The sequence below is a fragment of the Cribrihabitans marinus genome (assembly GCF_900109035.1).
Lineage (GTDB): Bacteria > Pseudomonadota > Alphaproteobacteria > Rhodobacterales > Rhodobacteraceae > Cribrihabitans > Cribrihabitans marinus.
Genome location: NZ_FNYD01000003.1, coordinates 387,289 through 468,708 on the forward strand (window position 1 = coordinate 387,289; position 81,420 = coordinate 468,708).

80 protein-coding genes, 1 tRNA gene and 1 pseudogene (1 of these 82 only partly in view) are annotated in these 81,420 nt (G+C 63.2%); 53 read left to right on the forward strand and 29 right to left on the reverse strand.

Annotation, left to right across the window (positions count from 1 at the left end; all coding sequences use genetic code 11):
- The 28 genes from BMX57_RS06840 to BMX57_RS06940 form a co-directional block, all read left to right on the forward strand.
- A protein-coding gene (locus BMX57_RS06840) for a phage terminase small subunit P27 family (protein WP_092364077.1) crosses the window boundary here: on the forward strand, window positions 1-74 show its 3' end. It extends 400 nt beyond the left edge of the window; 74 of the gene's 474 nt are visible here — the last part of the coding sequence; its start codon lies beyond the left edge, outside the window; its stop codon occupies window positions 72-74.
- Window positions 64-1,842, forward strand: coding sequence for a terminase large subunit (locus tag BMX57_RS06845; RefSeq protein ID WP_092364080.1), 1,779 nt, complete (start codon window positions 64-66; stop codon window positions 1,840-1,842). Before BMX57_RS06840 ends, BMX57_RS06845 begins: the two co-directional genes overlap by 11 nt.
- Window positions 1,839-3,080, forward strand: coding sequence for a phage portal protein (locus BMX57_RS06850; protein WP_092364083.1), 1,242 nt, complete (start codon window positions 1,839-1,841; stop codon window positions 3,078-3,080). Before BMX57_RS06845 ends, BMX57_RS06850 begins: the two co-directional genes overlap by 4 nt.
- 12 nt (window positions 3,081-3,092) lie before the next feature.
- Window positions 3,093-3,710, forward strand: coding sequence for an HK97 family phage prohead protease (locus BMX57_RS06855; RefSeq protein ID WP_092364086.1), 618 nt, complete (start codon window positions 3,093-3,095; stop codon window positions 3,708-3,710).
- A 21-nt stretch (window positions 3,711-3,731) separates the two neighbouring features.
- Window positions 3,732-4,928 (forward strand): phage major capsid protein, encoded by a 1,197-nt coding sequence (locus tag BMX57_RS06860; protein ID WP_092364089.1) that lies wholly within the window; start codon window positions 3,732-3,734, stop codon window positions 4,926-4,928.
- A gap of 25 nt (window positions 4,929-4,953) precedes the next feature.
- Window positions 4,954-5,349: a hypothetical protein gene (locus BMX57_RS06865; protein ID WP_177175407.1), complete on the forward strand. Its 396-nt coding sequence runs from the start codon at window positions 4,954-4,956 to the stop codon at window positions 5,347-5,349.
- A gap of 49 nt (window positions 5,350-5,398) precedes the next feature.
- On the forward strand, window positions 5,399-5,599 hold the full coding sequence (locus BMX57_RS06870) for a hypothetical protein (protein ID WP_092364094.1): 201 nt from the start codon (window positions 5,399-5,401) through the stop codon (window positions 5,597-5,599).
- A 1-nt stretch (window position 5,600) separates the two neighbouring features.
- On the forward strand, window positions 5,601-5,906 hold the full coding sequence (locus tag BMX57_RS06875; RefSeq protein WP_092364097.1) for a head-tail connector protein: 306 nt from the start codon (window positions 5,601-5,603) through the stop codon (window positions 5,904-5,906).
- The gene (locus BMX57_RS06880; RefSeq protein WP_092364099.1) at window positions 5,906-6,235 is read left to right on the forward strand and encodes a phage head closure protein; all 330 of its coding nucleotides are present in this window, start codon (window positions 5,906-5,908) and stop codon (window positions 6,233-6,235) included. Before BMX57_RS06875 ends, BMX57_RS06880 begins: the two co-directional genes overlap by 1 nt.
- Window positions 6,235-6,714, forward strand: coding sequence for an HK97-gp10 family putative phage morphogenesis protein (locus tag BMX57_RS06885; protein ID WP_092364102.1), 480 nt, complete (start codon window positions 6,235-6,237; stop codon window positions 6,712-6,714). The genes BMX57_RS06880 and BMX57_RS06885 overlap by 1 nt, the downstream gene beginning before the upstream one ends.
- Before the next feature lies 1 nt (window position 6,715).
- On the forward strand, window positions 6,716-7,075 hold the full coding sequence (locus tag BMX57_RS06890; RefSeq protein ID WP_092364105.1) for a DUF3168 domain-containing protein: 360 nt from the start codon (window positions 6,716-6,718) through the stop codon (window positions 7,073-7,075).
- Between the two features lie 64 nt (window positions 7,076-7,139).
- Window positions 7,140-7,553, forward strand: coding sequence for a phage tail tube protein (locus BMX57_RS06895; protein ID WP_092364108.1), 414 nt, complete (start codon window positions 7,140-7,142; stop codon window positions 7,551-7,553).
- On the forward strand, window positions 7,553-7,903 hold the full coding sequence (locus BMX57_RS06900; protein WP_143057902.1) for a gene transfer agent family protein: 351 nt from the start codon (window positions 7,553-7,555) through the stop codon (window positions 7,901-7,903). Before BMX57_RS06895 ends, BMX57_RS06900 begins: the two co-directional genes overlap by 1 nt.
- A 23-nt stretch (window positions 7,904-7,926) precedes the next feature.
- Window positions 7,927-8,220, forward strand: coding sequence for a hypothetical protein (locus BMX57_RS06905; protein WP_092364114.1), 294 nt, complete (start codon window positions 7,927-7,929; stop codon window positions 8,218-8,220).
- A complete protein-coding gene (locus BMX57_RS06910; protein WP_092364117.1) occupies window positions 8,217-10,376 on the forward strand; it encodes a hypothetical protein in 2,160 nt (719 codons plus the stop codon). Before BMX57_RS06905 ends, BMX57_RS06910 begins: the two co-directional genes overlap by 4 nt.
- Window positions 10,373-11,026 carry a hypothetical protein gene (locus BMX57_RS20350; RefSeq protein WP_143057903.1) on the forward strand — a complete coding sequence of 218 codons (654 nt, stop codon included), beginning with the start codon at window positions 10,373-10,375 and terminating at the stop codon, window positions 11,024-11,026. Before BMX57_RS06910 ends, BMX57_RS20350 begins: the two co-directional genes overlap by 4 nt.
- Before the next feature lie 4 nt (window positions 11,027-11,030).
- A complete protein-coding gene (locus BMX57_RS20355; protein WP_143057904.1) occupies window positions 11,031-11,663 on the forward strand; it encodes a sugar porter family MFS transporter in 633 nt (210 codons plus the stop codon).
- Window positions 11,664-11,689: 26 nt separating this feature from the next.
- The gene (locus BMX57_RS21080) at window positions 11,690-12,505 is read left to right on the forward strand and encodes a glycine-rich domain-containing protein (RefSeq protein ID WP_373283090.1); all 816 of its coding nucleotides are present in this window, start codon (window positions 11,690-11,692) and stop codon (window positions 12,503-12,505) included.
- Between the two features lie 9 nt (window positions 12,506-12,514).
- Window positions 12,515-12,886, forward strand: coding sequence for a hypothetical protein (locus tag BMX57_RS20365; RefSeq protein WP_143057906.1), 372 nt, complete (start codon window positions 12,515-12,517; stop codon window positions 12,884-12,886).
- Between the two features lie 40 nt (window positions 12,887-12,926).
- Window positions 12,927-13,337: a DUF6950 family protein gene (locus BMX57_RS20640; protein WP_373283089.1), complete on the forward strand. Its 411-nt coding sequence runs from the start codon at window positions 12,927-12,929 to the stop codon at window positions 13,335-13,337.
- Window positions 13,334-16,753 carry a phage tail protein gene (locus BMX57_RS06915; RefSeq protein WP_092364120.1) on the forward strand — a complete coding sequence of 1,140 codons (3,420 nt, stop codon included), beginning with the start codon at window positions 13,334-13,336 and terminating at the stop codon, window positions 16,751-16,753. Before BMX57_RS20640 ends, BMX57_RS06915 begins: the two co-directional genes overlap by 4 nt.
- Before the next feature lie 70 nt (window positions 16,754-16,823).
- Complete coding sequence (locus tag BMX57_RS06920; RefSeq protein ID WP_092364123.1) at window positions 16,824-17,366, forward strand: N-acetylmuramoyl-L-alanine amidase family protein; 543 nt, start codon at window positions 16,824-16,826, stop codon at window positions 17,364-17,366.
- Entirely contained in the window at window positions 17,363-17,803 is a 441-nt protein-coding gene (locus BMX57_RS20370; RefSeq protein WP_143057907.1) for a DUF4175 domain-containing protein, read from the forward strand. The genes BMX57_RS06920 and BMX57_RS20370 overlap by 4 nt, the downstream gene beginning before the upstream one ends.
- Complete coding sequence (locus tag BMX57_RS20375) at window positions 17,803-18,228, forward strand: hypothetical protein (protein ID WP_143057908.1); 426 nt, start codon at window positions 17,803-17,805, stop codon at window positions 18,226-18,228. The genes BMX57_RS20370 and BMX57_RS20375 overlap by 1 nt, the downstream gene beginning before the upstream one ends.
- A 61-nt stretch (window positions 18,229-18,289) precedes the next feature.
- Window positions 18,290-18,601, forward strand: a complete 312-nt coding sequence (locus tag BMX57_RS06925; protein ID WP_143057909.1) for a helix-turn-helix domain-containing protein — start codon at window positions 18,290-18,292, stop codon at window positions 18,599-18,601.
- Between the two features lie 54 nt (window positions 18,602-18,655).
- Window positions 18,656-19,915, forward strand: a complete 1,260-nt coding sequence (locus tag BMX57_RS20380) for a site-specific integrase (RefSeq protein ID WP_143057910.1) — start codon at window positions 18,656-18,658, stop codon at window positions 19,913-19,915.
- Between the two features lie 129 nt (window positions 19,916-20,044).
- Entirely contained in the window at window positions 20,045-21,229 is a 1,185-nt protein-coding gene (locus BMX57_RS06935; RefSeq protein ID WP_092364132.1) for an RsmB/NOP family class I SAM-dependent RNA methyltransferase, read from the forward strand.
- A 130-nt stretch (window positions 21,230-21,359) separates the two neighbouring features.
- Window positions 21,360-23,615, forward strand: a complete 2,256-nt coding sequence (locus BMX57_RS06940; RefSeq protein ID WP_092364135.1) for a hybrid sensor histidine kinase/response regulator — start codon at window positions 21,360-21,362, stop codon at window positions 23,613-23,615.
- Window positions 23,616-23,645: 30 nt separating this feature from the next.
- Here the strand turns inward: BMX57_RS06940 and BMX57_RS06945 are convergent, their stop codons facing one another.
- Window positions 23,646-24,239: a sulfotransferase family 2 domain-containing protein gene (locus BMX57_RS06945; RefSeq protein ID WP_092364375.1), complete on the reverse strand. Its 594-nt coding sequence runs from the start codon at window positions 24,237-24,239 to the stop codon at window positions 23,646-23,648.
- A gap of 193 nt (window positions 24,240-24,432) precedes the next feature.
- Between BMX57_RS06945 and recA the strand changes: the two genes are divergently transcribed.
- From recA to BMX57_RS06965, 4 genes are all read left to right on the forward strand, one after another.
- Entirely contained in the window at window positions 24,433-25,500 is a 1,068-nt protein-coding gene (gene recA / locus BMX57_RS06950; RefSeq protein WP_092364138.1) for a recombinase RecA, read from the forward strand.
- Window positions 25,501-25,702: 202 nt separating this feature from the next.
- Window positions 25,703-28,369, forward strand: coding sequence for an alanine--tRNA ligase (gene alaS / locus BMX57_RS06955; RefSeq protein WP_092364141.1), 2,667 nt, complete (start codon window positions 25,703-25,705; stop codon window positions 28,367-28,369).
- A 3-nt stretch (window positions 28,370-28,372) separates the two neighbouring features.
- Window positions 28,373-28,660 carry a DUF1330 domain-containing protein gene (locus BMX57_RS06960; RefSeq protein WP_092364144.1) on the forward strand — a complete coding sequence of 96 codons (288 nt, stop codon included), beginning with the start codon at window positions 28,373-28,375 and terminating at the stop codon, window positions 28,658-28,660.
- Window positions 28,661-28,832: 172 nt separating this feature from the next.
- Window positions 28,833-29,012 (forward strand): hypothetical protein, encoded by a 180-nt coding sequence (locus BMX57_RS06965; RefSeq protein ID WP_092364147.1) that lies wholly within the window; start codon window positions 28,833-28,835, stop codon window positions 29,010-29,012.
- A 3-nt stretch (window positions 29,013-29,015) separates the two neighbouring features.
- Here the strand turns inward: BMX57_RS06965 and typA are convergent, their stop codons facing one another.
- Window positions 29,016-30,836, reverse strand: a complete 1,821-nt coding sequence (gene typA, locus BMX57_RS06970; protein WP_092364150.1) for a translational GTPase TypA — start codon at window positions 30,834-30,836, stop codon at window positions 29,016-29,018.
- A 185-nt stretch (window positions 30,837-31,021) separates the two neighbouring features.
- Between typA and BMX57_RS06975 the strand changes: the two genes are divergently transcribed.
- Window positions 31,022-31,357, forward strand: coding sequence for an SMR family transporter (locus BMX57_RS06975; RefSeq protein WP_092364153.1), 336 nt, complete (start codon window positions 31,022-31,024; stop codon window positions 31,355-31,357).
- A gap of 123 nt (window positions 31,358-31,480) precedes the next feature.
- Window positions 31,481-31,606 carry a hypothetical protein gene (locus BMX57_RS20995; protein WP_268235993.1) on the forward strand — a complete coding sequence of 42 codons (126 nt, stop codon included), beginning with the start codon at window positions 31,481-31,483 and terminating at the stop codon, window positions 31,604-31,606.
- A 73-nt stretch (window positions 31,607-31,679) separates the two neighbouring features.
- Here BMX57_RS20995 and BMX57_RS06980 read toward each other — a convergent pair whose 3' ends face one another.
- The 4 genes from BMX57_RS06980 to BMX57_RS06995 all read right to left on the reverse strand — a co-directional run bounded on the left by BMX57_RS06980 (window position 31,680) and on the right by BMX57_RS06995 (window position 34,477).
- Window positions 31,680-32,894, reverse strand: coding sequence for an NADP-dependent isocitrate dehydrogenase (locus tag BMX57_RS06980; protein ID WP_092364156.1), 1,215 nt, complete (start codon window positions 32,892-32,894; stop codon window positions 31,680-31,682).
- A 94-nt stretch (window positions 32,895-32,988) separates the two neighbouring features.
- On the reverse strand, window positions 32,989-33,576 hold the full coding sequence (locus BMX57_RS06985) for an HD domain-containing protein (protein WP_092364158.1): 588 nt from the start codon (window positions 33,574-33,576) through the stop codon (window positions 32,989-32,991).
- Window positions 33,573-33,824, reverse strand: a complete 252-nt coding sequence (locus tag BMX57_RS06990) for a hypothetical protein (RefSeq protein ID WP_092364161.1) — start codon at window positions 33,822-33,824, stop codon at window positions 33,573-33,575. Before BMX57_RS06990 ends, BMX57_RS06985 begins: the two co-directional genes overlap by 4 nt.
- On the reverse strand, window positions 33,824-34,477 hold the full coding sequence (locus BMX57_RS06995; RefSeq protein WP_092364164.1) for an alpha/beta hydrolase: 654 nt from the start codon (window positions 34,475-34,477) through the stop codon (window positions 33,824-33,826). The genes BMX57_RS06990 and BMX57_RS06995 overlap by 1 nt, the downstream gene beginning before the upstream one ends.
- 180 nt (window positions 34,478-34,657) lie before the next feature.
- On the opposite strand from BMX57_RS06995, the gene iscR reads away from it, so the two are divergent.
- The 12 genes from iscR to BMX57_RS07055 all read left to right on the forward strand — a co-directional run bounded on the left by iscR (window position 34,658) and on the right by BMX57_RS07055 (window position 43,967).
- Window positions 34,658-35,119 carry a Fe-S cluster assembly transcriptional regulator IscR gene (gene iscR, locus BMX57_RS07000; RefSeq protein ID WP_092364167.1) on the forward strand — a complete coding sequence of 154 codons (462 nt, stop codon included), beginning with the start codon at window positions 34,658-34,660 and terminating at the stop codon, window positions 35,117-35,119.
- A gap of 88 nt (window positions 35,120-35,207) precedes the next feature.
- Window positions 35,208-36,251 carry a cysteine desulfurase family protein gene (locus BMX57_RS07005; RefSeq protein WP_092364170.1) on the forward strand — a complete coding sequence of 348 codons (1,044 nt, stop codon included), beginning with the start codon at window positions 35,208-35,210 and terminating at the stop codon, window positions 36,249-36,251.
- 18 nt (window positions 36,252-36,269) lie between these two features.
- A complete protein-coding gene (sufB, locus tag BMX57_RS07010) occupies window positions 36,270-37,793 on the forward strand; it encodes a Fe-S cluster assembly protein SufB (RefSeq protein WP_092364173.1) in 1,524 nt (507 codons plus the stop codon).
- Window positions 37,794-37,834: 41 nt separating this feature from the next.
- Window positions 37,835-38,347, forward strand: coding sequence for a hypothetical protein (locus BMX57_RS07015; RefSeq protein WP_092364176.1), 513 nt, complete (start codon window positions 37,835-37,837; stop codon window positions 38,345-38,347).
- Window positions 38,348-38,375: 28 nt separating this feature from the next.
- The gene (locus BMX57_RS07020; RefSeq protein WP_092364179.1) at window positions 38,376-38,573 is read left to right on the forward strand and encodes a hypothetical protein; all 198 of its coding nucleotides are present in this window, start codon (window positions 38,376-38,378) and stop codon (window positions 38,571-38,573) included.
- Window positions 38,574-38,641: 68 nt separating this feature from the next.
- Entirely contained in the window at window positions 38,642-39,472 is an 831-nt protein-coding gene (locus BMX57_RS07025) for a polysaccharide pyruvyl transferase family protein (RefSeq protein ID WP_092364182.1), read from the forward strand.
- A 16-nt stretch (window positions 39,473-39,488) separates the two neighbouring features.
- Window positions 39,489-40,244, forward strand: coding sequence for a Fe-S cluster assembly ATPase SufC (gene sufC, locus BMX57_RS07030; protein ID WP_092364185.1), 756 nt, complete (start codon window positions 39,489-39,491; stop codon window positions 40,242-40,244).
- Complete coding sequence (locus BMX57_RS07035; protein WP_092364378.1) at window positions 40,244-41,524, forward strand: SufB/SufD family protein; 1,281 nt, start codon at window positions 40,244-40,246, stop codon at window positions 41,522-41,524. Before sufC ends, BMX57_RS07035 begins: the two co-directional genes overlap by 1 nt.
- On the forward strand, window positions 41,524-42,009 hold the full coding sequence (locus BMX57_RS07040) for a YIP1 family protein (protein ID WP_092364188.1): 486 nt from the start codon (window positions 41,524-41,526) through the stop codon (window positions 42,007-42,009). Before BMX57_RS07035 ends, BMX57_RS07040 begins: the two co-directional genes overlap by 1 nt.
- Entirely contained in the window at window positions 42,006-42,599 is a 594-nt protein-coding gene (locus BMX57_RS07045; protein WP_092364191.1) for a YIP1 family protein, read from the forward strand. The genes BMX57_RS07040 and BMX57_RS07045 overlap by 4 nt, the downstream gene beginning before the upstream one ends.
- Window positions 42,592-43,812, forward strand: coding sequence for a cysteine desulfurase (locus BMX57_RS07050; RefSeq protein ID WP_092364194.1), 1,221 nt, complete (start codon window positions 42,592-42,594; stop codon window positions 43,810-43,812). The genes BMX57_RS07045 and BMX57_RS07050 overlap by 8 nt, the downstream gene beginning before the upstream one ends.
- Before the next feature lie 78 nt (window positions 43,813-43,890).
- A tRNA-Arg gene (locus tag BMX57_RS07055) sits at window positions 43,891-43,967 on the forward strand.
- A gap of 37 nt (window positions 43,968-44,004) precedes the next feature.
- On the opposite strand, the gene BMX57_RS07060 is transcribed toward BMX57_RS07055, so the two are convergent.
- The 13 genes from BMX57_RS07060 to BMX57_RS07120 form a co-directional block, all read right to left on the reverse strand.
- The gene (locus tag BMX57_RS07060) at window positions 44,005-44,709 is read right to left on the reverse strand and encodes a CpXC domain-containing protein (RefSeq protein ID WP_092364197.1); all 705 of its coding nucleotides are present in this window, start codon (window positions 44,707-44,709) and stop codon (window positions 44,005-44,007) included.
- A gap of 13 nt (window positions 44,710-44,722) precedes the next feature.
- Window positions 44,723-50,458: a hypothetical protein gene (locus BMX57_RS20645; RefSeq protein WP_092364200.1), complete on the reverse strand. Its 5,736-nt coding sequence runs from the start codon at window positions 50,456-50,458 to the stop codon at window positions 44,723-44,725.
- Window positions 50,459-50,551: 93 nt separating this feature from the next.
- Window positions 50,552-51,529 (reverse strand): ABC transporter ATP-binding protein, encoded by a 978-nt coding sequence (locus BMX57_RS07070; protein ID WP_092364203.1) that lies wholly within the window; start codon window positions 51,527-51,529, stop codon window positions 50,552-50,554.
- A complete protein-coding gene (locus BMX57_RS07075; RefSeq protein ID WP_092364206.1) occupies window positions 51,526-52,488 on the reverse strand; it encodes an ABC transporter ATP-binding protein in 963 nt (320 codons plus the stop codon). Before BMX57_RS07075 ends, BMX57_RS07070 begins: the two co-directional genes overlap by 4 nt.
- Window positions 52,489-52,493: 5 nt before the next feature.
- Entirely contained in the window at window positions 52,494-53,447 is a 954-nt protein-coding gene (locus tag BMX57_RS07080; RefSeq protein ID WP_092364209.1) for an ABC transporter permease, read from the reverse strand.
- Window positions 53,444-54,421, reverse strand: a complete 978-nt coding sequence (locus BMX57_RS07085; protein WP_092364212.1) for an ABC transporter permease — start codon at window positions 54,419-54,421, stop codon at window positions 53,444-53,446. Before BMX57_RS07085 ends, BMX57_RS07080 begins: the two co-directional genes overlap by 4 nt.
- A 66-nt stretch (window positions 54,422-54,487) precedes the next feature.
- Complete coding sequence (locus BMX57_RS07090) at window positions 54,488-55,216, reverse strand: amino acid ABC transporter ATP-binding protein (protein ID WP_092364215.1); 729 nt, start codon at window positions 55,214-55,216, stop codon at window positions 54,488-54,490.
- Complete coding sequence (locus tag BMX57_RS07095; RefSeq protein ID WP_092364218.1) at window positions 55,216-56,052, reverse strand: amino acid ABC transporter permease; 837 nt, start codon at window positions 56,050-56,052, stop codon at window positions 55,216-55,218. The genes BMX57_RS07090 and BMX57_RS07095 overlap by 1 nt, the downstream gene beginning before the upstream one ends.
- 7 nt (window positions 56,053-56,059) lie before the next feature.
- Window positions 56,060-56,866 (reverse strand): ABC transporter substrate-binding protein, encoded by an 807-nt coding sequence (locus BMX57_RS07100; RefSeq protein WP_373283098.1) that lies wholly within the window; start codon window positions 56,864-56,866, stop codon window positions 56,060-56,062.
- A 73-nt stretch (window positions 56,867-56,939) separates the two neighbouring features.
- On the reverse strand, window positions 56,940-58,520 hold the full coding sequence (locus tag BMX57_RS07105; protein ID WP_092364224.1) for an ABC transporter substrate-binding protein: 1,581 nt from the start codon (window positions 58,518-58,520) through the stop codon (window positions 56,940-56,942).
- A gap of 131 nt (window positions 58,521-58,651) precedes the next feature.
- On the reverse strand, window positions 58,652-59,716 hold the full coding sequence (locus tag BMX57_RS07110; RefSeq protein ID WP_229724196.1) for a lipocalin-like domain-containing protein: 1,065 nt from the start codon (window positions 59,714-59,716) through the stop codon (window positions 58,652-58,654).
- On the reverse strand, window positions 59,706-62,120 hold the full coding sequence (locus BMX57_RS07115) for an ABC transporter permease (protein ID WP_092364227.1): 2,415 nt from the start codon (window positions 62,118-62,120) through the stop codon (window positions 59,706-59,708). The genes BMX57_RS07110 and BMX57_RS07115 overlap by 11 nt, the downstream gene beginning before the upstream one ends.
- Complete coding sequence (locus BMX57_RS07120) at window positions 62,117-62,764, reverse strand: ABC transporter ATP-binding protein (RefSeq protein WP_092364230.1); 648 nt, start codon at window positions 62,762-62,764, stop codon at window positions 62,117-62,119. The genes BMX57_RS07115 and BMX57_RS07120 overlap by 4 nt, the downstream gene beginning before the upstream one ends.
- Window positions 62,765-62,932: 168 nt before the next feature.
- On the opposite strand from BMX57_RS07120, the gene BMX57_RS07125 reads away from it, so the two are divergent.
- Window positions 62,933-63,370, forward strand: coding sequence for an ion channel (locus BMX57_RS07125; RefSeq protein ID WP_092364233.1), 438 nt, complete (start codon window positions 62,933-62,935; stop codon window positions 63,368-63,370).
- An 11-nt stretch (window positions 63,371-63,381) separates the two neighbouring features.
- On the opposite strand, the gene cls is transcribed toward BMX57_RS07125, so the two are convergent.
- The 5 genes and pseudogenes from cls to BMX57_RS07150 form a co-directional block, all read right to left on the reverse strand.
- Window positions 63,382-64,794: a cardiolipin synthase gene (gene cls / locus BMX57_RS07130; RefSeq protein WP_092364236.1), complete on the reverse strand. Its 1,413-nt coding sequence runs from the start codon at window positions 64,792-64,794 to the stop codon at window positions 63,382-63,384.
- Window positions 64,795-64,863: 69 nt separating this feature from the next.
- Window positions 64,864-65,985, reverse strand: a pseudogene (locus BMX57_RS07135) (acetoin utilization protein AcuC).
- A complete protein-coding gene (locus tag BMX57_RS07140; RefSeq protein WP_092364239.1) occupies window positions 65,982-66,443 on the reverse strand; it encodes a phage holin family protein in 462 nt (153 codons plus the stop codon). Before BMX57_RS07140 ends, BMX57_RS07135 begins: the two are co-directional and overlap by 4 nt.
- 16 nt (window positions 66,444-66,459) lie before the next feature.
- Window positions 66,460-66,741: a hypothetical protein gene (locus tag BMX57_RS07145; RefSeq protein WP_092364241.1), complete on the reverse strand. Its 282-nt coding sequence runs from the start codon at window positions 66,739-66,741 to the stop codon at window positions 66,460-66,462.
- Window positions 66,742-66,785: 44 nt separating this feature from the next.
- Window positions 66,786-67,022: a hypothetical protein gene (locus tag BMX57_RS07150; RefSeq protein WP_092364244.1), complete on the reverse strand. Its 237-nt coding sequence runs from the start codon at window positions 67,020-67,022 to the stop codon at window positions 66,786-66,788.
- 136 nt (window positions 67,023-67,158) lie between these two features.
- On the opposite strand from BMX57_RS07150, the gene BMX57_RS07155 reads away from it, so the two are divergent.
- Together BMX57_RS07155 and BMX57_RS07160 are read left to right on the forward strand one after the other, a co-directional pair.
- Window positions 67,159-68,043 (forward strand): YihY/virulence factor BrkB family protein, encoded by an 885-nt coding sequence (locus tag BMX57_RS07155; RefSeq protein WP_092364247.1) that lies wholly within the window; start codon window positions 67,159-67,161, stop codon window positions 68,041-68,043.
- An 82-nt stretch (window positions 68,044-68,125) separates the two neighbouring features.
- Window positions 68,126-68,314 (forward strand): hypothetical protein, encoded by a 189-nt coding sequence (locus tag BMX57_RS07160; RefSeq protein WP_092364250.1) that lies wholly within the window; start codon window positions 68,126-68,128, stop codon window positions 68,312-68,314.
- Here the strand turns inward: BMX57_RS07160 and BMX57_RS07165 are convergent.
- Entirely contained in the window at window positions 68,311-69,012 is a 702-nt protein-coding gene (locus tag BMX57_RS07165; RefSeq protein WP_092364253.1) for an RlmE family RNA methyltransferase, read from the reverse strand. The genes BMX57_RS07160 and BMX57_RS07165 overlap by 4 nt on opposite strands.
- Window positions 69,013-69,113: 101 nt before the next feature.
- Window positions 69,114-70,226, reverse strand: a complete 1,113-nt coding sequence (locus BMX57_RS07170) for a Ppx/GppA phosphatase family protein (protein ID WP_092364256.1) — start codon at window positions 70,224-70,226, stop codon at window positions 69,114-69,116.
- A 244-nt stretch (window positions 70,227-70,470) separates the two neighbouring features.
- Between BMX57_RS07170 and BMX57_RS07175 the strand changes: the two genes are divergently transcribed.
- The 4 genes from BMX57_RS07175 to BMX57_RS07190 are packed head-to-tail and all read left to right on the forward strand — an operon-like array spanning window position 70,471 to window position 73,446.
- Complete coding sequence (locus tag BMX57_RS07175) at window positions 70,471-70,773, forward strand: virulence factor (RefSeq protein WP_092364259.1); 303 nt, start codon at window positions 70,471-70,473, stop codon at window positions 70,771-70,773.
- 20 nt (window positions 70,774-70,793) lie between these two features.
- Window positions 70,794-71,723, forward strand: coding sequence for a methylenetetrahydrofolate reductase (locus BMX57_RS07180; protein WP_092364262.1), 930 nt, complete (start codon window positions 70,794-70,796; stop codon window positions 71,721-71,723).
- A 2-nt stretch (window positions 71,724-71,725) separates the two neighbouring features.
- Window positions 71,726-72,388, forward strand: coding sequence for an HAD family hydrolase (locus tag BMX57_RS07185; protein ID WP_177175409.1), 663 nt, complete (start codon window positions 71,726-71,728; stop codon window positions 72,386-72,388).
- On the forward strand, window positions 72,385-73,446 hold the full coding sequence (locus BMX57_RS07190) for a methyltetrahydrofolate cobalamin methyltransferase (protein WP_092364268.1): 1,062 nt from the start codon (window positions 72,385-72,387) through the stop codon (window positions 73,444-73,446). Before BMX57_RS07185 ends, BMX57_RS07190 begins: the two co-directional genes overlap by 4 nt.
- A 67-nt stretch (window positions 73,447-73,513) precedes the next feature.
- Here the strand turns inward: BMX57_RS07190 and BMX57_RS07195 are convergent, their stop codons facing one another.
- The 3 genes from BMX57_RS07195 to BMX57_RS07210 form a co-directional block, all read right to left on the reverse strand.
- Window positions 73,514-73,912, reverse strand: a complete 399-nt coding sequence (locus BMX57_RS07195) for a hypothetical protein (protein ID WP_143057911.1) — start codon at window positions 73,910-73,912, stop codon at window positions 73,514-73,516.
- A gap of 1,018 nt (window positions 73,913-74,930) precedes the next feature.
- The gene (locus BMX57_RS07205) at window positions 74,931-80,075 is read right to left on the reverse strand and encodes a RecQ family ATP-dependent DNA helicase (RefSeq protein ID WP_092364277.1); all 5,145 of its coding nucleotides are present in this window, start codon (window positions 80,073-80,075) and stop codon (window positions 74,931-74,933) included.
- Between the two features lie 121 nt (window positions 80,076-80,196).
- On the reverse strand, window positions 80,197-81,108 hold the full coding sequence (locus tag BMX57_RS07210) for an HNH endonuclease (RefSeq protein ID WP_229724195.1): 912 nt from the start codon (window positions 81,106-81,108) through the stop codon (window positions 80,197-80,199).
- Window positions 81,109-81,420 lie beyond the last annotated feature (312 nt).

Consider the following 81,420-nt stretch of genomic DNA (forward strand, 5'->3'; position numbering starts at 1 on the left):
CAAGTAGATCTCGTGTCAGCGCTACCGATGGTGGGGCGAAGCAAGACGATCCGGCCGCGAAATATGGCTTCTGAAGCACGCGATCCTGTTCGGAAATACGCCAAGGCGGTGGTTTCCGGGAAAGAGATCGCCGGCCCGCACGTCCGCGCCGCTTGTCAGCGCCATCTGGATGACCTTGAGAACGGGCAAAAGCGTGGGCTTTGGTTCGATCATGAAGCTGCACAGCGGGCGATGGATTTTTTCCCTGACATCTTGCGCCTTAACGGTGGACAGTTTGAGGGTGTCCCGTTCAAGCTCCACCCGTCCCAGGAGTTTATCATCGGATCTCTGTTCGGCTGGAAGATGGCCTCTGGCGTCCGTCGCTTCCGAACCTCCTACATCGAGATGGGAAAGGGTAACGGAAAGTCACCGCTGGCCGGCGGGATCGGTCTCTACATGATGCTCGCCGACAATGAAGCCGGTGCCCAGATCTACGCGGCCGCAACGAAGACCGACCAGGCAAGGATCCTCTTCGATGATGCTGTGAAAATGGTGAAGCAGAGCCCGGCGTTGATGCGCGCTCTGGATTTGTCAGGTGCCAATCCGGTTCATACCATTTCGCACCTGCCGACCTCTGGTTTCTTCAAGCCGATCTCAAAGGAATCCGGGAAGACAGGATCCGGTCCGCGGCCGCATTGCGGATTGATTGACGAACTTCATGAGCATCCAAACCGCGACATCACGGAGATGATCGAGCGTGGGTTCAAGTTCCGTCAGAATCCTCTTCTTTTCCAGATCACCAACTCCGGCTCTGACCGCAGCAGCTACTGCTACGAACAGCACGAGCTGGCCGTGAAAGCTGCGCACCGGTCGCATGAAGAAAGCGATCTCGCAGCCTTCGACCGCCTGTTCTCGTATGTCTGTGCGCTTGATGAGGAAGACGATCCTCTTTGGATCGGAGAAAATGGAGAGCTGCCGGTCGATGTTTGGAAAAAGGCAAACCCACTTCTCGGCGTAATTCTCACTGAAGAATATCTCGCCGACAATGCAGCCCAGGCGCGGGCCGCAAAGGGCAAGGCAAACGGCATCAAACGTCTCCATTTTTGTATGTGGACTGATGCGGCATCGGCATGGCTTCCATTCAATTTGTGGGTCGCCGCTGAGGATCCCGACATGATCGAAGATGAAATGACCGAAGGCTGCAAGATTGGTCTCGATCTCTCAGCAAAGCAGGACCTCACCGGCATGGCTCGCTGCTATCCGGACGGATTTACACCGGAAGGCCACCCCAAATTTTCTCTCTTCGTGACCGGCTATACGCCGGAAGACAGCCTGCAAGAGAGGGCAAAGAGGGACAAGGCCAAGTATGTCGAATGGGCCGAGGATGGGCACCTGATCGCGACTCCTGGAAAGGTCGTGAAGTTCGAGCAGATTGTCAGGGACATTGATGAGCTGGGAAGCCGTGTTCCGATCGACGCGATCGTCTACGACAATTTTCTCTTCAACAAGTTCGAGGAGACCATGGAAGACCTTGGCGTCGACTACCCGAGGATGGAACACCCCCAGGGTCCCCGTCGTCGACAGAACAGCCCGCTCTGCATGAACGATAGCATCGAGGCGTTCGAGGAGCTTTTGCTGGAAGGCCGCATCAGGATTGCCATCAATCCAGCCCTGAGATCGGCCGTCGCGTCTGCGGTCGTTGTATCCAGCCCATCAGAGCAGAGGTATCTCGACAAGAAGAAAAGCACGGCCAGGATCGACTTGGCAGTTGCCTCCATCATGGCTGTTGGCGCAGCCGTCGAAGGAGCCGTCGAGGCCACATCTCCTTCTTATCTGGAAGAAGAAGAGATGATGTTTATATGAACCTGAATCCGCTCACTTGGCTAAAAAAGTCCTCCGCGATGTCATTGGATCAGGTTGCGGATCTATTTGGCTTCGCTGGATACTCTCGTGCTGGCAGCAAGACAGTGAATGAAACCACCGCCATGGAGGTTTCTGCCGTATTTTGTGCTGTCAGAGTTATCGCTGAGGGAGTGGCCTCAATGCCGCTGGCATTGAAAGAAGACACATATGGCTCCGATGACCTGAAAAGGACAAGGGTTCTGCGGGATCACTGGGCACATAAGCTGCTCAATGACCGCCCAAATCCTTGGATGACCTCATATGAGTTCGTCGAGTGGATGACTATGCAGGCGGCACTCGGAAAGGCTGCATTGGCGGTCAAGAACACTGTCCGTGACGAAGTCCGAGAGCTTATACCCGTGCCGCATGGTGCCTGGTCTGTTGAGCAGACTTCATCTTCAGGTCTTGTTTATCGCGTCACCTTCATTGACGGCACGAGTGAAGTGTTCTCTGAAAGGCAGGTTTTTGTAGTTCGCGGTCCATCGCTGGATGGATACTCAGCTCTGCCAGCGGTCAAGGCGGCTGGCGATGCGATCGCTCTGGCAATGGTAACAGAGCAGCAGCAAAAGAGCTTTGTTGCAGGCGGTATAAATCCGTCGGGCTTTTTGACTATTGAGCCAGGCGTTAAGCCTGAGGTTCGTGAAAAGCTCAAGAATAGCTTCTCAACGCAGTTTCGTGCAGGTGGAGACGGCGGAATTGGACTGCTCGATTTCGGCGCGAAATTTGAGCCGATGACAATGACCTCGGTTGATGCCCAGCTTTTAGAAACTCGGCGCTTTCAAATCGAAGAGATCGCCCGCGCATTCCGTGTCCAACCGATAATGCTGATGCAAGCTGATAAGGCGGCAACATATGCCAGTGCGGAGCAAATGTTCCGGATGCACGTCACTCACACGCTCATGCCCTGGGTGCGTCGCTGGGAAGAAGCATTGCGCCGCGACATTCTCGGATTGAGCAACAGCCTGTATTTCGATTTTGACGAGAGATCACTGCTGCGCGGTGATCACAAGGACCAAGCCGAATATTACACCAAAGCACTTGGCGCAGGCGGGCAGGGCGCCTGGATGAAGCCCAATGAGGTTCGTGTCGACATGGGCTTAAACCCCGTTGACGAGCCCTGGGCAAATGAATTGTCACGAGGCGCAATGGAAGCGCGCGAAGCCGCCACCGGGGCCACATCTCCTTCTCAAGACGAATGAGAATGCGGTGATATGGAAAAACGGTTTTTCGATTTTGAGGTAAAAGCAGCCGGTGAGGGTCGCAAGATCTCCGGCTATGGCTCCGTGTTTGGCAGCCGCGATCTCGGCGGGGATGTTGTAATGCCGGGCGCTTTTGCGAAATCCATCGCGTCCGGTCGCAAGGTCCGGATGCTCTTCCAGCATGACTCGAACAAGGTCATCGGAAAATGGACCAAGGCATACGAAGACGAAAACGGGCTGCACCTCGAAGGTGAGCTGGCCGACACGCCGCGCGGAAACGAGATCCACACCCTTCTGAAAATGGATGCGATCTCGGGCCTTTCGATCGGCTATCGCACCGTCAAAGACGAATGGCGCGACAACTCCCGGCTCCTTCACGAGCTGGATCTGATGGAAGTCAGCGTCGTGACCTTCCCGATGAACGAACTCTCCAATGTCGACGCGGTTAAAGCCGCGACCATGGAGAAGAAAGATTTCGAGGAAAAACTCACGCGTGACGCTGGGCTTTCTCGGGGAGTTGCCAGGGCTTTGCTCAGCGGCGGCTTCGACGCGGTCAAGTCCATGCCTGGCGCTGGAAATGACGGTGAGCGTGAGATGATCGAGATGCTGAAGTCTTGGTCGAAAAAATAACAAAAAGAGGAATGAGCAGTAATGACTCCTGAAACAAAACAAGCATTTGATGAGGCAACGAAGGCGGTTCACGATCTTCGAGCTGAAGTCGATGCGCTGAAAGGCAAGTCCGCTGACGTCATTGACGCAGCTAAGCTTGCAAAGGCTGAGGCTGATCTGGCTACCAAATTCGATGCCGAGCAGAAAGCCATCGCCGAGCGTCTCGACAAGATCGAAACCGCAGCCAACCGCCCTGGCGTGGCAGGTAATGCAGAGAAAGAAGACAAGCACGCCGAAATGATTGACGCCTATCTTCGTAAAGGCGCCGAGCCTGATGAGCTGAAGGCGATGGCGAGCAACAGCCAGACCGACGGCGGCGTTATGATCCACTCCGCAATGCGCGAAGGCATCCAAACCCGTCTGCGCCGGAGCTCTGCAATCCGCGAGCTGGCCTCCGTAATCACTTTCGATGGTGGTTCTTACGATATCTTGGTCGAGCGTGGCGATGCCGGCTACGAATGGGCCGGAGAAACGCAGGAGCGGAATGAGACGGGCACCCCGACAATCAATCGGATTTCCATCTCGACGCACGAACTGTCCGCGATGCCGAAGGTTTCGCAATTCCTCCTGAACAACGCCAGCTTCGACCTGGAATCTTTCCTGGTCAACAAAGTCACAGATCGTTTCATCCGCGCTGAAGAAGGTTCGTTCCTGAACGGCAATGGCGTCAACAAGCCCAAAGGCCTGCTGACCTATGCGATGACTGCTCAAAATGACGCTGAGCGCGCTGCTGAGAAGTTCCAGTTCCGGAACAGTGGCGCCAACGGCGACATCGACGGCGATGTTCTGGTGAAGGCCTTCTACGACCTCCAGGGCGCATACCAAGCCAACGCAACCTGGCTGATGAAGAACAGCACGGCTGCCCGTGTTGCGACTCTGAAAGATGGTGACGGCAACTTCATGCTGCGCGAAATCCTGAACGGCGACGGCAACGTCACCCGCACGATCCAGGGTCGCCCGATCTCCATCGCTGACGACATGCCTGCGCTTGCCGCTGGTTCTCTGTCGCTCGCCGTTGGTGACATCGCCTCCGCCTATACCATCGTCGATGGCAAGTCGGTCACTGTTCTGCGCGACCCGTTCTCGGCCAAGCCGAATGTCCTGTTTTACTGCACCAAGCGTGTCGGTGGCGGGGCTACGGATTTCGACGCGGTCAAGTTCATCAAGGCCTCGGTCTGAGGCCTGCAAGGGAAGGAATAAGAATATGCGTATGACTGACATTCGCTCTGCGACCACGGTCGCACAAGGTATCGTTGCAACGCTGGCGGATGGAAATCCGCTGGCAGGCAACATTGTAGACATGGCCGACTATGGCCATGCCGTCCTGGTCACCGGTGCCGGCACTGCTGGCGTCACCTTTGAAGTCCAGGAAAGCGACACCAAGGCAGATGCTGATTTCGCGGCTGTCGCTGCTGATGAGCTGCTCGGTTCCATCACGGCCTCCGACGCAACCGGATCGGTCGGTTATGTCGGCTACAAGCGGTATGTCCGCGTTGTTGCAACCGGTGCGGCTGATGCCGTGGTTTCCGCAGCCTGGGTTCTTCAGGCACCTCGCTACATGCCTGCCGCCGTTTCGGCCCAAGACATCGCCGCCGAGTAATCCATGATGGGGCGGCTTCGGCCGCCCTTTTCATTTCACGGAGAGTACCATGCCCAAACTCAAGAGAGATTTTCACGCCGTTCCGGACGGTGAGATCTACCCGCGCTGGTTCGTCGCAGGCGAGGAAGTGACTGGTTCGGTTGCGATTGCAGCTGGCCAGGAAGGTTTCCTGTTGGATGAGCAGAACTCCAAAAAATCCGCTTCACGCCGCAAGGCCCTGAAGGCTGCCCCCGAAAACAAGGCTGACTGACATGTTGACGCTCGACGAAGCAAAGGTGCATCTGCGTGTCGATGGCAGTGATGAGGACTCGTATATCGAAGGCCTGGTCGCGGTTGCGTCCGAGTATGTTCAAGGCATGGTGACTCCTGCTGCGGCTGACGGCGCAGAGCCTGTCGTGCCGGCAGTGAATGAGACACAGCGGCATGCAGCGCGTCTTCTTGTCGGGCACTGGTATGAGAACCGCGAAGCAGTTGCGCAGGGCACGATCGTTCCGAAAGTTCCATTCGCAGTAGAGATGCTCCTGACATTCAATCGCCCGGCGGAGTCCTTCTTCTAATGGCCGCCGGAAAACTCGATCGCCGCATAACGCTCCAGCGCGCCACCGTCACCGATGACGGCTTTTCATCTGACGGGGAAATCTCCTGGTCTGACATCGCGACAGTTTGGGCATCTGCCACGCCTGTGCGCGACGCAGAGAAGATCGCCGCCGGCCAGGTTCTCGCGACAATCATGTATCGTTTCGAGATCCGGTTTTCTTCGACTGTTGCGGACCTCGGCCCCGCCGATCGCGTCATCTTTGATGGTAAGGATTTCAACATCCTTGGCGTCAAGCCGCTCGGCCGCCGTGAGGGATTTGAAATCACTGCAGCTGCGGAGTTGGGCTGATGGCAAGAGATGGCGTCAGTTTTAAGGTCGATGGTTTCAAAGAACTCGACAATGCTCTGAAAGAACTCGGAAATAGCCAAGGAAAGCAAGTCGTGCGCCGCTCATTGAAGCAGCTCGGCAATCCAATTGCTGAAGAAGCTAAAGACCTGGCGCCGATCGACAACACGCGCGATGACGGACCGCATCTCTATGAACAGATCGCGGTCAGTTCCAGTCTTGATCCACAACATCGCCGCCGGCTCGCGAAGTCCAAAGGGACCGTCGACATATTTGTTGGGCCCGGAAAAAAGGCTTTTCACGCGCACTTGCAGGAGTTCGGAACAGAGCATCACGCAGCGCAGCCGTTCATGCGACCTGCATGGGACCGACACAAGGGCGCGCTGATGGTGCGACTGAAGAGCCTGCTTTGGGAGAACATTCAGCGCCGCTTAAGATTGAACGCCGCAGCTGCAGCCCGAGCTGCCAAGAAAGGCAAATGAGATGAAACAGGAACTTAGAACTCTGATCTCCGCAGCAGTAACGGCATCAGTTGACTGGGGGTCTCGCATTCAAGGCGCGAAGTATCCAGGTGTCGTGTTGCAGTCCGTTTCGAAAAACGGAAGTCACACATTCGACGGTCCCGACGGAACGTTTGTGTCTCGTGTCCAGGTCGATGTTTACGCGGAGAAATACCGCGAAGCAGAGACTATCTCCCAGGAGATCCTCAATCAAATTGACGGATACAGAGGCGGAAAAATCATGATGATTTTCTTCCGTGCCGAGCGAGACGGTCGCGAAGCCGGCGACACGAAGCGCCCATTCCGCATTTCTCAGGACTTCGAAATCCACTGGCGCCTTTGACGCGCGAACTCTGGCTGCGGGCCACATCTCCTGAATAACGAATATTCAAACCAGGAGAGCTTAAATGCCCGCAGAAAAGCCGGATATCGGCCACGGATCCACCGCTGAGATTTCGGTCGACGGCGGCACCACATTCATTTCCGTCGACAGAATGGAAGGTATCGAGTTTCCAAACCCTACCTTCGATGATGTTGACGTTACTCACTTTAGCTCACCAAATCGCACGCGAGAATTCATCGCTGGACTCGGTGATAACGGAGAGGTCACGATCTCTTTCCAACACCTCCCCGGTTCAACTCTTGATGTCGCACTGCGCGCTGCCCTCGGCTCCAATGCTGTGCTGCGCCTCGTCGAGAACGGTGGCGTTGCGGAAGACTTCGACGTGGTCGTGAAGGGTTATCAGCGCAACATCCCGATGGATGACAAGATGACTGCTGCACTGACGCTGCGCGTTGGTGGTGAGTGGGAGTCCGTATAATGGCAAAAGGGAACAGGATCCGGGGTGAAGCCTCTGTCGTGATCGAGGGCAAGACCTACACGATCGTCATCGACATGAACGCGATCGCTGGCGTCGAAGATGCAACCAACAGCTCATGGGCTCTGATCGCCGGCCGTATGGCAAACGACCTCGGTCGCTTCTCTGACATGCGCCACATTCTTCATCAGGGACTGCTTCGCAATCATCCGGACGCCACTCTGACTCTGGCCGGTGACATTCTCTCTTACGATGATGGAATGGAAGCCGTCTCCAAGGCGATCGCGGCTGCATTTCCTCAAGAGGAAAATTCAGATGGTGAGTCGGGAAACGCGATACCCGCGGCGAAATAAGTCGCGGGTGGGACTGGGACGCCATGATCGAGGCAGGGATCTCGGTTGGCGTCTGTGAGGATGAGTTCTGGCTTATGACCCCGCGCCAGTATTGGCGCCGACTGAAAGGGGAAGGGGGCAGGCTCAAGCGTGAAAATGAAGCCAGGATCGAGCAGGTATGGCTCGGCGAGGTTCTGCATCGCGTCAAGAAAGTGCCGAAACTCGAAAAGCTCCTCGGCAAAGAAAAGCCGGAAAAGGTCAGTATCTCCGAAGGATTTGCTCGGATCCGAGAAATGGCAATGAAAGCAAAGCAGGCCAGGGAGGCCGAAACGAAATGATGATCGGCGGCCTCTTTGCCAAGCTTAGCTTGAACACTGCGTCATTCGAAAAGGGCGTTAAAAACGCTCGTCAGACGATGGCTCGGATGGCACGGGACATGAAGGTGGCGGCCGTCGGTGCCGCTGCTGCTGGTGCTGCTCTCGGAACGATGGGGGCTGCCGCAGTTCAGTCAGCGCGGGAGGTCGAGCGTCTGTCTCAGATGGCCGGTGCCGCGCCGCGAGACCTGCAGCGTTGGAGTGCTGCCAGCCGCAAAGTTGGTATTGACCAGGAAAAGCTCGCTGACATTCTGAAAGACGTGAATGATCGCGTCGGTGACTTTGCTGCGACCGGCGGCGGGCCTATGAAAGATTTCTTTGAGAATATTGGGCCAAAGGTCGGCGTGACTGCCGATATGTTCAAGGACCTGTCCGGACCTGATGCTCTGCAGCTCTATGTGTCGAGCCTTGAAAAAGCCGGCCTGAACCAGCAGCAGATGACCTTCTATATGGAAGCGATGGCGAGCGATGCCACGCTGCTCCTGCCACTTCTGAGAAATGGCGGCATCGAGATGGAGCGTCTCGGCGACGCCGCTGAAGCTGCAGGCCTGGTAATGTCCAAGGAGATGATCGGAAACCTGACCGCAGCCGGTGCTGCTGTCGATGGCGTTCGCAACACATTCGTCGGAATGCGAAACACTATCATGTCTGAAATGGCACCCGCATTTACTCGACTTGCAGGTGCCATACGGGAGTCGATGAAAGAGGGCGGTGCTATCCGCGTTGTCTTTGAAGCTATTGCGAATAACGCGGGACGGATTTCTTCATATGTCATGGCCGCTGCTGGCGCATTCGGTATCTATGCTGGTGCCGTAGCTGTGGCGACAGCAATGACGATGGGCTTCAAGCGTCTGCTTGTGCGCACTGGAATAGGAGCGCTGGTAGTTCTTCTTGGCGAAGCAACTCATCAATTCATGCGCGTCGCCGGAGCCGTTGGCTCTGTCGGTGAGGCATTCGGACTTTTCAAGGACTTGGCCAAGGGTGCTGTCAACTACGCCGTTGAGGCGTTCTTTTGGTTTGGTAATAGAGCGATTGGAGTGATGCGTGGGCTGGTTCTCGCATCCAAGCAGATCTTCCTGGGCTTCGGAGATGCCGTGAAAGCCGGCGTGGTCGTAGCGATGAACGGAATGATCCGCATCATTACAGGTGCAATCAACGCTGTCATCGGTCAGATCCGCTCTGTCCAGTTCGCAATCAATGCTGCGATGAACAAGCTTCCAGGCTTCGACGGCAAGGTGATCGAATACACCCCGTTTCTCAAAGCTGAGAACATCGGAATGGAGTACATCGGGAATGCAGTCGAAGCTGGCAAGAAAGTCGGCGAGGCGTTCATGAAAGGACTGAACACAGACACCGCTGCTGCTCCCAAAATCTTCGACGTACCGACAATCTCAGAGCAGGTCGCGAAAATCGGCGGCATCCTTCGCGGCGCAGAAGCTCGCACGAAAGCCGCGAACTCCGCCGCCTCAGATCTGAACACCACCCTTGCAAGTCTGGGTGACACGAATGACGGCGGTGCAGCCGGTGGTGCAAAAGAAGCTTCTGACGCGATCAAGGCACTCGAAGAGCAGATCCGGACAACGAAGTCGAATGTTGGCCAGATGCGTGATGCGTTCGCAGGTGCATTCTCTTCGATTGTTACGAAGTCTGCGACAGCGGGCGAGGCTGTCGGACGGCTGCTATCAAGGTTTGCTGACATGCTTGCGAACAAAGCATTCCAGGGCCTCTGGAACGGCACCCTCGGAAGCGGTGTCAATGCGGGCGGTGGCTCGAACTGGCTCGGTCAGATCGGCAATGCGATCTTTGGCAGCCTGCCTGGCTTCGCGACCGGCACGCCGTTCGCGCCGGGTGGCCTGGCCATGGTCGGCGAGCGTGGCCCCGAGCTTGTGAACCTGCCGCGCGGATCGCGTGTGTTCGATGCGCAGCGCACACAAGGCCTGGTCGATGGCGGCACCCGCGGCCAGCTCGCAATCGCCCTGGCAGACGGTCTCAAGGCAGAGTGGATCGGCGAAGCTGGTGCGCAGAGCGTTCAGATCGTTCAGTCCGGAATTCAGCAATACGACCGCCAAATGCCTGGCCGTCTTAATCAAATCGCATCAGACCCGAGGACACGCGGATGAGCTTCATTTTTCCACTGCAATTCAGAGAGTTCGCAGCCGGACTTCGTGTAAATTCGCAAGAGTTTGATCTGTCGGAAAGTCTCCGCGTCACAGAAGACGGCGGAGGCCGGATGCTTGTTTCTGAATCTGGCCCGCGGCTGTGGCAGGGGTCGTTGACAATCACGACGGATACACATGTCGCACAAGACCAGGCACAGGCGCTGGCACAAGTTATGCGCTCTGCCGGCGCTTCATTCTTGATCGGAAACCTGAAAAGGAAATTTCCAAAGGCCGATCCCATGGGTTCTATCCTGGGCGCGGCTTCGGTGACACTGTCTGCGCCTATTACCGGATCGAACACGATCAGTCTGTCTGGTTTACCGTCCGGATATGTTCTGACGGCAGGCGATTATCTTTCCTTCGCATACGGCGACGAAGACGAAAAAGTAGCTCTTCACCAGGTCACGGTTGGCGGCGTTGCGGAGACTGACGGCACGCTGACTGTCGGCGTGGTTTCCCGCGTTCGCCCTGGAGCTTTCGACGGTGCTGCGGTGACGCTCATCGGTGCTGCGTGTAAGGCGATTATCGTACCAGGATCTTTCAAAGCCGGTCGCATCGGTCTCGCGTCGACATCTGGCTTCTCATTCTCATTCAAGCAGACGTTGAGGTGATAGGGTGTTGATTTCAAACAAGATGCAATTGGCGCTTCAAACCGGCGCGGTTATCCCAAGATGGCTTGTTTGGGTTTGCGCAAAAGACGAAAGTACAGGAGAGCTGCAGAAGTTCGGACTCTGGTCCGGAGATGATGATGCGTCTTTTGAAATTGATGGTGAAGTGCGTGAATACCTTGCCTCCGGCGGCTTTATCACGATGAGTGACCCGACATATGAAGCCGGAACAAATGTTCAGAAACAACGACTTACTTTCAGTATGTTATCTGATGAAGTTAAGGCCGCAGTTCAGCAATACTCACTGCGTCTTGCTCCTGTCGAAATCCATCTGACTTTGCATGACGTTGAAACATGGGAAATCGTTGATGTCGCCAGAGCGTTCAAAGGAACCGTCGAAGACCCCGCCATAAGCGACAGCGCGAAATCAGACTCCGGCACCTCATCTTCCACGCTCGAACTGTCGCTTGTTTCGACTTCTCGTGCAGGAACTCGAACACTTGCCGCGAAGAAAAGTGCGGCGTCACTCCGACTGCGAAATGAATCTGACAGGGGGCGTGCGTATGCTGATCTTGCGGGTGCTGATATCGATGTCGAGTGGGGAGAGGAAGACAGTTCAGGTTATTTTGTCCGCCGGTAGCGGCGGGCAGGCCACATCTCCTGAGTATGGAATATTATTCAATTCAGCCTGTTGAACTAACTGCGCCGCTCGTCGAGGTCAGCGGCGGAATTGCGACTGACTATACAGATGAAAATGGCGTAGATTTTACGCTTGTCGAGATAAAGAATACTGAACTCATTGAAGTTTCGGTATCCGGATGGATTGAAGTTGAGTCTGTCGGAGGATCGGGGGGTGGCGGCAGCGGTCGTTCTTCCGAATTCGGAGAAGGCGGTGGCGGCGGTGGCGGCGCAGGTGGTGTTTCTTGTGTGAGGATTTTTGTTTTTGCGGGGACTTACGAAGCGATAATCGGTAGCGGCGGCGCGACGGAAGGAAATGGCTCTGCGAGCTCTATTTTTGGAGTTGTTGGGAGAGGCGGCGGCGGAGCAACAACTGCAAGTAACGGTCAGCAACAGCTGACTTCCCAATCTGGCGGGTCCGGCGGCGGGGCTTCTCGGAGGCTCACTAATTCATACGGTGCAAATTCAACTCAGTGCGAGGAGCCGTTCAGCGGTCGGGGCGGATCGGGCGGTCATTCGTCAACGGGTGGCGGTGGCGGCGGTGGCGGCGCAGGTGGAAATGGTGGTACCAGTTACAGTATGGCACCAGGCGCAGGCGGCGCAGGCGCTTACAGCATGTTGACAGAGACGCCGGTTCTTCAAGCTGCCGGGGGTCCGGGGGGTGCTGGGCTCGGTGACGCAGCGAACGGTCAGAGCGGCGCGCAAAATTCAGGCAACGGCGGTGGTGGCGGTGATAACGGCCCAGGCGGTGGCCTTGGCGGTAATGGTGCGTCCGGAATTATCCGCCTCAGATTTGAAAGGTAGTAGTCAAAAATGGCAAACTACGCAGTAATCTCAAGGACGCCTGTCGACTATCTTCCCGTCGCACATGAAGTGCAGCGCGTTCTTGTTGTCGATAATGAACTCCTGCTCGATGAAGGCGGCGTTGAGCAGTCACAGCGCGGAGTAGACTGGCTGAAATGGCTTCTCAATGTCGACGCTGTTCAAACATCATACACTTCATCAATTCGGCACCGCTATGCGTCTCCCGGTATGCTCTACTACGACCAGCTCGACATCTTCATTGAAGCCCGGCCGTATCCGTCATGGACGCTCGATGCATCCGGAAATTGGCAGCCCCCGATGCCCATGCCAGATGACGGCAAAGAATACGAGTGGAATGAAGAGACCAATTCCTGGATTTAACTGACCGCCGAATAACACCCCCAGGCCACATCTCCTCTCTATGAGTAGATTGCTAAATTGGCGCTCGCGCCTTCACACATATCTTGCAAACAACGCAAGAACTCCGTTCCAGCCGGGATTCTTCGACTGCAGTCTGATGCCCGCTGCCGCGCTCGATGCAATGACCGGGACAGATCCGGCTGCTGCATATCGTGGCAACTATTCGACTGTTGAGGAAGGGTTGGCTCTTCTTCAGGCGGACGGCTTCGAAGACCAAGTCGCACTTGTCGCATCTATCTACCCAGAAATTCCAGTTCTACATGCAACGGAAGGCGATGTCGCAGTTGTGAAGCAGGGTCGCGATCTCGGCCTCGGAATTGTTCTCGGTGCGTCCGTCGCTGTCACAGCTCGGCGCGGCATTGCTCAGCTCCCTCTCACTGCCGCTTCCAGAATTTTCCAGGTGTCAGCATGAATTTTCGCAAAGTTTTCCCGTGGGCTGTTCTTGCAGCGATAGCTGCCAGCCCTGTTCATGCTGACCCGATTACAGCTGCTGTCACCGCGATCGGCGGATTTTTCTCTACTGTCGGTGGAACTGCCGTCGGTGGATTTCTTTTGCGCACGGCGGCGTCAGTTGGCTTGTCTGCGCTTGCCACTGCACTGTCTCCGAATAAAGGCCAGCAACAGCAGCGCGGTATTTCGACGTCTACTACAACTGCCGGCGGCACACAGCCTCAAACCGTTGTTCTCGGCCGATACGCTACCGCCGGTCATCACGAATGCCCGCCGATGACGCACGGTCTGTCCGGTTCAGATCAGGTCAAATACATGACGTATGTTATCTCCCTGTCTGACTACCTGATTTCAGATATCGCATGGGTCATCGTGAACGGTAACCGCACGCGCTTCACAACTCAGCGCGCGGATGGCGACGGCTACTGCGGCATGACCGACAACGGCGGCAAATACATAGATCGTGCGTGGCTGCGCTGGCACGACGGAACGCAGACAGTTGCCGATGAGATGCTTGTCGAAACATACGGCGGGTATGAGCGACCCTGGACAGAAGATCATATTTTGACCGGCGTTGCTTATGCGGCGATGACATTTAAGTGGGATTCCGGATACACGCAGTTTCCGGAGGTCCTGTTCGAAGTTGACGGAGCGCCGCTTTATGACCCCCGTCAGGATACATCTGTCGGCGGCGATGGAGATCAAATTTGGGATGACGTGAGCACTCACGCGTTCACCGAAAACCCTGTTGTGATGATCTACAATATTCTGCGTGGCCTGCGTCTCGCAGACGGCACTCTATACGGCCTCGGCGTAGATGCGGAAGACCTGCCACTTGATCGGTGGGTCGCAGCTATGAACACATGCGATGAAGCGGCGAGTTCCGGCGGCGGGCAGCGTCGTGAAAAGCGTTACAAAGCCGGCATCGAATTCACGCTTGAGACTGAGCCTCTTTCCGTCATTGAAGACTTATTGAAGTCCTGCGGCGGTCGCGTCGCAGAGTGCGGTGGTTTCTGGAATATTTCGCTCGGCCCTGCACCGTTCGCGCGTGCTCACATTGATGATGAAGACTTGATCGTCTCTGATCCGCGCGAGACTGCACCATTTCGCGGGCTCAAAGATACATACAATAGCATTCATGCAAGCCATCTGGACCGGTATAGAAATTGGGTGTCTCGCGATGCTCCAACTTTCTACAAAGATGGGTGGATTCAAGAAGATGACGGCCGCAGTCTTGTTGCAGAGCTGAACCTGACAACTGTCACGCAATACGGCCAGGTTCAGCGCCTGATGCAGGAGTTGGTTACAGACAACAGGCTTATGATAACACATTCGCTGACACTGCCGCCGACCGCACTCGGACTGCTACCGCTCGATACTTTGACATGGACAAGTGATGAGCACGGATACGAGGCGAAACTGTTTGAAATTCAGAGCAAGGTCATCGACCCTGCGACACTGAATGTCAAAGTTGCACTGCGTGAGCGCAGCCCTGATGAGTATGTCTACGAATATTACGGCGGAACTGACTATGAAGAAACCCCAGGATACCCCGAGGGCATTGATGACGGCAGTCCAGATCCGGAAGACAATCCGACCGACGAGAAATACACAGATCCAGTCACCGGTGATCCGCTGTCGCCTGTGCGCCCTGTCGCCAGCCTTGGCGATGTGATCGCGCTGCATGACGGAGCTGTGTCGCGCTCGACAGATGGCGGTGCCGAATGGGTCCGGCTGCCGGGGACGTTCGGACCGGCGCGGGAAATTTCCGCGATCGACGGGCAGGGGTTCCTTGTCTGGACTGCAGGTTCTGAAATCGCTTACTCATCGGCGTTGCGGCGCTGGAATACTCTGACACCGAATGGGTTCTCGACTGAAAGCCTGGCGATTACGAATGGTGATTTTGAGGCTGGCAGTTTGTCGGGCTGGACTGTGAATTCCGGGGCCCCAAGCGTGCTCGATACAGCACAACCACCGCAACAAGGCGGTAAATTTTATCTGGCGTCCAATGAAGTTTTCGAAGCGATGCAAGTTGTTTCACTTCCTCCTGCGGTAAATACGAGTAAGCTTTTCTTGCGTGCTGATGTATATTCTCCGGACGCAACAGCTCAGATTGAGGTGCGCTCAAATTGGAATGGTGCCTCTTACACTTTGCCAGATGTTCGGCTTTATCCAGAAGATCCGTTTAACACAAATTATCAGTCTGACAGTCTTGCTGAAATACGCGTCAGCGGAGACGGAGCGTCACTCATTGGCGACTTGATCAACATTGAAGCAAGAATTGATACGGGTGACGATGAGCGGCTCGGCTTCAGATTCAAAGATATTGAAGGTCTTCGATACTGGTCGGGAAGTGTTGGCAATAACATCTCCAGTCAGTCTGATTTGATTTACATATCACCACCGTACGGAGAAACGCTAAAAGACATCACTATAAACTTGAGCAGTCCGGACCGCCCTGGTCTTTCAGTTCAGCTTGAAATTCCAGCGGGATGGCGTCCGCCGATCGGACTAAATAACGTGAATCCTGGCTATTACAGTATCGACGCGAGACATGTTTCAAGTCAAACGCACTTGTCTATACCATCACTGAATCCAGTCGGCTTGATTGAGACGCGGAATGCGTCTGGACTTAGCATCTGGGAAACAATTGAAATCGAGCTGCCGTCTAATTTGGGAGCGCAAGTTGAACTGTTTTTGCGGGGTAGTGACGGTGACTACGTAGATAACGTTCGCGCAGAAGTCATAAGTGAAGGCGACTCCTCCGTACGTTGCATCGCCCGCGACCTGGCAGCCAGGCGCCACCTGGTCGCGACAGACACTGGCATTCATGCTGTGGTCGACGGCGCGGCATCGCAGCTTTGCGAGACGCCTTTTGCCGCTGACTTCTTGGCTGGGAATGATGACATGCTGGTCATTGCTTCCGGGGCTGACATTGCGATTTCAGAAGACAACGGCGCGTCCTGGTCGCAGCACACCGCCGCCGGATCTGTTGTTGATCTGCATGCGCGTCCCGATGCTGTTGCTGTGCTCTTCGACGGCAGCGTCATTTCGATCGCAGGGGCAGGGCTGACAGAGGTTTCAAATCTCGGATCGTCTCACAAGCTCGCATATGACGCGCGCGGCCGACGGTGGATTGCGGTGTCAGAGAGCGGCGAGGTGCAATCGAGCGCGGACCTCGCGGCCTGGACGCCGGCGCCAGATATGCCGATATCTACGGCGGCCGGTGAACGCACCCTGATACCTCTCGACATCGGTCGTTTTATCGGCCGCGCCGGCGCATCCAAGGACTTGTTCTGGAAAGATCGAGCATCTGGAAGCTGGAGCGTTGGGCCCAGCCTGACATCGCAAATTCGAGACATGACAGAAGTCAAGTAAGGCTGACTTCGGCGCGCGAGAGTGAGCGTCGGGCCACATCTCCTTGTAAGATAAGACAGGGATATTTGGCATGCGCGTTGCGCTCGAAATTGGACACAGCACGAGAGACGGCGGCGCAGTTCGTGTGACTGATGGCGTCCAAGAATACGAATGGAACAAAGACCTGGCGCATCGGATTTACGATCTCGATCCCCAGATGTTTGAGATATTCCACCGTCGGCCGGATCTCGGATACACATCTGCCATCGGCGATCTTTACGGTCGCATAGATGATTGGGGGTGTGATCTCTCAATCTCAATGCATTTCAACTCATTTTACAAAGCATCTGCATCATACACATCAACGCTGTCATCCGGTTCGAAGGGATCCCTGAAGGCGGCGGATGCCGTTCAGTCAGCCATGGTGGATGTGATGGGGTTGCACGATTCCGGAGTGAAAGTCCGCAATCGTCGCACCGGTGGGCGTGGCTGGGAGATGCTATCATTCGGACGCGCACCTGCAATCCTGATCGAACCGTATTTTGGAAGCAATCCGAGCGATTGCCGTCGCGCTGATGAGTGTAAACAAGAATTGGCTGAAGCGATCTGTCATGTGGTGGGGTCGCTCAGGTGAAAGAAGTGATACAGGGGGCGGCATCTAAGACAGCATCAATCGCAGCGGGGGACATTTCAAGGGACTGGGTAACACCACTTCTTGCCGGCCTCGGCGTGACCTTTTCCGGTGCAGAATGGATCGGCGGAGTTCTCCTTGCAATCGCGGGCGGGATCATCGCGGCGCGGTTTGAGACCGGACTCGATACTCGACACGCACGTCAAGCTTTTTGGCTGACTGTGCTTGCTGCTTTCCTCGTTGCTCATGTCGCAGGCTTAGTTTCCTACGCTTTTTGGCCGTCAGTTCCGCCGCAGATAGCGATGGTTGGAGCGGGCTTTGCGTCTCGCTTCGTGATCCGGTTTCTTCTGCGCGGACTTGAAAGGTTCGAAAGTCGCGGTGACGAAGCAGCCGACCGAATTTTTGACCGTGCTTTTCCTGGCGACGGTGACGAAAAGTAATGCGCGCCTTTACCCTTTTCTTGGCGCTTCTCTTGGCGTCCTGCGGCTCCATCACTGGGACAGCGGTCAAAACAGTCGCAGGTGCCGCCCTGGGCGTCGACGGCGGGCCATCCCTGTCAGCGAATGTTCAAGCGGGCAAAAACAACGCGCGATCGACCGTCGGCAACTCAAGAAATACAGACATAAAAGTTGCGCCCGTTCTGCGTGAGAATGCGATTGAGAGTCTGAACCAGGATAACCGGACCTCGGCCGATGAGCGCACGGTAACGGCCGATCGCGTTGAGACTGTTTTCGTAACTCAAAACCAAGTGCCGGCGTGGCTCCTGGCCGTAATGGGCGGCCTGGTAATCCTTTTCGGTGCTGTCGGCTGGCTCTCCCCACAGCCCGCATGGCTTCGACGCCGGCTGGACTACACAGAACCCTGAACTAAAAATTTCTGCGCTCAGACAAAGAGATGCATCTCCTCAAAAATGAGGAGCTTATCACGTGTCTTTCGAACCAAAACCTACTGAATTTTCAGTCGCTTATCCAGCCATCATGACCGAACCCGAAGCCGCTAAATTTCTGCGCATTGGGCTGACCAAACTCCGAGAGTTGCGTCGTGCTGAGCTTGTTCCGCACAATCCGAAAAAGCCAATCCGCTACATCAGGGAGTCCCTACTGGACTGGATGAAAGAGCAAGAGGTGCCGGTTAAGAAGCCTGACCCAGCACCTCCGAAGTCGCAAGCGAAGCGCAGCACAAGCTATAAACCAAGCCACGACAAAGCGGCTCTGCGGGCAGGAATTCTTAAACGTTGACCTTGGCCACTGCATCTATAGACGTGTGTGAAAGCCACGGAGACAGATGCACACATGAAAACGCTCGAACGGATCGGACAATTTACGGTCGCGCAGAACCGAAACACTTACCATCTGAGATGGACAAATAAGAACACAGGAAAGCAAGAGTCAGAAAGCTTCGGGCGAGACCGCGCGCGCGCTGAGAGTGAGGCGTGGCGCCGGATGGCAGCCCTTGTTTCTCCGGATGATCTTATCGAGCGGCCAAACAATCCGACATTCGAAGAGCTCTGGCACTTCTATTGCCGTGAGAAGAAGCCGAACTTGTCTGAGGGTCGGGTCAAAAGACTGGATGAAGCCTACAAGTTATACTTCAAGCCTTCATTGGCAAAAGTCCCAGCAAGTGATCTACCTGACGCTATCCGCGCGATGCGTGATCGCATGCTCGGTGGTTGGACCGGCGACGGCCGAGACAATAGCCGCGGCGCAAGACACAAACCCCTTCACCCGAACACCGTTGAAGATGTCATCAATATCGCCAGAGCGACACTGAACTTTCTTCTCGAAGAAAGGATCATCGTCGGACCAAATCCAATCCCAACAATTCGTGTGGCGGGGCGGACCGCTGCGATTGATCGGGAGCCGAAAGGCCGTCATGTCAGCTTTGAGGAAATTGGCAAGCTGATCGACGCGTGTCACTTCCCACATCACTTGAACATGATGTTGCTTGAGTTGGGCTCCGCGACACGAAGCGGCGTATTCCCGGAGATGCTGACAGACCAAATTCTGTGGGATCTCGATGCAATTGATACGCTCCCAGTCGGTAAGAAACAGACTACGAAATACAGACCTGTCATTCCAGTGACGGGCCCGATGAGGTGGGCCGCTGCGCAAGCTGTCATGACGGCAGGTCCAGACAAACACCTCGTTCACTTCCGTAGCCAGGGCCTGACCGGTCGCAACGGCACGCAAATTATACATCGCATTGCGAAGCGGGCGCTTGTCGACCAGTCGACAAAAGTGAACTGGTATAGTATTCGACATACCCTGATTGACTGGCTTGAGATGCGAGTGCCGCAGAAGAGCCTTTCGATGCTGGCCGGCCACATCTCTGCTTTCGACACTAAAGAACGGCGCCAATTCCGTCAGAACGACGGAAGCAGGACAACGCTCATTTATCTCAAACAAAAACTCGTGCATCTCGATCCGATCCGGAAAGCCCTTGAAGAAGAGTGGTGGCCAGAGATACAGATGCACTGCAAATTAGACCTGCGACTCGGCGATCCGAAAGTGAATGACGAATGGTCCGAAGCGCGAAAAATGATCAAAAAGTAGATGCAGGGTAGATGCAAATGTCCGGTAAGTATTTGAAAGTAATGGCGTGATATGTGTGTGCATGACGTGCAGATCACCCGCGAAAGCCCGAATTACGGGATCATGTGAGGCTGGCGTGAGGCGCGCGCGATGACCCCGCAGGCGCGTGTGCAGGCGGCCATCGAGATCCTCGACCGGATCCTGGAGGGGCAACCTGCCGAGCAGGCCCTGACCGGCTGGGCACGCCGCGCGCGTTATGCCGGGTCGGGAGATCGGGCGGCGATCCGCGACCATGTGTTCGACGCGCTGCGGCGCAAGCGGTCGCTGGCCGCCCGGGGCGGCGCGGATACCGGGCGCGGGCTGATGCTGGGCGCGGTGCGCGACGCGGGACAGGATCCGGACCAGGTATTCACCGGTGCACGCCACGCCCCACCTGCTCTGGCAGGCGACGAGCGCGGCGCCGGTCGCAGACCCAGCGAGGGCGCCGAGGCGCTGGACCTTCCCGACTGGCTTTGGCCCGAGTTCAGCCGCTCCCTCGGGGCCGACGCGGCGCGCGCGGGCGCGGCGCTGCAAGGTCGCGCGCCGGTGTTCCTGCGGGTGAACTCGGGGCGGACGGATCGCGCTACGGTGATGGCGGCACTTGCCGAGGAGGGGATCGAAACCGCCCCGCATCAAACGGTGCCGACCGCGTTGCGCGTGCTGTCCGGCGCACGGCGCATCGCGCGCAGCACACCCTATGAGACGGGCCAGGTCGAGCTGCAGGACGCCTCCAGCCAGGCTGTGACACTGTCGATCCCGATCGAGCCGGGGATGCGGGTTCTGGATTATTGCGCCGGGGGCGGCGGCAAGTCGCTGGCGCTGGCCGCGCGCGGTGCCCGCGTCTGGGCCCATGATGCCGATCCCGGGAGGATGGCCGACCTGCCGCAGCGTGCGCGGCATGCCGGTGTCGACATCGGGGTTCTGGCAGACGGCGTGCCGCCCGGCGCGGAGCCGTTCGACGTCGTGCTGATCGACGTGCCCTGTTCGGGCAGCGGTGCCTGGCGCCGGTCGCCGGCCGGGAAATGGTCGCTGACCGCCGAACAGCTGGCAGGCCTGCAACGCATCCAGGCCGGACTCCTGCGCGATACCAGCCGGCTCGTCGCCGGGAATGGCTGCCTGGCCTATGCCACCTGCTCTGTGCTCAGGGGTGAGAATTCCGAGCAGATAGAAACGTTTATGGCGGATAGTTCAGGCTGGAAGATGCAGTTCACCCGGCAGTGGCCGGTGGATGAGGATGGAGACGGTTTCTTTGCGGCGCACTTGACGCGAAAGCAGATTGCAAACAACCATAGGTAGAGTTGTCGCGCATTAAGCCGGGCTTAACCCCTGGTGCGCGAAATGGTCTGCAAACGCGTTTCTGGAGCAGTGTGCGCCCGTGTCAAGCCTGTCGGAACCGACCCTTCCCGTTGCAGCCGGCCCGCCGGCCATGCGTCTGCGCAGTCTCGCCCTGCTCGCCGTGGCGGCGGGCCTTCTGTCCAGCGCGGGGTTCGCACCCGTGGACCCGATGCTGCGGAACCTGTTCCTTGCGGCCGGTGGGGCGATGCTGCTGGTGCTGGCCGTGCACACAGCCACGGGGTGGCGGATGCGCGGTGCCGCGGAACTGGCGCAGGAGATGCTGGCGGGGTTTATCGAAAAGGATGCCGCCCCCAGTTTCGTGACCGATCCCGACGGGCGGATCACGGCCCGCAATTCGGCCGCCTCGGTCCGGTTCAGCGCCGCGGGCGACGGGACGCTGGCCGCCGCGCTGCGGTCGGTCCTGGCCAGCCCGTCGTCGGTGCTCTACCGCCTGCAGTGCCGTGCCAGGATCGACGGCAACGCCCGCGAGGACGTTGTGACCGCGCGGGGCCATGTGCGGCTGGCGGTGCATGTGCTCAGGGGCGGCGCATTCCTGTGGCGTTTCGAGGACATCCTGGAGCGCGGCCCGGGCGGCCGGACCCATTGCGCGGTGCCCCTGCCGATGCTGACGGTTGGGCGGTCGGGCGCGATCCTGTTCATGAACGACGCCGCCCGCCGCCTGGTGGGGGATCGTGCCCTGACCCTGGACCGGCTGTTTCTGGAGGCAGCGCCCGTTTCGGGCCGGATCCACACGCTGACCACGGCGAAGGGACCCGTCGACGTGCTGGTTCGCGAGGTCGCCGGTCCGGCCGCCCGGCGCGAGATGTTCCTGATCCCGGTCGAGGATATTCGCGGTGCCGGGGCCGGCAACGATTTCGACAGCCTTCCGGTGCCGATGATGCGCCTGAGCGACGCCGGCGAGATCCGCGAGATCAACCGCCTGGCCGTGAAACTCGTCGGTGCCGACGTTCAGGCCGGAGGGAGTTTGCCGGACATCATGCAGGGGCTCGGGCGCCCGATCTCGGACTGGCTGCGCGAAACGGTCGAGGGCAGCGCCAAGCAGCGCTCGGAATTCCTTCGGCTGGCACGGCGCGACAAGGAAGTGTTCGTGCAGGTCACCCTGACCCGCGTGGCCGAGGACGGGGCCGGCGGGCTGGTGGCCGTTCTCAACGATGCCACCGAACTCAAGACGCTGGAGGCCCAGTTCGTCCAGAGCCAGAAGATGCAGGCCATCGGCCAGCTTGCTGGCGGGGTCGCGCATGACTTCAACAACTTGCTGACGGCGATTTCGGGCCATTGCGATCTGCTGCTGCTGCGCCATGACCAGGGCGATCCGGATTATGGCGATCTGGTCCAGATCCACCAGAACGCCAACCGCGCCGCGGCCCTGGTCAGCCAGTTGCTGGCCTTTTCCCGCAAGCAGACGCTGCGCCCGGAACTGCTCGACCTGCGGGACACGTTGTCGGACCTCACGCATCTTCTCAACCGGCTGGTGGGCGAGAAGGTGACGCTGACGCTCAGCCACGACCCTGTGCTCAAGCCGGTTCGCGCCGACAAGCGGCAGCTGGAGCAGGTTCTGATGAATTTGGTGGTGAACGCCCGGGATGCGATGCCGCAGGGCGGCGAGATCCGGATCGAGACCGGGGTCGTCACGCTGGACTGCCCGCTGGAACGCGACCGGGCCATCGTGCCGCCGGGAGACTACGTGACCGTCAAGGTGTCGGACAAGGGGGTGGGAATCGCCCCCGACGCGCTGCAGAAGGTCTTTGAGCCGTTCTATACGACCAAGCGGACCGGCGAGGGAACCGGGCTGGGCCTGTCGACGGTCTATGGCATCGTCAAGCAGACGGGCGGTTACATCTTCGTCGACAGCGTGGTGGGCGAGGGCTCGGACTTCGTTCTCTTTTTCCCGGCTGACAAGCTGGTCGAGGTCGAACCCGCGATCGAACCCGCCCCGGAGCCGACATCGACGCCGCGGCAAGGGGATGGCGTGGTGCTGCTGGTCGAGGACGAGGCCCCGGTCCGCGCCTTTGCGTCCCGGGCCCTTCGGTTGCGCGGCTATACCGTGCTGGAGGCGGATTCGGCCGAAGAAGCGTTGCGGACGCTGGAGGATTCCGAGCTGAGCGTGGATGTGTTCGTCACCGACGTCGTGATGCCGGGGCTGGACGGGCCGACCTGGGTTCGTCAGGCCATGCAGGACCGGCCGGACGTGCGTGTGGTCTTCGTCTCGGGATATGCCGAAGGCGCCTTTGGCGAGGCGGAGCTGAGCCTGCCCAACTCCGTCTTCCTGCCCAAGCCGTTTTCGCTGAACCAGCTGACCGAGACCGTTCATCGCCAGATGCACTGAGCGCCAGATGGGGAGGATTGCTTCGGCGTGTCAGCCGGCGCTCTCGTAGACGTCGAACTCGGCCCGGCAGACCTGCCTGAGCCGGACCTCGACTTCCGGCGAGATGGTCAGGGCCATCGCCGGCGACTCGTTCTCGCGCCGCATGTTGACTTTGGTCTGCAACCGGTCCTCGAGAAACGCGGTCATCCGGTCCAGCCGGTCATAGCGGAACAGGTGCTCCAGGCGCGTGCCGTTGGGGCGGGGTTCGACGAATTTCGCCTGGCTGCCGACATTGGCGAAAGACGGTCTCTTGTCCTGCATGTAGGCTTCGAGAAACCCGTCGAAGTCGACATGGTGCGTCCCGTTGCGGTGGCCCTTCATCTCGGGGCGCCGGCGATAGCGATACCAGCTGCCCAGCCAGTCCAGAGGCTCGCGCACCACGGCTATGGTCTCCATCTGCGCATCGAGCACCTTCTCGAACATCGGCCGCATGAACCGGTTGTAGCGGAACAGCGGCATGTGCTTGAGTTCGGGCGGGGCCGACACCACCATGTCGGCGCGGTCGCGCAAAGCCGATTCGAAAGCGGTGGACCCGGTCTTGGGCACCGAGAGGAAAACCAGCCTTTCCCGAAAAAACACAAGCATCGCGCCACCGCCCCCGACCATTCCGGTGACAAGACACCTGCCGTAAACCACTCCTTAACTCAATTGCCAAAAACTGACCGAAGCGAAGAAATTCATTGAAATGTTCTCTTTTTGTATCCATAAGGAACAAGAGGCGAACAAAGCAGCGATTGCCGCCCGCAACGGCGTGTGACAAAAGGAAAGCGACAGGACAATGGCGGATCTTCTGACGATGAGCAGCAAACAGAACGCGGACAAGCAGAAGGCGCTGGACAGCGCCCTGGCCCAGATCGAACGGCAGTTCGGCAAGGGCTCGATCATGAAAATGGGCGGCGAGAATGCCATCCAGGAGATCGAGGCCAGTTCCACAGGTTCGCTGGGGCTGGACATCGCCCTGGGAATCGGCGGGCTGCCGATGGGTCGTATCGTCGAGATCTACGGGCCCGAAAGCTCGGGCAAGACGACGCTCACCCTGCACTGCATCGCCGAGCAGCAGAAGCGTGGCGGCGTCTGCGCCTTCGTCGACGCCGAACATGCGCTGGACCCGCTCTATGCCCGCAAGCTGGGCGTCGATCTGGACGAGTTGCTGATCAGCCAGCCCGACACCGGCGAACAGGCGCTGGAGATCACCGACACGCTGGTCCGCTCGGGCGCGGTGAACATGGTGGTGGTCGACTCGGTCGCGGCGCTGACGCCGAAATCCGAGCTTGAGGGCGACATGGGCGACAGCAGCGTCGGCGTGCAGGCCCGCCTGATGAGCCAGGCGATGCGGAAGCTGACCGCCTCGATCAGCCGCAGCAAGTGCATGGTCGTCTTCATCAACCAGATCCGCATGAAGATCGGCGTGATGTTCGGCAGCCCCGAGACGACCTCGGGCGGCAACGCGCTGAAATTCTACTCCTCGGTGCGCCTGGACATCCGCCGCATCGGCTCGATCAAGGACCGCGACGAGGTGGTGGGCAACCAGACCCGCGTGAAGGTGGTCAAGAACAAGGTCGCGCCGCCCTTCAAGCAGGTGGAATTCGACATCATGTATGGCGAGGGCATCTCGAAGATGGGCGAGCTGCTGGACCTGGGCGTCAAGGCCGGCGTGGTCGAGAAGTCGGGCTCGTGGTTCAGCTATGGCGACGAGCGGATCGGGCAGGGGCGTGAGAACGCCAAGCAGTTCCTGCGCGGCAACACACGGGTCGCGCTGGAGATCGAGGACAAGATCCGCGCAGCCCACGGCCTGGATTTCGACATGCCCCCGGGCGCGCAGGAGGATGACATCCTCGAGGCTTGAGCCGCAAGCCCGACAGCGACGCAGACGGGAGCTGCAGAAATCCCCCGGCAACCGCCTGGCCGCCGGGAATATCCGGGACAGGGCGGCGCTGCGGCGTCGCCTTGTTTCGTTTCGGGCCGGCCGGTGCGGATGTGCTGTGGACAGTGGCCGGGTGCGCAGCTAAACCGGCCTCGTCCCACGAAAAAGCGCGCCGAGAGAGCCGATGCCCACGCTGAACGAAATCCGATCGACCTTTCTGAACTATTTCGCCCGCAACGGCCATGAGATCGTGCCCTCCTCGCCTCTGGTGCCGCGGAACGATCCGACCTTGATGTTCACCAATTCCGGCATGGTTCAGTTCAAGAACCTGTTCACCGGTGTCGAGACGCGCGACTACAAGCGCGCGACCACCTCGCAGAAATGCGTGCGCGCCGGCGGCAAGCACAATGACCTGGACAATGTGGGCTATACCGCCCGCCATCACACCTTCTTTGAAATGCTGGGGAATTTCAGCTTCGGCGACTATTTCAAGGAGGAGGCCATCGCATTCGCCTGGGAATTGATCACCCGCGAATTCGGCATCGATCCCGCCCGCCTGCTGACCACGGTCTATCACACCGATGATGAGGCGTTCGAGATCTGGAAGAAGGTCGGCGTGCCCGAGGACCGGATCATCCGCATCGCCACATCCGACAATTTCTGGCAGATGGGCCCGACCGGCCCCTGCGGCCCCTGCACCGAGATCTTCTATGACCACGGCGACCAAATCTGGGGCGGCCCGCCGGGCAGCGCCGAGGAGGATGGCGACCGGTTCATCGAGATCTGGAACATCGTGTTCATGCAGAACGAGCAGTTCGAGGACGGCTCGATGACCGAGCTGGACATGCAGTCGATCGACACCGGCATGGGGCTGGAGCGGATCGGCGCGCTTTTGCAGGGCAGCCACGACAATTACGACACCGACACGATGCGGGCGCTGATCGAGGCCAGTGCCGAGGCCACCGGGGTCGATCCCTATGGCGACCAGAATGTGCATCACCGGGTGATCGCGGACCACCTGCGGTCGACCTCGTTCCTGATCGCCGATGGGGTGATGCCCAGCAATGACGGGCGCGGCTATGTGCTGCGCCGGATCATGCGCCGGGCGATGCGGCACGCGCATCTTCTGGGGGCGAAGGATCCGGTGATGCACCGGCTGGTGCCGGCGCTGGTGCAGCAGATGGGCGCGGCCTTCCGCGAACTGGGCCGCGCGCAGCCGCTGATCGAGGAGACGCTGAAACTGGAAGAGACCCGGTTCCAGCAGACCCTGGACCGCGGTTTGAAACTTCTGGACGAGGAACTTGCGGGGCTGCCGGAAGATGCGCCGCTGCCCGGGCGGGCGGCGTTCAAGCTCTATGACACCTACGGGTTCCCGCTGGACCTGACGCAGGACGCGCTGCGCGAGAAGGGCCGGGGCGTCGACACCGAGGGCTTTGACGCTGCGATGGCCGAGCAGAAGGCCAAGGCGCGCGCCGCCTGGGCGGGCTCGGGCGAGGCGGCCGACAGCGCGATCTGGTTCGACATCGCCGACGGGCAGGGGGCCACCGATTTCCTGGGCTATGACACCGAGAAGGCCGAGGGCCAGGTGCTGGCGGTCGTCGTGGACGGCAAGCTTGCCAACCGGCTTGAGACCGGGGGCGAAGGCTGGGTGGTCACCAACCAGACCCCGTTCTACGGCGAGGCCGGCGGCCAGGTCGGCGATACCGGCGTGATCCGGCGGATCGACAACCGCGACGAGGTGAGCCTGGTCTCGGACGTCCAGCGTTTTGCGGACGGGCGCGTGTTTGCCCATAAGGTCACCGTTGAACGCGGCGCGCTTGCCGTTGGCGATCCGGTCGAGCTGGAGGTCGATCACGCCCGCCGCAGGGCGATCCGGGCGAACCACTCGGCGACGCATCTGCTGCACGAGGCGTTACGGGTCGCTCTTGGCGATCACGTGGCGCAGCGCGGCTCGCTCAACGCGCCGGATCGGCTGCGCTTCGATTTCAGCCACGGCAAGGCGCTGACGCTGGATGAGTTGAAACAGGTCGAGGAAGAGGTCAACGCCTTCATCCGCCAGAACTCCAGGGTCGAGACCCGGATCATGACCCCCGACGATGCCCGCGCCATCGGGGCGCAGGCGCTGTTCGGCGAGAAATACGGCGATGAGGTGCGCGTGGTGTCGATGGGGCGGGCCGATACCGGCAAGGGCTTCGACGGTGATACCTGGTCGATCGAGCTGTGCGGCGGCACCCATGTGGAGCGCACCGGCGATATCGGTCTCCTCGTGACACTGGGCGACAGCGCCAGCAGCGCCGGGGTGCGGCGGATCGAGGCGCTGACCGGCGATGCGGCCTTCCGCTATCTCAGCGCGCAGGATCACCGCCTGGCCGAGACCGCGCTGGAATTGAAGGCCCAGGCCGAGGAGGTTCCGGCCCGGGTGCGCGCCCTGCTGGACGAACGTAAGGCCCTGCAGAACGAGCTGGCGCAGCTGCGCCGCGACCTTGCGATGTCGGGCGGCGGCCAGGCCGCGCCCGCGGCGCGCGAGGTCAACGGAATCAAGCTGATTGCACAGGTGTTGTCGGGCGTGACCGGCAAGGATCTGCCGGCGCTGATCGACGCGTACAAGTCGCAGATCGGTTCGGGCGCGGTGCTGTTGATCGCCGATGCCGGTGGCAAGGCGGCGGTGGCCGCCGGCGTGACAGGCGACCTGACGGACCGGGTGTCGGCGGTCGATCTGGTCAAGGCGGCGGTGGCCGAACTGGGCGGCAAGGGCGGCGGAGGCCGTCCCGACATGGCGCAGGGCGGGGGCCGTGATGCGGGGAATGCCGAGGCCGCGATCGCGGCGGTAGAACAGGTATTGGGAGGCTAGATCATGGGAGCACTCTGGATCGCGCATGTCACAGTGACGGACGCCGATGCATACGGAAAATACGCGGAACTCGCGGGACCAGCGATCGCCAAGCACGGCGGCACGTTCATCGCCCGCGGCGGTCGGTTCGTGCAGCTCGAGGGCAAGGAGCGTCCGCGCAACGTCGTGGCGCGCTTTCCCTCGGTCGAGGCGGCGGTCGCCTGCTACAACTCGCCCGAGTACCAGGCGGCGCTGGACCACGCACGCGGCGCGTCCGAGCGCGAGTTGATGGTGGTCGAAACCTCGGAGTGAGATTGCCGCGCACGGCAAGCCCGCTGCTCAATTCGGACCAAAACGCCCCAATTTCAGGCGTATTTCCGCCGTAATGATCGGCACACTGGGATCAGTTCGCCGGAATCGGTTGCATTGTCGCGGGACAACAATCAATCCGGGCGAGACATGAAACCCCGAACCGGAGGCTGCCATGCCACTGGATTTCACACGCAAACCTCAGAAAAAGCGCCGCATGGGCGTGACCAAGATCGTCTTTGCCACACTGGTCATCGTGCTGGTCGCGGGACTGCTGCCGCCCGCCCTGCTGGCGGCGGACTGGACGATGCGCGAGGCCGCGAAGGCCCCGCTGGAACGGCTGCAGCCCTGGTGAGCCTCAGCTGGCCGCGCGGGACTGCCGCTTGCGCTCATGCGGGTCGAGGAACCGCTTGCGCAAGCGGATGGCGTTCGGCGTGACCTCGACAAGCTCGTCGTCGTCGATATAGGCGATGGCCTCTTCCAGGCTGAACTGCACATGCGGCGTCAGCCGCACCGCGTCATCCGACCCGCTGGCCCGCACGTTGGTCAGCTTCTTGCCCTTGAGCGGGTTCACTTCGAGATCGTTGTCGCGGCTGTGCTCGCCGATGATCATGCCCTGGTAGACATCGGCCTGCGGGCCGATGAACATGCGCCCGCGCTCTTCCAGGTTCCACAGCGCATAGGCCACCGACTGGCCCTTTTCCATCGAGATCAGAACGCCCGCGCGACGGCCGGGGATGGTGCCCTTGTGCGGCGACCAGCCGTGGAACACCCGGTTCAGCACGCCGGTGCCGCGGGTGTCGGTCAGGAACTCGCCGTGATAGCCGATCAACCCGCGCGAGGGCACATGGGCGATGATCCGTGTCTTGCCGGCGCCGGCGGGCTTCATCTCGGCCAGTTCGCCCTTGCGCGGGCCGGTGATCTTCTCGATCACCGCGCCGGTGAACTCGTCATCGACGTCGATAGTGACTTCCTCGATCGGCTCGAGGCGCTGACCGCCCTCGTCGCGCAGCAGGACCTGGGGCCGCGAGATGCTCAGCTCGAACCCCTCGCGGCGCATGTTCTCGATCAGAACGCCCATCTGCAATTCGCCGCGGCCCGCGACCTCGAAGGCCTCGCCGCCGGGCGTGTCGGACACGTGGATGGCCACGTTCGATTCAGCCTCTTTCATCAGGCGGTCGCGGATGACCCGGGATTGCACCTTCTTGCCGTCGCGGCCGGCCAGCGGGCTGTCGTTGATGCCGAATGTCACGCTGATCGTCGGCGGGTCGATGGGCTGGGCGGGCAGGGCCTCGGTCACTTGCGGGGCGACCAGGGAATCAGCCACCGTGGCCTTGCTCATGCCGGCCAGGGTGACGATGTCGCCGGCCTCGGCCAGGTCGATGGGCTGCTGGCCCAGCCCGCGAAAGGCCAGGATCTTGGAGGCGCGGAAGGTCTCTATCTGGGTGCCGTCGCGGCTGAGCGCCTTGACGGTGTCGCCGGTCTTGAGCGTGCCGCTTTCCACCCGGCCGGTCAGGATGCGCCCGATGAACGGGTCGGCGCCCAGTGTGGTCGCCAGCATGCGGAAGGGCGCGTCCTTGTGTTCGGCCTGGGACGGGGCGGGCACGTGGCGCACCACCAGGTCGAACAGCGCGGTCAGGTCCTTGCGTGGCCCGTCGAGTTCGGCATCCGCCCAGCCGCTGCGCCCCGAGGCGTAGAGATGCGGGAAGTCCAGCTGGTCGTCGTCGGCGCCCAGGTTGGCGAAGAGGTCGAAACACTCGTCCAGCGCCCGGTCGGGCTCGGCATCGGGCTTGTCGACCTTGTTGAGCACCACGATCGGCCGCAGCCCCAGCGCCAGAGCCTTGGAGGTGACAAACTTGGTCTGCGGCATCGGCCCTTCGGCGGCATCGACCAGCAGGACGACACCGTCCACCATGCTCAGGATCCGCTCCACCTCGCCGCCGAAATCGGCGTGACCGGGCGTGTCGACGATGTTGATGCGGGTGCCGTTCCATTCCACGCTGGTGGCCTTGGCCAGGATCGTGATCCCACGCTCGCGCTCCAGGTCGTTGCTGTCCATCGCGCGTTCGGCGACGCTCTGGTTCTCGCGGAACGCGCCCGATTGCTTGAGCAGTTCGTCCACGAGCGTGGTCTTGCCGTGGTCGACATGAGCAATGATGGCGATGTTGCGCAGTTCCATGAGGGCGTGGCCTTTGTGATGCGGGAAGGTGCACGGCGCTTAACCTGCCCGCGCCGGGAGTTCCAGCAAAATCGGGGGGCCGCCGCGCGGCACCGGCAAATGCCCGAACGGGCTTGCCCCGGATGGTGGATCGGTGTTTGTGATCCGGGCGGCGACCGGGCCGCGCAAACCCTTGGGAGGCCGGCGTGACCAACACCTACCTGATCCTGTTCCTGGCCGTCGTCGCCGAGACGATCGGCACATCCGCCCTTCAGGCCAGCCAGCAATTCACCCGGCTGTGGCCCACGGTAACCGTCGTCGTGGCTTATGGGCTGGCCTTCTTTCTGCTGGGCTGGGCACTCAAGGCGATTCCCGTTGGCATCGCTTATGCGATCTGGTCGGGCCTGGGTATCGTGATGATCGCGCTGATCGGTTTCCTTGTCTTCGGACAGCGGCTGGACGCACCGGCGGTGCTGGGGCTGGCGATGATCCTGGCCGGGATCCTGGTCATCCACCTGTTCTCGAACACCGCCACGCACTGAACCGGCGCGCCTGTGTTGCGCCTGGGCACCGAGCCGCGAAGGTCATGGAAACCCGACTTTCCGGGCAGCGCGGTTTGATGTATCGTTTTGACATTATTTGTTGTTTCGATGTGAGTGTTTGGAATGAACAAGTCATTTGTCAAATCGGTCATTCTGGCGGCGGCCACGATCGTCGCGCTTGGTGTTCTGGCCGGCACCGCGACAACCGGAACCGACAGCGGCTCGACGCGTCCGCTCGAGGCGGACTGAGGGCGACCCAAGCGGGGCGCCCAAGTGCGCCCCGCGTTGCAGGCCGGTTGCGACCACGTCCGGGGGACGGAGTTCAGCCGGCCAGCGCCTTGCCGAGGTTCTCGTCGATCTTCTCGAGAAAGCCCATCGTGGTCAGCCAGCCCTGGTCGGGACCGACGAGCAGGGCCAGGTCCTTGGTCATGTGGCCGCTTTCCACGGTATCGACGATCACCTTCTCCAGCGTTTCGGCGAAGTTCATCAGCGCGTCGTTGCCATCCAGCTTGGCGCGGTGCTTCAGCCCGCCGGTCCAGGCATAGATCGACGCGATCGAGTTGGTCGAGGTCTGCTCGCCCGCCTGGTGCTGGCGATAGTGGCGGGTGACGGTTCCGTGGGCGGCCTCGGATTCGACGATGCCGCCATCCGGCGTCATCAGGATCGAGGTCATCAGCCCGAGGCTGCCGAAGCCCTGCGCCACGGTGTCGGACTGAACGTCACCGTCGTAGTTCTTGCAGGCCCAGACATAGCCGCCCGACCATTTCAGCGAGCTGGCCACCATGTCGTCGATCAGCCGGTGTTCGTACCAGATCTTCCTGGCTTCGAACTTTTCCTTGAACTCAGTCTCGTAAACCTCTGAAAAGATGTCCTTGAACCGGCCGTCATAGGCCTTGAGAATTGTGTTCTTGGTCGACAGGTAGACCGGCCAGCCCAGGTTGAGGCCATAATTCAGCGAGGCGCGCGCGAAGTCGTAGATCGACTTGTCGAGATTGTACATCGACAGGGCAACGCCGGCCTCGGGGGCGTCGAACACCTCGCGCTCGATCACCTGGCCGTCGGCGCCCTCGAATTTCAGGGTCAGCTTGCCGGGGCCGGGAAAGGTGAAGTCGGTGGCGCGATACTGGTCGCCATAGGCGTGACGGCCGACGACGATGGGCTTGGTCCAGCCGGGCACCAGCCGGGGCACGTTGCGACAGATGATCGGCTGGCGAAAGATCACCCCGCCCAGGATGTTGCGGATGGTGCCGTTGGGGCTGCGCCACATCTTCTTGAGGCCGAACTCCTCGACGCGGGCCTCGTCGGGGGTGATGGTGGCGCATTTCACGGCCACGCCGACCTCGCGGGTCTTTTCGGCGGCGTCGATGGTGATCTGGTCCTCGGTGCGGTCGCGCTCCTCGATGCCGAGATCGTAGTAGAGCAGGTCGATATTCAGATAGGGCAGGATCAGCTTGTCCTTGATGAACTGCCACATGATCCGGGTCATCTCGTCGCCGTCCATCTCGACGATGGGATTATCAACCTTGATCTTGGTCATGGCTCTGTCGCCCTCTGCTGGTTTCGCTCCGGCGCCGGTCTAGCGCAAAGGCAGGCGCGGCGAAAGCCTGCATGCCGCGGCATACCGGCGTGGCTCACCCTTTTGCGGCCCGTTCGAAGAAGGCGGTCAGTTGCGGCCGCAGCCAGGCCCAGATACCGGGCGCGCCGCGGCCGATTGGCCGGCCCACGCGCAGGTCCAGGTCCGGCATCGACACGCCGAACTGGGTCCATGTGCCGCCGCCATTGGCCAGGTTGGCAATCGGTGTCTGCAGGCGGTCGATGCATTTGGCAAAGACCGCGTCGGGTGTCTCGGCCGCCTCGAACTCGTCCCAGAGCGCGCGAAACGCGGCCCCCTGGTCGGCGGGCAGCAGGCCGAAGAGGCGCTCGGCGGCGGCGGCCTCCTTGGCGGCCATGGCCGCGTGATCGACCTCGCCGTGAATCGGCGCGTCGCCTGCGTCGATCTCCACCAGGTCGTGAATCAGCAGCATGCGCAGCACGCGGTCGATGGACACGTCCGGCCCGGCCTGGTCCGCCAGGACCAGCGCATAGAGCATGATGTGCCAGGAATGCTCGGCCGAATTCTCGCGCCGCGAGTCGTCGAGCAACCTCGAGGCCCGCAGCACGGATTTGAGCTGATCCGCCTCTTTCAGGAACGCGATCTGGGCGGACAGGCGGTCGCTCATCCGGCGTCGCTCGGGGACTTGTCCGACTTGGCGGCGAGCTGTGCCAGCTTGGCGTTGAGAACCGCGCGGGCCTTGCGCTCGGCCAGGCGTACGCGGATCTCGGTCAGATAGGCCTCTTCCAGCGACTGCGAGGCGGCGCCCAGAACGGTGCCGACCTCGACGAAAAACCGCTCCTCGCCGGACTTGTCCATGATGTCCAGCGTGTCTTCGGCCAGCTTGGCGGCCAGCGTCTCGATCGTGCCGGCCATCAGCGCGTGGTCTCCGTCAGGCGGCGCTTGACGTAGTCGCTGACCGAGTCGATCAGCGTGTCCATGTGCCGGTCCTGGAAGAAATGGTCGGCGCCCTCGACCTCGGTGTGCGTGATGGTGATGCCCTTCTGCTCGTGCAGCTTGTCGACCAGGACGCTGGTGTCGGCGGGCGGCGCGACGCGGTCGGAGGTGCCGTTGATCACCAGCCCCGAGCTGGGGCAGGGCGCGAGGAACGAGAAATCATACATGTTCGCCGGCGGCGAGACCGAGATGAAACCGGTGATCTCGGGCCGGCGCATCAGCAGCTGCATGCCGATCCAGGCCCCGAAGCTGAAACCGGCGACCCAGCAATGCTTGGAATTGCTGTTCATGGATTGCAGGTAGTCGAGCGCGGAGGCGGCATCGCTCAGCTCGCCCACGCCCTGGTCGTACTCGCCCTGGCTGCGCCCGACACCGCGGAAGTTGAAGCGCAGAACGGTGAATCCCATGTTGTAGAACGCATAGTGCAGGTTGTAGACGACCTTGTTGTTCATCGTCCCGCCGAATTGCGGATGCGGGTGCAGCACGATGGCGATCGGCGCGTCCCTTTCCTTCTGCGGGTGGTAGCGGCCTTCGAGCCGGCCTTCCGGTCCGGGAAATATCACCTCGGGCATGTTGCGTGTCGGTCCTGTCTCGTTTCTCGCAGGTGTCGCGGGGTTCTTGACGGATTCCCTCGGGCACCTTAGAACGGTTCTAATCAAAGCGCATCGAATTGTCGCGCCGCCCGTGCGAGATACGCATTGGCAGCGGGAAGGTCAATGTTTACCCGAGGCTTGTGTCACAAGGGGGCGGGCATGAAACTCTCGACGAAAGGCCGATACGCGATGGTGGCGCTGGCCGACATCGCGTTGCAGCCCCAGGACACGCTGGTGACTCTGGGCGAAATCTCGGCCCGGCAGAGCATTTCGCTGCCCTATCTCGAACAGCTTTTCGTCAAGCTGCGCCGCGCCGAGCTGGTGGCGTCGGTGCGCGGGCCGGGCGGCGGCTACCGGCTGGCGCGCCCGGCGGCCGAGATCCGGGTGGTCGAGGTGCTGGCGGCGGTGGACGAGACGGTCGATGCCATGCATGTGGGCGCCGGGGCCTCGGGCGGGTTGTCGGGCAGTCGTGCGCAGTCGCTGACCAACCGCTTGTGGCAATCGCTCAGCGCGCAGGTCTATGTCTTTCTCCACCAGACGCGCTTGTCGGACGTGATCGAGAACGAACTGGCGCCATGCCCGGCGGTGCCGACCCTGTTCGCCGTGGTGGACGAGCCATGAGCGGCGCGCCGGATCGGGGGCGCTGCCCCCGTCGCGCGATGCGCGACTCCCCCGAGGTATTTTTGGCGAAAGGAAAGCGGGGGCGCGGGTGAGGCGGGTCTACCTGGATCATAATGCCACCGCGCCACTGCGGCCCGAGGCGCGCGATGCGATGATCGCGGCGATGGATGTGGCGGGCAACCCGTCCTCGGTCCATGCCGAGGGCCGTGCGGCCAAGGCGCTGGTCGAGCGGGCGCGCGGCGAGATCGCAGCGGCATTTGGCGCGGACGGGGCCGATGTGATCTTCACCTCGGGCGCGACCGAGGCGGCCGCGCTGGCGATGGCGGGGCGGAACCTGGCCGGCGCTGGCGTTGAACATGATGCCGTAAGAGCCTGGATCGGTGAGGAATTGCCGGTTGATGCCCAGGGGCGCGTGGCGGTTTCCGACCCGTCGCACAGCGTGGTGCAGATGGCCAATTCCGAGACCGGCATCCTGCAGAGCCTGCCCGAGGGTTTGGCCGTCACCGACGCGACCCAGGCCTTTGGCAAACTGCCGGTGGCGTTCAACTGGTCCGGCGCGCAGATGGCGCTGATCTCGGCGCACAAGCTGGGCGGGCCCAAGGGCATCGGCGCCCTGGTGGTCCGGCGCGGCACCGAGCTGGACGCGCAGATCCGCGGCGGCGGGCAGGAGATGGGCCGCCGGTCGGGCACCGAGAATGTCATCGGCATCGCCGGGTTTGGCGCCGCGGCAAGGGCGGCGGCGCGGGATCTGGCCGATGGGGTCTGGTCCCGGGTCGAGGAACTTAGAAATATTCTAGAAAAGGCCCTTGCGGCTGACGCTCACCAGACTATTTTTGTCGGGAAAGACGGGCCGCGCCTGCCCAACACCGCTTGTTTCGCCACGCCCGGCTGGAAGGGCGAGACCCAGGTGATGCAGATGGATCTTGCCGGATTCGCGATCAGTGCGGGATCGGCCTGTTCCAGCGGAAAGGTGCGGGCCAGTGCGGTCCTGACGGCGATGGGATATGACGAGGCCACGGCGGCCGGCGCGATACGCGTTTCGCTGGGACCCGAGACGACAGAGACGGATGTGCTGCGCTTTGCCGAGGCGTGGCTGGACAAGCAAAAGAAGCATCGCGCGCGCGCCGCGTGAGCGCATGGAGGAAGCATCATGGCCGCAGTCGACCAGGTTCAGGTCAAGGAAGGCGTCGATCAGGAAACCGTGGACGCGGTACGCGAGGTCGGCGGCGCCTACAAATACGGCTGGGAAACCGATATCGAGATGGAATACGCCCCCAAGGGGCTGACCCCGGATATCGTGCGGCTGATCTCGGAGAAGAACGAGGAACCGCAGTGGATGACCGACTGGCGGATGGAGGCGTATGAGCGTTGGCTGACCAAGAAGGAACCCACCTGGGCGATGGTCGACTATCCGCAGATCGACTTTCAGAACCAGTATTACTATGCCCGCCCCAAGAGCATGGAGGTCAAGCCCAAGTCGCTGGACGAGGTCGACCCCAAGCTGCTGGAAACCTATGAAAAGCTTGGCATCCCGCTCAAGGAGCAGATGATCCTGGCCGGTGTCGAGGGCGCCGAGAGCGCACCCGCCGAGGGCCGCAAGGTGGCGGTCGATGCGGTGTTCGATTCCGTCAGCGTGGGCACCACCTTCCAGGCGGAACTTAAAAAGGCGGGCGTGATCTTCTGCTCGATCTCCGAGGCGATCCGCGAGCATCCCGAGTTGGTGAAGAAATACCTCGGCAGCGTCGTGCCGGTCAGCGACAATTTCTACGCCACGCTGAACTCGGCGGTCTTTTCCGACGGCTCCTTCGTCTATGTGCCGCCGGGGGTGCGCTGCCCGATGGAGCTGAGCACCTATTTCCGGATCAACGCCGAGAACACGGGCCAGTTCGAGCGCACGCTGATCATCGCCGACAAGGGCTCCTATGTGTCCTATCTGGAAGGCTGCACCGCGCCGCAGCGCGATATCGCGCAGCTGCACGCGGCGGTGGTCGAGATCATCGTCGAGGAAGATGCCGAGGTGAAATATTCCACGGTGCAGAACTGGTATCCGGGCGACGAGAACGGCAAGGGCGGCATCTACAACTTCGTGACCAAGCGCGCCGATTGCCGGGGCGACCGCGCGAAATGCATGTGGACGCAGGTGGAAACCGGTTCGGCCGTGACCTGGAAATACCCCAGCTGCATCCTGCGCGGGGATGACAGCCAGGGCGAGTTCTACTCGATCGCCATCACCAACAACATGCAGCAGGCCGACACCGGCACCAAGATGGTGCATCTGGGCAAACGCACCCGGTCGCGGATCGTCAGCAAGGGGATCAGCGCGGGCCGCGCGCAGAACACCTATCGCGGGTTGGTCTCGATGCATCCCAAGGCGAAGGAATCGCGCAACTATACCCAGTGCGACAGCCTGCTGATCGGCGACAAGTGCGGGGCGCACACGGTGCCCTATATCGAGGTCCGCAACAATTCCAGCCGGGTCGAGCACGAGGCCACGACCTCCAAGGTGGATGACGACCAGATGTTCTATTGCCGCCAGCGCGGCATGGACGAGGAAGAGGCGGTGGCCCTGGTGGTCAACGGGTTCTGCAAGGACGTGCTGCAGGCCCTGCCGATGGAGTTCGCCATGGAGGCGCAGCAACTGGTCGCGATCAGCCTGGAAGGCAGCGTGGGCTGACCGCTCGGTGCGGGCGATGCAGGCACGAATGAGCAGTGGCCATGAGCAATCTGGACGACAGGCAGAAGCAGGCGTTTCAGGATCGGCTGGCGCGGATCTCGGCGAATGCCGGGCAGGCGGCGCCGGTCTCGGGGCGCGATGCGAAACGGCGGACGCGCGGCGGTCGGGCCGGTCCGGTCAAGGCGCGCGGCCGCATTGCGCCCGGCGCCATCCTGGGTGGAATACTGGGTGGGGGTGTGTTTCTGGCCTCGAAGGTGATCGCGCATGGCCTGACCCTGTCGCCGCCGGGGCAGGGCGACGTGTTCCAGAAGACGATGCTCGCCATCGGCCCGTTCGGCATGACCGCGGCGGGGCTGTTCGTGCTGATGATCGGGCTTGGCCTGCGCGACAAGCCGCATCTTCTGGGGATCTGCGTGGCGCTGCCGGTCCTGCATTTCGGCGAGCCGTATCTGGCCGCACTCATGCCCGATCTGTGGACGCAACTCTTTTCACCGCAATATGTCGAGAACCTGCTGATCCAGGCCGGTCTGATGACGCCGCCACCGGCACTTTGACCCGCACAGGAAGGGGCTGGAAGACACCATGAAGACAGGCACGGACAAGATCGCGTCGGCCGTTCCCTATGTTCTGCCCGTTCTGGGCGGGCTGCTGGGGGTCGCCTATGTGAACCTCAACCCCTGGGCCTTCGTGAACCCGGTCCTGGCGATCGGGCTGGGTGTGCTGCTGGGATGGGGCGCGTCGCGTCTGATCCTCGGGCTGCTCGGGCGTCGGGGGCGCTGAGCAATGCGCGGACCCCGAGACATCATCCAGCGCGCGTGCGTCCGGCACGCCGGTCGGGGAGTCTCGGCATGAGTGTGGACAGCCAAGCCCCGATCCGCCTGTTCTGGTGGAAGGCGCAGCCGAATTTCGGTGATGAGCTGTCGCCGCGCGTGGTCGCGCATCTGTCCGGCCGCCCGGTCGTGCATGCCGCGCCGGGAGATTGCGAGATGCTGGCGCTGGGGTCGCTCCTTCAGGTGATGAGCCGCAACTTCGCCCGTCCGCGCGCGTATGGATCGAAACCGGTGATCTGGGGCGCGGGGCTGCTGCACCCGGCGCCGAAGCGCTTTGTCGGGAATGTCGAGATCGCACTGCTGCGCGGTCCGGTGTCAGCGGCGCTGCTGGACATCCCGGCCCGCGGCTTCGGCGATCCCGGCCTGCTGGCCGATGAGGTGTTCCCGGCCAGCACCCCGCGCCGGGACCGGATCGCGCTGGTGCCGCATCACTCGATGATGGGCGACCCGGCGCTGGAGCGCGTGGTGGCCTCGAACCCGGCGCTGCATCTCGTCGATCCGCGCGCCGATGCAGAGAGCGTCTGTGCCGCGATCTCGGGCAGTTGTCACGTGATCTCGGCCAGCCTGCACGGGCTGGTCGTGGCCGATGCCTATGGCGTGCCGTCCACATGGCTGCGGCCCGGCGCGCAATCGCACCTGAAGTTCCACGACTATGCCGCCTCGGTGGGGCGCGCGATGGTCGCCCCGATCGAGCTGGACGAGGTTCCGGCCGCGCTGGGGGGGCTGTCGCAATCCGATCACCTGCCGCACGAGGACGGAATCGCCCGGGCCAGATCCGACCTGAAGGACAGTTTTCCGGCGCGGTTCCGCGCCGTCACCGACACCGCGCGCCGGACTGTGCGCGCCTGATTGAAGAGGAATGAAAATGCTTGAAATCAAGAACCTGCACGTGAAACTTGAGGAAGAGGACAAGCGTATCCTCAAGGGTGTCGATCTGAGTGTCGAGGCCGGTTCGGTGCATGCGATCATGGGGCCGAACGGCTCGGGCAAGTCGACCTTGTCCTATGTGCTGTCGGGGCGCGACGGCTATGAGGTGTCCGAGGGGTCCGCCACGCTGGAAGGCGCGGATCTGCTCGGGATGGAGCCCGAGGAACGCGCCGCCGCGGGCCTCTTCCTTGCGTTTCAATACCCTGTCGAGATCCCCGGCGTGGGCAACATGACGTTTCTGCGCACCGCGGTGAATGCGCAGCGCAAGGCGCGCGGGCAGGACGAGCTGTCGGCCAGTGACTTCCTCAAGCAGGTGCGCGAACGGGCCAAGGAGCTGAAGATCGACGCCGAGATGCTGAAGCGGTCGGTCAATGTGGGTTTCTCGGGCGGTGAGAAGAAGCGGAACGAGATCCTGCAAATGGCTGTTCTGGAGCCGAAAATGTGCATCCTGGACGAGACCGACTCGGGCCTGGACGTGGACGCGATGAAACTTGTCGCGGACGGCGTGAACGCGCTGCGTGACGCCGGTCGCGCGTTCCTGGTGATCACCCACTACCAGCGCCTGCTGGATCACATCAAACCCGATGTCGTGCATATCATGGCCGACGGGCGCATCGTGAAATCGGGCGGCCCCGAGCTGGCGCTGGAGGTCGAGCACAACGGCTATGGCGACATCCTGGCAGAGGTGGAATGATGGCATTGCCGCAAGCAAAACAGACCGCGACCGAGGCGCGGATCGACGCGCTGCAGCTGCCCGAGGGCGGTTGCACCCAGGCGGCGCGCGAGGCGGCGCTGGCCCGGCTTCGTCAGATGGGGCTGCCGGGGCGGCGCGACGAATACTGGAAATACACGCGGCCCGACACTTTGGTGCAGCCCGATGCACCCGAGGCGGCGATACTGGACACCGGCGAGGCGCCGGTCTTCGACGCGTTCGACCGGCTGCGCATCGTCTTTGTGGACGGGGTTTTCGACGCCGAGGCGTCCGATGACCTGCAGATGGAGGGGGTCGAGATCGACCGCATCCACGACATCTGCACCCGGGACATCCACTGGGCCAAGGATCTCTATGGCACGCTCGAGGCGCGCGGACAGACCCCGGTGCCGCGCCCGCTGGCGGCGCTGAACACGGCGTTTGCCAGAGATGGCGTGGCGATCCGCGTCACCGGCCGGCCGTCGCGGCCGATCAACCTGATCTACACTCACAGCGACACGGCGTCCGACGCCATCCTGCACCACGTGGTCCGGGTGGAAAGCGGGGCCGAGGCGACCATCCTGGAGAACGGCCCGGCGGCCTCGCGGTTCAACAAGTGCATGGAGATCGACATTGCCGACACCGGCTCGCTGCACCATGTCCGGGCGCAGGGGCGCGACCATGAACGCCGCGCGGCCACGCATATGTTCACCCGGCTGGGGCGGGAATCGGCCTACAAGTCGTTCACCCTGACGGTGAACGGCGTGCTGACCCGCAACGAGCAGGTCGTGGAGCTGACCGGCGACGATGCCGTGGCGCATGTGGCTGGCGCCTGCGTCGGCGACGGCGACTTTCACCACGACGACACCGTCTTCATCACCCATGACGCGGTGAATTGCGAAAGCCGCCAGGTGTTCAAGAAGGTGCTGCGCAACGGCGCCACCGGCGTGTTCCAGGGCAAGATCCTGGTCAAGGAAGGCGCGCAGAAGACCGATGGCTACCAGATCAGCCAGTCGCTTCTGCTGGACGATGACAGCCAGTTCCTGGCCAAGCCCGAGCTTGAGATCTATGCCGACGACGTGGCCTGTTCGCATGGCTCGACCTCGGGGGCGATCGACGAGACCGCACTGTTCTACCTGCGCGCGCGCGGCATCCCCGAGAAGGAGGCGACCGACCTGCTGACCCTGGCCTTCCTGGCCGAGGCGGTCGAGGAGGTCGAGGACCGCGACATCGCCGCTGATATCGTGGCCCGGCTCGAAGCCTGGTTGTCGCGACACAGCTGATGCCGGTCACGTCGGACATCACGGCCACCTATCGGGGGCCGGGCCGTGTCATGCGCCGGCTCTTGTCGATGGGCCAGCGCGAGGATCGCGCGCTGGCCATTCTCATGTCGGCCTGTGTGCTGGTCTTTGTCGCGCAGATGCCCCGCCTGGCGCGCGAGGCGCATGTGACCGGGCAGGAGCTGAACATGCTGCTGGGCGGCACGCTGCTGGCCTGGGTCATCATCGCGCCCTTGCTGCTTTATGTCATCGCGGCGCTCAGCCATGTCGTCGCCCGCCTGTTCGGCGGGCGCGGCGACTGGTATGGTGCGCGGCTGGCGCTGTTCTGGTCACTTCTCGCCGCGTCGCCGCTTCTGCTGCTGCATGGGTTGGTGGCCGGCTTAATCGGGCCGGGGCCGGCGCTGCAGGGGGTTGGCTTTCTGTGGCTGGTGGTGTTTGGCTGGTTCTGGATATCAAGCCTGAGACAAGCGGAAAGGCCCCCGGAATGATCACCGCAGATTGGCGCGCGCTCGCCGTTTTGACGGTCAAGGATCCGGCCGAGGCGGCCCGGCGGGTCCTGGCGCTGAACCTGCCGGCCGAGGTGTGCTGGCTGGGGCTGGCGCTGGCCGTGGTGCTGGACACGCTGCTCTATATCGTATCGAACATGGCCCTGCCGCCGGTCGAGTCGCCGTTCTATGGCCTGATCGCGACGCCGGTCGGCTATGGCGCGGTGGTGGGCGGCGGATTGGTCGTCACGATCATCGCGATCCACCGGGTCGGCCGCGTGTTCGGCGGCGAGGGCGGCTTTGGCGAGATCCTGTCGCTGATGGTCTGGCTGCAACTGCTCAGCGTCGTGGCGCAGGCGGCGGTGTTCGTGCTGGTGCTGGTGGTGCCGCTCCTGGCGATGATCCTCAGCTTCGCCGCGACCTTCCTGGGCATCTACATCTTCCTTCACTTCGTCGACCAGGCCCATCGCCTGGGATCGCTCTGGCGGGCGGCGGGCGTGCTTGTCGCCGCCGTTCTGGCGATTTCGCTGGCCTTCATGATCCTGCTGTCCCTGATCGGGGCACCGCTTTCGGGAACCCTGCAGAATGTATGACGTGCAAAAGATCCGCGCCGATTTCCCCATTCTCGGACGAGAGGTGAACGGCAAGCCCTTGACCTACCTGGACAATGGCGCCTCGGCGCAGAAGCCGCAGGCGGTGATCGACGCGGTGACGCGGGCCTATGCCGAGGAGTATTCCAACGTCCACCGGGGCCTGCATTTCCTGTCGAATCTGTCCACCGAGCGATACGAGGCGGTGCGCGGCACCGTCGCGCGCTTCCTCGGCGCGGGCAGCGAGGACGAGATCGTCCTGAACTCCGGCACCACCGAGGGCATCAACCTCGTCGCCTATGGCTGGGCCATGCCGCACATGCAGGCGGGCGACGAGATCGTGCTGAGCGTGATGGAGCATCACGCCAACATCGTGCCCTGGCATTTCCTGCGCGAGCGGATGGGCGTGGTGCTGAAATGGGTCGATGTGGAGGCCGATGGAAGGCTGGACCCGCAGGCGGTGCTGGACGCCATCACGCCACGGACGAAACTCGTGGCCGTTACCCAGTGCTCGAACGTTCTGGGCACCGTTGTCGACGTGAAGGCGATCACTGCCGGCGCCCATGAACAGGGCGTTCCGGTGCTGGTCGACGGCAGCCAGGGCGCGGTGCACATGCCCGTGGACGTGGCCGATATCGGCTGCGATTTCTACGTGATCACCGGGCACAAGCTCTATGGTCCGTCCGCCTCGGGCGCGATCTATATCCGGTCCGAGCGGATGGCCGAGATGCGCCCCTTCATCGGCGGCGGCGACATGATCCGCGAGGTGCACAAGGATTCTGTCACGTATAACGACCCGCCGATGAAATTCGAGGCCGGCACGCCGGGCATCGTGCAGATCATCGGGCTGGGCGCGGCGCTGGACTACATGATGGACCTCGGGATGGAAGACATCGCCGCCCACGAGGCGGACCTGCGCGACTATGCGCTGGCGCGGCTTGGCGGGCTGAACTGGCTGCAATTGCAGGGCACCCGGCCCGACAAGGCGGCGATCTTCTCCTTCACGCTGGACGGCGCGGCGCATGCCCACGACATCTCGACCATCCTCGACAAGAAGGGCGTGGCGGTGCGCGCCGGGCATCACTGCGCCGGGCCGCTGATGGACCATCTGGGCGTGACGGCGACCTGCCGCGCCAGTTTCGGTCTGTACAACACGCGCGCGGAAGTCGACACGCTGGTCGAGGCGCTGGAACTGGCGCACGAGCTGTTCGCCTGAGGGATCGGCGACTTCCGGCGCCCCACAAGGCGATTTCCGATTGCGGGCCGTCCGCCGATATCATATAGCCCGGATTAGGCACCTGTAGCTCAGCTGGATAGAGCGCTGCCCTCCGAAGGCAGAGGCCATAGGTTCGAATCCTATCAGGTGCGCCACCTTTTCCGATGATCGGCACAGGCCCGGCACGCGGGCTCAGCCGGCGGCGCGGCCCTCGCCAATATAGAGTTTCTGGACATCGCAGAACACGCGATCCTCGAGAACCGCGCGCATCTGCGCCCAGGCGTCAGGCGCCTCGAGGATACTGTCATAGAGGCTGCGCGGCGCGATCAGGGTCTCGACGGTTTCGCCGGTCAGGTTGTCCTGCCATTCGAAGGCCATGTCGCCGGTCTCGGGCGAGACGTTGAGCAGGCGCATCTCGGTGCCCGCGCGCAGAGGCGCGCCGGGCAGGCCGCGGATCATCGCCAGCTTGGTCAGCTCGACCGTGGCATCGTCCAGCCCGGCCTCGCCGATCAGCAGCTTCTCGCGCAGCGCGGCCCATCCGAAGACCAGCCGCGGCGAGAGGCTGTCGCCGATCTCGCGCGCCTGCGGCGAGGCCTGTTCGCCATAGGCCAGATCGAAGGTCGCGATGGCCTCGTCCTCCAGCGCCAGCCAGTCGCCCAACAGGCTCAGAGGCTGGATCGAGAACCACTGGCCTCGGCCCATGTCGAGATAGTTGAACTGCGGATCCAGCAGGAACTCGGCCTCGCAGTCGCCGCATTGCTGCACCTGGAACGTGCCTGCGATGATCTCGTCGCGCAAGTCGGGGCGGCGGTCGGCGTTCACGCTTTCCACGGCGGTGACGGTGATCTGCGCCTCGCAGGAGGGGCAGGTGACCGTGACATCGTTCATGATCGACATAACCGCGATCCTCCTACTGGCTCATGTCTTTTTCCAGCCACTCGCGGGCCGGGTGCTTGGGGTTCATCTTGCCGCTGTGGAAGGCGGCATAGACCTCGGCGAACCATTCGCCGGGCGCGCGGAACTGATAGCCCCGGACCCCCTGCGAGCGGGCGGCGAAGTCATAGCTGACCCATTTGCCGTCATAGGCCTCCTGATAGACCCGGCCGCCGATCTTCAGGCGCTTGGTCTCGGAGGCGCTGTACCAGATCGAGTTCGCCTTGCGGATCGAATCGCACCAGGCCTCGGCCTCAAGCCGGCGCTGGTCCCATTCCTCGGGCGATGCGCCGCCTTCGGGCTCGGGATGCGGATAGTTTCCGCCGGGCTTGGACAGGTAGGACGCGATATAGTCCTTGGAATAGTTGAACTCCTCCGCCGCCTTCCGCGCGATTTCCGAGACGTCGCCGCCATATTCCTTCCACGCCCCGTACTTGGCGCTGGTGCCGTTGCGGTCCATGACGCCGTACTTGTCGTCGACCGCGTGGCCGATCTCGTGCAGGGTCGTCCACGAGAATTTCTGCGCCGGCGCGTCGTCGGCGGGCTTGCAGTTCTCGTCGATCTCGCCCAGCTCCCATTCCTGGCCGATGACGGTTTCTTCGGGCATCTCGGCCCGGCCGATGCGCAGCTTGATGTTCTTCTTCACCTGCTTGTTCGGATCGTCCCATTCCCACCCGAAGGAGGACGAACCCTTTTGCGTGCCGAACCGCTGCACCAGCCCCATCGAGGGATTGTCCACCGTGTGCGCGTCATCCAGCCCCGCCATCACCCCGAACAGGCGGGTGACATTGGGCGCGGGCACGTCGGTCGCGGTGTCGGGGATGTTGCCGGCCGAGTCGGTGGTCTGTTTCAGCTCGATGCCGAACCGCATCTCCAGCGCCTTCTTGCAGGCCTTGCGCTGCACCTGTGGATCCAGCTTCTTGAAGATTTCGTCCATGCGCTCGGGCCCGCCCGGCGCATCGAGCAGCGCCTTGAGCTTGTCCTCGTCGGGTTCCTCGTTGGCGTGCATGTCCGCCTCGACCTCGGCCTCGGACAGGAGTGTCGCGCATTTCTTCAGGTCATCGAGCGCCTCCTTGGGCTCCAGCGCCTCGGCCTTCTCGGCCGCGGCCACCATGTAGAGCCGCGCCTCGTCGATATCGTCCGAGACGGCATAGCGCGCGTCGTGCTTGTTCAGGGCCGCAAGGCGCGGGGCCAGCTTGTCGCGCTCGGCCGTATAGCCGCGATGCGCCTCGCCGATGGCGGTGGCCTTGTCGAGATCCGTGCGGGCCGAGTTCAGCTCGTTCAGCGCCTGGTCGAACAGGCCGCGGTCGATCGACCCCCGCGCGGCCAGGATCATCCGGTTGGCGGCGTCGAACAGCTCGGCCAGCTTCGAGGGTTCCTTGTTGAGCGCCTTCATGTCCGTGTGGCGCTTGGTCAGGTTCTTCAGGTCAGTGTCCATCTGCGCGACCTGCCGGGCCTGTTCGTTGGCGCGCGCCAGCGCCTCGGCGGCCTTGGCCAGCTTGTCCCGCGCGGCCGGCACGTCGCCCGCATCATTGAACTCGGTCTCGGACTCGTCGAGCATCCGGCCGATCCGGTCGGTCTCGGTGGTGATCTGGCGCGCATCCGCGCCGGGCTGGCCCCTGAGCTTCTCAAGCCCCGCGCGGATCGCGCCCAGCTGCTTGTCGAACCCGGCGGTCTCGGTGGGGCCAGCCTCGGCCAGCATCTTGGCGGCCTGGTCCAGATTGGCCTGGGTCGCCGCCTCGGCGGCCTCGGCCCGGGCGGCGTCGGCGATGCTCTGGGCCTCGACCTTGCAGGCGGGGAAGTCGCGCTTGGCCTCCATACCGGTGAGCGCTTTCATGCGGCGGTCAAGCTCGGCCAGGTGCAGGCGCACGGCCTCGTCCGATCCGTGATCCTTGCGCAGCGTCTCGACCGCGGTCAGGGCATCCTCCTTGACCGGCGCGTAGTCCTTGTAGTCCTTGCCGATCTGGGTGGGTTCGGTGCAGAGCGGGGCGATGGTGTCCACGATCTTGAGCGCGTTGGGATAGGTGCGCGCCGCGATCTCGGCATCGACCTGCGCCAGCAGCTTCTCGACCCGTTCGACATCCGGCTCTACCGCCGGGCAGCGTTCCGCCTTGAGCGCGTCGATGGCGTCCGACGCTGCCTGGCGCTTGGGTCGCAGCGCGGCCTCGCGGGTCTGGATGTCGCGGGCCAACGCGATCTCCAGCTGAACGGTGGTCGCCAGAGCGATCGCCTGGTCGTACTGCCGATCGGTGATCAGCGCGTCGACCTTGTCGATTTTCGGCTCGATCTTCTTGTAATGGGTGTCCATTTCGGGATCGGTGTGCAGCGTGCCTAGGAAATCGGTGATCCGCGACTTTCGGATGTTCTTGGCGCGCTTGTAATCGGCGAACATGCGCTTGTAGAGATCGCCGGTCTTCTTGGCCTCCTGCAGCTTCTCCAGCGCGGTCTTCCATTCCTTCTTGCCGGCCTCGGTGGCCGCTTCGGTCTTCTTCTTGCCATAGTCCGCGAATTCGGTGTCCAGCACGTCCTTGGGCGTGCCGAATCCGGCCTGCGCCGCCGCGAACCAGGTGTCCAGCGCGGCGATGTCGCCCTCCAGAAGGGTCTTGTGGTCATCGTAGGACTTGGCGTTCTGTTCCAACTCCTTGAGCAGGACGACGACCTTGGCGATCTCGGCCTCGGCGGTCTCGTTGTCCTTGCGGTCGGCGGCCTGCTTGGCGGCGGTGAAGGCCGCGTCGATCGGGTCGGTCTGCGGCTTGAGCGCGTCGCCGCGCGCGGTGGCGACGATGCCGTCATATTCCGACTTCACGTCGGCGGCGATGTCCTCGTAGATCTTGCGCCGCTGCGCCTCGAAGAACGCATAGTGCAGGTTGCCGCGCGCCGATTCCAGGTCGGCCTTGGCGCCGGCCTCGTCTGGCGTCTTTCCGGCCAGCTTCTTCTGCGCGTCCTGGATCTGGCCTTCGGCCGTTGCGATGTCGTCGGCATAAGTGCTTTCGGTATCAGCGCTTTCCGCCTTGGTCTTCAACTGTTCCAGTTTGGCAATGACCGCCGACATATCGCCGCTGGCCGAGGTGATGTCACCCTTGGCCCCGTCGAATTCCTGCCCGGCCTGTTTCTGGATGTCGATCTGGTCGCGGGCATCGTTGGCATAGAGGATGGCGTCCTGGATGTGCTTGTCGGCCAGCTTGTACTCCTCGTTGCCCACCGCCGAGGTCGCTTCGCCCTCGAGCCGCGTCACCTGGTCGACCAGTTCCTGCGCAAAGGCCTGCCAGGTCGTGTCCCAGCTGTCCTTGGCGGTCTTGAGCGTCTTCTTGGAATCCAGGTAGGTCTTGTAGTCGTCGGCCAGTGTCTCGACCTTGGCGCTGTCGGTCACGATCTGGTCGCAGATCTTCTTGGCCAGCAGGAACTCCATCAGGTCGCGCTTGGCCTCCGAGCGGGTCAGATCGCCCTTGAGCCGGGTGATATGCCCGGTGATCCCGGCCTTGCCGGCATGGGCCTCCAGCGCCTTGATCTTGTCGCTGGCCGCCTTGTGCGACTTCTTGAACTCGGTGTTCAGCTTGACCGTCTTGTAGAGCGTGCTGCCCAGGTCCGAGGCGCGGTCAAGCAGCGAAATCGACTTCACGAAGCTCTTGGTCTTGGCTACATCGGACGCCGCGTAGAGGTCGCGCAGCTTTGTCAGAAAGGTCTGCACATCCGCGACCTCGGGATGTTTCGCGCGGCGCTTGATCATCTTGTCGGTCTTGTCGCGCTTGTCGGCATACTGGCCGGCGCGTTCGCCGCGCCACATGGCGTCCTGGGTGCGTTTGGCCATCGGCTGCAGCAGATCCGTGGCGGCCTCGTAGTCGGGCGTGGCGCCTGTTCCCAGCCCCTCGGCCTTGTCGAAATCCTCCTTGATCTTGCGGATCACGCCCTTGACCAGATCGTGCACCGCACCCCCGGTCAGCGGGTAGGCCGCGATCAGGTCGTCGACCCGCTTGCGGCGGTCTTCCAGGATCGACTTGAAATGCGCGCATTCGTCCGCGTAGTCCTCGGCCTCGTCGCAGGTCTTGGCCAGCTCCAGCAGCGCGGCCAGTGCGGCGGCATAGTCATGCGCGGCGGCCTGGGTCTTGATCTTGGCCAGTTCCACATCCAGGGCCTCGATCCGGGATTTGACCGCAGGTTCATCCTTTTGCGCGTGACTCTTCAACGCGGCAAGCCGGGTTTCGAACAGCGCGAGCTGGGCGTCGAACTTGGCCTTTTCGGCCACCAGTGCCGCCAGCGCCTTCTCGACCTGTTCCAACAGGGTCAGTGCGGCGGCAACAGCCGTCTTGACCGCATCGGGATCGTCCCCGTCGCAGCCCTCGAGATCGGATTTCGCCTTGTCCAGCGGATCGGACAGCGACGCCGGCGGCGGGCCCTCCAGCCGGTCGGTGGCGTCCTGGCGCATGTCGCGGACATAGCCCAGCACCCGGCGCAGCTCGTCATTGGCCGCGTCGATCTCGACCGCGCGTTCGGCGCCCTGGTTGACGATCCGGTCCAGCGCATCGGCGGCGCGCCGGGCCAGGTCCAGCCCGCCGGAATCGCTCAGCCCGGTGATGTTGTCGATCAGCCCGCCGATCTCGGACGCCTTGTCCTTGAGCACGCGCTTGGCGGTGTCCAGCCCGTCGGACAGGCCCGAAAGCCGCTTCTCCAATGCCGCCTTGATCTTGTCGATCTGGTCGCCACCGGCGCCCTCGCTGTCGGGCGGCGGCGCGGATCCCGCTGGGGCGGGTTCGGCCGGGCTTACGCTGTCGATCAGCCGCTGCATGGTCGGCAACAGCTTCTGCGCCTTGGCCATCGCCTTGTCCCATTGCTCGCCATCGGCCAGCGAGGTGATCTGCTCCCACGCGGTCTCCAGCTTGGCCTTGGCCGAGGGCACGGCGGCCGTGGCCTGGCCCAGCAGGCCTTCTGCCTCGGCGCGCAGCTTCTCCCACTGGGCGCCCAGCGCGCCGGCGGTGGTGTCCTCGTCATCCTTGTCGCCGTCCTCGCTGGACGACGAAGCGGGCGCGGCGGCGCCATTCAGCTTGTCCAGCGCCTGTCCGACCTTTTCGATGCCGGCCTCGAGCCGCGGCAGATCGCCGGCCTTGAGATATTCCACCAGCTGCTTGTAGGGCTTGGCCAGCGGGGCGGCCTGGCCACCCAGTTCCTGGATACGCTGGCCAAGCGCCTTGAGTTGCGCCTTCAGCTCCCCGGTGTCGCGGCCCGCGGGGGCGTCTTCGCTGTCCTCGTCATCTTCGGCATCGGCGTCGCCTTCATCCGACATCGCCGAGCTTGGCCCGGCGTCCTGCGCGGCGCCGGGCGTCTCGTCGGCCCCGTTGGGGCGGGCGGTTCCGGCCTCTTCCTCTTCGTCGGCATCGGACTCCAGTTCCGAGCCGTCGGCGGCCAGCACCCGGATGTTGAGGGTGACCTTTTCGGTCTTCAGGTATTTCCTGAGTTTCTTGGCCATGGCCGGAACTTCCTTGGTGCAGGTCAGTTCCAGCACCTTTCCGTCCACCTGGCAGGTGCCAAAGGCCACCTTCTTGCCCGCACCCTCGGCCCGGGCCTTTTTCATGATCTGTTCGGGCGTCTTGCGCCGGTCGATCCCGAAATAATCGTCCTTCGGGCCGCTGCCGGGGTTATAGGCAAAGGCGACGGGTTGCTTCCGCGCCAGTTTGATCAGGTTCTTGAGGTCGGATCCCCGAACATCGAATTCGCCCATGCCAATATCCTCCCGCGGCGGGTCTCGACGCGCGATGCAATGCGTCAATCTGTTGAATTGACGTTAGGGCAGGATGAGGGGTTTAGGCAACACTCACGTTGCCTGCGCCTGCTCGGCATGGTGACAGGCGACCCGGCCCGTGCCGAAGCTGCGCATCTCCGGCCGTTCGATCCGGCACAGGTCGGTGGCCAGCGCGCAGCGCGGGTTGAAGGGGCAGCCGGTGGGTGGGTTTATCGGGTCTGGGATCTCGCCCTGCGGCGGATCCTCGTCACGGCCGAACCGGTCCAGCGCGGGCGCCGCGTCCAGCAGCATCTGGGTATAGGGATGCGCCGGGGCGTTGAACAGCGCTTCGGGGTCGGCCTCTTCGACCAGCTGGCCCAGATAGAGCACTCCGATCCGGTCGGCCATGTGCCGCACCACCGTCAGGTCGTGGCTGATGAACAGGTAGGTGAGGCCGAAGTTTTCCTTGAGGTCCGACATCAGGTTCAGCACTTGTGCCTGCACCGACACGTCCAGCGCCGAGGTCGGCTCGTCGCAGACGATCAGCCGCGGTTCCGAGGCCAGCGCGCGGGCCACGCAGATCCTCTGTCGCTGCCCGCCCGAGAACTGGTGCGGGAACTTGACCGCGTCCAGCGCCGACAGCCCGACCTGCTCCAGCAGTTTTTCGGCAAGCCCATCGGTGTCGCCGCCGCGGGCGCGCACCGGTTCCACGATGATGTCGCGCACCCGCCAGCGCGGATTGAGCGAGGCGAAGGGATCCTGAAAGATCATCTGGATGTTGCTGCGCAGCTCGGCGCGCACCGCCGCATCGGCCTCGGTGGCCAGGTCGATATCCTCGACCCGCACGGTGCCCGAACTGGGGGGCAGCAGGCCGACCAGGATCTTGCCGATGGTGGACTTGCCCGAGCCGGATTCGCCCACCAGCGCATAGACGGTCTGCGCCTCGATATCGAACGAGACGTCCGAGACGGCGGTCAGCACCTGTTTCGGGAGCCGCTCCAGCGCCCGGTTCAGCCACGGTTTGGAGACATCGAAGGTGCGGCGGAGGTTGCGGATCTCGACCATGCTCATGCGGGCTCTCCCAGCGGGAACCAGCAGGCGGCGCCGTTCTCGATCTGCGGGCGCGGATCGTGGCGGCAGCGGTCCTGCGCCTGCGGGCAGCGTGGATTGAAGGCGCAGCCGCTCGGGATCGCGGTCAGCCGCGGCATCGTGCCAGGGATCTGGCGCAGGCGGGCCTGCCCGTGGCTGTTGGCGGGCATCGAGCCGACCAGACCGTCGGTATAGGGGTGGCGCGGCGTGGTCAGAACCTTCTGCACCGGGCCGATCTCGGCCAATTGCCCGGCATACATCACCGCCACGCGGTCGGCGGCCTCGGCAATGACGCCCATGTCATGGGTGACCAGGATCACCGAGGTTCCGTGGTCGCGGCACAGCCGCTTGAGCAGGGCGATGATCTGCGCTTGCACACTGACATCGAGCGCCGTGGTTGGCTCGTCCGCGATCACCAGCGACGGTTCGGCACAGAGCGCCAGCGCGATCACCACCCGTTGCCGCATCCCGCCGGAGAACTCGTGCGGATAGCTGTCCAGCCGGTCGGCGGCGGCGGGGATGCCCACCTCTTCGAGCGCGGCCAGCGCGCGGCGGCGCGCCTGGCTGTGCGAGACGCCCAGATGGGTCTCGATGGTCTCGCTCAGCTGGTCGCCGATCGGCAGCAACGGGTTGAGTGAGGTCAGCGGGTCCTGGAAAACCATGCCGATTTCCTTGCCGCGGATGCGCCGCATCCGTGAGCGTGGCAGGTTGTCGATGCGCTGGCCCTTCAGCAGGATCTCGCCGCCGGCGATATGCGCGGGCCGGTCCAGCAGGCCGATCACCGCGTTGCCGGTCATCGACTTGCCGGCCCCGGATTCGCCGACGACACCCAGGATCTCGCCGGGCGCGAGGTCATAGCTGACGTGATCGACCGGGCGCAGCACGCCGTGACGTGTGGGAATTTCCACGACCAGGTCGCGGACGGACAGAACAGGTTCCATCGAAGTCACCGCAGTTTCGGATTGAGCGCGTCGCGCAGCCAGTCGCCCAGCAGGTTCACGCTCAGCGCCAGTGCCAGCAGGGTCACGGCCGGGAAGAACAGGATCCACCATTCGCCCGAGAACAGATAGCCTTGGCCGATGCGGATCAGCGTGCCCAGCGACGGCTGTGTCGGCGGGGCGCCGACGCCCAGGAAGCTGAGCGTCGCCTCGGCGATGATCGCCAGCGCCAGGCTGATCGTGGCGATGACCAGGACCGGGCTGAGGATGTTGGGCAGGATGTGGCGCATCATGATCGCTGGGCCGCTGCGCCCGATCATCCGCGCGGCCTGCACGTATTCGCGGTTCTTCTCGACCAGTGCCGCGCCGCGCACGACGCGGGCGAACTGCACCCAGTCGGACAGGGCGATGGCCACGATCAGCACCCAGATCGCCATCTCGTTGCGGTATTCGGGCGGCGTGAACCCCTTGGCGATGCCGAAGATCAGCATCGCCACCAGGATCGCGGGAAAGGTCAACTGCACGTCGGCCACGCGCATGATGATGGTCTCGACCCAGCCGCCGAGATAGGCCGCGACCAGCCCAAGGATGACGCCCAGCACCATCGCCAGGAACACCGCGGCGGCGCCCACGAAGAGCGAGATGCGCAGCCCGTAGAGGATGGTCGAGAACACGTCGCGGCCCTGGTCGTCGGTGCCCAGCAGAAACACCTCCTGGGTGAAGGCGTTGGGCTCGCCCGGCGGGGTGAACCCGTTCATCAGGTTCAGCGTTGCGGGATCGAACGGGTTGTGCGGCGCGATCAGCGGCGCAAACAGGGCCGACAGCACCAGGATCAGCACCACCACCAGCGCCACGATTGCGACCGGGGAATGGCGGAAGGACCAGACGAAATCGCTCTCCCATACCTCCTTCAGCCGCGAAGGGGTCGCCGGGGCAGGGGTCTTGCCTGCGGTGTCGGTCATGCGGTCCTCCCGTCCACGCGCAGGCGCGGGTCGATGGCGTAATAGAGCAGGTCGACGATCAGGTTGATGGTCACGAACAGCACCGAGATCAGCATCAGGTAGGCGGCCATCACGGGGATGTCGACGAACTGGACCGCGTTGATGAAGAGCAGCCCGACGCCGGGCCACTGGAACACCGTTTCGGTGATGATGGCAAAGGCGATGATCGCGCCCAGCTGCAGGCCGGTGACGGTGATCACGGGCACCAGCGTGTTGCGCAGCGCGTGGCGGAAATTGACCGTGCGCTCGCTCAGGCCGCGGGCGCGGGCAAAGCGGATGTAGTCGGCGCGCAGCACCTCGAGCATCTCGGAGCGCACCAGCCGCATGATCAGGGTCATCTGGTAGAGGCCCAGCGTGATCGATGGCAGGATCAGCGCCTTGATGCCCGAGGTCGTGAGGAACCCGGTCGACCAGTTGCCGACCATGACCGTGTCGCCGCGGCCGAAACTTGGCAGCCAGTCCAGTTCGACCGAGAACACATAGATCAACAGGATGCCGATCAGGAAGGTGGGCAGCGACACGCCGATCAGGCTGAGGGTCATGATGACGTTTGCCGCCACGCCTTGTCGTCGGATCGCGGTGAAGACGCCCAGCGCGATACCGAGGCTGATCGCGAACAGGCCCGAGACGAAGGCCAGCTCTAGCGTGGCGGGCGCGCGCTCGGCGATGATGGTGGCGACCGGCCGACCCTGCCGGTAGGAAACCCCGAAATTGCCTTGAACCGCGCCCTGCAGGAACTTGAAATACTGGACCGGGAACGGCTGATCCAGTCCCAGGTCGGTGCGCAGCCGCTCGATATCGGCCTGTGTACGCTCCTGGCCCAGCATGTTGTCCACCGGATCGCCCACGAATCGGAACATCGAAAACGCCACCAGCCCCACGACAAGCAGGACGATGACGGACTGGAACATTCGTCTGATGATATAGGCGAGCATGGCGTCTCCGCTGTGATCCTCTGTCTTCGCAGCCCGACCCGGCGAGGTCAAGCAACCGCGTCGCGCCTAGAGGACGGCCCGCAGGAACGCGGCGGTGCGCGCATGTTCTGGCCGTTCGAACAATTGCGCGGGCGGGCCTTGTTCCAGGATGTGACCGTCGGAAAGAAAACACACCTTGTCAGCAACTTCGCGGGCAAAGCTCATCTCGTGCGTGGCCATCACCATCGTCATGCCCTCGGATTTGAGCTGCCGCAGCACGTCCAGCACCTCGCCCACCAGCTCGGGATCCAGCGCCGAGGTAATCTCGTCGAACAGCATGATCTCGGGCCGCATCGCCAGCGCGCGGATGATCGCCACTCGCTGCTGCTGGCCGCCCGACAGCTGATCGGGATAGTGGCCCATCCGGTCGTCCAGGCCGAAGCGCGCGAAGAGCGCGGCGATCTCGGGGCGCAGCGCCTCGCGGCCTTGCCGCTTGATCCGGCGCGGCGCCAGCATGACGTTCTCTTCGGCGGTCATGTGGGGAAACAGGTTGAAGCTCTGGAACACCAGCCCGATCCGCTGGCGGACCGGTTGCGGGTCCAGTTCGGGGGCCGAGATGTCCTGGCCGTCCAGCCGGATCTCGCCATCGTCGATGGGATCCAGCAGGTTGATGCAGCGCAGCAGGGTGGACTTGCCCGAGCCCGAGGCGCCGATCAGGCACACCATGTCGCCGTTATCGACGCTCAGGTCCAGCCCGCGCAACACATCGGCCCCGCGAAACCGCTTCTGAACCCCCCGAAGCTCCAGCTTGGCCATCAGCTGCGCGCCCTGTTCTGTTTCGCGATCAGGTAATCGGCATAGCGGGTGGCCGGAATGGTGACGCAGAGAAAGATAATGGCCGCAACGACATAGGGCGTGAAGTTCGCCAGAAGGGACTTGTAGACCCCGGCCTGGCGCAGCACCTCGACCGGGCCGATGAACGACAGAAGCGCCACGTCCTTCTGCAGCGCGATCAGCATGTTCATGTTGGCCGGCACAACCCGCCGGATCGCCTGCGGCAGCACCACGAACCGCATCATGTCGGCCCGGCTGAGCCCCAGAGACAGGGCGGCGGCGCGCTGGCTGGCATGCACGGATTCGATGCCCGAGCGGTAGATCTCGGCGACATAGGCCGAATAGGTCAGGATCAGCGCCAGCGACCCCCAGATATAGGGCGAGTTCCATGGCCGCTGCAGGCCCAGCCCGGGGATGCCGAAGCCGATCAGGTAGACGATCAGGATGACCGGGATGCCCCGGAAGATGTCGGTGTAGATCACCGCGAAGAGGCGCAGCGGGTAGAGCGCCGGGCTGCGCACGTCACGCGCCAGGGCAATCACCAGCGCCCAGATCGCGATGATCGGCGCGCACCAGGCGAAAATCGCGACATCCAGCAGGAACGCCTGCAGGAGGCCCGGAAAGGTGCGGGCAAAGATCTCGGCGTTGAAGAAGCTCTTCTTGACGGCCTCCCAGCCCGGCGCCAGCGGGATCAGCACCACCAGCGCCAGCAGCACCGCCACGGTCGAGCCCAGCGCGATCGCGCTGCCGCGGCGGCGGGCGCGGGCCTCGTATCGTTCGCGCCGGGTGGGGCCCGGCGCGCCGTGGGTCGCGGTCATGAACGGCCTATTCGATGACCGGAACGCCGGTGGTTTCCGACAGCCACTTGGCCTCGATCTGCGCGAGCGTACCGTCCTGCGCCATCTCGTCCAGCGCCGCGTTCACACAGTCGCGCAGCGGGTTGCCTTCCTCCATCAGCATACCGAACCGGTCGGGGTTCTCGGTCCGGTCGGCGGGGAACTGGCCAAGGACCACACCATCCTCCAGCACCACGGCGGACAGGTAGAGCGCTGTGGGCAGGTCGAAGATGGCGGCGTCGATCTGGTTCGACTTCATCGCCTCGATCACGTCGGGGTTGTCGTTGTAGAGCAGCGGATCGTCCTCGGGATCGACAAGGCCGGTCAGCATCGGCACGGCGGTGGTGGTGGCCACGGCGCCCCATTTGAGGGCCTTGAGCGACTCCAGCGTCGGTTCGGCGCCGTTCTCGACCACCGGCTGGCGCACCAGAACGGCCATCGCGGCGGAATAGTAGGGCGAGGAGAAATCCACGACCTTCTCGCGATCCTCGGTGATCGAGAACTGCTGCAGGTTGACGTCGAAATTCTTGGCGCCGGGCTGGATCGATTCATCGAAGCTGGTGCGGGTCCAGGTCACGTTTTCGGCCTCGAACCCCATGCGTTCGGCCATCGCATAGGCCACGGCGGCCTCGAACCCTTCGCCGCTTTCGGGCGCGTCATCCATGACCCAGGGGTAGTAGGCGGGATTGCCGGTGGCGATGGTCAGCGTGCCGTCGGTGATGGTCTTGCCGGCGGCGCAGTCTTTGGCGGCCAGGGCCGGGCCGGCGGCGAGGGTCAGCGCGGCACTCAACGTCATCAGGCGCATGTCGGGATCTCCTGTGCGGATCAACGGTTTGCCCCGGCCCGCAACCGGGCCGGGGCCGCGCGTCCTACTTGAACGCGATATACTTGAACTTGGGCGAATCCTCGGGATCGACGATCGAGTCGATGCCGGATTTCATGCCCCAGTTCAGCACCTGGTGGTGGATCGGGATATAGAGCTGTTCCTCCTGCACCACCTGCCAGATCTCGTTGATCATCTCGTTGCGCTTGGGCAGGTCGGTCTCGCTGGCCAGGCCCTGGATCTTGGCATCCAGCTCCGGGTTCGAATAGCCGGTGCCGTTCCACGAGCCGTACTTGTCGCCGCGTGTATGGACCAGGAAGTTGAAGATGTATTCCGAATCATAGGTCGGAACGCCCCAGCCCAGCATATAGAAATCGGTCTCGCCGTTGCTGATCAGCGGGAAGTGCTGCGCCTTGGGCTTGGCGTCGAGGTTCACCGTGACGCCGATCTGCGCCAGCATCCCGACCGCGGCCTGACAGATCGCCTCGTCGTTGACATAGCGGTCATTGGGACAGTCGAGCTGGATCGAGAAGCCGTCGGCATATCCCGCTTCCTCCATCAGCGCCTTGGCGGCGGCGATGTCGGTCTTGGACGCGCTGTCCATCTCCTGGTTCCAGCCGTTGACGAAGGGCGGGGCGATCATGCCGGCCGGCTGGCTCTGGCCGCGCATCACCACCTGCTTGATGGCGTCGCGGTTGATCGCCATCGACATGGCCTGGCGCACGCGGACATCTGCCAGCGGGTTCTTGCCGTCGACGTTGTCGTTGTCCAGATCCTCGGCACCCATGTTCATGCCGAAAAAGATCACCCGGTTCTGCGGCGCGGTGCGCACGTCCAGCCCGTCGGCCTGGGCCACGCGCTGAAGGTCCTGCACCGGCACGTCCTGGATGAAGTCGACCTCGCCCGACAGCAGCGCGGCCACGCGGGTGGCGGCGTTCTGGATCGGGGTATAGATGATCTCGGTCACCTCCATCGGGAACTCGTCCATGCCCCAGTAATTCTCGTTCAGGGCCAGAACGGTTTTCACGTCGGGCTCGCGACTGACCAGCTTGTAGGGGCCGGTGCCGTTGGCGTTCTTGGCCGCGAAGGTGTCCTCGCCGCCTTCGTAATCCTGCACTTCGACCGCGCCGTTCGCCTCGGTCCAGTCCTTGTCCATGATGAACAGGTTGGTCAGGTTGTTGGCCATGATCGGGTTCGGCCCGTCGGTCACGATCTCGACGGTATACTGATCCGGGGCACGCACTTCCTTGACCGAGGAGAGCAGCTCCTTCATGTCCGAATCCTCGGTCATCGCGCGGTTGATCGAGAACACCACGTCCTCGCTGTCGAAGGCCGCGCCGTCATGGAAGGTGACGCCTTCGCGCAGCTTGAACACCCAGACGTTGGGATCCTCTTCCGAGGGCGACCACTCGGTCGCCAGCGCCGGCACCATCGAGCCGGTCATGTCGCGGATGATCAGCGGTTCCATGATCTGATGCGCCAGCGCGTGGGTCGGCCCCTCGTTCTGGGCATGCGGGTCCAGCGTCAGCGAGTCGCCGGCGCGCGCCCAGCGCAGCGTTTCGGCCGAGGCCGCCGAGGCGACCAGAGCGGTGGCGCTGACGGCCAGAAGCAGATGTTTCATTGTCATGATAGTCTCCCTGTTGTCTTGTGGTATCCGCGCCGTCCGGGCGCGGGACCGGTTCGCCCGGCCTTCCTGGCCGGTATCTTTGTTATCCCGGGCCGGCAATGCAAGGCCCCGTGCACGGGTTTTCCCCTGCGTCAGCCCTCGTCGTCCTCGCCGTAGCCGGTCATTTCGAGATATCCTTTGCCCGAATGGCTTCCGCTGATGCGCACCGGTCCCTCCCAGTAGAGAAAGCTGGTCTCCATCCAGGCATCGGGATTCATCGCCTCGATCCGCAGGTCGAGATCGCGTTCGGGCAGGACCAGCGACCAGGTTGTCGGGATCCTCCGGTTCGGTGGTCCGGTCCGCTCCAACGGCTGAAGCCGGATCGCGCCGTCGGGCAGGGCGGTGGCGCGGCCATTGGCCTCGATCCAGGTGCCCGAGGTGAAATCGCCGCGCCCGCCGCGCAGTCGGAACGCCATCAGCCTTGTGCCGTCCTCGAATCCCAGAGAGAACCAATCCCATCCTGTCTGGTCCGGGCTGAGCGGCTGGCTGGACCATTCCCGGTCCAGCCAGGCCGTGCCGGTCACTTGGGTCTCGCCATCCGGCAGCGACAGGGTGCCCGTCACCGCATAGGCGGGTTGCGAATAATAGTGGCTGGCCTGTCCGTCGGCGGACTTGACCGAATGGCCGTCGCGCCCATGCAGGACCAGCGGCCCTTGCGCCTGCAGTGACAGGTCATAGGCGAAGTCATCGCTTGCAGCACGCAGGCGCAGCGTGTCGAAATCCTGCCCCCGCATGCGCCAGTCGTCGATCCAGGCGTCGAACGGTTGCGCGGTCACCCCGGCCTGTCCGATCCCGCCGCGGGCGAGGCGTTCGGCAGAATAATGCGCCTCGGTCGTTGTCGCCGCGGCATGGCCCATCCAGATCTGCGGGCTGGCCCAGCCCTCGGCCTCGCCGGGTTTCAGGGCGGATCGGAACAGCGTCCACTGGATACCGTAGTCGCTGCCGTCGGGGCCGGTGAGGTTGGCGGTGACATACCACCATTCGATCCGGAACGCGGGATGCGGGCCGTGATCCTCGGGGAAGCGCAGGCGATAGTCCGGATCGGGCAGGGCGAATCCTTCGGCCTCGGTACCCAGCCCGGCAAAGCCCTGCGGCAGCGCGGCCGAGGGCAGCATCAGCATGAGCGCAAACAGGCAGGCGCAGAATCTATCGTTCATTCGAGAACACCTTGAGCAAGCCCGCCGGCGGCAGGCGCGACAGCCGCCGCGCCGGCCACAGCGCGGCCAGACCGGCCGCCAGCAATGCCAGCGCGAACAGGCGCAGCCAGTCCAGCGGGAACAGGAACATCGGCAGGCGCCAGCCGAACGCCTCGACATTGACCACCGCCAGCAGCGCCCAGGCCAGCACCAACCCCAACGGCAGCGCCGCCAGCGCGGTCAGCGCCGCCAGCGCGAGGCTGCGCAACAGTTCCAGCCGCGCCAGCCGCGCCCGCGTCAGACCCATCGCCCAGAGCGGCGCCACCTGCGGCAGGCGCTGGGTCCACAGGGTCAAGAGGCTGGTGAGCATGGCAAAGGCCGCCACGCCCAGGGTCAGCACGTTCAGCGCGCCGGTGACCAGGAAGGTCTTGTCGAACACCGCCATCGACTGCGCCTTGAGCGCGGCCTGATCGACCAGCGCGCCGGGCGGCAGGTCGAAGTCGGCGCGCAGGTCCCGGGCGAGGTCGTCCACCTGGTCCGGCGCGATGCGGATGCCGAAGCGCTGGTTGGGCAGGTTCGGCACCCGCTCGAGCAGCGCGGGCAGCGCGGTGATCGCCTGCGCCGTGGGATTGCCGTAGTCGGAATAGACCCCGGCCACGCGCAAGGGCCAGTCGGGCAGCACGCTGACCGTATCCCCCGGCCACAGGTCGTCGCGGCGGGCCATCTGTTCGTTGATCAGCACCGCCTCGCCCCGGGCCAGCGCGTCCCAGACGCCAGGGCTTTCGGCGATCAGCGGCCAGTTGTCGCGATAGGTCGGGTCATCGACGATTCCATAGACGAAGATCGGCGCGCCGTTGTGCCGGCGCTCGACCGACCGGCTCGGCAGCACGGCATCTGCCCGGTCCCCAAGCCACGTGGCCATCCGCGCGCCCTGTGCATCGTCCCGGGCAGCGACATAGAGTTCGGAGGCCAGCCGCTGGTCCAGCCATCCAGTAAAGGTCAGCCGAAAGCTGGACACCATCGTGCCGACGCCGATATTGGCCGCCAGCGCCAGCAAGAGCGCCATCAGCGCCAGTGACAGGCCGGGCAGCTGCGCGCGCATGTCGGCCCAGACCCATTGCGCCAGCGGCCCCCGGGCCATCCGCGCGCCCATCGCCAGGATCACCGACAGCAGCGGCGGCAGCAGGAGCGCCGCGCCGGTCAGCACCCCGCCGAGCAGGAGGAACCCGCCCAGCAGGCCCCCCGGCAGCCATGTCGCGAGCGCGCCGGCCAGGATCAGCGCCACACCGGCGGCCACCATCGCCCGCATCGCGGCGGCGCTTCCGCCCCAGGCCCGCATACCGGGCGCGGCCAGCAGAGGGAGATGCGCCACCCGCCACAGCGCCCGGGCGCTGGCCAGACCGGTGCCGGCCAGCGCCATTCCAAGGCCCGAGAGCACCCAGCCGGGCCGCAGGCTCAGCGTGCCCTCGACCGGCGCGCCGTAGAGCCCGCGCAGGCTGCTGGCCACATCCGGTAGCAGCGCGCCCGCCACCGCATAGCCCAGGATCAGGCCCGCGCCGCCGCCCAGCAAGGCCAGCAGCGCCAGTTCAGCCAGCATCAGCCGCGCAAGCAGCCCCAGGGGCAGGCCCATCGCGCGCAGGCTGCGGATCATGCCGCGGCGCTGCTCGAAGGACAGACCGACCGTGCCATGCACGATGAACATCCCCACGGCAAAGGACAGCAGGCCGAAGGCGGTGAGGTTGAGGTGAAAGCTGTCGGTCAGCCGCGCGATGTCGCCGCTGCCGCGCGCCGCGACCCGGTCCAGGTCGGGGGCCAGTTCGGACAGGGGCGGCAGGCCGGGCGGTGGTGGTTCGAGGATCAGCAGCCGCGACAGCGTGCCGGGCCGGTCCAGCAGGCGTTCGGCCACGGCGATGTCGGTCAGCAGGGTTCCCGGTGGCACCGCGTCGCTGGGCAGGACCGGCGGCAGGTCGGTGTTCCCTTCCAGCCGCGCCGCCAGGCCGGGGTCCGCGAAGAGCCGTCCGGGCGGGGTCAGCACCTCGACCGGTGCCAGGCCATCGCCACCTTCCGCCGCCTCGACCGCGGGCAGGGCGGGATGGGTCAGCAGGCCCACGCCCATCACCGTCACCGACCGGCCGGCCAGGCGCAGGTTGCCCTCGAGCACCGGGGCCAGACGCCACCCCGTGCGCCGCAGCGACACGTAGGTCTCCAGCGGAATGTCAGCACCGGCGCGGGGGCGCAGTTCGGGCCATTGCCCGGCGCCCAGCTGCGCCGCCGCCCGGTCATAGCTGGCCCGCGCCTCGCCATTGATGGCCTGCACCGCCGACCACAGGCCGGTGGCCAGCGCAAGCCCGGCCAGCAGCGTCGCCAGCTGCAGCTTGTGCCGCCGCCAATGCGACCAGAGCGCCAGGCAGGCCGCGCCGATCATGCGATCCGGCCGCCGGCCAGATGCGCGCGCCGGTCCAGCCGGGCGGCGATGGCTTCGGAATGGGTGACGAGCAACAAGGCGGTGCCGCTTTCACGCACAAGCTCCAGCATCAGGTCCAGCACCGACGTGCTTGCGGTCTCGTCCAGGTTGCCGGTGGGCTCGTCGGCCAACAGAAGCGCCGGACGCACCGCCAGCGCCCGGCCGATCGCAACGCGCTGCTGCTGGCCGCCGGACAGGTCCTCGGGGTGGCGCGACAGCAGATCGCCCAGCCCCAGCCGCTCGGCCAGCCGGTCCAGCCAAGCCGCATCCCGCCGCCCGGCCAGCCGCGCGTGGAATTCCAGGTTCCGGGCCGCGGTCAGTGAGGGGATCAGGTTGAACTGCTGGAATACCAGCGCGACTCGGTCGCGGCGCAGCGCGGCCCGGCCGGCATCGTCCAGCCCGGCGTAGGCAGTGTCACCCAGCCGGATTTCGCCCGCGTCGGCCACGTCCAGCGCCCCGATCAGGTTCAGAAGCGTGCTCTTGCCGCTGCCGCTCTCTCCGGTCAGGGCCAGCGTCTGCCCGGCGTCCAGCGTCAGGCTGACCTCGCGCAGGACCGGGCGGCCGCCGGCATAGGTCTTGCTGACACGATCGACGGAAAGAAGCATGAAATGGCACCTTGTCGGGCGGCAGGGGGTTGCCGCTCCAATCTGGCCTTGCGGGCGGCGCTGTCCAGCCCCCAATCGGGCCAAAGCTGCATTCCGCCGCAGCCCCCGGCATTGACCGGCGGCTGCGTTTGCGACACCAAGTCCGCGCAGCCGACACGGAGATCCGCGATGGTCGTGACGCAACAGATCCTCTGGGGAAGCCTGTTCATGGCGGGCTGCCTGCTGATCGAGATCGGCCTGCTGGTCTGGTGCACGTTGATGCTGAGGGCGCAGCGCGGGCGCTGGTCGCATTTCTCGCGGGCCCTGCGCGCGGGTGCGCCGGTTGCGCTGGCGCTGCTCTTCATCATCGCCGCGCATACGGTGCAGGTCTGGATCTGGGCCGGCGCCCTGTTGGCCGCGCAGGCGGTGCCGGATCTGAACACGGCGCTCTATTTCTCGCTGGCCTCCTACACGACGCTTGGATACGGCGACATCATCCTGGGCGAGGAACTGCGGATCTTCGGGGCGTTCTCGGCCGTGGCGGGCCTGCTGGCTTTCGGTCTGTCCACCGCTTATCTGGTTGCGCTGATGACGCGTCTGTTCGAGACCCACATGCTGGGCGACTGATGGACCCGCCGTCAGAGAACCGGCGCCAGCAGCCGCGCCAGCGGCGCGCCGTAGCGGATATGCGGCGGCTGCAAGTCCAGCGTCTTGAGCAGCTCGTAGCTCAGGGCGAAATCCTGCGTCAGCATGTCGGCCACGGCCTCGGCCGCGCGAGGATCGAAGACCAGCGCCATCGCTTCGAAATTCAGGCGGAACGAGCGGTTGTCGAGGTTGCTGGTGCCCACGGCGGCCAGGGTGTCGTCGACCAGAAACACCTTCTGGTGCATGAACCCGCCCGTATAGCGGAAGACCTTGACCCCGGCCTCGCAGACCTCGTCGAAATAGGCGAAGGCAGCGAGCCACGGCGCGCGGTGGTCGATCATGTCGGGCACCAGAAGCCGCACGTCGATGCCGCGCATGGCGGCATGTTTCAGCGCGCTGAGGATGTCGAGATCGGGCACGAAATAGGGCGAGGCGACCCAGATCCGCTCCTGTGCGGCGGCGATGGCCGAGAAGAACATCATCGACCCGCTCTCGGTCCGGTCGCTGGGGCCGGTGGCCACGATCAGCGCATCCATGCCGCCCTCGAACGGCTCGACCTGCCAGTAGAGGTCATCCAGGATGTCCTCGTCGCGCGCCCAGTGCCAGTCCTCGGCAAAGATCAGCTGCAGCTGGTTCGTGACCGGCCCCTCGAGCTGAACATGGGTGTCGCGCCAATGGCCGAAATCGGGATCCTCGCCCAGGTATTCGCAGCCGACATTGTGCCCGCCGATGAAGCCCACCAGCCCGTCGATGATCACCGTCTTGCGGTGGTTGCGATAGTTGATCTGGAACCGCCAGTTGGGGCCGCGCTGCTGGTGCGGGTCGGCCACGTCGATGCCGTGGTCGGACATGTGCTCGTAGAACGCGCCCGACAGCTGGTAGCTGCCGATGGCGTCGGTCATGAAGCGCACATGCACGCCGCGCGCGGCGGCCTGGATCAACCGGTCGCGCAGGGTCCGGCCCAGCCGGTCGTCACGCACGATGTAGAACTGCACCAGGATATAGCTCTGCGCCGAATCGATCGCAGCCAGGATCGCGTCGAAGGTCTCGGTCCCGTCCACCAGCAGTTTCGCGGAATTGCCCCGCACCACCGGCATTCCGGCCAGATCCTCGAAGGGGCGGGGGTCGGGGCGGATCGATCCGGCGGTCGGGGCGACCTGTTTCGACAGCGCGCGGATGCCGGCCACGACCCGCTGGCTTTCGGTCCGGGCGATGCGATAGCCTTTGAACCGGTGGTGGCCCAGCACCAGGTAGGCCGGCACCGCGAAGAAGGGCGCGGCCAGCAGGAACACCACCCAGCCCACGGCGCCCTGCGGCGTGCGCGCGGTCTGCGCTGCGCGGATGCCGAAGAAGACCGCCACGCCATAGAGCACCACGACGGATGAGCTTACCAGGAAGGTCCACATGGTATTCCGGCTCCTCTCCCGGTCTCTATACGCGCAGGTGGCGCGGGCTGCAAAGCGCGGTCACGGAGATCACGCCCAGGCCCTGAGCCGGCCGGCCAGCCGGGTCACGCCGTCCCGGACCTCTTCCCGGACCGGGCCGTGGCGGGGCGCGTCGCGCAGGGTAGTGTGCCAGTGCTCGGGCGGCATGCGCCCGGCGCGGCGGGTCCAGCTGAGCCCACGCAGGATGTCCGCCACGGCATCGGGCAGGCGATCCGGCACCTACTGGCCCGACAATGTCGCCCAGACCCCGGACCAGAGTCGAGCCACGGTCCAGGGATTGTAGCCGCCGCCGCCCAGCACCAGAAGCCGCGGGGCGAGCGCCTTCAGGGCCGCCACCGCGCGCCAATGGGCGTTGTTCGAGAGCGCCAGCCGCGACAGTGGATCTTCCTCGACCGCGTCCGCGCCGCATTGCAGGACAATCGCATCGGGCGCAAAGCCCGAGACGGCGGGCAGGATCAGGTCATGGAGGACAAGATCGAACTCGCTGTCGTTGAAGCCGCGCGGAACCGGCAGGTTGAAGGCGGCGCCGCCCGCCCGATCCTCGAGCGCGCCGGTGAAGGGCCAGCGCCGGGCCTCGTGCACCGACACCAGGCGCACATCGCCGGCGCCGTCAAAGGCGGCCTCGACCCCGTCGCCGTGATGCGCGTCGAAATCCACATAGGCGATCCGCCGCAGGCCCAGCCGCCGCAGGGTCAGGATCGCCAGCACCGGATCGTTGAGATAGCAGAACCCGCTGGCCCGGTCCGCCAGCCCGTGATGGGTTCCGCCGCCGGGATTGAAGACCGTGCCGCCACCCGCCACCATCTCGGCGCCCAGCATCGAGCCGCCCGCCGCGGTGGCGGGCCTGCGGAACATCTCGGGGAAAACCGGGTTCGATGCGGTGCCCAGCCCGTGTCGCCGCCGCGTGTGCTCGGTCACGTCCTGTTGCCGCTCGGCCTCCTGCAGCGCGGCCACGTAGGCGGGGCTGTGGAACAGGCCCAGGGCCGCCGACTTGGCCCTTGGGCTGGCGCGATACCGTCCGGGCGGCAGCCATCCCAGCGCCCGGCACAGGTCCATCACCGTCGACACCCGCGGGATCGCAAGCGGGTGATGACGACCATAGCTCGATCCCCGGTAGATCTCGGAGCCGATGAAGGTCGGCGCGCGCGTCACTCCTTGCGGCTGCGCAGGAAGGCGCTGATCAGCGGCATCAGCAGGGCGGGCAGGGCCGAGCCCAGCGGATCGCGCGCCATGCGCCCGACATTCTCGGTCAGCGTCTTGGCGCTTTCGGCGGCGGCGGTCACGTCATCCTCCAGCTCGGCCAGTGCTGTGTCGCGGATCTCGGTCGCGGGCTCCAGTTCGCGCTCGGCCGACATGCGCAGCGCGGTCAGCGCCAGCAGGGCGGCCACGCCCAGGTCGATCAGCGCCACGATCAGCGCGGCAACCTGCGGCGAGTGGATTGCGGCCAGCGCCCAATAGGCCGCCACGTTCAGCATGACGAAGCCGATCACCCCGATCAGCCCGGCGGCGGCCAGGATACCGGTCTGCTTGCGCATGACCTCGATCTGACGGCGCGCGATCAGGCGTTCGGTGCGATAGACGATGGACAGGTTTCGGCTGATCCGGTTCATTGCGGGTTCCTTGTGTTCAGGACTTGGACATCCGGCCCAGCACGAAGCCGAGACCAAAGGCGGCGATGGCCGTCATCAACGGCTTGTCGCGCGGCACATCGGCGATCTGTTGGCGAAAGTCGGACCACAACGCCTCGATCTCGTCCGGTTGGATGCCCTGCGCTTCCAGCAAATTGCGAAACCCGTCCTTCAACTCGTCCTTGTCGGGCACCTCGATCTTGCGCGGATCGGGCACCTTTTCCGTGGCTTTCGCCTTGAGTTGGCTGATTTCCTTTTCAAGTTCGGCCTTGGTCGGCATCACCGTCCTCCAAATTGTCTTTCCGGGTTTCGTTCGCGGCGGCCTCAGTCGGACTTGCGCGCGCGCTCGAACGCCTCTTTCAGCTTCAGCCCGAGATTGCGCGCGGCCTCGCCCACCTCGTCGGCGGATTTCTCCAGCTGCGCCTTCTCGACGAACCGGTCCCATTCGCTCACCGCCTGTTCCCAGTCGTCGCGCGCGTCCTTGCCCGCCAGGTGCAGCTTCACCCGCAGCTCGTCGCGCTTCTGCCGCATCTCGGCGATCAGGTCATCCAGGTCTGACATCGGATCACTCCTTGGTTTTCCGTATCTTACAGATATGGGAGCGCGGGGGTCCGCGTCCACCGGCAAGCTGTCGGTCCGGGTCCGCATCAAGCCCGGCAAGATTGTAAACGCGCGAGGGGGCGCTAGGGTTGCATCCATGATGAAGATCGCGAATCTCCGGTCCAATGCCTCGCTGCGCGTGATCGCGAAAACGCTGAAGCGGTTCGACGCCAAGAACGGCTGGATCATGTCGAGCCATGTGGCCATGTCGATGATGATGGCATTGTTCCCGTTTCTGCTGTTCACCGTCGCGCTGGCCGGGACATTGTCGCAGGACTATGTGACCAACGACCTGATCGACCTCGTCTTTGGTTCCTGGCCCGAGGCGGTGGCCGACCCTCTGGTCACCGAATTGCGCCGGGTTCTGTCCAACGCGGGTTCGGGCGTGATGACGCTGGGCGGGGTGCTGGCCGTCTATTTCGCCTCGAACGGGGTCGATGCGGTGCGCACCGCGATGTCGCGCGCCTATCACGACACCGACACGCGCCCGTTCTGGAAGACACGTCTGCTGGCCATCGGGCTGGTGATCGCCGGCGGCGCGCTCCTGCTGGTGGCGGCGGCGGTCGAGGTTGTGCTGCCGCTATATTTCCAGCTGGTCAGCAGCGTGCTGCCCAGCGAGGCGCTGGCCTGGGTCAACTCGGACTGGGTTACGACCAGCGGGCTGAGCTGGCTCTTTGTCACGCTGTTTCCCGCAGGCGCAGTGCTGGCCTGCCACGCCCTGCTGCCCGCGCGCCGGCACCATGTCCGCGAGGTCTTGCCCGGTGTGCTGCTCACCCTGGGACTGTGGGCGGCGGCGGGGCTGGGATTTTCCTTCTACATCGCCAAGTTCGCCAGCTACAGCGCCACCTATGCCGGGCTGGCCGGGGCGATGTCGGCGCTGATCTTCCTCTACCTGATCGCGGCGATCCTGATCCTGGGGGCCGAATTCAACGGCGTGCTGATGGAGGAGCGCAGGCAGGCCGAGGCGGAGGGCGAGGGCTGAGCGCGCCATTTTTGGGCCGTATTCCGGCCATCACCAGTGCAGATTTTCCGTTCAGACCGGTCTCCGGAAACGGAGAGCTGCCATGTCCCATCCGACACCCCGCCACGCGCGGCTGTTCGAGCTGCTGCGCCAGGAAACGGCCGCGGAACACGCGAAATCGACCAGGACGGCCGCCATGTCCCGGCTGGGCCGGGGGGATGCGATGGTGATCAAGTCCCGCGCGCTCGAATCGCTGCGCGCGGCGCAGGCCGGGAGCAGGCCCGGCGCCTAGCCACGGAAGCCGGTCGCCACCACGAATTTCTCGGAACTGTCCGACCGAGACGCCGGCGGTTTGACATGCGCGACCTTGGTGAATTTCTGCTTGAGCAGTTTCTGCAGATCACCCTCGGCGCCGCCGGCCAGGACCTTGGCCACGAAGGTGCCGCCCTCGTCCAGAACGTCGAAGGCGAAATGCGCCGCCGCCTCGCACAGCGCCATGATGCGCAGGTGATCGGTCTGCTTGTGGCCCGAGGCTGCCGCGGCCATGTCCGACATCACCACGTCGGCCTTGCCGTCCAGCCAGGTCTTGACCCGGTCGTCGGCCTCGTCCGCCATGAAATCCAGCACGTGGATCTCGGTCCCGGCCACCGGCTCGACCTCCTGCAGGTCGATGCCCAGCACACTGCCGACCCGCTTGCCCGGCTTCTCGCCCAGCGCGTTGACGCGCGCCACGGCGACCTGGCACCAGCCGCCGGGCGCGCAGCCCAGATCGACAACGCGGGCGCCGGGCACCAGAAAGCGGAACTTGTCGTCCAGCTCGAGGATCTTGAACGCGGCCCGGCCGCGATAGCCCTCGGCCTGGGCGCGCTTCACATAGGGGTCGTTCAGCTGCCGCTGCAGCCAGCGCGTCGAGCTGAGCTTGCGCCCGCGCGCGGTCTTGACCTGGACCTTGAGGTCGCGCTGTCCGCGCCCGGATGTGTTCTTGGCCATGTCTCCGCTCCCGTCTGCGGGTTCCGATGCCTGGGACGATCCTGTTACAGACTTCCGCGCCGAAAGGCGAGGGGGCGATACGTGCGCGCTCGGACGCAGGCTCAGACCACGCCGCCCTCGAGCACGCCATCGGCGCTCATCTGGGCATAGAGCAGCCCCTCGCGCAGACCCCGGTCGGCCACCGAGAGGCGGTCGGTGGGCCAGACCCGCAGCAGCGCCTGCAATATCGCCGATCCGGACATGATCAGTGCCTGCCGGTCCTCGCCGATGCGCGGGTCGCGCCGCCGCCCGGCGGGGCCCAGATCGAGATACCCCCGGATCACCTTGTCGATCTGGTCGCTGGTCATGCGAAGCCCGTCAACCTTGGTCCGGTCATAGCGCTTGAGCCCCAGGTGGCTGGCCGCGACCGTGGTGACGGTTCCGCTGGTGCCGACGATCTGGAAGCCCTCGCGCAATTGCTCGTCCTTGTAGGGCGCGAAATTGGCCAGGTTCTCCTCGAAGAACCAGCTCATCAGCGCGAACCGGGCCGAGTCGTCCTCGACATCCGAGAACTGGTCGCGCAGCGTCGCCACCCCGAGCGGCACGCTGATCCAGTCCACCACCTTGGCGGCGGGAAAGGGGCTTTCCGGCGGGTGGAACCCGGCATGCAGGCGCATGATCGCCGCCGGCCGGTCCTGCCGCGGCACGCTGCTCAGGTCGATCCAGACCAGTTCGGTCGAACCGCCGCCGATATCGACCACCAGCAGCTGCTCGGTCTTGACCGACACCAGCGGCGCGCAGGAGATCACGGCAAGCCGCGCCTCCTCCTCGGGCTGGATGATCTCCAGCGCCAGGCCGGTCTCGCGCTGGACCTGGCGGATGAAATCCCGCGCGTTGCGGGCCCGACGGCAGGCCTCGGTCGTGACCAGGCGCATGCGCTGGACCTTGTTGCGCTTGAGCTTCTGCTGGCAGATACGCAGGGCCTGCACCGTACGCGCCATCGAGGCGCGCGACAATCGGCCGGTCCGTTCCAGACCGGTGCCCAGCTGCACCGATTTCGAGAAACTGTCGACCACGTGGAACCCGCCGCCCTTGGGCTGCGCGATCAGCATGCGACAACTGTTCGTGCCGAGATCCAGCGCGGCATAGAGCGCGTCGGGATCCGGCCTGGACGGCACGGGGCTTTCGACCGGTTTCGGGAACGCGCCCGCACCTTTGGGACGCCTGGGCGCCATTGCTCACGCCCTCCGATATCGAGTTGCCTCGACCATAGGTTGGGGCGCGCGGCGGCGCAAGCGGCTCATCAAGTTGTTGAGAATTTCGGGCGCCGGGCAGGGTGGCCAAACGGGGCGGGGCGGCATAATCCTTGTGCACAGTGCAAAAGGTCGCTGCAACGCCGGATCAAGTCGAAATCCGACCTAAGACGGCACCGCATGGCCTGTAGAACCGGCTCACCGGATCGAGGAGGAATCACCGCAGATGCCCGACGTCACCATCGTCTACTGGCGCGACATCCCGGCCCAGGTCATCGTGGGCAAGGGCCGCCGCGGGTCCAAGCGCCCGCTCGAGGAACGGTTCGAGCAGGCCATCGACCGCGCGGCGATGAAGGTTGGTGCGCGCGACAGCGATGCTTATCTGTCGGAATGGCGCAAGGCCGCGCCCTATGCGTGTGACGGCGAGCCCTCGGAGATTGCCGAGGCCGAGGCCCGGCGGCTGGAGAACGAATACGATCAGGCCCGGATCAAGGCCCTGATCGACAATGACGGTTGGGCATGCGCCTGAATGCACTATGGGAGGCCGCTATGGCTTTGCTGAACTTCAAGAAACGCGACATGGCCGGGGGTCGGCCGGTCAACCCGACCGTCGAGGCCTTCCTGCAGGGCTATTCGATCGAGGTGATGCCGCGCACCGCCGAGAAGGTCGAGGATTTCCGCGACCTGCTGCCCGAAGGCACGCGCGTCTACATCGCCCATATCGACGGCACGCCGATCGCCGACATGGTGGCCACCGCGCGGCGGCTGGCCGAGGCGGGATACCCGGTGATGCCGCATTTCCCGGCACGGATCATCAAGGATGCCGCCACGCTGGAGAACTGGATCGCCATGTACCAGGGCGAGGCCGGCGTCGACCAGGCGCTGGTGCTGGCCGGTGGTGTCGACCGTCCGCAGGGCGAGTTCCACTCGTCGATGCAACTGCTGGAAACCGGGCTGTTCGACAAGGCGGGTTTCAAGCGGCTGCATGTCGCCGGCCACCCCGAGGGCAACCGCGACATCGACCCCTCGGGCGGGATGAAGACCGTCACCGAAGCGCTTCACTGGAAACAGAAATTCAGCGAGACGACCGATGCCGATTTGGCCATCGCGACGCAGTTCGCCTTTGACGCCAAGCCGATCATCGCCTGGGCGGACAGCCTCAAGGCGGCGGGGATCGACCTGCCGATCCATATCGGGATCGCCGGGCCGGCCAAGCTGCAGACGCTGATCAAGTTCGCCATCGCCTGCGGTGTCGGCCCGTCGCTGAAGGTGCTGCAGAAGCGGGCGATGGATGTCTCCAAGCTGCTGCTGCCCTATGAGCCGACCGAGGTTCTGACCGCGCTGGCCGAGCACAAGGCGGCCAACCCGGATTTCAACGTGACCAACGTGCATTTCTTTCCGCTGGGCGGGATCAAGACCAACGCCAACTGGGCCATCGAGAACGGCGGCGAGAGCGCGCGCCCGGCCAGCGCGGTCTAGGAATGCCCCGGGCCCTCCTGTTCGATCTCGACGGCACGCTGCTGCACTCGGACCCGATCCACGAGACGGTGTTCGAGGAGCTGTGGGCCGCGCGCGGACTGGAGGCGCCCGAGGGGTTCTACATGACCCATATCCACGGCCGGCTGAATGTCGATGTCTTTGCCGAGTTCCTGCCCGACGAGCCCGATCCACAGGGTTTGAGCGAGTGGAAGGAGGCGCAGTTTCGCGACCGGCTGCCGCGCCCCTATCCGGCGACGCCGGGCGCGGCCGCGCTGATCGGGCGGGCCGAGACCGAGGGCTGGCGCATGGCCGTCGTGACCAACGCCATGCGCCTGAACGCCGAGGCGATGCTGCAGGCGATCGGCTTGCGCGGCGCCTTCGAAACCATCGTGATCGGCGAGGAATGCAGCCGCGCCAAGCCGCATCCAGACCCCTACCTGGCCGCCATGCGCGACCTCGGTGTCGCGCCGTCCGATTGCGTGGCTTTCGAGGACAGCCCCTCGGGCCTCAGGTCCGCGGCGGCGTCGGGTGCCTTCACCATCGGGGTCCGCTCGGGGCTCGATGACGCTGCCCTGCGCGCCGCCGGCGCCCGGGCCACCATCCAAGATTTCAATGATCCCGCGCTGCCGGACCTGCTGGAGCGCGCAGAAGGAGTGACTGCATGACCCGCACCATCGTCGAGTCGAAAACGAAAACCGCCATCATCGGGTTCGACCAGCCCTTCTGCGTGATCGGCGAGCGGATCAACCCCACGGGCCGCAAGAAGCTGGCGGCCGAACTGGAGGCCGGCGATTTCTCGACCGTCGAGAAGGACGCGGTGGCGCAGGTGGCGGCGGGCGCCACCGTTCTCGATATCAATGCGGGCGTGGTTTACAACTCGAACCCCAACCCCAACGAGACCGAGCCGCCGCTGATGCGCAAGATCATCGAGCTGGTGCAGGGGCTGGTCGACGTGCCGCTCTGCATCGACAGTTCGGTGCCTGGCGCGCTCGAGGCGGGGCTGGAGGTCTGCGAGGGCCGGCCGCTGCTGAACTCGGTCACCGGCGAGGAGGAGCGGCTGGAACAGATCCTGCCGCTGGTCAAGAAATACAATGTCCCGGTCGTGGCCATCTCGAACGACGATACCGGCATTTCCGAGGATCCCGACGTGCGCTTTGCCGTCGCCAGGAAGATCGTCGAACATGCCGCCGATTACGGCATCCCGGCCCATGACATCGTGGTCGATCCGCTGGTGATGCCGATCGGCGCCATGTCGACCGCCGGGCTGCAGGTCTTTGCCCTGGTGCGCCGTCTGCGCGAAGAGCTGGGCGTGAACACCACCTGCGGCGCCTCGAACATCTCGTTCGGCCTGCCCAACCGGCACGGCATCAACAACGCCTTCCTGCCGATGGCGATGGGGGCCGGCATGACCAGCGCGATCATGAACCCGGTTGCCCTGCCAGTGACGCAGAAGGCGATCTCCGAGAAGAAGGCCGCGGTCGAAGCGGCGGGCATCGTCCTGCCGCCGGATCTGGACGACGAGACCTTCGTGCAGCTGTTCGGTCTGGGATCGACCAAGCCGCGCGCCGGCAAGGAAATGGAGGCGATCCGTGCTGCCAACCTGCTGACCGACAACGACGCGCATGGCGGCGCGTGGATCCGGTTCAACAAACCGCCCGGCGAGCTAGGCGCCGAGGAAGGCGGCCGGGGTCGCCGCGGGGGTGGACGCCGCCGCCGCGCCTGATCCGGCAGGTGGAACGATTGCGAAAGCCGGGCCAGCGCCCGGCTTTCCGTTGTCCGAGTGCCGATCCTTAAAGCAGGAAGAACGCCGCCGTCATCGCCGCACCGTCCGCGCCGACGAAGATGCGCAGCAGATCGGTGCGCTTGGTCCTGCGGCTGTGATGCGGCCCGGGCTTCCGCCCAGCGTGGCGCAGACCGCCATCACCAGAGCCTGTTCCCAGGCGATCAGCCCCGCCACGATGAAGGTGAGCGCGGAGATCAGCGAGAAGCGCCGAGTGAAGGTTCTTCAACCCGTTCAAGCCGTGCAGGTCGACATAGCCCGGCAGGCCGAAAGCCGCCAGCAGCATGATGCCCAGTGTTTCAGCACGGAACCTGCGTCGAATGTACGCGACGATAAAGCCTAGAAGGCCGCAGGTGGCTTCGTTTTTCGACCAATGGACGCGAAGGTTGGACTGGAATAAGTGCCTCAAGACCGCCTCGGACGATCTCAAGAAAGACAAGGATAATCAGATCAAGATCGATGTTCTGCGCAGCGTGTCGTTTACACTGTCCTGGGGTTCTACGCAGTGGGCTTCATCTCATTGTCACTGCCTGGCATAGCCTTCACCAGTCGTGTTCCGTGCACCGTGTGGCTTGATCTCGGCACGGCTCGGCAGTGATTTGCCCAAGACGGTAAGAATCTGCAGTGCCTATTCTGTGTTCGGAACCCGAGGGTCAGCACTCAAGCAAGCCTAAGTCATTGATTTTTATGGCTCCGGCGGTAGGGGGCTCTCCGGAACGTCAAAAGCCTATGATTTCAAAGGAAAATTCCGGTGCGTTCTTGAGCGGTTGGCACGCGGATTCCAGAATGTGCACGGAGTCGTGACGTACTTCGGGCATCAATTCAAGCACTAACTACCGCGAGATTTGGTGGATTGAGGATGCACTCTGCCAGCTCGTTTTTTTGGAGGAGATCGAGGTCCGCCATTTCCACCGCCAACGAGACGTATCTATCTTGCAACCATGGCTGTGAAGTTTTGCCAGTTCACCAGACGTTCCCATCTCTTCTTCGTCTCCGGTCGAACACTGCCGCCGCGCAGGCGGCTGAGAAGAACAGACCGACGGTTTCCAGTCAGGGACCGAGGTCTCAATAAGCCGCCGAACAGGCGGTTGAGAGATGGGAGCTTGCTGGTCCGCCGCTCGACCCCACCTCGGTTCATCGCACCGCGTTGGTCAATTTGAAATCGGGGCGTAACTGCGGTAGCGCGCCGTGCCTGGTCCCAGGCGTGTCGCGGTCCTCGGAGGCAACGGCCCAAACCGGCCATTCGATTTCAGTTCGCGCCGCATTGCAGTTTCCCGAAACCAGACGTTCGTACTCCACGCAGCATTTTCGAGATGCGAATGGCGGCAACGCAGACTTTTCCGCCTTTCACTCGAGACAAGTCATCCACCGCTTTCGGCCCTCAGTGGTGCCTTGTCGAAAGAGAAGCGAGCGACCCGTTGACCGCCTTACTTGCCGTTCTGATCCTTTCTCAAATCCCTCTCAACCCCCTTGACCTCTTCGAAGACCAGTTCAGGCACAACGACTTCCCAATTCGCGCGTTTCAGCAGGTGGTGGAAGCGCTCATCTGCATCCTCTTTACGCCAATGTATAATGGCCGCGATCTCGCCGGCGACAAAACTTGTGCCAATTGGCGGTGCGAATGCTTTTGACATCCGCCCGAGGGACCGCCCTCGAGCATCTTCGATCTGCCAGCGATCGCCGACAGTGGAGAGCCTGACTGGATCGCCGACCTGTGCTTCGGCGATCGCGTCATGAACAATGTGCCGATCACCTTGGCGTCCTGCAAATGACAGGTCGACCATCTTCATTTCAGGCGATTGAAAGAACCGGCGTGGGCCGGGGACTGTCGTCAAGTCGGGCACCACGTGTCGCGTGACCACGGAAGGCGACTCGGTGGGAAGGTATTCGTGATTGTCGTTGCTCATGACGATCAAATTGCGCCGCGCGCGCGTCATGGCGACATAGAACAATCGCCTCGGCGCGTCCTGATCTTCTTTTCGCGAGGGCCGCTCCCAACCACCATCCATGATCACGACATCGTCGAATTCGAGACCCTTCGCGCGGTGAGCCGTCAACAATTTAAGGCCGCGCTGCACCCCCCAAGAATCCTTCGACCATTCAGCAAACCATTCGACCACATCAGGGGTCGGAAGCGCCTTGCCATCAACTTCTCGCGCAAGCTGGCCAAGGCCCTCGCCAATCCGGTCGGTCCAACAACTTGCGGGTATCGCGTTCAGAATTTCGGTCAGGTCGCCCAAGCCGACCATGGCCCCCTGCCTGTCGCGCAGACTGCCGACAAATCTCTGCATCTCACGAGTGCGCCACACACTTGGCAAGTTCTCGTTCGCCATCTCGACTGGAATTCCATGCGCCTCAGCAAAGTCGCGGACCGGCAGAAGCTTGCGCCAATCACGAGAAATGATTGCCGCACCTTTCCAACTCCAATCCGGGATCATTTTTGACAGTCGGACCATCTCGTTGATCGCAGCAAGGGCCTGAGCTTCATTTCCGGCTGGGCAGCCAAGGATTTGAACCCGCCCCTGCGCGACCGTGTCGAGGCTTTCCATGATCCCTCCGGCCGGGTCTTTCTGCCGCGATTGGTCGACGGTAATGCCGTGCCCCGTTTTCATTCGCTCGCGCGATCCTTCGATCACGGCGTTCGCCGCCGCGACGATGTTCTTCGAAGAGCGGTAATTGTCGGTCAAAAAGACCGGCTTAGCGGAGTAATCCTGTTCGAACTGCCTGATGTGGCGCACTGATGCACCGGCAAACGCATAGATGTTCTGGTCGTCATCGCCGACCGCGAAGAGGCTGATCCTTTGGTCCGGGTCGTCGATGCTGCGCCCGGCCACGGCGGCGATCAAAGCGTATTCCTCAGGGCCTACGTCCTGATATTCGTCGACGAGTATCCAGCGGAACCCCTGGATCAAAGTCTCTCGCAAGGCTTCGGCCTCGACCTTGTCCATCCCGTCGCCGCGCAACAGACGCGCTGCATCGGTCAGAAGCGTATCGAAATCAGGCGCATCTGCCCCGGCTCGACCGGCAAAACTCGCCCCGACCAGGCGCATGGCCAGGGCATGGATCGTCAGAACCGTCACGAACCGCGCGTCGTCGCCGATCAACCGCCGCAAGCGCTCCCGGATCTCGGCGGCCGCGTGGCGATTATAGGCAAGAACCAGAATGCCGTTGGGATCCTCGCGCCTGATCCGGACCAAGTAGGCGACACGATGGACCAACACACGCGTCTTGCCCGAGCCCGGACCCGCAAGCACCAGTACATTGGTCTGTTCGCGGTCGTCACGCACGATATGCTCTTGGATCTTGTTGCCCAGATTATCGACAATCTCCGCATAGGATCGGGGCGTAGCCTGCCGCCTAAACTCTGACATCCGCCCCGGCATCCAAGCCTTCATGAAGTCGGATTGATCCAGTGCGAAATAATCGTGCGCGAGACGCTGGGCCTGATCGATATCGTCGATGCCTTTGGTCGCGTAGGCCGCCATCACGTGAGTCTGGACGGTTTGTTCGCTGTAGTGGTCTTCGAGCGGCGCGAAATGCTGGGTGGTAAAACCGCCGCCTTCCGGATTGATGTGCAACGTCATGGCCGAGCGAAACACGGACAAGCCCTTACCCAGAATCACCACCTGCTGTTCGTGCAGCCACAGAAGCGCACGGTCCATCAGCTTCGACGGATCATTGACGGACGCTCGCAAGAACGCATCGCTACTGATCGCCGCCAGAAGGTCACCAAGGGTGGTCTCAACAGGAACGTCCTTGCCGCGCAGGCCGGCCTGAACCTGGTCGATCAAATGAGACACCAACCGCTCCGCCGCCTGCCTCCGAAGCTGAGCGGACTGCTCGACGACCGCCCACGATCTTTGTAGGCGCACCAAGAGGCTGCCTTTAGAGGCTTTGCGCAGGCCAATATTGCCCCGCCCGCCATCCATGTCGCGGCCGTCTTGCGCCATGCCGCGGAGCAGTCCCTCGACGATGTCAGGCCGCACAGAGGCGTGGCCCCGTTCCCGCAGGGCTTGCGCAACCGAGGTCAGATGACAAGGCAAAACCTCGTCGATCTCCGCGTCGGGCGCCTGCTCTCTCAGAATCGCGATCAGGTCGGCTTCCAGCCGGGATGCCGCATCGAAGCGTTTCGACGATGCATTCTCGACACGGACATGCACGAAAATGGTGATGTTCGTGTCGTCCTTTGCGATGCCGAGCGCCTCGAGGTCCACCAGAGCCTTTCGAACGCCCGACACCGTCAGCCCACTGACCCCGCATAACTCGTCCGTGGTGATGCCTTCTTCCTGCGGCGCGTTGATGATATGCTGCACTATAGCTGCCAGATCCTCTCGCCGCCGTTCTGTGATCTCGGCAGATGCGAGGATTTCGCGAACCTCCTTCATGCTCTTGACCCGTAGCGACGCAGGAAACACCTGCACCCGATTTTCCTCGCGGTTCAGAAGGTGCGCTTCTTCCAGCCAGGCGACGGCCGTCTTCACCCGCGTATCATCGGTATTGCTGTCTCGCTGGAAATCCCGGTCTTTTTCCTCATGCACGATCTCACCCGGCGTAGCGACGATTTCACCGCCCTTTCCGGTTCGTGTGTCAAGCCGACGAAGCGCTTTCAGGATCGCGCCGATCTCGTGCCGCGCGAGTCGAGACCGCGCGCTGAGGCTGAACTGACGATTTACGTCTTCGGTATTGAACAGAAGGACGCAGTTTGCAGGCTCGCGGTCCCGTCCGGCCCGCCCGGCCTCTTGCAGGTAGTTTTCCAGCGACCCCGGCACGTCCCCGTGAACCACCAGACGAATGTCCGGCTTGTCGACCCCCATCCCAAAGGCGTTAGTGGCCGAGATCACGCGCAGATTGCCGACGCGGAAGTCCTCCTGGATCTCACGTTTGTCATCGGCGCTAAGGCCCGCATGATACCGTTCCGCGGCGATGCCCTGTTGTTTCAAGAACTCCGCCACGCGCTCGGTGGCGTTTCGGGTCGCACAATAGACGACCGCTCCTGACGCCCCCTCACGCGGAAGTCGGGCCTCGATTGTGTCGAGGATATCGGTCATCTTGGTTGCCCGCTGCGTTGGCAGCACCTGGAAGCTCAGGTTCGACCGCGATGCCCCACCGTCGATCAACGCCAGCTCGGACCCCAACCGCTCTTTGAAATGACTGCGGATATCTTGCACCACGTCCGGCTTTGCCGTTGCGGTCAAGCAAAGTACCGGAGCGGGTTCATCGCCTGAGCTCTCCTTGATGAACCGCGAAACATAGCGATAGTCGGGTCGGAAATCGTGCCCCCATTTCGATACGCAGTGCGCCTCGTCCAGCACCCACAGCCCCACCTCGCGCTGAGCCAGAACGGACCGAACTGTTGTGCTGCGCAGTTGTTCTGGCGAAATCAAAAGGATTGCGGCATCCCCAAGCCGCACCTTGTCGAGCACATCCTGACGCTCGGGCAATGACAACAGCCCGTTAATCGTAACCGCCGAGGAAATTCCGGCCCTTACCAAGCCCTGAACCTGATCCGCCATCAGCGCGACAAGCGGCGATATGACGACGGTCAAGGCCCCGGTTTTGTCGAACCGAGACAGCGCGGGGATCTGATAGCAGATGGATTTGCCTGTGCCCGTCGGCAGGATGCCCAAAAGGTTGTCACCTTCCATGGCCGTCGTCACGATCTTTTCCTGAAGCGGGCGTCCGTCTTCGTCGACCGGTTCTGGACGGAAATTTGGGAAGCCAAACCACCGCTCGAGCGCACGGGCAGGATCTTTATGCTCTGCGCAGTAGCCACATTGCGAATTACGACAATTCGTGTCCCTCAACTCTTTGACGAGCCGTGCGGCATCACGGAACTGCGCCCGCACCCAAGGCGGCATGACAGAATCCCCACCAGAAACCGAAATCCAGGCAAGGGCATAGGCCATCGGCCAGCCCAACCCAGTGTCCGAGAGCCGCTCGAGCACAGCCTCCACCTGCACACCGCAGGCTACCTCTTTTAGCAGCGTCTGAATGGCTCCGTGCGCTTCGGCTTCCGTCGGGATGGACGCCCCGCGCATGTCGCTGAACAACCGATCAAAGCCGTCGCTACCAGGCCCTCGGGAGCAAAGCCAGTGATAGGCCATCATCGTCTCTGGCGACGACGTGTTCAGCGATACGAAGGCGTCAATCTGGTTGCGAAGGACCTCGAACACGAGCCGCGCGTCGAACTCAGGATCATTGATGTGACCACTTTGCAGCCGCCCATCGCGGTAGTGTTTCACCAGATGGTGGTAGGGGTTGCGCGGGAACGCCAATGGGTTGAGCCACAGCGTGTCAATCGGTCCCTCTGCGAGATTTGCGAAGCGCGGCGAGACCGCCATGAGATGCGGAAGGTCATGGCGCAGAATATTGTGCCCAATGACATGTGCGAAACCGGCGCAAAACAGGTCCAGCTTTTCGAACGCGGCCTTCGGGTCACCTTTCCGATGAACAATTCCTTCTCCATTGCCTCCTGGCACTGCGGCAAAGGCGAATATCCGGGCTTCTTTGGGATCAACCTCCAGATCAATCGACAGACAGCGCGACAGGATTTCGGATTGGCCTCGCGCCATTTGAGTTTTGTCAATTTCCGGGAGATCAGTCTTTGGTTTTTCGGGCTGCAATGGTCGGCTACGGCCAAGGGCTTTCGATATGCCGCGGGAAATTATGTTTTTCATACTGGCAGGTTAGTGTTTAATCCCAAGGAGCGGGACATTCGGAAGCCATTTGACCAAAGATATTCTCTCGATGCCATGCCAGATTTGCCGGGTGGGGCCAGTTTCTCTTGTCTTTGGGCTTCCTGATCGTTCCATCCGGACCTAAAAGCCGGTCGACGACATCACCCGGCACCTTGTTGCGAGACACGAGGATTGTTTCATTGTCATCGGCGACCGAGATCAGCCCACGATCGAACATCCAATGCAATGTACCTGACAGTGCCAGCCCGTTTCTTACGGAATCGCTGCCGTTGTGTTCGACCGGGCGGATATGGGCCGCTTGCACCTCCGGGCGCCCTCCGCCGTTTCTGAGCTTCAGTCCGGACATGGCGCAGCGGTAGTCGTAAGCCTCGCGCACCTTCCGGCGGAACGCGACGTCCCGGTATGGACGCCGTGTGAGACGTTCCAGAACCGGACGCTCGAAAATCGCCGCCTCCTCGGCCATCTCAGATCCGGCCGGATCGTATCGTGCCGCCTCTTGTCTCTTGAGATCTTCAGGAAGCCCCAATCGCACGATCCGAGCGAAGTCCTCTTCCGGCAGACGCCGTACCGCGAGCTGGACGGCACCACCCTCCTTCGGGGTTCCATCTGGTTCCGTGAGCGCCTGTTCCATTGGACTGCCGTCGATCAGCCTTGGAACTTCTGTGTCGAGCGGCAGGAAGCTGCCCGGCTCAATCATGGCGAGGAAACGACCCTCAACTCCGGGCTTTGGGATCACCTGCTCGATCTTCGCAACCGCGAAATACCCACGCGGCCCAGCCTTCACGGGCTCATAGTAAATGACCCAGTCGCCAACGGCCTCCTGGACAGCTTTGAGGTAGCTGCGCGGAAAGTCGTACACGACGTCAGGTTCGTCGTCGTAGATAGAGTCTGCCTTGTGAAGCAGCACAAGCTTTGTCATGATTACAGAGAATATGATCCTGGGCAGAACGCAAGCGATCAATCGATGTAAATCAGCCATTTGAGCGTACAGTAGCGAACGATTGCTTTTCGCTGATATTGTGTCGAAAAACGCCCGTTCGCTGGCGCAGAATATCGACGGCTGAACATGGTGCGAGTGCCTATCTTGTCAGACGTTTCGCGGTTGCTGCGGTGCGGGAAGGGTGAGCTAATGGGATGAACTGCCTTCCCACCAACCCGCTGCTACCGTGGCGGGCATAGGTGGAGAGAGGAGCATCTGATGGACATCAAGGTTCTGGGC

Coding starts and splice junctions, on each gene's coding strand:
- BMX57_RS06895 (WP_092364108.1), top strand. CDS start 7,140: ATGCCCGCAGAAAAGCCGGATATCGGCCACGGATCCACCGCTGAGATT.
- BMX57_RS07150 (WP_092364244.1), bottom strand. CDS start 67,022: ATGTCAGACCTGGATGACCTGATCGCCGAGATGCGGCAGAAGCGCGAC.
- BMX57_RS07160 (WP_092364250.1), top strand. CDS start 68,126: ATGTCCCATCCGACACCCCGCCACGCGCGGCTGTTCGAGCTGCTGCGC.
- BMX57_RS06935 (WP_092364132.1), top strand. CDS start 20,045: ATGACCCCGCAGGCGCGTGTGCAGGCGGCCATCGAGATCCTCGACCGG.
- BMX57_RS07100 (WP_373283098.1), bottom strand. CDS start 56,866: ATGACGTTGAGTGCCGCGCTGACCCTCGCCGCCGGCCCGGCCCTGGCC.
- sufC (WP_092364185.1), top strand. CDS start 39,489: ATGCTTGAAATCAAGAACCTGCACGTGAAACTTGAGGAAGAGGACAAG.
- BMX57_RS06980 (WP_092364156.1), bottom strand. CDS start 32,894: ATGACCAAGATCAAGGTTGATAATCCCATCGTCGAGATGGACGGCGAC.
- BMX57_RS07145 (WP_092364241.1), bottom strand. CDS start 66,741: ATGCCGACCAAGGCCGAACTTGAAAAGGAAATCAGCCAACTCAAGGCG.
- BMX57_RS06865 (WP_177175407.1), top strand. CDS start 4,954: ATGCGTATGACTGACATTCGCTCTGCGACCACGGTCGCACAAGGTATC.
- BMX57_RS20380 (WP_143057910.1), top strand. CDS start 18,656: ATGAAAACGCTCGAACGGATCGGACAATTTACGGTCGCGCAGAACCGA.
- BMX57_RS06985 (WP_092364158.1), bottom strand. CDS start 33,576: ATGAGCGACCGCCTGTCCGCCCAGATCGCGTTCCTGAAAGAGGCGGAT.
- BMX57_RS07205 (WP_092364277.1), bottom strand. CDS start 80,075: ATGGCGCGAGGCCAATCCGAAATCCTGTCGCGCTGTCTGTCGATTGAT.
- BMX57_RS20365 (WP_143057906.1), top strand. CDS start 12,515: ATGGCAAACTACGCAGTAATCTCAAGGACGCCTGTCGACTATCTTCCC.
- BMX57_RS07045 (WP_092364191.1), top strand. CDS start 42,006: ATGATCACCGCAGATTGGCGCGCGCTCGCCGTTTTGACGGTCAAGGAT.
- BMX57_RS07015 (WP_092364176.1), top strand. CDS start 37,835: ATGAGCAATCTGGACGACAGGCAGAAGCAGGCGTTTCAGGATCGGCTG.
- BMX57_RS20640 (WP_373283089.1), top strand. CDS start 12,927: ATGAGTAGATTGCTAAATTGGCGCTCGCGCCTTCACACATATCTTGCA.
- BMX57_RS07140 (WP_092364239.1), bottom strand. CDS start 66,443: ATGAACCGGATCAGCCGAAACCTGTCCATCGTCTATCGCACCGAACGC.
- BMX57_RS07080 (WP_092364209.1), bottom strand. CDS start 53,447: ATGACCGACACCGCAGGCAAGACCCCTGCCCCGGCGACCCCTTCGCGG.
- BMX57_RS06905 (WP_092364114.1), top strand. CDS start 7,927: ATGATCGAGGCAGGGATCTCGGTTGGCGTCTGTGAGGATGAGTTCTGG.
- BMX57_RS06915 (WP_092364120.1), top strand. CDS start 13,334: ATGAATTTTCGCAAAGTTTTCCCGTGGGCTGTTCTTGCAGCGATAGCT.
- BMX57_RS20350 (WP_143057903.1), top strand. CDS start 10,373: ATGAGCTTCATTTTTCCACTGCAATTCAGAGAGTTCGCAGCCGGACTT.
- BMX57_RS07155 (WP_092364247.1), top strand. CDS start 67,159: ATGATGAAGATCGCGAATCTCCGGTCCAATGCCTCGCTGCGCGTGATC.
- BMX57_RS07085 (WP_092364212.1), bottom strand. CDS start 54,421: ATGCTCGCCTATATCATCAGACGAATGTTCCAGTCCGTCATCGTCCTG.
- BMX57_RS06860 (WP_092364089.1), top strand. CDS start 3,732: ATGACTCCTGAAACAAAACAAGCATTTGATGAGGCAACGAAGGCGGTT.
- BMX57_RS07050 (WP_092364194.1), top strand. CDS start 42,592: ATGTATGACGTGCAAAAGATCCGCGCCGATTTCCCCATTCTCGGACGA.
- BMX57_RS06965 (WP_092364147.1), top strand. CDS start 28,833: ATGCCACTGGATTTCACACGCAAACCTCAGAAAAAGCGCCGCATGGGC.
- BMX57_RS20995 (WP_268235993.1), top strand. CDS start 31,481: ATGAACAAGTCATTTGTCAAATCGGTCATTCTGGCGGCGGCCACGATC.
- BMX57_RS06990 (WP_092364161.1), bottom strand. CDS start 33,824: ATGGCCGGCACGATCGAGACGCTGGCCGCCAAGCTGGCCGAAGACACG.
- BMX57_RS06885 (WP_092364102.1), top strand. CDS start 6,235: ATGGCAAGAGATGGCGTCAGTTTTAAGGTCGATGGTTTCAAAGAACTC.
- BMX57_RS06960 (WP_092364144.1), top strand. CDS start 28,373: ATGGGAGCACTCTGGATCGCGCATGTCACAGTGACGGACGCCGATGCA.
- cls (WP_092364236.1), bottom strand. CDS start 64,794: ATGTGGACCTTCCTGGTAAGCTCATCCGTCGTGGTGCTCTATGGCGTG.
- BMX57_RS06855 (WP_092364086.1), top strand. CDS start 3,093: ATGGAAAAACGGTTTTTCGATTTTGAGGTAAAAGCAGCCGGTGAGGGT.
- BMX57_RS06850 (WP_092364083.1), top strand. CDS start 1,839: ATGAACCTGAATCCGCTCACTTGGCTAAAAAAGTCCTCCGCGATGTCA.
- BMX57_RS07115 (WP_092364227.1), bottom strand. CDS start 62,120: ATGATCGGCGCGGCCTGCCTGGCGCTCTGGTCGCATTGGCGGCGGCAC.
- sufB (WP_092364173.1), top strand. CDS start 36,270: ATGGCCGCAGTCGACCAGGTTCAGGTCAAGGAAGGCGTCGATCAGGAA.
- BMX57_RS07165 (WP_092364253.1), bottom strand. CDS start 69,012: ATGGCCAAGAACACATCCGGGCGCGGACAGCGCGACCTCAAGGTCCAG.
- iscR (WP_092364167.1), top strand. CDS start 34,658: ATGAAACTCTCGACGAAAGGCCGATACGCGATGGTGGCGCTGGCCGAC.
- BMX57_RS07020 (WP_092364179.1), top strand. CDS start 38,376: ATGAAGACAGGCACGGACAAGATCGCGTCGGCCGTTCCCTATGTTCTG.
- BMX57_RS07120 (WP_092364230.1), bottom strand. CDS start 62,764: ATGCTTCTTTCCGTCGATCGTGTCAGCAAGACCTATGCCGGCGGCCGC.
- BMX57_RS07175 (WP_092364259.1), top strand. CDS start 70,471: ATGCCCGACGTCACCATCGTCTACTGGCGCGACATCCCGGCCCAGGTC.
- BMX57_RS07110 (WP_229724196.1), bottom strand. CDS start 59,716: ATGAACGATAGATTCTGCGCCTGCCTGTTTGCGCTCATGCTGATGCTG.
- BMX57_RS06845 (WP_092364080.1), top strand. CDS start 64: ATGGCTTCTGAAGCACGCGATCCTGTTCGGAAATACGCCAAGGCGGTG.
- BMX57_RS07040 (WP_092364188.1), top strand. CDS start 41,524: ATGCCGGTCACGTCGGACATCACGGCCACCTATCGGGGGCCGGGCCGT.
- BMX57_RS07095 (WP_092364218.1), bottom strand. CDS start 56,052: ATGACCGCGACCCACGGCGCGCCGGGCCCCACCCGGCGCGAACGATAC.
- BMX57_RS06900 (WP_143057902.1), top strand. CDS start 7,553: ATGGCAAAAGGGAACAGGATCCGGGGTGAAGCCTCTGTCGTGATCGAG.
- BMX57_RS07075 (WP_092364206.1), bottom strand. CDS start 52,488: ATGGAACCTGTTCTGTCCGTCCGCGACCTGGTCGTGGAAATTCCCACA.
- BMX57_RS07025 (WP_092364182.1), top strand. CDS start 38,642: ATGAGTGTGGACAGCCAAGCCCCGATCCGCCTGTTCTGGTGGAAGGCG.
- BMX57_RS21080 (WP_373283090.1), top strand. CDS start 11,690: ATGGAATATTATTCAATTCAGCCTGTTGAACTAACTGCGCCGCTCGTC.
- alaS (WP_092364141.1), top strand. CDS start 25,703: ATGCCCACGCTGAACGAAATCCGATCGACCTTTCTGAACTATTTCGCC.
- BMX57_RS06875 (WP_092364097.1), top strand. CDS start 5,601: ATGTTGACGCTCGACGAAGCAAAGGTGCATCTGCGTGTCGATGGCAGT.
- BMX57_RS06890 (WP_092364105.1), top strand. CDS start 6,716: ATGAAACAGGAACTTAGAACTCTGATCTCCGCAGCAGTAACGGCATCA.
- BMX57_RS06940 (WP_092364135.1), top strand. CDS start 21,360: ATGCGTCTGCGCAGTCTCGCCCTGCTCGCCGTGGCGGCGGGCCTTCTG.
- BMX57_RS07105 (WP_092364224.1), bottom strand. CDS start 58,520: ATGACAATGAAACATCTGCTTCTGGCCGTCAGCGCCACCGCTCTGGTC.
- BMX57_RS07060 (WP_092364197.1), bottom strand. CDS start 44,709: ATGTCGATCATGAACGATGTCACGGTCACCTGCCCCTCCTGCGAGGCG.
- BMX57_RS07190 (WP_092364268.1), top strand. CDS start 72,385: ATGACCCGCACCATCGTCGAGTCGAAAACGAAAACCGCCATCATCGGG.
- BMX57_RS06920 (WP_092364123.1), top strand. CDS start 16,824: ATGCGCGTTGCGCTCGAAATTGGACACAGCACGAGAGACGGCGGCGCA.
- BMX57_RS06880 (WP_092364099.1), top strand. CDS start 5,906: ATGGCCGCCGGAAAACTCGATCGCCGCATAACGCTCCAGCGCGCCACC.
- BMX57_RS07185 (WP_177175409.1), top strand. CDS start 71,726: ATGCCCCGGGCCCTCCTGTTCGATCTCGACGGCACGCTGCTGCACTCG.
- BMX57_RS06870 (WP_092364094.1), top strand. CDS start 5,399: ATGCCCAAACTCAAGAGAGATTTTCACGCCGTTCCGGACGGTGAGATC.
- BMX57_RS07090 (WP_092364215.1), bottom strand. CDS start 55,216: ATGGCCAAGCTGGAGCTTCGGGGGGTTCAGAAGCGGTTTCGCGGGGCC.
- typA (WP_092364150.1), bottom strand. CDS start 30,836: ATGGAACTGCGCAACATCGCCATCATTGCTCATGTCGACCACGGCAAG.
- BMX57_RS07170 (WP_092364256.1), bottom strand. CDS start 70,226: ATGGCGCCCAGGCGTCCCAAAGGTGCGGGCGCGTTCCCGAAACCGGTC.
- BMX57_RS07070 (WP_092364203.1), bottom strand. CDS start 51,529: ATGAGCATGGTCGAGATCCGCAACCTCCGCCGCACCTTCGATGTCTCC.
- BMX57_RS20375 (WP_143057908.1), top strand. CDS start 17,803: ATGCGCGCCTTTACCCTTTTCTTGGCGCTTCTCTTGGCGTCCTGCGGC.
- BMX57_RS07035 (WP_092364378.1), top strand. CDS start 40,244: ATGGCATTGCCGCAAGCAAAACAGACCGCGACCGAGGCGCGGATCGAC.
- BMX57_RS20645 (WP_092364200.1), bottom strand. CDS start 50,458: ATGGGCGAATTCGATGTTCGGGGATCCGACCTCAAGAACCTGATCAAA.
- BMX57_RS07125 (WP_092364233.1), top strand. CDS start 62,933: ATGGTCGTGACGCAACAGATCCTCTGGGGAAGCCTGTTCATGGCGGGC.
- BMX57_RS06945 (WP_092364375.1), bottom strand. CDS start 24,239: ATGCTTGTGTTTTTTCGGGAAAGGCTGGTTTTCCTCTCGGTGCCCAAG.
- BMX57_RS07180 (WP_092364262.1), top strand. CDS start 70,794: ATGGCTTTGCTGAACTTCAAGAAACGCGACATGGCCGGGGGTCGGCCG.
- recA (WP_092364138.1), top strand. CDS start 24,433: ATGGCGGATCTTCTGACGATGAGCAGCAAACAGAACGCGGACAAGCAG.
- BMX57_RS06910 (WP_092364117.1), top strand. CDS start 8,217: ATGATGATCGGCGGCCTCTTTGCCAAGCTTAGCTTGAACACTGCGTCA.
- BMX57_RS06995 (WP_092364164.1), bottom strand. CDS start 34,477: ATGCCCGAGGTGATATTTCCCGGACCGGAAGGCCGGCTCGAAGGCCGC.